This is a genomic window from Paraburkholderia sp. EG287B, from assembly GCF_040965595.1.
GTDB lineage: Bacteria > Pseudomonadota > Gammaproteobacteria > Burkholderiales > Burkholderiaceae > Paraburkholderia.
Genome location: NZ_JBFRCG010000002.1, coordinates 1 through 111,812 on the forward strand (window position 1 = coordinate 1; position 111,812 = coordinate 111,812).

Below are 111,812 nucleotides of genomic sequence, written 5' to 3' on the forward strand. Positions count from 1 at the left end.
CCTTACCCTCAGTGGTCGTTTTGACACCACCACTTTGGCACTCTGATGCCGTCGGGTACAGCGAGGGCTCCGCCGTTCCTACTGCCTCTCCGTTCCGACGCGGGAGGGAGGCGTCCATACCATCTCCTTTCGTTCTGTTCGGCGTGCGGCGCCCTGTTGCATACGCCGCGATCGAAGCCTGGCGGGACGCTACATCGAGCGCCGGTCGAGCATGGCGCGCGCGATGGTGCCCGCATCGACATATTCGAGCTCGCCGCCCACCGGCACGCCGCGTGCGAGGCGCGTGACGGCGAGTCCGCGCGCCTTGAGCGTCTGGCCCAGATAATGGGCCGTCGCCTCGCCCTCGTTAGTGAAATTGGTGGCGAGCACGACTTCCTTGACTACGCCGTCCGACGCACGTTTCACGAGCCGGTCGAAATGGATCTCTTTCGGACCGATGCCGTCGAGCGGACTCAGATGCCCCATCAGCACGAAATACAAACCGCGGTACGTCATGGTCTGTTCGAGCATGATCTGGTCGGCCGGCGTTTCGACGACGCATAAGAGCGTCGGGTCACGCTCCTCGTCGAGGCACGTTTCGCACACCTGAGCTTCGGTGAAGGTATTGCACTTCTCGCAATGCTTCAGATTCTCGGTCGCGAACAGGAGCGCGTTGCCGAGCTTTTCGGCGCCGTCGCGGTCGTGCTGCATCAGGTGATAGGCCATGCGTTGCGCCGACTTCGGCCCGACGCCGGGCAACACGCGCAGCGCCTCGACGAGAGCGGCGAGAGCGGAAGGTTGTTTCATGCGGATTCAGCGCGAAATGCGCGACGGGGTTTGAAGCGGAACCGGCTTCGGGGTGCTTCCTGCTGCTTGCTGCTTCGACGCCATGACGCCCGCGCAGCCGTGCCAGTCGCGGCACGGCACGCGGGACGCGCGGGCGCCCGCCTGCCTCACGCAGACGCGGCGCGCGCCACGTTCCTTAGAACGGCATCTTGAAGCCCGGCGGCAGCGGCAGGCCGGCGGTCATGCCGCCCATCTTTTCCTGCGACGTGGCTTCGGCCTTGCGCACCGCGTCGTTGAACGCCGCGGCCACGAGGTCTTCGAGCATGTCCTTGTCGTCCGCGAGCAGGCTCGGGTCGATCGACACGCGGCGCACGTCGTTGCGGCAGGTCATCGTGACCTTGACCAGACCGGCGCCAGCCTGACCCTCGACTTCGATCTGGGCAAGCTGCTCCTGCATCTTCTTCATGTTTTCCTGCATCTGCTGGGCTTGCTTCATGAGCCCTGCGAGTTGGCCTTTCAACATAGTCACTGCTCCTTCTGGATCGTAGTCGTTCGAATCGATGCGCTCACCAGCACGCGACGCTTGCCGCGCCGCGCGGCGCAAATCAGTGGGCGGCCTGTGTACCGCCCGATGCGACATCCGGCGCGACCGGCCGGATCGAGCCCGGCACGATGCTCGCGCCGAAGTCGCGAATCAGTTGCTGCACGAAGGGATCGGCGCCGATCTCGCGCTCGGCTTCGCGTTGACGCTGGGCGCGCTCGGCGGCGTCGAGCGCGGCCGCCGTGCGGCGCGCGGGGCCGACTTCCACGCTCACTTCAACGGTTTTGCCAAGACGCTCGGCGAGCGCCGTCTTGAGCTTCGCCACCTGCGAGGCTTCGGCGTACTGCGGCACCGGCACGCTCAACTTGAGCAGCGTGCCTTCGAGCGCCGTCAGCTCGCTGTTGAACGCGAGCTGGTACGAGATGCCCTTGAGCGAAAGCGTGGCGGCGAGCGCGGGCCAGTCGCCGGCGAAACCGATCGGATCGAGCGGAATGCCCGGCGGCAGCTTGCTCACGTCGACCACGGCCGGCGACGGCGTCGGCACCGCAGCGGCGGCACGCGGCGCGGACGGCTCGCTGTCGTAGGCGGGCACGAAACCGTCGTCGGGCGGCGCAAAGTACGCGTCGTCGGCGCCGAGCGGCACGTAGTCGTCAGGCGGGATATCGTCCCACGGCGGCGCGCCCGAAGCGTCTTGCTGCGCGTTGGCGTTGCGCGCTGGTTGGCGCGCTTGTGCTTCCTGCGCGGCGGCGGCGCGGCGAGCCGGATCGGGCGTTGGCACCTTCACTTCCATGCGCGGTGCGGCCTTCGGCGCGGGCGCCGGGGCAGCCGCGCCGGCAACGGCAGCGGGACGGCCCGTAGCAACGCGCATGCCCTTGCTGCGCAGCACGTCGAGCGCAGCGCTTGCACCACCACGCGCGGACGCGGCGGCGGCCGGTTCCTCAGGAGATTCGAGTTGCGGCGCGGGCGCGGCGGCCGCGCTCTCCACAGGTTGCATCTCTTCTGGCGCAGCGGGAGCGGCCGCAGCCGGTTCGACCGGGGCCACGGGCGCAGCTTGCGGCGCTGTGCCCTCCTTCGTCGCAGGCTCTCCTTCATCTTCCCAGGGCGGCACGACGCGGGCTTCGGCTGCCGGCCTCGCGACCGTCGCAGGCGCGCTCGCTTGCGGCTCGGCAACGGGCGCCTTCGCGGGCGCGGCTTCAATCGACTGCGCCACCGGCGCTGCCGGCTTCGGCACGAGCGGCTGCGCAACGACAGGCGCCGCACTGCGCGCCGACGCCGCTACCGGAGCCGCCACGCGCGCGCCCGTGCCCGCCGCAGCGGGCTTCGACGCCGGCGCGCTGCCCACGCTGCCCGCGCTCACCGAAGGCTCGAACGCTAGCATGCGCAGCAGCGTCATCGTAAAGCCAGCGTATTCGTCGGGCGCCAGGCCGAGTTCGCTGCGGCCGAGGGTCGCGATCTGATAGAAAAGCTGGACCTGCTCCGGGCTCAACGCTTCCGCGAACCGGCGGATGTCGTCGGCTTCGGGCCACTCGTCGAGCACCGATGAAGGCGCGAACTGCGCCCAGCCGATGCGATGGAACAGACTCGCGAGATCCTGCAGCGCCGTGGAGAACGACAGACTGCGCAGCGCCATTTCGTCGGCGATGGCGAGCACGTTCGCGCCGTCGCCGGCCACGAGCGCGTCGATCAGGCGGATCAGATAGCTTTGATCGAGTGCGCCGAGCATGCCGCGCACCGCTTCTTCGGTGACCTGGTTGGCCGAATAGGCGATGGCTTGGTCGGTGAGCGAAAGCGCGTCGCGCATCGAGCCGTCGGCGGCGCGCGCGAGCAGGCGCAGCGCCTGCGCCTCGAACTCGACCTTCTCTTCACCGAGAATATGCGTGAGATGCTCCACGATATTGCCCGCCGGCATCTGCTTCAAATTGAACTGCAGGCAGCGCGAGAGCACCGTGACCGGAATCTTCTGCGGGTCCGTCGTCGCGAGGATGAACTTCACATGCGGCGGCGGCTCTTCCAGCGTCTTCAGCATCGCGTTGAAAGCGTGGTTCGTGAGCATGTGCACTTCGTCGATCATGTAGACCTTGAAGCGCGCATCGACCGGCGCGTAGACCGCACGCTCCAGCAGCGCGGCCATTTCGTCCACGCCGCGATTGCTCGCCGCATCCATCTCGACATAATCGACGAAGCGCCCTTCGTCGATTTCCCGGCACGCGCGGCACACGCCGCAGGGCTTCGACGTCACGCCGGTCTCACAGTTGAGCGCCTTGGCGAAGATACGCGACAGCGTCGTCTTGCCCACGCCGCGCGTGCCCGTGAAGAGGTACGCGTGATGCAGGCGGCCGCCGTCGAGTGCATGCGTGAGCGCGCGCACCACGTGCTCCTGTCCGACGAGCGAAGCGAAATCCTTCGGTCGCCACTTGCGTGCGAGAACTTGATAGGTCATCCGGAAATTGTATCAGCAACGCCAGCGCGTCCAGATGAATCGAAAGGCGGCCAATGCCCGGCTCGCGCCCGCCGCGCAATGGCGCGAGCCAGCGATTGCGGACGACGAAAAGAGCGGCGATGCAGGTGTGACAAACACGACGAACGAAGCACCGCGGCGCGCAGTGAATTGCGCGGCGTGAATCTCGTGTCTGGGGGAAAGCGGAGGAAAAAGAGGAAGGTGACGAGCCTGACCCTCGGCACTGGCGGAAAACGGCTGTGGCTGCTTCGTTCCCGACCTGACCAGGTTGACCGCCCCTCCATGCGAGGAGGCCCGTCACGGCGCATTCTAACATCGGTCGCGCGGCAATGCGACTGCTGCGGTGCGAAAAAACGCGCCGGGCCGCTCCAGGCATCGTTGTGCGCCCCGGGAAAGATACCCTCTTGCAACGGCTCGCACCGCCTCCAGATAGCGTGCAGGAACACAAGGAATCGCACGAAACGGCCCCGCGAAAATGCTCGCGCCACGACCCGAATGTCCCGCCGAATGTGGCCTGGAGGACGGAAACCCTGCTTGCGGCATGAGTACTATCACCGTCGGCAACGCATAGGGATTTAGGCTACACTGGCGTCGGCAATCGGCTGGGCCACGCGGTTTGCGTGCGAATGGCGTGTGATTCGGACGTATGACTCGGGTTCGGTCTCGCCGCCCTGGCGGCCCCGGATGAATTTTCAGTTTTGGTGTATCGTGGCGAGCAATTTACTCAGCCTCGAATCGAAAGAGGTATTCATACAATGAGCGAACAAATCAAGCATATCAGCGACGCATCGTTCGAACAGGACGTCGTGAAATCCGACAAGCCCGTGCTGCTGGACTTCTGGGCCGAGTGGTGTGGCCCGTGCAAGATGATCGCGCCGATTCTCGATGAAGTCGCGAAGGATTATGGCGACCGCCTTCAGGTCGCGAAGATCAACGTCGACGAGCACCAGTCGACGCCGGTGAAGTTCGGCGTGCGCGGCATTCCCACGCTGATTCTCTTCAAGAATGGCGCCGTGGCCGCGCAGAAGGTCGGCGCGCTGTCGAAGTCGCAGCTCACCGCGTTCCTGGACAGCCACCTGTAAGTTCCTTGCTGGCCGTCCCTCCCCGCCCGGGCGCATCGCCCGGCCAGCAAGGGATGCGCCATGCAAAGGTGCGTGTTGTCACGCGACAACACGCACCCTAAAAAACACGCCGAAACTTGCTGTCGGTCTTCCCTGACGGTTTCTGGCGTGTGCTATGCTAGAATTCATAAAGCGTCTACCGGCGCCCTTATAAAAGTTTCAAGCAAGCTTGAAGCAAAGTTTCAACCAAAAGTCCTTGAGCGGTTCCGCTCGCTTCTTTTCCCCCATTCTTTTCGTCGCACTCCTCCCCGACGGGTTCTCCGTATGCATCTTTCCGAGCTCAAGTCTCTGCACGTGTCCGAATTGATCGAGATGGCCAATGGCCTCGAGATCGAAAATGCGAACCGCCTGCGCAAGCAGGAACTCATGTTCGCGATTCTCAAAAAGCGCGCCAAGACGGGCGAAACGATCTTCGGTGACGGCACGCTCGAAGTGCTCCCCGACGGCTTCGGCTTCCTGCGCTCGCCGGAAACCTCGTATCTCGCCAGCACGGACGATATCTATATCAGCCCGTCGCAGATCCGCCGCTTCAACCTGCACACCGGCGACACGATCGAAGGTGAAGTGCGCACGCCGAAGGACGGCGAGCGCTATTTCGCGCTCGTCAAGGTGGACAAGGTCAACGGCCAGCCGCCGGAGGCCTCGAAGCACAAGATCATGTTCGAGAACCTCACGCCGCTGCACCCGAACAAGGTGCTGCTGCTCGAGCGCGAAATGCGCGGTGAGGAGAACGTGACGGGCCGCATCATCGACATGATCGCGCCCATCGGCAAGGGTCAGCGGGGCCTGCTGGTCGCTTCGCCCAAGTCCGGCAAGACCGTGATGCTCCAGCACATCGCGCACGCCATCAAGCAGAACCACCCCGACGTGGTCCTGTTCGTGCTGCTGATCGACGAGCGCCCGGAAGAAGTGACCGAAATGCAGCGCTCGGTGGCGGGCGAAGTGATCGCTTCGACTTTCGACGAACCGGCTGCGCGTCACGTGCAGGTCGCCGAAATGGTGATCGAGAAGGCCAAGCGCCTCGTCGAAATGAAGCACGACGTCGTGATTCTGCTCGACTCGATCACGCGTCTCGCGCGCGCCTACAACACCGTTGTGCCCGCATCGGGCAAGGTGCTCACGGGCGGTGTGGACGCCAACGCGCTGCAGCGTCCGAAGCGCTTCTTCGGCGCGGCACGTAACATCGAAGAAGGCGGCTCGCTCACCATCATCGGCACGGCGCTGATCGAAACCGGCAGCCGCATGGACGACGTGATCTACGAAGAGTTCAAGGGCACCGGCAACATGGAAGTGCACCTCGAGCGCCGTCTCGCGGAAAAGCGCGTCTACCCGTCGATCAACCTGAACAAGTCGGGCACGCGCCGCGAAGAGCTGCTGATCAAGCCGGACATCCTCCAGAAGATCTGGGTGCTGCGCAAGTTCATCCACGACATGGACGAAGTCGAGGCCATGGAATTCCTGCTCGACAAGATTCGCCAGACGAAGAACAACTCCGAGTTCTTCGACATGATGCGTCGCGGCGGCTAAGGCCCTCGCCCGCTCGAATCACCGCAAAACGCCCGCGACTTCGCGGGCGTTTTTCTTTTCCGGCATCGGATCGCTGCACGCCGCAACCTGTACCTGAACGTTCACGTTGAACTATAATGCGCGGCATGTTCTGGTCGCCCCACGGCGAAAAAAGAGTGCCCCATGCCCAAGGATTCCCCGGCGCTGCTCACGGTGCGCGACGCCGCCGAGCGCCTGAACGTCACGCCGCGCACGCTCAAGTATTACGAGGAACGCGGGCTCGTTAGCCCCTCGCGCAGCGAAGGCCGCTACCGGCTCTACGACGAGCACGACCTCGAGCAGTTCTCGCGCATCCTGCGGCTGCGCGCGCTCGGCTTTTCGCTGCACGGCATCACCGAAATGCTCAAGCGGCCGCTCGAACAGGTCGGCGAGGGCCGCCGGCGCTATTCGCAGGAGTCGCTCCAGCAGATCGCCGACGCGCTCGCGCAGCACATCGAGACGCTGGACACGCGCATCGCGGCCGTGCGCCGCGAGTTGAAGGAAGCGCAGACGGTGCGCGCGGAGCTTGCCGACGACCTCGACTACCTGCAGCGGCGCCTCGCGGGGGAGCCGTCCGATCAGCTGATCGAGCAGCGCCTCGCCGCCACGCGGCGCCGCAAGGCGGCCGCGGGGACTTCGGGCAGCAAGCCGGTGGAGCCCTCGGGCAAGGCACGCGAGGACGACGAACCGGCATGAGCACGGCCCAGCCCCGCGAGCCGCTCTTCAGCGCAGCGCGCCTGCGCGGCGATTTTTTCCCGTGGGTGCTCGCCCTCGCGACCGGTCTCGACTACTACGACAACGCGATCTTCTCGTTCTTCACGAGCCATATCGCGGGCGGCATCAACGCTTCGCCCGACGAGCTCGTCTGGTCGTCGAGCGCCTACGCCGTGTGCGCCGTTCTGGGCATCCTGCAGCAGCAATGGTGGGTGGAGCGCATGGGCTACCGCCGCTACGTGGGTAGCTGCCTGCTGCTCTATGCCGTCGGCGCGATCGCGGCGGCGCTGTGCGAATCGTCGATCGAGCTTGCCTTTGCGCGCGGCTTTCAGGGCTACTTCATCGGCCCGATGATGGGCACCTGCCGCATCCTCATCCAGATCAGCTTCACGCCGCAGCAGCGTCCGGTCGCGACACGCGCATTCCTCATTCTCATCGTCCTCTCCAGCGCGCTCGCGCCGCTCGTGGGCGGCCAGCTCGTCGCGCATTTCGACTGGCGCGCCCTGTTCGCGTTTTCCGCGCCCGCCGGCGTCCTCTATGCCGTGCTGGCCCTGCTCGGGCTGCCCGATACGGGCCACTTGCTGCCCGAGGAGCGCGGCGAGGCGCACTTCTGGCCGTACCTCATCTTCGCGTTTGCGCAGGGCGCGCTGCAGATCGCCATGCAACAGGTGCGCTTCGAACTGTTCAGCGCGTCGCCGGAAATCATTCTGCTCACGCTCGTCGGGATCACGGCGCTCGCCTGGTTCGGCTGGCACCAGTGGCATCATCCCAAGCCGCTCATGCGCCTGCACGCGCTGCGCGAGAAGCCGTTTCAGGTGGGCCTGCTGCTCTACATGGTCTACTACTACCTGAGCACGGCGCTCAGCTACCTCGTTTCGCGGCTGCTCGAAGGCGGCTTCAACTACCCCGTCGAAAACGCCGGCCGCCTCACCGGCATCACGTCGCTGATCTCGGCCGGCGCGCTCTTTTTCTATTTCCGCTACGCGAAGCTCATTACGCACAAGAAGTGGATCATCGTGCCCGGCTTCGTGCTGTCGGCGTTCATCTCGTTCTGGATGACGCGGCTCACGCCGCAGGCGAGCGAAGCCTGGCTCATCCCACCGCTGCTGCTGCGTGGCCTGCTGCTGCTCTTCATCGTGCTGCCCGTCGCCAATCTCACGTTCCGCATCTTCGCGATCGAAGAATTCACGCACGGTTACCGCTTGAAAAACATCGTCCGGCAGTTGACGATATCGTTCGCCACGGCCACGGTTATCATCGTCGAGCAGCACCGGCTCGCGCAGCACCAGACGCGGCTCGCCGAGTTCGTGAATCCGTTCAACCCGGCGTTCCAGAGCACCTACGCGGCGCTCACGCATTCGTTCGAGATGATGGGACGGTCCGCGAGCGAAGCGCACGGACTTGCGCTCGCGGAAGTGAGCCGCATGGTCGCGCAGCAGGCGAGCTTTCTGAGTTCGCTCGACGGGTTTTACTTCCTGATCGGCGTGGCGGTATGCGGCGGGATCTTCGCCGCGTGGCAAAAACAGATCGACTGAACGACATCCAGACGCACGGGAATCCACACCCAGCGATGCTTTCGAAACTCTCTCACTGGTTCGACGCGCGCCGCCGCGAAAAGGCGCTGCGCACCTACGCGATCGACGACGCGCTTTGGCAGGCCACGCTCGCTGGCCTGCCCTTTCTCAAGCATCTCGACGCCGCCGACCTCGTGCGCCTGCGCGAGCTGACGAGCCTTTTTATCGCGCAAAAGGAGTTCTCCACGGCGCACGATCTCGAACTGACCGACCCGATGACCGTGGCGATCGCCGCGCAGGCGTCGCTGCCGGTGCTCAATCTTTCACTCGACCTCTACAAGGGCTGGGTGGGCGTGGTCGTGTATCCGGGCGAATTCGTGATCCGCAAGACCGTGGAGGACGAGGACGGCGTGGTCCACGAGGTGGAGCACGACGCGAGCGGCGAAGCGTGGGAAGGTGGCCCCGTGATCCTCTCGTGGGAAGACGCGCAGATGACCGATGGCAGCGACGCGTACAACGTCGTGATTCACGAGTTCGCACACAAGATCGATATGCTGGGCGGCGAGGCCGACGGCCATCCGCCCCTCTTTCGGCGCTGGCATGCCCCGCTCGACGCGCAGACGTGGGCCGACGTGTTCGACAACGCCTACGACCAGTTCTGCGACAAGGTGGACGCCGTGCCGGAGCGCCGCTGGGCGCGCTTCGAACGCGATTCGTTGATCGATCCCTATGCCGCCGACCACCCCTCGGAGTTCTTCGCGGTGTGTAGCGAGGCCCTTTTCGTCAAGCCGAAGGCGTTCGAGGCGGAATATCCCGAGCTTTACCGGCTGCTCGCGCGCTATTACCGCCAGGACCCGGCGCGCGTGGGCGCACTGGCCGGCCAGCCGGGCTAAAACCTGTCGCGCGGGGGCCTCAAAAATTCGCCAACCGGCTGATTATCTGGCATAATCGCGGTTTTTCGACCCTTGGGTAAGTGGCTCGCGCGAGCAAAGTCGGCAACAGGGTGTTGCAGGCACGCGGGTTGGCTACCGCCAGATTTAAGGAATAACCATGAAAGAAGGCATTCACCCGAATTACCGCGAAGTCCTGTTCATCGACGTTTCGAACGACTTCAAGTTCGTGACCCGCTCGACCATCCAGACGCGCGAAACCGCCGAATTCGAGGGCAAGACCTACCCGCTCGCCAAGATCGAAGTGTCGTCGGAATCGCATCCGTTCTACACGGGCACGCAAAAGATCATGGACACGGCAGGCCGTGTCGAGAAGTTCAACAAGAAGTTCGGCGCACGCGCCTCGGGCAAGGCCGGCAAGTAATCGCCTCGCCGCACCGGCTGCTGGCCGGTCCCGCATTGAACGTGCACAAAAAGGGCAGCATACGCTGCCCTTTTTTGTTGCCTGCGCCACCGTTGCGCCGTCCGCGAAGCCAGACAGGTGCGACTTACCGCGCCTTTTCAGATGTTTCCGTGGATTAACCCGCGGCTAACGCCGTGACGCGCGGTCGCCGGCCCGGCTAGAATGCCGGATTGCTCCGCGGCACACGGCTGGGTGTACCGTCTGCCGCGCATGCCCGCTTGACCTCCGCGTGTGAGCCACCCGCTCGAACACGCCCGGTTTATCCGTCTCCCTTCGTACTGCATGAAGCCAGCCATTCGACTGACCGCCTCCGCCACCAGCGCCCTGCCGCGCTGGCTGCTGCTGACCATCTGTATCGTCTTCGCGGCTTTCGGCCTGTTTGGCCGCGACCCGTGGAAGAACGAGGATGCGGCGGGCTTCGGCGTGATGTGGACGATGGCGGGCGGCACCTCGCACGACTGGCTGCTGCCCAATCTTGTCGGCAAATACGTGACCGAGAACGGTCCGCTCGGCTACTGGCTGGGTGCCGCCTGCATCCGTCTGTTCGCGCCGTGGGTCGACGCCAGCAACGCCTCGCGCATCGCTACGGGCGTGCTGTTCTGTCTCGCGTGCGCGTTCGTCTGGTACAGCGCGTATCTGCTGGGCCGCCGCCCCGAAGTGCAGCCGTTCAAGTACGCGTTCGGCGGCGAGCCCGAGCCGCGCGACTACGGCCGCACGCTCGGCGACGGCGCCCTGCTCGTTCTGCTGGCCTGCTTCGGCCTCGCCGAGCGCGGCCACGAAACCACGCCGCAGCTCATGCAGTTCGTGGGCATCGCCATGCTGCTGTACGGCGTCGTGCGCGCCATCGACAAGCCGGTCCAGGGCGCCCTCTGGTGGGGCCTCGCGCTCGGCATCGTGATGCTTTCCAGCGGCCCGGTGCTCGTAGGCGCGCTCCTCGTCGGCACGCTCGCCATGCTCGCCATCGCCCCCGAAACGCGCTCGCGCTGGCTGCTCGTGGCGGGCCTGCCCGTGGCGCTCGCGGTCTCGGCCTCATGGCCGCTGCTGGCGCTGCACCTGTATCCCGACGACGCCGTCTGGTTCCTCAACCAGTGGGCCCACACCAACGTCAACGCCTTCGCAGGCCCCCCTGGCTACGTGCTGCGCTACGCCGCCAAGAACCTGCCGCTTTTCACCTGGCCCGCGTGGCCCCTCGCAATCTGGGCCTTCGTGAGCTGGGCCGGACTGCGCCGCAAGCCGCACATCGCGATTCCGCTGTCGGTGATCGTGCCGCTGCTCATCCTCGTGGTCGTGCAAAGCCACGAATCGAACCGGCTCTTCATGCTCGTGCTGCCCGCGCTGGCGGTGCTCGCGACCTTCGCGCTGCCCACGCTCAAGCGCGGCGCGATCAACGCGATCGACTGGTTCGCGGTGCTGAGCTTCACCATTCTCAGCACCTTCGTGTGGCTCGTGTGGCTCGCGGGCATGACAGGTTTCCCGGCGCCGCTCGCGCGCAACCTCGCGCGCCTCGCGCCGGGCTTCGTGCCGCAGTTCAAGATTCTCTCGTTCGTGTGCGCGGTGGCCGTCACCGTGTGCTGGATGGTGCTCGTGCGCTGGCGCGTGGCGCGCCATCCGAAGGTGCTGTGGCGCAGCGTCGTGCTCTCGAGCGGCGGCACCACGCTCATGTGGGTGCTGCTCATGACGCTGTGGCTGCCGGTCGTCAACTACAGCCGGACCTACAAGGACGTGGCCGAGCAGATCGCCGCGCACCTGCCCGCCGACTATCAGTGCATCTCGCCTGTGCGCCTCGGCGACGCGCAGATCGCCACCTTCGCGTACTTCGGCAGGATGCACTTCGCGTTCAACGAGGATTGCGACGTGATCCTGCGCCAGGACACGCAGGAATACGGCGAGCCGAGCTCGATGCCGGACTATGTGTGGAAGCTCGTCTGGGAAGGCCGCCGCGTCGCCGACCGCGACGAACGCTTCCGCCTGTACGTGCGCATCGACCGTCCGACGCCGCCGCTCAAGAAGCGTGTCTGGCGCAAGCGTCCGGACTGAGGCCGCGGTGACCACGACGTTCGCGGGCGACATCCGGCGCATCGCCGCGCTCGCGTGGCCGGTTCTGATCGGCCAGCTCGCGATCATCGCGTTCGGCGTAATCGACACCGCGATGGTCGGCCGCTACTCGGCGCTCGATCTCGCCGCGCTCGGCCTGGGTTCGTCGATCTACATCTCGGTGTATATCGCCCTCACGGGCATTCTCAGCGCGCTGCAGCCCGTTGCGGCGCAGCTCTATGGCGCGCGCAAGGACACGGAAATCGGCCTCGAGGTGCGCCAGGCGTTCTGGCTCGCGCTCGTACTGATGGTGATCGGATTTACGATCCTCTACTTTCCCGGCCTGCTGCTCGACCTCGCGCACGCGCCCGAGGCGCTGCGCGAGCGCACTATCGGCTATCTGCGGCTGCTCTCGTTCGGGCTGCCCGCGGCGCTGGCCTTTCGCATCTACAGCTCGCTCGCCAATGCGGTGGGGCGGCCGCGCCTCGTGATGTTTCTGCAGGTCGGCGCGCTCATGCTCAAGGTGCCGCTCAACACGTGGTTCATCTTCGGCGGCCTTGGCGTGCCAGCGCTCGGCGGCCCGGGCTGCGCGCTCGCGAGCACCTCGATCAACTGGGCGCTCGCCTTGTGCGCGGCCGTCGCGCTCACGCGTGTGGACGTGTTCGCGCCGTTCGAGATCTTCAAGCATTTTTGCTGGCCCGAGTGGAAGCGCCAGGCCGAACTGCTCAAGCTCGGCATTCCGATGGGCCTTTCGTATCTCATCGAAGTGACGTCGTACACGTTCATGGCGATTTTCATCGCGCGCATGGGCACGACCACGCTCGCCGGCCATCAGATCGCCGGCAACATCGGCGCCGTACTCTACATGACGCCGCTTTCGATCGGCGTGGCGACCTCGACGCTCGTCGCCCAGGCGCTGGGCGGCAATCGCCCCGCCGAAGCGCGCACGCTCGCGCGGCACGGCGTAGCGACGGCCGTGGCGATTGCCTGCTGCTACGGCGCGATCGTGTTCGTGCTGCGCCCGTTCATCATCGGCGGCTATACGCCGGACCCCGCCGTGGCAGTCGCGGCCATGCCGCTCGTCGCCATCGTCACCTGCTATCACCTGTTCGACGCCCTGCAGATCACCACGGCCTTCGCGTTGCGCGCCTACAAGGTCGCGGTCGTGCCGACCATCATCTATGCGCTTGCGCTCTGGGGCGTGGGCCTCGGCGGCGGCTACGCGCTGGGCTTCGACGTGACCGGCACGATGCCCGCCTGGGCGACGGGCGCGCGCGGGTTCTGGCTCGCCAACATGGCGAGCCTCCTGATCGCCGGTGCTGGACTCCTGTTTTATCTCTCGCGGGTGAGTGCGCGCTTTGTGCGAGAACGCGCCTAGCCCGTTGGCATCAGAGACGCTAGGCGGTTAGTTGCAAACGTAGATCACCCCGCCTCGGCCTGCCGCGCCGCCTCCACCGTCTGGGCTGCGTGATACGACGAGCGGACCAGCGGCCCGGCCACCACCTCGCTGAATCCCATTGCCAGCCCCGCCGTGCGCAACGCGGCGAATGCGTCGGGATGGACGTAGCGCTTGACCGGCAGATGAAACCGCGACGGCGCGAGATATTGCCCGATCGTCAGCACTTCCACGCGATGCGCGCGCAAGTCGCGCATCGTCGCGAGCAACTCCTCATCGGTTTCGCCCAGACCCACCATCAGTCCCGACTTCGTGACGAGCGCGCTGTTGGCCGCTTTCGCGCGCGCAAGCAGGTCGAGCGAGCCGTAATAGTCCGCGCCTGGCCGCGCCGCGCGATACAGCGCGGGCACGGTCTCGATGTTGTGATTGAACACGTCGGGCCATGCGTACGAAAGCGCCTCGAGCGCACGCCCGATACGGCCGCGGAAATCGGGCGTCAGCACCTCGACGCCGATCCCCGGCACGCGCTCGCGCACCTGCGCAATGCAACGCGCGAAGTGCGTCGCGCCGCCGTCGCGCAAGTCGTCGCGATCGACCGAGGTGATGACGACGTGACGCAAGCCCAGCGCCGCGACCGCTGCCGCAAGGTGGGCGGGTTCGTCCTCGTCGAGCGGCGCGGGCCGCCCGTGAGCGACGTCGCAGAACGGACAGCGCCGCGTGCACAGCCCGCCCATGATCATGAAGGTCGCGGTGCGCTGCGCGAAGCATTCGCCGATGTTCGGGCACATCGCTTCTTCGCACACCGAATGAAGCCGATGCTCGCGCAGTACGGCCGCCACGCCTGCTACGGTCTCGCTCATGAGCGGACGGGCGCGCAGCCAGGGCGGCTTCGGCAAGACCGCGTCGGCGCCGGCAGGCGGCACGATCTTCACCGGAATGCGCGCGAGCTTCTCGCGGCTGCGCAGGCCCTCCTGACCCAGCGCCGTACTCGACGAACGGGAAGTTCCAGACGTGGCGGCCTCCATGCTCAGGCTCCTTCGTCGAAAAAGGCTTTGAGCAGGCGATTGACCTCCTGCGCCGCCTCCATCTGCACCATATGCCCCTTGCCCGCGATCACCTCCACGCGCACCGGCGACGGCAGCCCCTGCGCGTGGCTCGCCGGAATGATCTGGTCGGCCTCGCCCCAGATCACGAGCGCGCGCGGCGCAAGCGTCACCACACGCTCGCGGAACACACGCCGCTGCGCGCCGGCTTCGAACGCCTGCCCGGCAATCTTGCCGAGCGCGGCCTGCACGCCTTCGAGCCGCTTGTACTTCACGAGGTCCTCGACGAGCTGACGCGTGACCAGCGCGGGATCGGCGAACAGCTTCGTCACGTGCGGCTTGAGCGCATTGCGATTGCCCGCCGCGACGAAGCCCTCGATATACGCCCCATCGATCTCGCTGCCAAGGCCCGCACTCGAAATCAGCGCAAGGGATGCCACGCGCCCGGGCGCCTGCTCGGCCACCGCCATGGCCACCGCACCGCCCAGCGAGTGCCCGACGAGATGCGCGCGGTCGATCTTCTGTGCGTCGAGGAACGCGATCACGCTTTGCGCAAGCTCGTCGAGGCTGCCGCTCTCGAGCGCCTTGCCCGACTCGCCGTGACCCGGCAGATCGAGCGCCCAGACGGTGCGCTCAGCCGCGAGATCGGTGTGGTTGAAGAGCCAGTTGTTGAGATCGCCGCCGAAGCCGTGGATCAGCACGACCGGCACGCCCTCGCCTTCGCCCTGCTTCAGGTAGCGCACGGTCCGGCCGCCAATCTGCGACTTTTCCGGCTGCGGTCCCGCGTCGGCGTCGCCGGCCTGTGCGGGCACGAAGTCGCGCTGGAACTCCGCCACCGCGGCGTCGATATCCGCGTCGGCCGCTTCGGCATCGGCGACCACGCCGAGCAGCGCGCCCACGGGTAGCGTGTCGCCCTCCTGCGCGATCTGCCTCCGCAACACGCCCTCGAAAGCGCACTCGACGCCCGACGCGATCTTGTCGGACTCGACGTCGAGCAACTCATCGCCCTTGGTGACCTTGTCGCCGGGCGACTTGAGCCAGCCGTTCACCTGGCCCTGCTCCATCGACAGGCCCCATTTTGGCATCGTGATCATGTGAATCGTCATGACTTCAGCTCCTTGCTGCGCGCGCGGCTTCGGCGATCTTCTCCGCCGAGGGGATGTAGAGGTCTTCGAGCGACGCCGCGAACGGCACCGGCGTATGCGGCGCGGTGACCATTCCGACCGGTACCTTCAGCTCCTTGAACGCCTTCTGGCCAACGAGTGCGGCAATGTCGGTCGCGATCGAGCAGCGCGGATTGGCTTCGTCCACGACCACGACCCGGCCCGTGCGGCGCGCGCTTTCGAGGATCGTTTCCTCGTCGAGCGGCGAAGTCGTGCGCAAGTCGATCACATCCGCCTCGATGCCGTCTTTCGCGAGCTTTTGCGCCGCGTCGAGCGCGTAGTGCACCATCCGTCCATATGTGACGATCGTGACGTCGTCGCCATCGCGCACGATGTTGGCCTCGCCGAACGGAATCGAATAGGATTCCTCCGGAACGTCGCCTTCCATCGTGTAAAGCAGCTTGTGCTCGCAGAAGATCACAGGGTCATTGTCGCGAATCGCCTCGATCATAAGGCCCTTGGCGTCATAGGGCGTGGCCGGGCACACGACCTTCAGCCCGGGAATATGCGTAAAGAGCGAGGTGAGCATCTGCGAGTGCTGCGCCGCCGCGCGCAAGCCCGCGCCATACATGGTGCGAATCACGACCGGCGTGACCGCCTTGCCGCCGAACATGTAGCGGAACTTCGCCGCCTGGTTGAAGATCTGGTCGAAGCACACGCCCATGAAGTCGATGAACATCAACTCCGCGACCGGCCGCATGCCGCACGCCGCCGCGCCCACTGCCGTGCCGATAAAGCCGCCTTCCGAGAGCGGCGTATCGAGCACGCGCCCGGGGAACTTGCCGTAAAGGCCCTTCGTCACGCCGAGCACGCCGCCCCACGCGTCCTGCTCGCCGGGCGCGCCGGCGCCGCCCGCGTTGTCCTCGCCCATCACGATCACGCTCTCGTCGCGGCCCATCTCCTGGGCGAGCGCTTCGTTGATGGCCTGCGAATAGGTGATTTTCCGTGCCATTTCCGTCTCCTTGATCTGGAATCCTGATGACCTGAGCGCGCAGCGCTTAAGGGTACGACACGTACACGTCCGTGAGCAGCGCCTCGGCCGGCGGCAGCGGCGCGGCCTTGGCCTGCGACACGGCATCGTCGATCAGTTGCTTCACTTCGGCGTCCACCTTGCGCAGATCGTCGCTGCTCGCGAGTTCGGCGCGCACCACGCGCTCCTCGAAGCGCTTCAGACAGTCCTTCTCTTCGCGCAGCTTCTGCACTTCGCCAGGGGCGCGGTAGGTTTGCGCGTCGCCTTCGAAATGGCCGAAATAGCGCGAGAGTTTCATCTCCACGAGCGTCGGGCCGCCACCGCTGCGAGCGCGGGCAATGGCCTCGCCCAGCGCCTCGTGCACGGCGAAGAAGTCGAAGGCGTCGACGATCACGCCCGGCATGCCGAAGCCGTTCGCGCGGTCGGCGATGTTGTCGGCCGCGACCGACCATGTGGACGAGGTCGCCTCGGCGTAGCCGTTGTTTTCCGCGACGAAGATCACCGGCAAGCGCCACACGGAGGCGAGATTCATCGACTCGAAGATCACCCCCTGGTTCGACGCGCCGTCACCGAAGAAGCACACGCCCACGCCACCGGTCTTCTTCTGCTTGGCGGCGAGCGCGGCCCCGCACGTGAGCGGACCGCCGGCGCCGACGATGCCGTTGGCGCCCAGCATGCCCTTCGACAGATCTGCGATATGCATCGAGCCGCCTTTGCCCCGGCACGACCCCGTGGCGCGGCCGTAGATCTCGGCCATCATCTCGCGCACGTCCACGCCCTTGGCGATGCAGTGGCCGTGGCCGCGGTGCGTGGTCGCGACGTAGTCGGTATCGTTCAGATGGCTCATCGTGCCGACTGCGGAGGCCTCCTCGCCCGCGTACAGGTGCACGAAGCCTGGAATTTCGCCGGTTGCGAACTCGACGTGCAAGCGTTCCTCGAACTCGCGGATCGTGCGCATCGAGCGATACGCGGTGAGCAACTGCTCCTTGTTCAACTGAACTGACATGGTTGTCTCCTGGGTGTACGACGCTGTACCGCTCTGGATTAGCTTGCTGCGGGGAAATACCACTGCTCCTAATGAAAAGTGAAACCGCCGTCGACGTTCACCGACTGGCCCGTGACGTTGTCCATCGTCGCGAAGAACAGGGCGAGGCGCCCCATGTCCTCCGGCGTTTGCGCGCGGCCCTGCGGGATCAGCGTGAGTTGATGGCGCTGCCAGGACTCTTCGACGCTTTCGCCTTCGGTCTTCCATTCGTCGGAGAGCCGATCCCACATATACGTGCGCACGATCCCGGGGCAAATTGCATTCACGGTGATGCCCTCGCGCGCAACCTCCTTGGCAAGCGCATTGGTGAAGCCGACCACGGCGAATTTCGAGGCGCTGTAGTGCGCGAGATTGGGGAACCCTTCCTTGCCCGCAATCGAAGCGACGTTGATGATCCGTCCGCGTTTTTGCGTGCGGAAATGCGGCAATGCAGCCTTGCAGCCGAGGAACACGCCTTTCGCATTGACGCCCATGACGAAGTCCCAGTCCCGCTCCGTCAATTCGGATACCGGACTAATGGAAATCACGCCGGCGCAGTTCACGAGAATATCGAAGCCGCCGTATTCCGAGAGCGCCTGCGAGACCATGCCTTCGAGCTGAACGGCCTGGGTGACGTCGACTTTGGCAAACGCGGCGCGTCTGCCCAGCGCCCGTATTTCATCTGCAGTCGCGGCAAGCGGTTCTTCGAGCAGATCCGCGAGCAGCACGTCCGCGCCGGCCTGCGCGAGCGTGAGCGCTATGCCGCGGCCGATGCCGCGCGCGCCGCCGGTCACGATCGCGACCTGGCCTTTCAAGGGGGTATCCATTTCAATGTCTCCTTCTTTCGGTTCCGTGTGGAGGAAGCAAGCCAGATCGCTATGCGCGCGCGGCGGCCTCGCGCAGCAATTGATGCGACGCCGCGTAACGCAGCGTGCGCGCGACATCGACGGTCAGCGGACCATTCCAGTCGAGCGTCACTTCATAGCGGTCGCCGCGCGCCGGTTCGATCTCGCGTTCGCCGTCGAACGCAAGCGTGCCGTGGTCCGCTTCGAGCGGCAGCGCCACGCCGACTTCGAGGCGCTGGCAGGTGCGCATCGTCAGGCGCTCGACGCGGCCCGGCGCAATCGGCGCGAGCAACGGCACGCCCGCGCCGCTGCCCTCGGGCGCACCCGCCTGGGCGAACGTCATATGCAGGCCGTGCGCCGCATCGCGCCCGACCGGCGCCCACGCCCCGCCGATCGACGAGAGACCGATGCCGTCGGGCGGCGCAAAGGTCAGAAAAAGTGATTCGATATCCGAACTTTCCGAAATCGCGCGCGCACCGATGAACGGCTGACGCGCCATGCAAATGTCGACGAGCGCGATTTCCTCCCGCCCGCGCGACGGTCCTTCCACGCAGCGCGCGACGAGCCGCTTGTTGCGCGAGAGCGCCGACCCGGCCGGCACCGCGCCGGTCGCGACGAGCGCGCCCGCGAGGCCCGCCACGGTGGCCTCGCGCAGTTCGGGAAAGGCGTTGTTGGTGCCGGTGGAGAGCGCGAGCAGCGGCGTCGCGCCGCAATGCGCCGCGACGGCGCGATGGGTGCCGTCGCCGCCCAGCACGGCGATCAGCGCGACCTCCTCACGCACCATGTGATCGACGCCGGCGTACGTATCGGCAACGCTTTCGCTAACCGGCAGGTCGACGAACACGACCTCGGGCCAGGGCTCGTGCGCGGCAATCGCCGCGTGCGTCTCGATCGCGCGCAGGAGCAGCGCGGCCACGCCGGTGTTGTCGCGCAACGTGAGCACGCGCGCCACGCCGAGCGCGCCCAGGCCCGCGAGCAGGCGCACGACCATGTTCGCCTTCTCGGCCGTGGGAAAGACGGATGCATGCGAAGTGAGACGGCGGATGTCGCGGCCCGATGCGGGGTTCGCGATCACGCCTACGGTCACGGGCGTCGTCACGGGTCTTGTCTCCTGATGGCGTCGCACCGTGCATGGCCGTGCGCCGCTTTTGCCAGCCAACTCTGCAAGCGTCATGCCAATGACGTCGAGGAGGCGGCACGTTCGAGCAGAAGGCCGCGTGGCGGGGTTCCGCGGTAATTGCACGCCGCGGCGCCGGCACGATTCGCGTCGCGCGCGGCGTCTCAGTCGCCGTCTCGCGTGAGCGACGCGCCGGTCGCACCGCTAGCCGCGCGCGCGAAGGAAAATGCGCACAGCCCCGCGTGGCGTGCATGAGCGGCGACTAAGCACCTCTGTCCGCCGCGTCGGAATGCGCGACAAGACACGCTGAGACGTTCGTCTCAGCCGTCTCGCATGCTGCGCTGCGGTGTGATCGCGCGCAAAGGATGTGCTACAAAAGACTCCCGCCGAACGCTTTCCGGTCCGACGTAACCCGACGTAACCCGACGTTACCCGACGGTCACCGCGAGCCGTCGCCTGGAACCGCACATGCCCTACGCCCTTGCGTCTACCCGGCACGCCGAGCGCGTGCGTGGCGCCGTAGAAGGCCGGCTGCCCGCGCCGTCCGATTCGCCGCGCCTCGTCTCGTCGTGGCAGCGCTCGTTCGAGCGCTATCAGCTGGACCCCGGCTCCGTGATCGGCCCGCGCGTGCTGAGCGCCGCCGAGCTGCGCGAGATCCGCGATCGCGAGGAGTCCTTTCTGCGCGCCTCCGGCCAATGCCTCACGCGGCTGCACGACATGGTGCGCGAGGCCGATTACTGCGTGATGCTGACCGACGCGCACGGCGTGACGATCGACTACCGCCTCGACCGCGAGCGCCGCAACGACTTCAAGCACGCGGGTCTCTATATCGGCTCGTGCTGGTCCGAGAGCGAGGAAGGCACCTGCGGCATCGCGAACGTGCTCACCGATCTCGCGCCCATCACGGTGCACAAGACCGACCATTTCCGCGCCGCGTTCACTACGCTCACGTGCAGCGCCGCGCCGATCTTCGCGCCGGGCGGCGAGCTGATCGGCGTACTCGATGCGTCGGCCGTGCAATCGCCCGACAATCGCGAGAGCCAGCGCATCGTCAACCAGCTCGTCCGCCAGAGCGCCACGCTGATCGAAGACGGCTATTTCCTGCATCGTCTCGCATCGTGCTGGATCCTCTTCGGTCACCAGAATCGCAACTACGTGGAAGCGCAGCCCGAGCTGCTGATTGCTTTCGACGAGAACGGCAACGTGGTCGCCGCGAACCGGCGCGCGCGCGAATGCATGCCCTGTCTCGACGGCCCGCGTCATATCGACGAGATCTTCGATTCGTCGCACGTGCAGTTGCGCGACATCGGGCGCATCGAGACTATCGCGGCGCTGCGCCTGCGCGCGAACGGCTCGATGCTGTATGCGCGCATTCGCGCGCCGCTCGGGGCGAGCGGTTACGGCGGACACAGTGCACGCAGCGGACCCAGCACCGGCGCGGCGCATGGCGCCATGCCGCTGCGGCGCGACGCCGCCGAGACGCACGAATACGACCGCAGCGCGCTCGGCCCCTTCCTGCGCAGCGCCGACGCGCGCGTGGCCGAAAACGCGCGCATTGCGCAGCGCGTGGCGGGCAAGCGCTTGCCGATCCTGCTGCTCGGCGAAACCGGCGCCGGCAAGGAAGTGTTCGCGCGCGCCATTCACGACGCCGGCGCGCGACGCAATCGTCCGTTCATCGCGGTGAATTGCGGGGCGCTGCCCGAGTCGCTGATCGAGAGCGAGCTGTTCGGCTATGCGCCGGGCGCGTTCACGGGTGCGCGGCGCCACGGCGCGCGCGGCAAGATCGCGATGGCCGACGGCGGCACGCTCTTCCTCGACGAGATCGGCGACATGCCGCTCGTGCTGCAGACGCGCCTGTTGCGCGTGCTGGCCGAGGGCGAAGTCCTGCCGCTCGGGAGCGAAACGCCGGTGCGCGTCGACATCGATGTGGTCTGCGCAACGCACCGGGACCTCGCGCAGATGGCCAGCGCGGGCGCATTCCGCGACGATCTCTACTATCGCCTGAGCGGCGCGGTGCTCACGCTGCCGCCGCTGCGCGAGCGGCGCGACATCGCGATGCTCATCGACACGGTCTTCGCGGAAGAAGCGCAGGCCGCCGGCCGGCCGCTCGCGCTCGACGCCTCGCTCGCGACGCGGCTCGCGAAGTTCGCTTGGCCCGGCAACCTGCGGCAGCTGCGCAATGCGATGCGCTACGCATGCGCCGTCTGCGACACCGTGCTGGTCGAAGCGCGGCACCTGAGCGCCGACCTCGCCGCGAGCCTGCCGCCACTCGCAGCGGCGGCCGCGTCCGGCTGCCCAGCCGGCATTCCGCCAGCGTCGCCGCTCTCCGACGAAGACGAGCGCGCACGCATCGTCGCGGCGCTCACGGCGCACCGCTGGCGTCCGAACGCCGCCGCGCAGGCGCTGGGCATCTCGCGCGCGACGCTCTACCGGCGCATGGCGAAGCTCGCCATCGTCGGGCCCCATCGCGTTTGAGCCGGTTTGCGCTGACCGCTGCGCGTTTCGCGTCGCCCGATTGCACAGAAGTATTAAATATTGTGCGGCGCGATTTACTTGCCACACTCAGGCCGGTATAAATCGAGCGCTCGCGATCCACGGATACGCCATCTGGCCTATTCTTGTACCGCAGCCCCCTCCGCTGGATGCGTCGTCCGTTCCCGGCTCACTGAAATGCCCTCAATGGAGTGATTGCCATGCTCAAGAAGCTGCTGATGCTGTTCCTCGCAATCGGCCTGTCGCTGTCCGCCGTGCTCGCCGCAGCCGTGGAAGTGAACACCGCCGACGAGACCGCGCTCGAATCGGTCAAGGGCATCGGCCCCGTCCATGCCAAGGCAATCATCGACGAACGCACGAAGAACGGCCCGTTCAAGGACGCCGACGACCTCGTGAACCGCGTCAAGGGCATTGGCCCTAAGTCGGTGCAGAACCTCGAGGCGGCAGGGCTCACGATCAACGGCTCCTCCGCGCCGCCGGCGGGCAAGACGGCCAGCGCGAAGAGCGGCAAGAGCGCCGCTGCCACGAGCGCCGCGCCCGCTGCGACCACGGCCAATCCGATGACGGCGCAGACGCCGGCGGCCGCGACCACGGCGCAAGCCGCCTCGGACACCGCCGCGGGCAAGTCGAAGCACAAGAGCAAGAAGGACAAGGCAGCCGCCGCTGCCAGCGCGCCCGAAGCGGGCTCCGCTGCGGCTGCGCCGGCCACCGCATCCGATACGAAGGCGAAAAAGCCCAAAAAGTCGAAGAAGGACAAGGCCGCATCGGCGGCGGCCGCTTCCGGCGGCTGATTGCCGCCATCGTCCGGCGCGTGCAAGCCGTACACCGGACCTAAAAAACGCGGCGCCGCGTGCGCCGTCCGATTTACCGGCCGCGCCCCCCCATCGCGGCCATCACCCAGAGAGATCGTCATGAGTCTGCTAGATACCCTCGGTTCCCTGCTCGGTTCGCAGTCGCAACAGCAAGGCGGCGGCCAGGCCCAGCTCCTCGCTGCGGCGATGGAGTTCGTCAACAACCAGCCCGGCGGGCTGAACGGCCTCATCGAGAAGTTCCAGCAAGGCGGCCTCGGCGACATCGTGCAGTCGTGGGTCGGCAACGGCGAGAACCAGCCTGTTTCGGCGGATCAACTGCACAACGTGCTCGGCTCGGACGTCGTCTCGGGTCTCGCCCAGAAGGTCGGCATGCAGCCCGACCAGGTGAGCGGCCTGCTCGCTCAGGTGCTGCCGCACGTGGTCAACGCGGGCACGCCGAACGGCGAAGTGCCGCAAGGCGGCCAGATCAACGCCGAGAGCGTGCTCGGCACGCTTGGCGGGCTGGCGTCGCTGTTCGGCGGCGGCAACAAGCAGGCGTAAGCGCCCGTTAGCGCTTCTTTACAGGCATGAAAAAAGGGCAGCGGATCACTCCGCTGCCCTTTTCGTTTCGGCTCGGCGCGCGCCTGCCGGCACGCGTCTCACCCGAGTCCGGCGACTCGCCTTAGTGCACCACGCGCTCGAACACGAACTTGCCGTCGTGCACGCCGACCGGAATCACGTCCTTCGGCCCGAACTTGCCCGCGAGGATCAGCTTGGCGACCGGGTTCTCAATCTCCTGCTGGATCGCGCGCTTGAGCGGCCGTGCGCCGAACAGCGGATCGTAACCGACCTTGGCGATCTGGCCCAGCGCCTCGTCCGACACCATGAGTTCCATGTCGAGCTTCTCCAGACGCTCGCGCAGACGCTGCAACTGGATCTTCGCAATCGACTCGATATTCGAGCGATCGAGCGCATGGAACACGACGACCTCGTCGATCCGGTTCAGGAACTCGGGGCGGAACTGCTGCTTCACTTCGTTCCACACGGCGTCCTTCACGGCTTCCTGAGGCTCACCCGCCATCGCCTGAATGAGGTGCGAACCGAGGTTCGACGTCATCACGATCACGGTGTTCTTGAAGTCGACGGTGCGGCCCTGGCCATCGGTCATGCGGCCGTCGTCGAGCACCTGCAGCAGCACGTTGAACACGTCCGGGTGCGCCTTCTCGACTTCGTCGAGCAGGATCACGCTATACGGCTTGCGACGCACGGCCTCGGTCAGATAGCCGCCCTCTTCGTAGCCCACGTATCCCGGCGGCGCGCCGATCAAACGCGCCACGCTGTGTTTCTCCATGAACTCGCTCATGTCGATGCGGATGAGGTGATCTTCCGAATCGAACAGGAAGCCCGCCAGCGCCTTGCACAGCTCGGTCTTGCCCACCCCCGTCGGCCCGAGGAACAGGAACGAGCCGTACGGCCGGTTCGGGTCCGAGAGGCCGGCGCGCGAGCGGCGAATCGCGTCGGCCACGGCGGTAATGGCCTCGTCCTGACCGATCACGCGCTCGTGCAGTTTCTCTTCGATCTGCAGCAGCTTTTCGCGCTCGCCCTGCATCATGCGCGAAACAGGAATGCCGGTCGAACGCGACACGACTTCCGCAATTTCCTCGGCGCCCACGAGCGTGCGCAGCAGGCGCAAACGCGTGGGGTTGTTCTGCTCGTTCGCCTCGGCGAGCGTCACCTGCTTGAGCTGCGCTTCGAGTTCCGGCAACTTGCCGTACTGCAGTTCCGCGACCTTTTCGAGCTTGCCTTCGCGCTGGAAGCGATTGATCTCCGCGCGCACCCGGTCGATCTCTTCCTTGATCTGCGCGCCGCCCTGCACCGCGGCCTTCTCGGTGGTCCAGATCTCTTCGAGGTCCTTATATTCGAGGCTCAGCCGGTCGATCTCTTCCTCGATCAGCTGCAGACGCTTTTGCGACGCTTCGTCCTTCTCCTTCTTGACGGCCTCGCGCTCGATCTTCAGCTGGATCAGGCGGCGATCGAGCTTGTCCATCGCTTCGGGCTTCGAATCGATTTCCATCTTGATCTTCGAAGCCGCTTCGTCGATCAGGTCGATGGCCTTGTCCGGCAGGAAACGGTCGGTGATGTAGCGATGCGAGAGCTCCGCCGCCGCGACGATAGCCGGATCGGTGATTTCCACGCCGTGGTGCAGCTCGTACTTCTCCTTCAGGCCGCGCAGGATCGCGATGGTCGCCTCGACCGACGGTTCATCGACGAGCACTTTCTGGAAGCGGCGTTCGAGCGCGGCGTCCTTTTCGATGTACTTGCGATATTCGTCGAGCGTCGTCGCGCCGATGCAGTGCAGCTCGCCGCGCGACAGCGCCGGCTTGAGCATGTTGCCCGCGTCCAGCGCGCCTTCGGCCTTGCCCGCGCCGACCATCGTGTGAATTTCGTCGATGAAGACAATGGTCTGGCCTTCGTCCTTGGCGATGTCGTTGAGCACGGCCTTCAGGCGTTCCTCGAACTCGCCGCGATATTTCGCGCCCGCGAGCAACGCGGCCATGTCGAGCGAGAGCACGCGCTTGCCCTTGAGCGTCTCGGGCACTTCGCCGTTGACGATGCGCTGCGCGAGGCCTTCGACGATGGCCGTCTTGCCCACGCCCGGTTCGCCGATCAGCACCGGATTGTTCTTGGTGCGGCGTTGCAGGATCTGGATCGAGCGGCGGATTTCGTCGTCACGGCCGATCACGGGGTCGAGCTTGCCCGACCGCGCGCGCTCGGTCAGATCGACGGTGTACTTCTTGAGCGCTTCGCGCTGGCTCTCGGCGTCCTGGCTGTGCACCTGCGCGCCGCCGCGCACCGCGACGATCGCGGCTTCGAGCGACTTGCGCGTCAGGCCGTGCTGGCGCGCGAGACGACCCGCTTCGCCCCTGTCTTCGGAAACAGCGAGCAGGAACATCTCGCTCGCGATATAGGTGTCGTTGAGCTTCTGCGCTTCCTTGTCGGCCTGATTGAGCAGACCCGTGAGCTCGCGGCCGATCTGCACGTTGCCGTCGGTGCCCTGCACCTGCGGCAAGCGGTTGATGGCGTCGTTCAGCGCGTTCTGCAGCGCCTGGACCTGCACGCCCGCACGCGACATGAGCGAGCGCGCGGAGCCGTCCTGCTGCGCGACGAGCGCAGCCAGCAGGTGAACGGGTTCGATGTACTGGTTATCGTGGCCCACCGCGAGGCTTTGCGCGTCGGCGATGGCTTCCTGGAACTTGGTGGTGAGTTTGTCGATTCTCATTTGATGCGAGACCTCCAGATTTCTAGACTGTCACCAAATTTGAGGGGGGACGCGCCGGTTTCAAGCGCTCTGGCGTCATTTTTTCCGATTTCTGCGATTCAAGCGCAGGCGGCGGCCATCGGCAACCCCTGCCGCGGCGTGAGAAAACGGGGAAAGAATGCGAGGCGGCCGCAGCCGCGCGAGGCAAAGCGCCGCGGCTCGGGGAGATGAAAAACGAAGAGGTGACGCCGACGCGTCCTTCAATGCTCGCGTGAAGACGCGGAGCGCGCTGCCTGCGCGCGCGGCATGAACTGGATTGGCGCGAGGCCGAGCAGCCCGGTCAGTTCGCCTGCCGGCTGCGCCAGCTCGCCGATGGTATGGCGGTCGAGTTCCGCGAGAAACGCATCGCGCGCCGCCGCCAGTGCGTGCTTGAGCCGGCACTGCGGCTCGATGACGCAGCTGCGCCGGTCGCCATGCTCGTCCGGAAAGCAGCCGACCAGCGAGAAGTCACTTTCCGTCTCACGGACGACCGCGCCAACGCTCAGCTCGAGCGATGCAGGCGCGAGCCGCAAGCCGCCATTGCGCCCGCGGACGGTGTCGACCCAGCCAAGCTCGCCAAGGCGCTGCACGACTTTCATCAGATGATTCTTCGATACGCCGTAGGCGTCCGAGATCTCCTGGATCGTGGCCAGGCTGTCGCGACGCAGCGCGAGATACAGCATCACGCGCAACGAATAGTCGGTGTAGTCGGTCAGTCTCATGGCGGTCGCAATGACAGAGGTGGTGCGGGTGACAGAAACCCACACAATAACATGCAGGTAGCATGCAGGTTTTGCCTGGACTGGGTATGATTGTCACTTCGATGGACGCTTCGCAGTGCCTGGCAGCTTGCATGCGGCTCACTGTCGCACCGTGCCGGCGCCCCGCCGCCGACTACACTCCAGGCACCCCAGGTATCACCCAGGCCCCAAATGACTCGCCCCGACACCCGCCCCGCTGCCACGCTGCACGCCCAGCCGACTGAAGAGAACCTCCGCGAACTCGTCTACGCGTTCTACGACCGCGTGCGCGACGACGCCATGCTCGGACCGGTGTTCGACGGCGTGCTCGCCGGGCGCTGGGACGAACATCTGCCGAAAATGTGCCGCTTCTGGTCGAGTCTCGTGCTCGGCACCAAAAGCTACCGCGGCAACGTGCAGCAGGCGCACGATCCGGTGCCCGGCGTCGAACCGCAGCATTTCAGCCGCTGGCTCTATCTTTTCCTCGATACGGTTCAGGCTCGCTACGAGCCCGCGGCGGCGGTGCAGTTCATGGAACCCGCGTTGCGGATTGCGCAAAGCCTGCAACTGAGCCGCTTTGGCTGGGACTACACGATTCCGCCCGAGCAACAGGCCCTTCTCGATCGCGTAGCGCCGCGCAGGCGCCCCGCCAGCCACGGCCACGACTTGCCTACGCGCCCGACCGGCGAGCCGTTTCCGGCCCGTTTCATTGGCCGCCAGATGGATGCCGACGAGAGCACGCCGGCAGAGTGAGCGCATCTGCTTTCAGGGCGGCGCGGAAATAGGCAGTTAGTTGCGTTACAAGGGGGCGGCGGTGAACTACATCTGTCCCTTCACCCCGGCGGACGAGCACCTAGCTGGATTCCCGCGAAGCGTTCCCCGACGCCACACCCCAGCGCGCCAGCGCCGTATCGTCGCTCTCGCGTGCATCGACCCAGCGCGCGCCCTGCTCCGTCTCTTCCTTCTTCCAGAACGGCGCCTCGGTCTTGAGGTAATCCATCACGAACTCGCAGGACGCGAACGCGTCGCCGCGATGCTTCGAGGTGGTCGCGACCAGCACGATCTGGTCGAGCGGCTCGAGCTTGCCCACCCTGTGTACGATCAGCACCTCGATGCCCGCCCAGCGCCGCTGCGCTTCGGCGACGATCGCCTCCAGCGCCTTCTCGGTCATGCCCGGATAGTGCTCGAGTTCGAGCGAGGCGATCGTGCTGCCATCGTTCAGATCGCGCACCGTGCCGACGAAGCACGCCACCGCGCCGATCGCCGGATTGCGCGCACGCAGCTGCGCCACCTCGGCGGTGAGGTCGAAATCTTCCGTTTGTACGCGCACGGGCATCGTGAGTCTCCTGTGACGCTCAGCCGCCCGTCACCGGCGGGAAAAACGCCACTTCGCAGCCCTCGGTGATGCGCGTGCGCGGATCCGTCATCACGTGATTGCAGGCCATGCGCAGCGCGCGGCCTTCCGCCAGCGTCTCGGCCCAGACACCGCCACGCGCACGCAGCCAGCCGCGCACGTCGCCGACCGTCGCGATGCCGTCCGGCAGCGTGACCGTTTCGTCCGCGACGCCAAGCGCCTCGCGCACACTGGCAAAAAATTTCAACTGGATCTTCATCGCTCGAGGCTTTTCAGTACAGCAATTCGGTGAACGGAATAAAGCGCACGGTCTCGCCGGCGCTGATCACATGATTGGGCGGATTGTCGATGAGACCGTCGCCCCAGACCGTGGAGGTGAGAACCGCCGAACTCTGGTTCGGGAACAGGTCGAGACCGCCAGCCGGGTTCACGCGCGCGCGCAGGAATTCGTTGCGGCGGTCGCTCTTCGCCTGGGTGAAATCGGCACGCAGCGAGAGCGCGCGCGGGCTCACCTGCGTCGCGCCCGCAAGCCGCAGCAGGAACGGACGCACGAACAACAGAAAGGTGACGAAACTCGACACCGGGTTGCCCGGCAGCCCGATGAAGAACGCCTCGCCGGTTCCCGCGTTCGTCGCCCCTTGCGCCCGACGCACTGCGCCGAACGCGAGCGGCTTGCCCGGCTTCATGGCGATCTGCCACAGGTTGATGCGGCCTTCGGCCTCGACGGCAGGCCGCACGTGATCCTCCTCGCCGACCGAGATGCCGCCCGAGGTGAGGATGAGGTCGTGGGCGGCGGCCGCCTCGCGCAGCGTCGCGCGTGTGACGTCGAGCTGGTCCGGCACGATGCCGTAGTCGGTGACTTCGCAGCCGAGGTTGCGCAAGAGGCCCGTGAGCGTGAAGCGGTTCGAGTTGTAGATCGCGCCGGGCTTGAGCGGCTCGCCCGGCATCGTCAGCTCGTCGCCGGTGAAGAACACCGCGACCTTCACGCGGCGCACGACGGTGAGCGTGGCGCACCCGACCGACGCCGCGAGCCCGAGCGCCGCCGGCGTGAGGCGCGTGCCCGCCGGCAGGATCACCGTGTTCTTGCGGATATCGGCGCCCTGCGCCGTGATCCATTCGCCCGCCTTGGGCGTGTGCAGAAAAGTAACGGCGCCTTCCGCGGCCTCGGTCTGCTCCTGCATCACCACGGCGTCCGCGCCCGGCGGCACCGTCGCGCCCGTGAAGATGCGCGCCGCCGTGCCCGCCGCGAGCGGCTGTGGCGCGTGACCCGCGGGAATGCGCTGGGAAACCGGCAGACGGCGGCTGCCTTGCGCGAGATCGGCCACGCGCACCGCGTAGCCGTCCATTGCGCTCGTATGCATCGGCGGCACGTCGAGCGGCGAAACGACGTCTACGGCGAGCACGCGGTTCAGCGCGTCGAACGTCGAAATCGTTTCGGCGCCGGCGAGCGGCTGCGCCGCGGCAAGCAGCGCGGCGAGGGCGTCGGCGGTGGAGAGCATCGACGCGCGCGGCGCGGGCGCCGGCGCAGCGGAAGACGGGGACGTAGGCGTGGACATCGAGGTCGTCTCGGACTTGGCGGCGGGGCCGCCAGCAGCGGTTGGTCTGCCGTTATTGTAGCGGCGCGACCGGCGCGCTGTGCCTTATGCCGTGGATATCCCTGGCGCGCGATGCCTGCGCATGCGCACGATCGGCTGAAGTGATGCAGCGGACGGGTTCGGGCAACCCGCCGCCGCGTAAAAGCTGAGGCGATGTCGACACGCCGGGACCGCGAACCGATCCGGCCCCGGCTGCGTCGATCAGTCCGCCGTATGAGCGGCGATATAGTCCTTCACGCGCTGGGCGTCGGCCGGCACGACTTCGAAGCGCTGCGGCAGCGCCTCGAGGCCTTCGAACGCCGCCGGACGCTCCGGCTCGCGGTCCAGCGCTTCGCGAATCGTCTCGCCGAACTTCACCGGCTGCGCGGTTTCGAGCACGATCATCGGCACACCGGGCTGCAGGTGTTCGCGGGCGACCTTCACGCCGTCGGCCGTATGGGTGTCGATCATCGTCTGGTAGCGCGAGTAGATGTCGCGAATCGTGGCGATGCGGTCGTCGTGGCTGCTGCGGCCCGAAACGAAGCCGAACTGCTGCACGCGCACGAAGTCGCCGCTCGCCACGAGATCGAAGCCGCCCTTCTCCTCGACGTCGCGGAACAGCTGCGTCACGCGCGCCGGATCGCGGCCCAGCAAGTCGTACACGAAGCGCTCGAAATTCGACGCCTTCGAGATGTCCATGCTCGGGCTCGTCGTGTGATACGTCTCGGCCGAGCCGCGCACGCGATAAATGCCGGTGCGGAAGAACTCGTCGAGCACGTCGTTCTCGTTGGTCGCGACCACGAGCTTTTCGATCGGCAGGCCCATCATGCGCGCGATATGGCCCGCGCATACGTTGCCGAAGTTGCCCGAGGGCACCGTGAACGAAACGCGCTCGTCGTTCGACTTCGTCGCCGCGAAGTAGCCGGCAAAGTAGTACACGACCTGCGCCACGACGCGCGCCCAGTTGATCGAATTGACCGTGCCGATCTTCTGCTGCGCCTTGAACGCGTGGTCGTTCGAAACCGCCTTGACGATGTCCTGGCAGTCGTCGAACACGCCTTCAACAGCCAGATTGAAGATGTTCGGGTCCTGCAGGCTGAACATCTGCGCCGTCTGGAACGCGCTCATCTTCCTGTGCGGCGAAAGCATGAACACGCGCACGCCCTTCTTGCCGCGCATCGCGTATTCCGCCGCGCTGCCGGTGTCGCCCGAGGTCGCGCCGAGAATGTTCAGCTCCTGGCCGGCCTTCGCGAGCGCGTACTCGAACAGGTTGCCGAGCAGCTGCATCGCCATGTCCTTGAACGCGAGCGTCGGACCGTTCGAGAGTTCGAGCAGCGAGAGCTGCGCGCCGTTTTCCTCGCCAAGCGTGGTGAGCGGCGTGATCTTGCTCGCGTCTTCGCCATGGCGCACGTTGCGGTAGGTCTCGCCCGTGTAGGTGCGGCGCGCGATCTCGCGCAGGTCGTCGGCGGGAATGTCGCCGGCGAACTTCGAGAGGATCTCGAACGCGAGATCCGCGTACGAAAGGCCGCGCCAGCGCGCCAGTTCTTCCTTGCTGATCTGCGGATACTCGGCCGGCAGATACAGGCCGCCGTCGCGCGCGAGGCCGCCCAGCAGGATGTCGGAAAACGAATGATGCTCGCCGGCGCCCGCGCCGCGCGTAGATACGTAATTCATAGCCCTTGCCTTAGTTCAGTCCTTCCATGCGCAGCTTCGTGACCTGCGACTTCACCGTCGCGAGCTTCTCGATCTGCGCGATCGCCGCGTTGACGTTCTTCTCGATCGTCTCGTGGGTGATCAGGATGATGTCGGTTTCCGCCTTGCCTTGCGCGTCGACCTGCTCCGCTTCCTTTTGCAGCAGCGCGTCGATCGAGATGCCGCTGTCCGCCAGGATGCGCGTGATGGCCGCCATCACGCCGGTCTGGTCCGCCACGCGCAGGCGCAGGTAGTAGCCGCTCGTGACTTCGTCGATCGGCAGGATCGGCGTGTTCGAGAGGCTGTCCGGCTGGAATGCCAGATGCGGCACGCGGTGCTCGGGGTCGGCCGTGTGCAGACGCGTCACATCGACGAGATCGGCCACCACGGCGGAGGCCGTCGGCTCCGCACCCGCGCCCTTGCCGTAGTACAGCGTCGTGCCCACCGCGTCGCCATGCACGACCACCGCGTTCATCGCACCTTCCACGTTGGCGAGCAGGCGCTTGGCCGGAATCAGCGTGGGATGCGTGCGCAGCTCGATGCCGCGCTCGGTGCGGCGCGCGATGCCGAGCAGCTTGATGCGATAGCCCAGCTCTTCCGCGTACTTGATGTCGATGGCGTCGAGCTTGCTGATGCCTTCCACGTACGCCTTGTCGAACTGCACGGGCACGCCGAACGCGATCGCGCTCATGATCGTCGCCTTGTGCGCGGCGTCCACACCTTCGATGTCGAAGGTCGGATCGGCTTCGGCGTAGCCCAGTTCCTGCGCGGCTTTCAATGCGGTCGCGAAGTCGAGCCCGCGCTCGCGCATTTCCGAGAGGATGTAGTTGGTCGTGCCGTTGATGATGCCGGCGATGTACTGGATGCGGTTGGCCGTGAGGCCTTCGCGCAGCGCCTTGATGATGGGGATGCCGCCCGCCACGGCCGCCTCGAACGCGACCATCACGCCCTTGGCGCGCGCCGCTTCGAAGATCTCGGTGCCGTGCACCGCCAGCAGCGCCTTGTTCGCCGTGACGACATGCTTGCCATTGGCAATCGCGCGCAGCACGAGATCCCTGGCGAGCGTCGTGCCGCCGATCATTTCGGCGACGATCGAAATCGAGGGATCGTCGACCACGGCGTTGAAGTCGGTCGTCAGGTCGACGCTGCCGGCTTCACTGCCGAGCGCCGTCGTGGCCTTGGCCGGGTTGCGCACGGCAATGCGCGCCACCTCGATGCCGCGGCCCGCGCGGCGTTTGATTTCTTCCTGGTTGCGGCGCAGTACCGTGAAGGTGCCGCTGCCCACCGTGCCGAAGCCCAAGAGACCTACTTTGATCGGATCCATGCAGCGTGTGTTCGTCCAAGTGTTTGAAAAGGGAATGCGTGTGACTGGCTCAGGTGCCGTGCCGCTGACGATAACCGTCGAGGAAGCGCGCGATGCGGTTGATCGAATCGGTCAGGTCGTCGACGTTCGGCAGGAACACCACGCGGAAGTGGTCCGGCTGCTTCCAGTTGAAGCCCGTGCCCTGCACGAGCAGCACGCGCTCCTGCAGCAGCAGATCGAGGATGAACTGCTGGTCGTTCTCGATCGGATAGAGCTTCGGGTCGAGGCGCGGGAACATGTAGAGCGCTGCCTCGGGCTTCACGCAGGTCACGCCGGGAATGGCCGTGAGCATGTTGTACGCGAGTTCGCGCTGGCGATACAGGCGCCCGCCCGGCTGGATCAGCTCGTTGATGCTCTGGTAGCCGCCCAGCGCCGTCTGGATCGCGTACTGGCCCGGCACGTTCGCGCACAGGCGCATCGAGGCGAGAATGCCGAGACCTTCCGTGTAGTCCTTCGAGCGGCGGCGGTTTTCCCCCGTCATGCCCGAGAGGAACATCCAGCCCGCGCGGTAGCCGCACGCGCGATAGCTCTTCGACAGGCTGTTGAGCGTGACGGTGATCACGTCTTCCGAGAGCGAGCCGAGCGCCGTGTGCGTCTTGCCGTCGTAGATGATCTTGTCGTAGACCTCGTCGGCGAACAGGATCAGGCCGTGCTCGCGCGCGATCGCCACGAGCCCGCGCAGCAGGTCGTCAGAATAAAGCGCGCCGGTCGGGTTGTTCGGGTTGATGACGACGATCGCGCGCGTGTTCGGCGTGATCTTCGAGCGGATGTCGTCGAGGTCGGGCATCCACGCGTTCGACTCGTCGCAGATGTAGTGCACGGGCGTGCCGCCCGAGAGGCTCACCGCCGCCGTCCACAGCGGATAGTCGGGCGCGGGCAGCAGCACTTCGTCGCCGTCGTTCAGGAGCGCCTGCATGGCCATGACGATCAGTTCGGACGCGCCGTTGCCGATGTAGATGTCGTCGAGCTCGACGCCCTTGATGCCCTTTTGCTGCGCGTAATGCATGATCGCCTTGCGCGCGGCGAACACACCCTTCGAATCCGAATACCCCGAGGAGCCCGGCAGGTTCAGGATCATGTCCTGAATGACCTCGTCGGGCGCGTCGAAACCGAACGGCGCAAGATTGCCGATGTTCAGCTTGATGATGCGATGGCCTTCTTCTTCGAGGCGCTTCGCGTGCTCGAGCACCGGCCCGCGGATGTCGTAGCAAACGTTCTGCAGCTTGTTGGATTTGAGAATCGGTTTCACGGCGGGCTATCGGTCAGAGAAGCGGTCAGAGAATCAGTCAGGGCGTCAGCGGCGAGTAAGACGCGGTAAAAGGGCTGGAACAGGCTGAAATGCCGTTGACCGGCCGGCGGATGGCGCCTTGGCGGACAGGACAGGCAAGGGGGCCGGAGGGCGCCCCCGGCGGGACAAAAGCCGTGCACGATTGCGAAGGGAGCGCCGGGCGCACGCGCGACGCTTCGCAAAGCGTACGCTGGTGGCCAACCCGACTTCCCCAAAACCGCCCCGGCAGCTTGTGGCTGCCCTCGCCCGATGCGCGGATGGCGCGCGTAGCGGCCTGCCGGCGCGGTCTACCCGCGGGCGCCGCCGCAGCGGCGGCTAAAAAGCTATAATTTAGCGGATTTTGACCAACTTCCGCAATGCGCAATCGGCCAGGAGGCGGGTCGCGAAGCGGGTGACACGGCGGGCTGCAAGGCGGTTCGCGCCGAGGCCGGCGTCGGCACAGGATATGCGCCCTCTCGCTTGCGCACCCGACCTGCCCTTACCCCGGAACCCCGTTTTGAAACTACACCAGGACTCCAGCGCCGCGCTGAACACCGTGACCGGTTACGGCGCCGACTACGTCGAAGTGAACCTCGAACGCCATACGGGCAGCATCATCGTGATGCCAGAAGCGCCGGTCACCCCCTGGCCGGTGCAGTCGTTCGACGCCCTCACGCCCGAGCTCTTCGAGCTGCTGCTCCCGCTGAACCCCGAAGTGGTCGTGTTCGGCAGCGGAGAGCGGCTGCGCTTTCCGCATCCGCGCCTGACCGCGGCGCTGGCCGCGAAGCGCATCGGCGTGGAGGCAATGGACTTCAAGGCCGCCTGCCGCACCTACAACATCCTCATGGCCGAAGGCCGCCGCGTGGCGGCCGCGCTTCTGATCGAAAGCTGACGCGCCTTAAGCTTGCCATCAGGTCGCCGCGCGGCGGCGTAGTACACTTGCGCGCCGCGTGCGTAGCGCGTGCTCCGGACCTGGCCCGCACACCGCGCGCGGCCAGCGCGCACGCTTCGCACCCCGACCGCAACGACTGCAACAAGAACAGGCTGAAACCCATGAACGATACGCCATCGAGGCTACCGCTCAAGCGCAGCACGATCCTGCTCCTGATCCTCGCCCTCGCCGTGATCTGGTTCCTGCCGCTCGGCTGGCGCCACCTGCTGCCGAGCGACGAAGGACGCTACGCCGAAATGGCGCGCGAAATGCTCGCGAGCGGCGACTGGATCACGCCGCGCTACAACGACTACAAGTACTTCGAAAAGCCGCCGCTGCAAACCTGGATGAACGCGCTCACGTTCGCGTGGTTCGGCATCGGCGAGTGGCAGGCGCGCCTGTACACGGCGCTCACCGGCTTCGCGGGCGTGCTGCTGATCGGCTTCACCGGCGCGCGCGTGTTCAACGCCGCCACGGGCTTCTTCGCCGCGGTCGTGCTCGCCTGCGCGCCGTACTGGAACCTGATGGGCCACTTCAACACGCTCGACATGGGCCTGTCGTTCTGGATGCAGCTCTCGCTGTGCGCCCTGCTGCTCGCGCAGCGTCCGAGCCTGCCCAAAGCGAACGCGCGCCTGTGGATGTGGCTGTGCTGGGCGGCCATGGCGATGGCGGTGCTGTCCAAGGGCCTCGTCGGCCTGATCCTGCCAGGCGCCGTGCTGGTGCTCTATACGGCGATTTCGCGGGACTGGGCGCTCTGGAAGCGCCTCTATCTCGTGAGCGGCCTGATCGTGTTCTTCGCGATCGTGTCGCCGTGGTTCATCCTCGTGCAGCAGCGCAATCCCGAGTTCTTCAACTTCTTCTTCATCGTCCAGCAGTTCCAGCGCTACCTCACGCCCGCGCAGAACCGCCCCGGCCCGTTCTACTACTTCGTGCCGGTCATGCTGGTGGGCTTCCTGCCGTGGCTTTCGGTCAGCGTGCAGAGCGTGCGCCATGCGCTGCGCGCGCCGCGTCAGCCTAACGGTTTCTCGCCCGTCACGCTGATGATCGTGTGGACGGTGTTCATTTTCCTGTTCTTCAGCGCCTCACACTCCAAGCTCGTCTCCTACGTCCTGCCGATCGCGCCGCCCGTGGCGCTCATCATCGGCATGTATCTGCCGGTCATGACGCGCGCCCAGTGGAACAAGCATCTCGCGGGCTACGCGCTGTTTGCCGTCGTGCTGATGGCGGGCTCGTTCGTGCTCACGCGGCTCGGCGACGCGCGCAATCCGAACGCGCTCTACCGGGAGTTCCAGGTCTGGGTGTTCGCCGCGGCCGCGGTGGCCTTCGTCGTCACCATGGTCGGCCTGCGCCTGAACCGCGCGAAGCGCACGCCCGAAACCGGCGCGCGCGCACCGGTGCTCGCGCTCGGCACGGCGTGGCTGCTGCTCGCGACCATTGCGGGCACGGGCCACGACGTGTTCGGCACCCTGAGTTCCGGCGCGCCGCTCGCGCCCGCGGTGCGCGCCGCCATCGCGAAGCTGCCGCCCGACACGCCGTTCTACTCGGTGGGCGTACTCGACCACACCCTGCCCTTCTACGTGCGCCATACGATGACGATGGTCGAAGTCACCGACGAACTGGCCTTCGGCATCTCCGAGGAACCGCAAAAATGGGTGCCGACCATTGCCGACTGGGAGGCGCGCTGGAAGGCCGACCGCTATGCGCTCGCGCTGATTCCCGTGAAGCGTTACGAAGAACTGGCCGCGCAGGGCCTGCCGATGCAGGTGATCGCCCGCGACGCGCGGCGCGTGATCGTTGAAAAGCCGCAATCCTGAGTGCTTCCTGGCCCCGAATGACGCATGGGCGATAATCGGGCCGCGCCGGCTCGGCCTACGCGGGCCGGCCTGCGCGGCGTGGCCCGGCTCCCGCCCCAACCCGATAACCCGTTGAACCACCCTTTCCGATGAATCCGATTTCCCTCATCTGCATCCTCGCCGGCGTCGGCCTCAACGCATGCGCGCAACTGTTGCTGAAAGCGGGTGTCAATGCCGTTGGACACTTCGAATTCAGCCGTGCGAACATCTTGCCCATTGGCGTGAAGCTCGCGACGCAAGTGCCGATTCTCGGCGGCCTCACCTGCTACGTGTTCAGCGTGGTCGTGTGGATCGTCGGGCTCTCGCGCGTGGACGTCTCGATCGCCTACCCGATGCTCTCGCTCGGCTACGTGGTCAACGCGTTCGCGGCGTGGTATCTGTTCGGCGAGGTGCTGAGCGTGCAGCGGCTCGTGGGTATCGGCATCATCCTGATCGGCGTGTTCGTGCTGGCGCGCAGCTGACGCGCCGCGGCGCGCGTTTCTGGCGCGCGTGGCGAGGCCGCTTGCAGCGCAGCATATTGCGCCCATATAAGCATTTCGTAAGATGCGCCGCGGCGGCCTTGCTGCCCGGCCCCACTTTCTGACGAGCAAAGAGCAAAGCACTCATGACCCAGTCATCCCCGCAGTCGCCCCTTCCGTTCCTGCCGTTCGTGCGTCCCGAAATCGACGAGGAAACCATCCAGGGCGTCGCCGACGTGCTGCGCTCGGGGTGGATCACGACCGGCCCGCAGAACCAGGCGTTCGAAGCGGCGCTCTCCGAATACTGCGGCGGCCGTCCCGTGCGCACCTTCAACTCGGGCACGGCGACGCTCGAAATCGGTTTGCGCCTTGCCGGCGTGGGTCCCGGCGACGAAGTCATCACCACGCCCGCCTCGTGGGTCGCGACCAGCAATGTGGTCTATGAAGTCGGCGCGACGCCCGTGTTCGCCGACATCGATCCCGTCACGCGCAACATCGACCTCGACAAGCTCGAAGCCGCCATCACGCCGAAGACCAAAGCGATCATCCCGGTCTTCCTCTCGGGCCTGCCCGTCGACATGGACCGGCTCTACGCGATCGCCCGCCAGCACAAGCTGCGTGTGATCGAGGACGCCGCGCAGGCGTTCGGTTCGAGCTGGAACGGCAAGCGTATCGGCGCGATCGGCGACATCGTCTCGTTCAGCTTCCACGCCAACAAGAACCTCACGTCGATCGAAGGCGGCGCGCTCGTCCTCAACGACGAAGCCGAAGCCGTGCTCGCACAGAAGTACCGCCTCCAGGGCATTACGCGCACGGGCTTCGACGGCATGGACTGCGACGTGCTCGGCGGCAAGTACAATCTCACGGATGTGGCGGCGCGCGTCGGCCTTGGCCAGCTCAAGCACATCGAGCGCTTCATCCGGCAGCGCCGCGAGCTTGCGCGGGCTTACTTCGCGGGCTTCGAAGGCGGCGCGGCGGTTAAGCTCGGCGTCGGCCTGCCGCTCGCCGATTTCGCCAACAGCAACTGGCACATGTTCCAGATCACGCTACCCCTCGACCAGCTCGCGATCGACCGCGCCGGTTTCATGGGCGAACTCAAGGAGCGCGGCATCGGCTCGGGCGTGCATTACCCGGCCATCCACCTCTTCACGCTCTACCGCGAGCGTGGTTTCAGGGCGGGCATGTTCCCGCACGCGGAGCGCTTCGGCGCGAGCACGGTTACGCTGCCGCTCTTCACGCAGATGACCGAAGCCGACGTGGGGCGCGTGTGCAGCGCGGTGAACGAGATTTGCGCGAAATTTGCGAAGTAGTTGGCAAGACAGGCAGTAACGGAAGTCGGGGACGGGATACCGCCGCCTCGACGGGCATGGGACCCGAGCCAGCGCCAAAGCGCCAATTCGGGTCGACACAGGGGAAACGCAGGCGGACGGCGCAGCGCACGCGCCGCCGATTTGCGCATGCAGCAAACCGAAGCATCCAATAACGGAATCGACGCACACATGAGTCAAACGGAACAAGGCACCTTGACCCCGGACACGCCGGAAGTCTCGGTCATCATTCCGGTCTACAACGAGGAAGCTGGCCTTCCCGCGCTGTTCGCGCGCCTGTATCCGGCGCTCGACAAGCTCGGCACCTCGTACGAAGTGATCTTCATCAACGACGGCAGCCGCGACCGCTCGGCCGCGATGCTCGCGGAGCAGTTCCGCGCGCGGCCCGATACCACGCGCGCGATCCTGCTCAACGGCAACTACGGCCAGCACATGGCGATTCTCGCGGGCTTCGAGCAGGCCCGCGGGGAGATCGTCATCACGCTCGACGCCGACCTGCAGAATCCGCCCGAGGAAATCGGCAAGCTCGTCGAGAAGATGCGCGAGGGCTACGACTACGTCGGCACCATCCGCAAGCAGCGCCAGGACAGCCTCTGGCGGCGCAAGGCCTCGCAGGCGATGAACCGTCTGCGCGAGCGCATCACGCGCATCAAGATGACCGACCAGGGCTGCATGCTGCGCGCGTACAACCGCCGCATCATCGACACGATCAACCGCTGCGGCGAAATCAACACCTTCATTCCGGCGCTCGCCTACACGTTCTCGCAGAACCCGGTCGAGGTCGAGGTGGCGCACGAAGAGCGCTTCGCGGGCGAATCGAAGTACTCGCTCTACAGCCTGATTCGCCTGAATTTCGACCTCGTGACGGGCTTCTCCGTCGTGCCGCTGCAGTGGCTCTCGTTCATCGGCGTGATCCTCTCGCTCGGCTCGGCAGGCCTCTTCCTGCTGCTGCTGATCCGCCGCTTCATCCTCGGCGCGGAAGTGCAAGGCGTGTTCACGCTCTTCGCCATCACGTTCTTCCTGCTCGGCGTGATCATCTTCGCGCTCGGTCTGCTCGGCGAGTACATCGGCCGCATCTACCAGCAGGTGCGCGCGCGTCCGCGTTACCTGATCCAGACGATCCTCGAGGAGCGTAATGGCCGCGCCGTCGTCGATACGCCGCGCCAGGATTTCATGCAGGCCGCCGCCTTCGCGCAGCCGGCTGAACCCACGCGAACGGCCGGTACGGTTGCACGGCCGGCCACCACGAACCCGGCCAACGAAGGAGCTGGCCAATGAAACCGCGCGCCGTTGTCTTCGCGTATCACAACGTGGGCGTGCGCTGTCTGCAGGTGTTGCTCGCGGGCGGCGTCGACGTGGCGCTCGTCGTCACGCATGAAGACAGCCCGACCGAAAACATCTGGTTCGGCAGCGTGAAGTCGGTGGCCGAGGAGCATGGCATCGAGGTCGTCACGCCCGCCGACCCGAAGAGCGCCGAGCTGCGCGCGGCCGTTTCCGCGGCGCGCCCGGACTTCATCTTCTCGTTCTACTACCGGCACATGCTGCCCGTGGACCTGCTCGCGCTCGCCGGGCGCGGCGCGTACAACGTGCACGGCTCGCTGCTGCCGAAATACCGCGGCCGCGTACCCACGAACTGGGCCGTGCTCAACGGCGAAACCGAAACGGGCGCCACGCTGCACGAAATGGGCGCGAAGCCCGACGCGGGCGCGATCGTCGCGCAGACCCCGGTGCCGATCCTGCCCGACGACACCGCCGCGCAGGTCTTCGACAAGGTGACGGTCGCCGCCGAGCAGACGCTCTGGCGGGTGCTGCCCGCGCTGATCGCGGGCGAAGCGCCGCATCTGCCGAACGATCTCACGAAGGGCAGCTACTACGGCGGGCGCAAGCCGGAAGACGGCCGCATCGACTTCGGCGAGAGCGCGCAGCACGTGTACAACCTGATCCGCGCCGTTGCGCCGCCCTATCCGGGCGCGTTCACCGACATCGGCAACGAGCGTTTCGTGATTGCCCGCGCGCGTCTCGTGCGCCCCGGCTCGCAAGACGCCGAAAGGGTCCGCCCCCTCGCCGGATTGCCCGCCGGCATCCACGTAAGCGATAATGCGTTTTTCGCCGTCTGCGGCGACGCACGCGCCATCGCGATCCACGAACTGCGGCACCAGCACGATGGTCAAGAGACCGTCGTCAGCCCTGCCGCGTTCTCCGAACTCATTTCATCTGTCCCCCGTCCATGACCAAAAAAGTTCTGATCCTGGGTGTGAACGGCTTTATCGGCCACCACCTCTCCAAGCGCATCCTCGAAAACACGAACTGGGAAGTGTTCGGCATGGACATGCAGACGGATCGCCTCGGCGACCTCGTCAAGCATGAGCGGATGCACTTCTTCGAAGGCGACATCACGATCAACAAGGAGTGGGTCGAGTATCACGTCAAGAAGTGCGACGTGATCCTGCCGCTGGTCGCCATCGCGACGCCCGCCACCTACGTGCAGCAGCCGCTGCGCGTGTTCGAGCTCGACTTCGAAGCGAACCTGCCGATCGTGCGTTCGGCCGTGAAGTACCGCAAGCACCTCGTCTTCCCGTCGACCTCGGAAGTCTATGGCATGTGCTCGGACGAGCAGTTCGACCCGGACGCGTCGGCGCTGACCTACGGCCCGATCAACAAGCCGCGCTGGATCTACGCGTGCTCGAAGCAGCTGATGGACCGCGTGATCTGGGGCTACGGCATGGAAGGCCTGAACTTCACGCTGTTCCGTCCGTTCAACTGGATCGGCCCGGGCCTCGACTCGATCTACACGCCGAAGGAAGGTTCGTCGCGCGTCGTGACGCAGTTCCTCGGCCACATCGTGCGCGGCGAGAACATCAGCCTCGTGGATGGCGGCGCGCAAAAGCGCGCGTTCACCGACATCGACGACGGCATCGAAGCGCTCATGAAGATCATCGAGAACAAGGACGGCGTCGCCACGGGCAAGATCTACAACATCGGCAACCCGACCAACAACTTCTCGGTGCGCGAGCTCGCGCACAAGATGCTCGCGCTCGCCGCCGAATTCCCGGAGTACGCGGAAACGGCGAAGAAGGTGCAGCTCGTCGAAACGTCGTCGGGCGCGTACTACGGCGCGGGCTATCAGGACGTGCAGAATCGCGTGCCGAAGATCGACAACACGAAGCAGGAACTCGGCTGGGCGCCGAAGTCGACCTTCGACGAAGCGCTGCGCAAGATCTTCGAAGCGTACCGCGGCCACGTCGCCGAAGCGCGTGCGCTCGTCGAGCAACACTAAGCATCAGAGAAAGGTCCCCGCCTCTTGGCTCGCATCGTCCTGAAAATCGACGTCGACACGCTGCGCGGCACGCGCGAAGGCGTGCCGAACCTCGCGCGCATCTTCGACCGCTACAAGGCGCGCGCCACGTTCCTGTTCAGCCTCGGCCCCGATCACACGGGCTGGGCGCTGCGCCGCGTGCTGCGGCCGGGCTTTCTCAAGAAGGTCTCGCGCACCTCGGTGGTCGAACACTACGGCGTCAAGCAGCTGATGTACGGCGTGCTGCTGCCGGGCCCCGACATCGGCGTGGAAGCCGCTGCTGAAATGCGCGCGATTCACGAAGCCGGCTTCGAGTGCGGCATCCATACGTGGGATCACGTGTACTGGCAGGACAACGTGCGCAAGCGTGACGCGCAGTGGACCGCGCGCCAGATGCAGAAGAGCCACGACCGCTTCACGCGCATCTTCGGCACGCCGCCCGTCACGCACGGCGCGGCGGGCTGGCAGATGAACGAGGCCGCCTTCGAGCAGATCGACACGTGGGGCATGCGCTACGCCTCCGACGGGCGCGGTCATTCGCCCTACCGTCCGGTGGTGGCGGGCCGCACGCTGAACCACGTGCAGATGCCCACCACGCTGCCCACGCTCGACGAGGTGCTCGGCGTGGATGGCGTCGATACCGATACGGTCGCCGCCTGGATGCTCAAGCGCACCGAAAACAACCCGCACGACCAGGTCTTCACGCTGCACGCCGAACTCGAAGGCCAAAAGCTCGCCCCGGTGTTCGAGCAGCTGCTCGCCGGCTGGCGCGCGCAAGGCCACACGTTTGCCACGATGGGCGACTACCATGCGACGCTGGACCCGGATTCGCTGCCATCGTACCCTGTCACCTGGGGCGAGATCGCCGGCCGCTCCGGCCAGCTGATCGTTCAGCCCGACTGAATCCGCCGCCCGCGCGCCGCTCAGTGCCTGCCAGGACCCACGCCCGCGCAACACCCCCCGCCGCGGGCGGCACGCCGTTCCGGCGAACCGGCGCCGCGCGCTGCGGCAACGCCAGCCAATAACAAAGGGAGAGCCACGTGCCTGACGTGACCATCGCAGTCGACCACCCCGTTCCCGACTTCACCGCCCCCGCTACCGGCGGCGACTTCACGCTGTCGAGCCTGAAGGGCAGCAAGGTGGTGCTGTACTTCTATCCGAAAGACAACACGCCGGGCTGCACGACCGAAGGCCTGCAGTTCCGCGACCTCTCTCCGAAGTTCAAAAAGGCCGGCGCGCAGATCGTGGGCGTGTCGCGCGACAGCGTGCGCTCGCACGATAACTTCAAGGCCAAGCTCGAACTGCCGTTTACCTTGGTATCGGATGCCGACGAAGCGCTGTGCACGCTCTTCGACGTCATCAAATTGAAGAAAATGTATGGCAAAGAGGTACGAGGGATCGAACGCTCGACCTTCCTGATCGACGCGACCGGCGTGCTGCGCCAGGAGTGGCGCGGCATCAAGGTCCCGGGCCATGTCGAGGAAGTTCTGGAGGCTGTACAAGCGCTTTGAGGAGCGTTATATTGGGCTGCAATGAGTCCCTGTCCAACCCTTTTTACGTCGCGTTGCGGCGGTTTCGCAGCCGGTCATGGAATGACCGGAAGTGCGTATCCGAGGCAACGGGACAACACCGAAGTGAAGCCGCTTGCCTCGTCATCCGGGGCGGCGGCTTTTTTGTTTGTTCGATGCTGTTCTCTCCCGCTTTTCCCCCTGTTCGTGCCGGCTTTGCGACCCGGCGCGCGCAACCGTCAAGGAGCTGATCGAAAACCAGGCGAACCGGCATTTTCTGACCTGAGCGCGCACCTTGCGCAGTAACGGCGGAGGCCTACCCGGCACCCGCACGCACCGCCCGAAAGCGCGCCTTACTGGGTAACCCCGCGACCACTCGACCCGATTTTTTCGAGGGACACCATGCCTTTGCCTACTCCCCCCAGCAAGCTCGGCAACCTGCTGCCGCCCGAAGAATACAAGGCGCGTGCCCGCACGACGCGCAGCACACGCAAGGCCGCGAGCGAGAACGACGCGGCCGACGTTGCAGAATACGGCCCCGGCAGTGTCGCCGAGCCGATGACGCAGGCCGCCAACGCCGCGACCACCTTGCGCACGGTGCCGCTTTCGAGCGCCAGCGCCGAACTGGCCGCGCTCGAACCGGTCGCACCCGCGCCCGCGCGCAACAAGCGCAACAACAGCAAGCAAGTCGCGGCCGCGCTGCTGCAGCCTCTCGAGGCACGCATCGAAGCTGACGAGACGCCCGTGGCGCGCGGCGGCAAACCCGCCTCGGCCAAAGCCTCCGGCGGCGCTGCTGCGCCCGCCGCGCGCGCCGGCGCGAAAAAACGCTTGCATCCAGAAGAGAGCACCGAAGTTCAGAAGCTCTTCGTGCTCGACACGAACGTGCTGATGCACGACCCGACCTGCCTGTTCCGTTTCGAGGAACACGACGTCTATCTGCCGATGATGACGTTGGAAGAACTCGACAACCACAAGAAGGGCATGTCGGAAGTGGCGCGCAACGCGCGCCAGGTGAGCCGCACGCTCGACCAGCTGGTCGCCAACGCGGGCCCGATCTCGGAAGGCATTTCGCTCGGCCGCCTCGGCAGCCGCGAGGCGCTTGGGCGCCTGTACTTCCAGACCACGCTCACGCATATCGATCCGGTCGACGGCCTGCCCCAGGGCAAGGCCGATAACCAGATCCTCGGCGTGGTGCGCGCGCTGCAGCGCGACCGGCCGGACCGCCTCGTCGTGCTGGTGTCGAAAGACATCAACATGCGCATCAAGGCCCATGCGCTCGGCCTGCCCGCGGAAGACTACTTCAACGACCAGGTTCTCGAAGACAAGGACCTGCTCTACTCGGGCGTGCGCGCGCTCCAGCAGGACTTCTGGTCGAAGCACGCCAAGGGCATGGAGTCCTGGCAGGACACCAAGACCGGCACGACGTATTACCGCGTGACGGGTCCCGAGTGCCTGTCGATGCTCGTGAACGAGTTCGTCTATCTCGAGCCGCAGAACGGCGAACCGGCGTTCCATGCGATCGTGCGCGAACTCAACGGCAAGACGGCGCTCCTGCAGACGCTGCGCGACTATGGCCACCACAAGAACAACGTGTGGGGCATCACGGCGCGCAACCGCGAGCAGAACTTCGCGCTGAACCTGCTGATGAACCCGGAGATCGACTTCGTCACGCTGCTCGGCCAGGCCGGCACGGGCAAGACGCTCGTCGCGCTCGCGGCGGGCCTCGCGCAGGTGCTCGACGAGAAGCGCTACAACGAGATCATCGTCACGCGCGCGACCGTGCCGGTCGGCGAGGACATCGGCTTCCTGCCGGGCACCGAAGAGGAAAAGATGCAGCCGTGGATGGGCGCCTTCGACGACAACCTCGAAGTGCTCCAGAAGACCGATGACGCCGCCGGCGAATGGGGCCGCGCCGCGACCCAGGAGCTGATCCGCTCGCGCCTGAAGGTCAAGAGCATGAACTTCATGCGCGGCCGCACGTTCGTGGACAAGTATCTGATCATCGACGAGGCGCAGAACCTCACGCCAAAGCAGATGAAGACGCTCGTCACGCGCGCGGGTCCAGGCACGAAGATCGTGTGTCTCGGCAACATCGCGCAGATCGACACGCCGTATCTGACCGAAGGCAGCTCCGGCCTCACCTACGTGGTGGACCGCTTCAAGGGCTGGGCGCACAGCGGCCACGTGACGCTCGCACGCGGCGAACGCTCGCGGCTTGCCGATTACGCGTCCGATATCCTGTAATCCATTCGCTGGGCGCCGCCTTTCGCGGGCGCCCGTGCAGATGGCGAGGACCGTATCCGGGGCACCGGATACGGTCCTTTTTTATTGCCCGGGCGTCCCCCAGGCACAACAGTTGGCGCACGAACTTCAAGTAAGTTGTGAAGAATTGTTGCGGAAGCCGTGACGGGCGGGCTACCATCCGCCCATGACCCGTTTTCCCCATGGCGCACGCGTTGCGTGCGCCACCTCCGTTTCATGCGTCGACTCTGGCTTCCGCTTCTGATCGCAGTCCTGCTTGCCGCGTGCTCCAGCGCGCCGCAAAAGGTATCGCGCAGCGGCTCCTCTTCCAGCGAAAACGCGTGGCGCACCAAGCCGCCGGGCTTTCCCAATTTCGTCGATCACAGCGTGGGCCGCGAGGAAATCTCGATCCAGGCGATGGGCCTCGTCGGCATTCCGTATCGCTGGGGCGGCAATACGCCCGATAGCGGCTTCGATTGCAGCGGTCTCGTCAAATACGTGCTTGCACGCTCGGCCTCGGTGGACTTGCCCCGCACCACGGCCGACATGAGTATGCGCGGCGAAACGATCGAGCCCGACGAGATTGCCGCCGGCGACCTCGTGTTCTTCAATACGACGGGGCGGCCGCATTCGCACGTCGGGATCTACGTCGGCAACCTGCGCTTCGTCAACGCGCCTTCGACGGGCGGCACGGTGCGTCTCGACTATCTGACCAACCCCTACTGGGCCAGGCGCTTCGACGGCATCCGCCGCATGGCGCCGCCCAAACGCACGCCGTTCGAGACGCCGACCTGGGAAGCGTCTGCGCCGCCTGAACGCATGCCTGGTGCGAACGCCGCGCCACCGACTGCCGCAATGGCCAGCGTCGCGCCGGCTGCGGCGGCGCAGCCCGCGCCGCGAGCCGTGGCCGCAAGCCAGAACCACATCGTCGCGGCACCGCAGCCGGTCTATGCGGCAACGCCGGCCACCACGCAGACGGCATCCCCGGCCGACGCATTCGAGCCGCCGCCCGCCTCGCTCGGCGCGGCGCAGACGCAGGCACGCGACGCGGGCGCGCTCGCACCCGCGGTTGCGCCCGGCAACAACACGCCTTCATACGCTGCCAGCCCCGCCGCCAGCGCCCCGCGCGACGCCATCGACGCCGCCGCCGACGCCTTCGAGCCCCCGCCGCCCACGGCAAGCGCAGCGGCGCGCCAGGCCGGCCAGGTGGGCTCGACGCCGATCCAGGCGGCGTCGCCGGCCGCGGGTGGCGCGCAGATCATGCGCGCCTCGACAGCCGGCCCGGCCGCGCCCGCCCCGACCCAGTCCAGCGACGACCCCATCGCGCGCTTTGCCAACGGCGGCGACTGAAGCGGCGCCGCCGCGTCGCCGAGCGGCCTGTTGCCCCCGGCCGGACGACCAAGCATGCTTCCAGCGGTTTGCGGCGCCCCGCGCCTCTGCTATCGTTTTGGGACCGTTTTTCATACTTTCGCGCAGCGAGGCGACGATGGATCTTGGACTCAGCAAGAAGGTGGTACTCGTGACGGGCGGCAGCAAGGGCATTGGCCTTGCCTGCGCGCGCGCCTTTGCGCAGGAAGGCGCCCGCGTGGCGATCGTCTCGCGCGACCCCGCCAATCTCGCGCGCGCCCGCGAGCAGCTGGCGAGCGTTGGCCTGCACGTGCACCTCACGCGCGCGGACCTGCACGAAGCGCACAGCGCCGCCGACGTGGTCGAGGAAGTCTCCACCGCGGTCGGCCCCATCGATATCCTCGTCAACAGCGCGGGCGCGGCACGCCGCTACGACCCGGAAACGCTCGATGCGGACGCGTTCAGGGCCACGATGGAGGCGAAATATTTCCCCTACATCTACCCGCAGCAGGAGGTGCTGCGCCGCATGGTGCAGCGGATCAAGTCGGGCGAGAGCATGGAGCCCGGGGCGATCGTCAATATCATCGGCATGGGTGGCAAGTTCGCGAGCGACATCCATATCGCGGGCGGCGCGGCCAACGCGGCGCTGATGCTCGCGACCGTGGGCCTCGCGCATTACCACGCGCGCTACGGCATCCGCATCAATGCAATCAACCCCGGCGCCACGCTCACGGAACGGCTGCAGGAGGCCGTTCAGCTGGAGGCGCAACGCACGGGCGTCGGCCCACAGGAGGCCTTGGCGAGCGGCGAATCGAAGGTGCCGCTCGGGCGCTACGCGAAGCCGGAGGAAATCGCCGATGTGGCGCTCTTCCTCGCGAGCCGCCGCGCGAGCTACGTCACCGGCGCGCTCATTCCGATGGATGGGGCGAGCACGCCGCTGATCTAAATCTGAAGCGCCCGCCAGCGTGCGGGCGAGGCCTTAAAAGCACTGCGGCGCCCGAAGGCGCCGCAGGTTTTACATGAAGCGGTGACCGAGCCACCACGCGGCCGCGGCCAGCGTGGCCGAAGCCGGTATGGTCAGCACCCAGGCCCAGACGATGTTGCCCGCCACGCCCCAGCGCACCGCGCTGAGCTTCTGCGTCGCGCCAACGCCGACAATCGCGCCCGTGATCGTGTGCGTCGTCGAAACGGGAATACCCAGCGACGAAGCCGTGAAGAGCGTGAGCGCCCCGCCCGCCTCCGCACAGAAACCGCCCACCGGCTTGAGCTTCGTGATCTTCTGGCCCATCGTGCGCACGATGCGCCAGCCGCCGAACAACGTGCCGAGCCCCATCGACAGATAGCAGCCGCCGATCACCCAGATGGGCGGCGCGTCCGAGCCGATCGCCGAGTAGCCCGTTGCGATCAGCAGCATCCAGATGATGCCGATGGTCTTCTGCGCGTCGTTGCCGCCGTGGCCGAGGCTATAGAGGCTCGCAGAAAGCAGCTGCAGGCGCCGGAAGCGCCGGTCGACCTTGCTGGGCGGCGTGCGGAAGTACAGCCACGACACCGTGAGCATGAAGAACGAACCCAGCACGAAACCGAGCAGCGGCGAAATGAAGATGAACGCCACGGTCTTCATGAGGCCGTCGAAGTTGAGCGAGGCCCAGCCCGACTTCGCGAGCGCCGCGCCCACGAGACCGCCGATCAGCGCGTGCGACGAACTCGACGGAATGCCGTAGTACCAGGTGAGCACGTTCCAGCCGATCGCGCCCATCAACGCGCCGAACACCACGTAGTGGTCGACGATATCGGGGTCGATGGTGCCCTTGCCTACCGTCTGCGCCACCTTCAGGTGGAACACGAAATAGGCGATCACGTTGAACATGGCGGCGAAGGCCACCGCCTGCTGCGGCTTCAGGACACCCGTGGACACGACCGTGGCGATGGAATTCGCCGCGTCGTGAAAACCGTTCATGAAGTCGAAGACGAGAGCGATGGCGACCAGCGTCGCGACCGCCCAGAGAGCGAGTTGTATCGATTGCATCGCTGTGTGCTCAGGCGTTCTCTAGCACGATGCCTTCGATGATGTTCGCGACATCCTCGCACTTGTCCGTGATCGCCTCGAGCAGTTCGTAGATCGCCTTCAGCTTGATCAGGTTCTTGACGTCGTCTTCCTCGCGGAAGAGCTTCGAAATGGCCCCGCGCAGCAAGCGGTCGGCGTCGGATTCGAGGCGGTCGATGTCTTCGCAGGCCTGCAGGATCTCGCGCGCCTGCTTCATGTCGGAGAGCAGGCCCACCGCCAGCTGCACGCGCTCGGCCGTGGCCGTCACCACGTGCGCGAGCTGGCTCGCCTCGGCGGTCACGGCTTGCACGTCGTAGAGCGAAATGGCGGTGGCAACGTCCTCCATGAGGTCGAGGCAGTCGTCCATCGTCGTGATCAGCTTGTGGATCTCGTCGCGGTCGAGCGGCGTGATGAAGGTCTTGTGCAGCAGGTCGATCGCCTCGTGCGTGAGCTTGTCGGCGGCCTTTTCGGAGGCCTGCACATTCTGCTTGTGGACCTCGGCGTCAGCGAGGTTATCGATCAGGAGTTCGAGTTCGCGGCTCGCGGAAACGATGCATTTCGCATGCGCATTGAAAATCTCGAAGAACTTGCCCTCGGTGGGCATGAATCGGCCGAACATTGGTATCCCGGAAATTGGTCTCGGATTGCCGTCACGAAGCGGTGACTTCGCGTTCACTTCACGGCAACAAGGCGGCAAAATAAGCGACAGAGCTGACTGTCATAAAACGGCAATATTGTATCGTCAGGCGAGAGCTACCGCATGGATCGGCAGTCGCCAAAGCGGCATTTGCGCCACTTTGGCGCAAGCCGCGCAACGCTTTGCGTTATTCGCCGTAGAAGGTCTGCGCCCCGGCAAAATTATCGAACTTCGTGTATTGGCCGTGGAACGTGAGGCGAACGGGTCCGATCGGACCGTTACGCTGCTTGCCGATGATGATTTCGGCCGTGCCCTTGTCGGGACTGTCGGGGTTGTAGACTTCGTCGCGATAGATGAACAGGATGACGTCCGCGTCCTGTTCGATTGCGCCCGATTCGCGCAGATCCGACATCACCGGCCGCTTGTTCGGACGCTGCTCCAGCCCGCGATTCAGCTGCGAGAGCGCGATCACCGGGACATCCAGTTCCTTCGCCAGGCTCTTGAGCGAGCGCGAAATTTCCGAGATTTCGGTCGCGCGGTTCTCGCCCGTGCCCGAGCCGCTCATCAGCTGCAGGTAGTCGATGATGATGAGCCCGAGCTTGCCGCACTGGCGCGACAGACGCCGCGCGCGCGAGCGCAATTCCATCGGGTTCAGGCCGCCGGTTTCGTCGATGAAGATCTGCGCCTCGCTCATTTTCTGCACAGCGTGCGTGAGCTTCGGCCAATCCTCGTCGGTCAGGCGGCCCGTGCGCATGCGGTGCTGATCCAGACGGCCAACCGACCCGAGCATACGCATGATGAGCTGCGTGCCCGGCATTTCCATCGAGAACACCGCCACCGGCAGACCATACTCCACGGCCACGTACTCGCCGACGTTCATCGAGAACGCGGTCTTACCCATCGAGGGGCGCCCTGCCACGATGATCAGCTCGCCGCCATGCATGCCCGACGTCATGCGGTCGAGGTCCATGAAGCCCGTAGGCGTGCCCGTGACGTCGCTCGGGTTGGCCGTGTGATAGAGCGTGTCGATGCGCTCCACGACCTGCGTGAGCAGCGGCCCGATCTCGAGAAAGCCCTGGGTGCCGCGCGCGCCGTCTTCGGCGATCGAGAACACCTTCGACTCCGCCTCGTCGAGCAGCTGGCGCACTTCCTTGCCCTGCGGGTTGAAGGCGTCGGCGGAAATCTCGTCGGCGACGGAAACGAGGCGGCGCAGCACCGCGCGGTCACGCACGATTTCCGCGTAGCGGCGAATGTTCGCGGCGCTCGGCGTGTTCTGCGCGAGCGCGTTCAGGTACGCGAGGCCGCCCACGTCATCCGCTTTGCCCGAGGTGCCGAGCGCCTCGTACACCGTCACCACGTCGGCCGGGCGCGTGGCGGCGATCAGCCGGCCAATGTGCTCGAAGATGATGCGGTGGTCGTAGCGATAGAAGTCGCTTTGCGAGAGGAAGTCGGCAATCCGGTCCCATGCGCCGTTATCCAGCAGCAGGCCGCCGAGCACCGATTGCTCGGCTTCGATCGAATGCGGCGGGACTTTCAGCGAGTCGAGTTGGGGATCTTTCGGAGCGTTCATGGAGGGCAATTATCGGACAAGGGGGTGCCTCGAACAAGCTTGAAAACTTGCAACGCGCGTAGCGTCCAGGCAGCGCACAACAAAAAAGGCAGAAGCCCTGCGGCTCCTGCCCTTCCTGAGTCTTGCGTCAAACCGCGCGGCCCGCGAGGGCCGCACGTGGGTACTTAGGCGTGCTCGCCCAGCACCGACACCGTGACGTCGACGACGACGTCGGTGTGCAGCGCAACCTGCACCGGGTGGTCGCCCACCATCTTCAGCGGGCCTTCCGGCAGACGCACTTGCGCCTTTTCCACTGCGAAGCCTTGCTTCGTGAGCGCAACGGCGATGTCCGCGTTCGTGACCGAACCGAACAGGCGGCCGTCCACGCCGGCCTTCTGGCCGATCTGGACGGTCAGGCCGTTCAGCTTTTCGCCTTCGGCTTGAGCTGCTGCCAGCTTTTCAGCGGCGACCTTTTCGAGTTCTGCGCGGCGGACTTCGAATTCAGCGATTGCGTCCTTCGTAGCACGGCGTGCCTTCTTGTTCGGGATCAGGAAGTTACGTGCGTAACCGTCCTTCACCTTGACGATGTCGCCGAGGTTACCCAGGTTGACGACTTTTTCCAGAAGAATGATCTGCATTCTATTGCTCCTTATCGCGTCGTCTTATTAGGCCTTGTGCTGGTCGGTGTACGGCATCAGCGCGAGGAAACGCGCGCGCTTGATAGCCGTGTCCAGCTGACGCTGATAGTGGGCCTTCGTACCCGTCAGACGAGCCGGCGTGATCTTGCCGTTTTCGCCGATGAAGTCCTTCAGCGTATCGAGGTCCTTGTAGTCGATCTGCTCGACGCCTGCAGCCGTGAAGCGGCAGAACTTCTTGCGCTTGAAGAGCGGGTTTTGTTGCTGACGACGCTTGTCGAATTTCTTACCAGTCGGGCGGGGCATGATTAGTCCTTTCCTGTGCCTTGCATTTCGGTGATGTGAAACACCAGGGTTCGCGCATTGCGGTGCTTTTTCGCCAGAAAACCGGTGAAGAGCGCTTCCACGCCCATCTCACAGCTTTCTACGAGACCGCAGGCTTTGCCGGCCGCCACCGCGGGCATCGTGAGTTCGACGAAGCGGGGAATGCCGGCCTCGACGACCTCCGTGCGGTGCTGCAACGTGACGCTTGCGATCGGAACGCCGGCGGGGGTATACCGCACCGGTTCGCGTTCGACGACGCTAGCGGTAAGTTGAAGCCTGTTCACGCGGGGTTGGCTATGACTTTGCTCGAATCCTGATGGCTTACGTACTTAAGCCTGCGCTTCGGTCGGCTGGGCAGCCGCCTTCTTGGCTTCTTCGCGCTGCACTTCCTTCATCATCGGCGACGGGCCGGTTTCGGCCTTCTTCATCTTGACGATGAGGTGACGCAGAACAGCGTCGTTGAACTTGAACGCGTGTTCCAGTTCGTCGAGCGTGGTCTGGTCGCATTCGATGTTCATGCAGACGTAGTGAGCCTTCGCGAGTTTCTCGATCATGTAGGCCAGTTGACGACGGCCCCAGTCTTCGATGCGGTGGATCTGGCCACCGTGCGAGGTGATCGTGCCCTTGTAGCGCTCGATCATGGCGGGCACTTGCTCGCTCTGATCCGGGTGCACGATAAAGACGATTTCGTAATGACGCATGTATCACTCCTTTTGGATTAAAGCCACCCGGGCGTCGGAACCGGTGCGGCAAGTGAGAAGCCGAAGATTGTAGCGCGGATGGGCTACGCACGCAAGACAGATCGTGCGTTCTGGCGATGAATCGGGCGTGTTTTCAATGACTTGCGCGGCGGGGCGCGTACTGAAAGCGTCCCACCGCGCCCGTGTGGCGCGCCAGCTTAGCTGCCGGCCGCCTCGCTCGCGCCGCCCGCGAGACGGGCGTCGAGCGCCGCGCGCAGGCCGTCCAGCGCGTCCGCACCGGCGTCCGACACGGCCCACCAGGTCATGCCCGCCGCCTGCCAGCGCAGGAGTGCGTAGCCTTCGCTCGAACTCTGCGGCGGGGCGCCCGAGACGGCCGGTCCGCCCGCGCCCGGCGGGAACACATAGACATCGATCACGTGCTTGCCATGGTGATAGACGAGCACGGCGACGCGTTCGCGCCCCACATAATCGAGACGTCCGCCCGCGAGCGCAAAGCCCTGTTGCGCGAGATCGAAGACCGGCGGCGCGTAGTCGATGCGGCCGTTGAACCATGGCTTCACGGTATGGCGGTCCGTCGAGATCACGTCGATATCGCGGCCCGAAATCTGGGCCCGCACGTGGCTCGACACGAGATCGTCGACGAAGGCCGTCTCAGCGGCCGGGCGGCGCAGATGCAGCGTGGCGATCACCGCCAGCGCACAAAGGATCAACAACGCGCAGCCGAACCACGCGAGCGTGGCCGCGTGCGGCCCCGCGTTGGCGGACGCAGCGCCCCAGCCACGACCGCCCGCGATGCCACGCGCCCCGCCGCCGCTGCCCGGCCACCAGTTGCGCAGCCAGGCGCGCCAGCCGCCCGAGTCGTGTGCGGGGGCTGGCGAAGGTGTTGCCCTTTCAGGCGCCGCAACCGTTTCGGTCGCCGGCAATCCCGCGACGATGCGCGCAGCCAGCCCAGCCGGCGCACGGTGGTACGGCGCGGATCGAATCATTCGAGAGATGGCCTGCGCATCGTCGGCGACACGGCGGCATTGCTCGCAGCCTGCGAGATGCTCGCGCACACGCCATTCGTCGGCAGCGGAGAGTTCGCGGTCGACGCTCGCGTCGACCAGCGGGCGCGCTTCGTTACAGTTCATCTGGCGCCTCCGTCGTTCGGGCCTTCGGTTTGAGAGCGAGGGCGCAACGGCGCTCCGCCGTCGGCGGCCGGCTCCTCGCGGAACCGACCGCCGTTCCCCCGGCCGGATGGTCTCCTGGCTTGACTGCTTCCCCCGACTCCTGCCCTGTCGTCCGCGCAGCCGTGGGCGCGGACAACCGAATCGTCGGCAGTCTCATCGACTGCACTACCCGCGGCTGACCTGTTGCGCTCGCCGCCGTGGTACGCCGCCAGCAGCGTCGCCAACCGTCTGCGGCCACGCGCGAGCCGCGACATCACGGTGCCGAGCGGCAGATCGGCGATCGCCGCGATCTCGCGATAGCCCAGCTCCTCCAGCTCGCGCAGCACCAGTACTTCCCGATACTCCACCGGCAGGCGCCTGAGCGCGTCCTGCACGTGACGGGTGTCTTCGGCGCGGATCGCGAGCGTCTCGGGATCGACGCCGCCCGTTTCCCAGCCTTCGAGCGGCGCGTCGTCGCGCAACTCGTCGAACGGCGCCACCTCTTCCGCGCCCGCGCGCCGCCGCCATTCGTCGTACCAGACGCGCCGCACGATCGCGAGGAGCCAGGGACGGGCTTCATCGCCGCGAAACGCGTCGAAGAAGCGGAACGCCCGCAGAAACGCCTCCTGAACGATATCTTCCGCGTCGCCCGGGTTACGCGAGAGCCAGCGCGCGAGGTTGTAGGCCGCATCGAGATGCGGCAGCGCCAGCGCCTGAAAGCGGCGGCTGCGTGCGGCCTCATCCTGCTCGTACGCGGTTTCTCCCACGTCGTCCCCTCGCGTCTTCGTTTGGCTTACGCGACCGTGGCCGCATACAGGCACTACCGAAGCTCGGGCCAGTTTATTCCCGCTCCGTACGCACGAAAACGAAAAATAAATGCGAAGCGCGCGATTACGCGCCGGCCCAATACCCCGGCCGCGCGTAGACCTCCTTGAGGTAGTCGATGAAGTAGCGCACGCGCGCCGGCACGTAGCGCTGCTGCGGATACACCGCGAGGATGTCGTAATCGGGCAGCGCGTATTCGTCGAGCACCGTTTCGAGTTCGCCGCGCGCGAGCTGGGCGTCGATCTCCCAGGTCGAACGCCAGCCGAGGCCGAGGCTCTCGGTCACCCAGCGGTGCAGCAGCTCGCCGTCGTTACAGTCGAGCGTGCCGCCCACGCGCACGGTGACGAGCTTGCCGCCGCGGCTGAAGTACCAGCCGCGGTTCTGGCCGCCCTGCAGGTTGAACGCCAGGCAATTGTGGTTCGGCAGGTCTTCGAGCGCTTTCGGCCGCCCGTGCCTGCGGAAATATTCGGGCGTGCCGCACACGACGCGCCGGTTGGTGGCGAGCTTCACGGCGACGAAGTTCGGGTCCACCGCGCCGCCGATGCGAATCGACAGGTCGTAGCCCTCGCGCACCAGATCGACCACACGGTCGGTGAGATTGAACGACACCTGGAGTTCGGGCTTGTCGGCGAGAAACTCGGGGGCGAGCGGCGCCACGTGCTTGCGCCCGAACGCCGCCGGCGCCGACACGATCAGATGGCCGCTCACCACCTGGCGCCCGGCGGACAGCTCGTTTTCGGCCTGGTCCCAGTCGGCGAGCAGCCCGCGGCAGCGTTCGAGAAAGGCCGCGCCCTCCTCGCTCACCACGAGCCGCCGCGTGGAACGGTAGATGAGCTTCACGCCGAGGCGCTTTTCCAGCGCGTCGATACGACGCCCGAGGATCACCGGCGAGACGCCTTCCTCGAGCGCCGCCGCCGCGAGGCTGCCCGCGTCCGCGACGCGCACGAAGGTTTCGATCTGCTTGAAGCGGTCCATTGCTTGTCTCCATCCAGCCGGAAGCCGCATCCCGCCGGAATTCCATACTTTTTGTTTCGGAATAAACGACCTGGACTGATCTTATCAAACCTTTCCTGCGCCCCTAAAGTGGGCCTCAACGCATCGCCATTCCTCGCATACGAGACATTCAGGAGACAATCATGGCCAAAATGAGAGCCGTCGACGCCGCAGTGCTGGTGCTCGAAAAAGAAGGCATCGATACCGCTTTCGGCGTGCCGGGCGCAGCCATCAATCCGTTCTATTCGGCGATGAAAAAGGCTGGCGGCATCACGCACGTGCTGGCGCGCCACGTCGAAGGCGCCTCGCACATGGCCGAAGGCTATACGCGCGCCACGCCGGGCAACATCGGCGTGTGTATCGGCACCTCGGGCCCCGCGGGCACCGACATGATCACGGGCCTCTACTCGGCCCAGGCCGATTCGATTCCGATCCTCGCGATCACGGGCCAGGCGCCGCGCGCCCGCCTCTACAAGGAAGACTTCCAGGCCGTCGACATCGAGTCGATCGCCAAGCCCGTCACCAAGTGGGCCGTCACCGTGCGCGAGCCGGCGCTCGTGCCGCGCGTGTTCCAGCAGGCGTTCCATCTGATGCGCTCGGGCCGTCCGGGTCCGGTGCTGGTCGATCTGCCGATCGACGTGCAGCTCGCCGAAATCGAATTCGACATCGACACGTACGAGCCGCTGCCGGTCTACAAGCCGAAGGCGACGCGCAAGCAGATCGAAGCCGCGCTCGAACTGCTCAACGCCAGCGACAAGCCGCTGATCGTCTCGGGCGGCGGCGTGCTCAACGCAGCCGCCGAAGACCTGCTCGTGCAGTTCGCCGAAACGGTGGGCGTGCCCGTGATCCCGACGCTCATGTCGTGGGGCGCGATTGCCGACGACCATCCGCTCATGGCCGGCATGGTCGGCCTGCAGACCTCGCACCGCTACGGCAACGCCACGATGCTCGCCTCCGACTTCGTGCTCGGCATCGGCAACCGCTGGGCGAACCGCCATACGGGCAGCGTCGAGGTGTACACGAAGGGCCGCAAGTTCGTGCACGTCGATATCGAACCCACGCAGATCGGCCGCGTGTTCGGCCCCGATCTCGGCATCGTCTCGGACGCGAAGGCCGCGCTCGAACTGTTCGTCGAGATCGCCAGGGAATGGAAGGCCGCGGGCAAGCTGAAGGACCGCAGCGCGTGGGTGGCCGACTGCCAGCAACGCAAGCGCACGATGCTTCGCAAGACGCACTTCGAGAACACGCCGATCAAGCCGCAACGCGTGTACGAAGAGATGAACAAGGCGTTTGGCCGCGACACCTGCTACGTGAGCACCATCGGCCTTTCGCAGATCGCCGGCGCGCAGTTCCTGCACGTGTACAAGGCGCGCAACTGGATCAACTGCGGCCAGGCGGGCCCGCTCGGCTGGACGATTCCGGCGGCGCTCGGTGTGCGCGCAGCCGATCCGACGCGTCCCATCGTGGCGCTCTCAGGCGACTACGACTTCCAGTTCATGGTCGAAGAACTGGCCGTGGGCGCGCAGTTCAAGCTGCCTTACGTGCACGTGGTCGTGAACAACTCGTATCTCGGCCTGATCCGCCAGGCGCAGCGCGCGTTCGACATGGACTTCTGCGTGCAGCTCGCGTTCGAGAACATCAACGCGCCGGAAGTGAACGGCTATGGCGTGGATCACGTCACGGTCGCCGAAGGCCTCGGCTGCAAGGCGCTGCGCGTGTTCAAGCCGGAAGAGATCGCCCCGGCGCTCAAGCAGGCTCAAGCGCTCGCCGCCGAGCACAGCGTGCCGGTCGTCGTCGAAGTGATTCTCGAGCGTGTGACCAACATCTCGATGGGCACCGAGATCGACGCCATCAACGAGTTCGAGGAACTGGCCGAAAAGCCCGAGCACGCGCCGACTGCCATCAGCGCGATCAATGCCCTCGACTGAGCGCACTCGAGCCCGCATCAACGCAGCACGGGCAGCGCGCACGGCATCGGCGCGCTGCCTGACTGACTTCCTTTACTGACCGACCAGCGAGACCCAGCACCATGCCAAAATTCGCCGCGAACCTCACCATGCTGTTCAACGAAGTGCCCTTCCTCGACCGCTTCGCCGCGGCCGCGCAAGCGGGCTTCGACGCCGTGGAGTTCCTGTTCCCGTATCCATACAAGGCCGCCGAGCTGGCCGAGCGCCTCGAGGTCAACGGGCTCAAGCTCGTCCTCCACAACCTGCCCGCCGGCAACTGGGAAGCGGGCGAGCGCGGCATTGCCTGCCTGCCCGAGCGGCGCGGCGAGTTCCAGCAAGGCGTGGGCCGCGCGATCGACTATGCGAAGGCGCTGAAGGTGCCGCAACTGAACTGCCTCGTCGGCATTCCGACGGCCGGCGTCGATCGCGACACGGCGCTCGCCACCATCGTCGAGAACCTGCGCTACGCAGCCGGCGAACTGAAACGCGAAGGCATCCGCCTGCTCGTCGAGCCGTGCAATTCGTACGACATTCCCGGCTTCGCGCTGAACCGCTCGGGCGAAGCGCTCGACGTGATCGAAAAGACCGGCTCGGACAACCTGTTCCTGCAGTACGACATCTATCACATGCAGCGTATGGAAGGCGAACTCGCCGCGACGATCAAGAAGCACTTCGCGAAGATCGCCCACGTCCAGCTCGCCGACAATCCTGGCCGCAACGAACCGGGCACGGGCGAAATCAACTACCCGTTCCTGTTCGATCTGCTCGACTCGCTCGGCTACGAAGGCCACATCGGCTGCGAGTACAAGCCGCGCACGACGACCGTCGAAGGACTTGGCTGGCTGCGCAGCGCGAAGCAGCGCACCGCCGAACTCGCCTGAGCCCCTACGCACATTCACGCATTCGCTTTCACGGAGACACAAGATGGCAAAGATTGGCTTTATCGGACTCGGCATCATGGGCGCGCACATGGCACGCAACCTCATCAAGGGCGGCCACACGCTCGCCGTGAACGGCAAGTACCCGGTGCCCGACGACCTGCGCACGCAAACCGAAGTCGTCGCCGATTCGACGGCTGTCGCAAAGGTCTCGGACCTCGTCATCGTGATGGTGCCGGACACGCCTGATGTCGCCAACGTCCTGTTCGCCGACGACGGCGTCGCCAACGGTCTCTCGGCCGGCAAGCTCGTGATCGACATGAGCTCGATCTCGCCGCTCGAAACGCAGCAGTTCGCCAAACAGATCAACGCGCTCGGCTGCGACTATCTCGACGCGCCGGTCTCGGGCGGCGAAGTCGGCGCACGCGAAGCCACGCTCACGATCATGGTGGGCGGCCCGCAGCAGTCGTTCGATCTTGCCAAGCCGCTGTTCGAACTGATGGGCAAGAACATTTCGCTCATCGGTGACAACGGCGCGGGCCAGACCTGCAAGGTGGCGAACCAGATCATCGTCGCGCTGAACATCGAAGCCGTGGCCGAAGCGCTGCTGTTCGCGGCACGTTCGGGCGCGGACCCCGAGCGCGTGCGCAAGGCCCTCATGGGCGGCTTCGCTTCGTCGCGCATTCTCGAAGTGCACGGCGAGCGCATGACCAGGCGCACGTTCAATCCGGGCTTCCGCATCGAACTGCACCAGAAGGACCTGAACCTCGCGATCGACGGCGCGCGCAAGCTGGGCATCGCGCTGCCGCATACGGCGAGCGCGCAGCAGCTCTTCAGCGTGTGCGCCGCGAACGGCGGCAAGGCATGGGACCACTCGGCCATGATCCGCGCGCTCGAAATCATGGCGAACTTCGAGATCGCCGAGCCGCAAACGCAAGTGAAGGCGGCTTGAGTTTTAGCCGTAGCAGGCAGCAGGACGGCGGTTTGCGCGACGCAACGCGCGGACCGCCCGCAGAACCGGATCACGCATACCGGCTCGCGCGCAACGACTGAAGCGCACGAGCCTCCCGTGGGGCGCTTCGCGGCGGCGGCAACCGCCGCGAAGCAAATCGGTGCCGCTCTGGGCTGAGGGCGGCCAGTGGGGTCCGAAAGCGGCGCCCGGTGACGACGGGGAAGCCTTGGTCGGTCAGACGTCGTCATCGGGTGTCCGCGTGTCGGATGCCCGTTTTTCTTTGCCCTCTCTTTTCTCTCCCCGATTTCACACTCTTTGACGCTGCCCCGATGGACGCCTTCGCGGCCGCGTTTCTAGAATTGTGCTTTCATCCGGCTGTCACGCAGACGGGTCAAGGTGGACACGACGCGTGACCACCCAGTCATTTCCAGAACGTGAGGAGTGTGATCGATGGGCATTATCAATTTCATCAAGGAAGCAGGCGAAAAACTGTTCGGCACGGCTGCAGCGCCGGCCGCCGCCGCGGAACCCGCCGCCGCACCGGCAGACCCCGCAGCGAATCTCGCCGAACTGAACCAGAAGGCCGGCGACGCGATCGCGGCCTATATCCGCTCGCAGGGCCTCGACGCCGACAACCTCGGCGTGACCTACGACGGCGTCTCGCACACGGTGACGGTCACCGGCAACGCCGCCGACCAGCCGACGAAGGAGAAGATCCTCGTCGCGGCCGGCAACGTGCAGAACGTCGACAAGGTCGACGATCAGATGACCGTCACGAACCCCGCGCCCGAAGCGCAGCACCACACGGTCGTTGCCGGCGACAACCTCTGGAAGATCGCCGAAAAGTACTACGGCAGCGGCGCGAAGAACGACGCGATCTTCGAGGCGAACACGCCGATGCTCAAGAGCCCGGACAAGATCTATCCGGGTCAGGTGCTCGTGATTCCGCCGCTGCAGTAAGCGCGGCGCCACGCAAGCACGGCCAGAAACGCAACGGGCCTGGCGGAGCAATCCGCCAGGCCCGTTTCTCCTTGTGCGCGGCCAGCCTCAGTACGTGTCGAACACGTCCTGCAGTCCCGCCTTGTCGGTCGTGCCGGCTGCCAGCGCGAGCAGCAGCAGCACACGCGCCTTGTACGGGCTGAGCGTGCCCGACGAGACGAAGCCGAGCGTATCGTCCTTGGCCGCGCCGTTGTGCATCACATGACCCGAGCCGACGCGCGAGGCACGCACGACGGCCACGCCCTTGGCGGCCGCCTCGGCGAGCGACTGCTGCAACGAGCCGTGAATCGAGCCGTTGCCGGTACCGGCCACGACGAGCCCATCCACACCGGCGGCAACGAGCGCTTCGACCGCCGCGCGCGACACGCCCGCGTAGCTCGTCACGATCTCGACCTGCGGCCATTGCGCCGACGCCGCAAACGGCGCATCGACCGTATGCGGGCGCAGCGCGCGACGCTGGAATTCCACGCGGCCATCCTGCACCCAGCCCAGCGCGCCGATTTCCGGCGACTGGAAGGCATCCACCGCGTAGGTGCTGACCTTCGCGACGTCGCGCGCGCAATGAATGCGGTTATTGAACGCCACCAGCACGCCCTGCCCGGCCGCCGCCTCGCTCGCCGCGAGCGTGACGGCATTGAGCAGATTGAGCGGGCCGTCGGCGGAGAGCGCCGTGGCGGGCCGCATGGCCGCCGTCAAAATGCATGGCTTCGCGCTCTTCACCGTGAGATGCAGCAGGTACGCGGTTTCTTCGAGCGTATCGGTGCCGTGCGTGATCACCACGCCATCGACTTCGTCGCTGGCCAGCAGTTCGTTCACGCGCTGCGCGAGCGTGGTCCACAGCGCAAGCGACATGTCCTTGCTGTCGATGCTCGCGATCTGCTCGGCATGGATCTGCGCGATGGCGTCGATGCCCGGCACCGCTGCGAGCAGTTGCGCGACGCCGATCACGCCGGCCTGGTAGCCCGCGGTGTTCGCGGCGTCCGCGGCGGAGCCCGCAATCGTGCCGCCGGTGGCGAGCACGGCGATGCGCGGCAGCGCGCTGGGCGCCGCCGCGGAAGAGGAAGTGGAAGTATTCATGGCGGCGATTTTAAGCGATCCGCCGCCCGCCGAGAAAATCAGCGCGCTTTTCAGGTTGCCTCGCGCAGCTGGCTCGCGATCTGCTGCTCGGTCAGCTGCGGCGCGAACATTTCGATGAGCCGGTATGCGTACTGGCGCAGGAACGCGCCCTTGCGCAGGCCCACCCGGGTCGTGCTCGCGTCGAAGAGATGCTCCGTGTCGAGCGCGACGAGTTCGCTGTCGCGCTTCGGGTCGTAGGCCATCGCCGCGACGATGCCCACGCCCATGCCGAGTTCGACGTAGGTCTTGATCACGTCCGCGTCGATGGCGGTCAGCACCACGTCGGGCACCACGCTCGCCTTCGCGAACGCCTGGTCGATATGCGAGCGGCCCGTGAAGTCCTGGTCGTAGGTGATGACCGGATACTCGGCCACGTCTTCGAGCGTGAGATTTTCGCGGCCCACGAGCGGATGCGTCTTCGGCACGACCACCACGTGATGCCACGAGTAGCACGGGAACGTGACGATATCGGGGAAGCGGTCGAGCGCCTCGGTCGAGATGCCGAGGTCGGCCTCGCCGTTGATGATCATCTGCGCGATCTGCTGCGGATTGCCCTGGCGCAGCGCGAGGTGGACCTTCGGAAACACTTCGCGGAACTGGTGCACGACCTTCGGCAGCGCGTAACGCGCCTGCGTGTGCGTCGTCGCGACCACGAGGTGGCCGCTGTCCTGGTCGGCGAACTGGCGCGCGACGCGGCGCAGGTTCTCGGCGTCGAGCAGCATTCGCTCGATCAGCTGATGCACGGCCTTGCCCGGCTCCGTGAGGCCGGTCAGACGCTTGCCGCGGCGAATGAAAATGTCCACGCCGAGTTCGTCTTCGAGATCCTTGATCTGCTTGGAGACGCCCGATTGCGACGTATACAGCACGTTCGCGACTTCGGTCAGGTTCATGTTCTGCCGCACGGCTTCGCGCACGAAGCGCAACTGCTGAAAATTCATGGTCTTCTCTCCAGGACTGCTGACCGATTATTCGTTTTTGTCGATGTGAGCACTGTAACGCTCATTGCGCCGGAAATACGCGCAGCCCGCGCGGCACCGCCGTCACGCCCTCGCCCACCGAAAGCCCCAGCGCGCGCCACGACTCGCGGTCGAGCTCGGCTTCGAGCGCGCCGCCCGTGCGGCTTTCCAGCTCCACGCGCACCGAGCCGCCCAGCGTCACCACGCGGCGCACGTCGACGACGATGCCGTCGCGATGATCGCTCGCTTCGCGGTGCAGCACGAGGTCGTGCGGCCGTACGTAGGCAAGCGCCGGGCCTTCGAAGCCCGCGTGCACCGAGATCGGCTGCGCGGCGCCCTCGGCGACGAAACCGCGTGCGTCGACGCTGCCGCGCAGCCGGTTCGCGGCGCCGAGGAATTCGTAGACGAAAGCCGTCTGCGGATGATCATAGACGTCCTGCGGGCTGCCCACCTGCTCCACGTGCCCATGATTCATCACGACGATGCGATCGGCCACCTCGAGCGCCTCCTCCTGGTCGTGCGTAACGAAGATCGTCGAGATGTGCAGGTCGTCGTGCAGGCGCCGCAGCCACGAGCGCAACTCCTTGCGCACCTTGGCGTCGAGCGCACCGAACGGTTCGTCGAGCAGCAGCACCTTCGGCTCGACGGCGAGCGCGCGCGCCAGCGCGATGCGCTGACGCTGGCCGCCCGACAGCTCGGACGGATAGCGCTGCGCGAGCCAGTCGAGTTGCACGAGCTTGAGCAATTCATGCACCTTCGCGCGAATCACGGCCTCCGAGGGCCGCTCGCTGCGCGGCTTCACGCGCAGGCCGAACGCCACGTTCTCGAACACCGTCATGTGGCGGAACAGCGCGTAATGCTGGAACACGAAGCCCACCTGGCGCTCGCGCGCGCCCACCTCGCCCACGTCCTGGCCTTGCAGCACGACCTGGCCCGCGTCGGCGTATTCGAGGCCCGCGATCACGCGCAGCAGCGTGGTCTTGCCACAACCGGAAGGTCCGAGCAGCGCAACCAGTTCGCCCGGCGGAAAGTCGAGCGAGACGTTGTCGAGGGCGGTGAAGTCGCCGAAGCGCTTGTGCAGATTGCTGACGGTGATGCCCATGTTTACTGCTCCCCTGCTTGAATCGGTTGGCGCACGGCGCGAGGCGCTGCGTGTTGTGAAACGTGTTGCACGGCCACGGCTTGCGGGCCGGCGTAAGCGGGAATCTCGTCCGCGCGGCGCAGTTGCGCCGAAAGGCGGCGCTCCGCGAGCAGCTTCAGGCCGAGCGTGACGAGCGCGAGCAACGCGAGCAGCGATGCGACGGCAAATGCCGCCGCGAAGTTGTACTCGTTGTAAAGGATCTCGACGTGCAGCGGCATCGTGTCGGTCTGGCCGCGAATATGACCCGACACCACGGAGACTGCGCCGAACTCGCCCATCGCACGCGCATTGCAGAGAATCACGCCGTACAGCAGACCCCAGCGGATATTGGGCAGCGTCACGCGGCGGAACATCTGCCAGCCCGAGGCGCCCAGCACGTGGGCGGCCTCTTCTTCGTCGTTGCCCTGCGCCTGCATCAGCGGAATCAGCTCGCGCGCGACGAACGGGAACGTCACGAAGATCGTGGCGAGCACGATGCCCGGCACCGCGAAGATGATCTGCACGTCGTGGTCTTCGAGCCAAGGTCCGAGCCAGCCCTGCGCACCGAACAGCAGCACGTAGATGAGCCCTGAAATCACGGGCGAAACCGAAAACGGCAGGTCGATCAGCGTGGTTAGCAGCGCTTTGCCGCGAAACTCGAACTTCGCGATCGCCCATGAAGCCGCGAGGCCGAAGGCCAGATTCAGCGGCACCGCGATCGCCGCGGTGATGAGCGTGAGCCTGATCGCGGCGAGCGCATCGGGATCGACGAGCGACGTGAAATAGAAGCCGATGCCCTTCGACAACGCCTGCCAGAACACGGCGACGAGAGGCACCACGAGAAACAGCGCGAGAAACGCGAGCGCGATGCCAGTCAGCAGCCAGCGCACCCACGCTGATTCGGTGACCGGATCCGGCCGGCGCGTGCTGCGTTGTTGCGGCAGCGTGCTCATTGCGCACCTCCCGCGACGGTTGCGCCCGCCACGGCATTCGGCGCGCTGCCGGCCGAGACGCCGCGGCTCGTGCGGCGTTGCAAATACCACTGCAGCGAATTGATGAGGAGCAGCATGACGAACGACACGCAGAGCATCATTACGGCGAGTGCCGTCGCGCCCGCATAGTCGTATTGCTCGAGCTTCGTGATGATGAGCAGCGACGTGATCTCCGACTTCATCGGCACGTTGCCGGCGATGAAGATGACCGAGCCGTACTCGCCCAGCGCACGCGCGAACGCGAGCGCGAAGCCGGTGAGGAGCGCCGGCAGCACCGCGGGCAGCACGACACGGCGGAACGTGAGCCAGCGCGTTGCGCCGAGGCACGCGGCGGCCTCTTCCTGTTCGCGCTCGAAGTCCTCGAGCACCGGCTGCACCGTGCGCACGACGAACGGCAAGCCGATGAAGGTCAGCGCCACGAGCACGCCGAGCGGCGTGAAGGCGACCTTCAGACCGAGCGGCTGCAGAAACTGGCCGATCCAGCCGTTGCCCGCATACACGGCGGCGAGTGAAATGCCCGCCACGGAAGTGGGCAATGCGAACGGCAGATCGACGAGCGCATCGATCACCCGTTTGAACGGGAACGTATAGCGCACGAGCACCCAAGCGAGCAGGAAGCCGAATACCGCATTGATCAGTGCCCCGCCGAGCGCGGCGCTGAACGTGAGCCGGTACGACGCGATCACGCGCGGCGACCACACGGCGCGCACGAACTGGCTCCAGTCGAGTGTCGCCGTCTTGAGAAAGGTGGCGGCAAGCGGAATGAGCACCACGAGGCTCAGGTAAGCCACCGTGATGCCGAGCGTCAAGCCGAAGCCAGGCAGCGCACTGGGCTTGCGCAATCGAAACGTTGTCATGCTCATCGTCCAGACATGGGTTGCGCGATTCGTGCGTTGCCAATTCGCGCCGAAAAGCGCGCCCGTAGGCGCGCTTCGTTGTTATGCGGTCACGTCGTTATGCGGACCGCGTACTGCCCGACAGCTTTACTGCGGCTGATAGATCGAATCGAACACGCCGCCATCTGCGAAATGCGTCTTCTGCGCGTTGGGCCAGCCGCCGAAGGTGTCGTCGACCGTGTAGAGCTTGAGCTTCGGAAACTTCGCCGTGAGCGCCGCCGGGACCTTGTCCGAACGCGGACGGTAGAAGTTCTTCGCGGCGATCTCCTGGCCCTCTTCGCTATAGAGGAACTGCAGGTAGGCCTCGGCCTCCTTGCGCGTGCCCTTCTTGTCGACGACCTTGTCCACCACGGCGACCGGCGGCTCAGCCAGAATGCTCACGGAGGGCACCACGATCTCGAACTTGTCCGGGCCGAACTCCTTGAGCGAGAGAAATGATTCGTTCTCCCATGCAATCAGCACATCGCCGATGCCGCGCTGCACGAAGCTCGTCGTCGCGCCGCGCGCGCCCGAATCGAGCACGCCCGCGTTCTTGTAGAGCTTCGCGACGAAGTCCTTCGCCTTCTGCTCGTTGCCGCCCGGCTGGTGCAGCGCATACGCCCACGCCGCGAGATAGTTCCAGCGCGCGCCACCCGAGGTCTTCGGATTCGGCGTGACGATCGAGACGCCCGGTTTGGTCAGATCGTCCCAGTCCTTGATGTGCTTGGGGTTGCCCTTGCGCACGAGGAACACGATGGTCGACGTGTACGGCGAGGCGTTGTCGGGCAGACGCTTTTGCCAGTCCTTCGCGACGATGCCCTTGTTGGCGAGCGCGTCGATGTCCCATGCCAGCGCGAGCGTCACGACGTCGGACTGCAGGCCGTCGAGCACCGAGCGCGCCTGTGCGCCCGAGCCGCCATGCGACTGCTTGATGGTGAGCGTTTCGCCCGTCTTCGCCTTCCACTGCTTGATGAAGGCTTCGTTGATGTCCTGGTACAGCTCGCGCGTCGGATCGTAGGAGACATTGAGCAGCGAGGTATCCGCGTGAGCGGCGATGGGCGCCATGGCCGCCATCGCCGTGACCCCGACGAGCGGCGCAACGCCGATGACCAGTTTTGCCGCCAGTGTTTTCAGCCAGCCCGCGCGCCCCGTATGTGTCGTGCCCATCTATCTGTTCTCCGTTCTCGTGTGTGCTCGTTTGCGCTCATTGGTGAGTTGCAGCTAACGATGGAGGCCAGTCTAGCGATCCGCTTACATTATTAAAAATGATGTTTTCTCATTTTTTAATACGCAAAAGTGGTAAGGGCAGAGGAAGTCGCTGCTGGAACGCGGTTTCATCCGCGCAAACACGGGAAAGCGGCCTGATGGCAACGCTCAGTCGATGAACTTCAAGTAACACTTGAAAAGTGGCGAGTACTGTATAAAAATACAGTTACCTGTTCAAACATACAGTGGCGCCATGACCAAACTCACCGCACGACAGCAGCAGGTTTTCGATCTGGTTCGCCGGGCCATCGAGCGCACGGGCTTCCCGCCCACGCGCGCCGAGATCGCGGCGGAACTCGGCTTCAGCTCGGCCAACTCCGCGGAGGAGCATCTGCGTGCGCTGGCGCGCAAGGGCGTGATCGAACTGGCTGCGGGCGCCTCGCGCGGCATCCGTCTCGTGCCGGGGCCCGACGACCTGCCGCACCAGTTCACGCTCCCGCACCCGAGCATCATGCAGCTCTCGCTGCCGCTCGTCGGCCGCGTCGCGGCGGGTAGCCCGATCCTCGCGCAGGAGCACATCTCGCAGAACTACATGTGCGACCCGGCGCTCTTCTCGAGCCGCCCCGACTACCTCCTGAAGGTGCGCGGCCTGTCCATGCGCGACGCCGGCATCCTCGACGGCGACCTGCTAGCCGTGCAGAAGAAGGCCGAAGCGAAAGACGGCCAGATCATCGTGGCGCGCCTTGGCGACGACGTCACCGTGAAGCGCCTGAAGCGCCGTCCGAACGGGCTCGAGCTGATCGCCGAGAACCCCGACTACGACAATATTTTTGTCGAGGCCGGCAGCGCGGAATTCGCGCTCGAAGGCATTGCGGTCGGCCTGATCCGCCCCACCGAATTCTAAGCAATCCGTCTGCGCGTAGTTTGCGCGCAGTTCGCGCAGAGTTTGCGCACGCACCGTCTGCGCACTACCTGGAGAGAGTCATGGAACGCCTTGCCCGCCTGCTGCCCTTCCGCCAATTCGGCCGTCTTCGCCATCTCCGTGGAATCGCCTCGTGCGCGGTCCGCGAAGTGCGCGGTTCGGCTGCCGCGCTGAGCGGCTCGCTTTTCGAAGACTCGCCAGAGATGGTGGCGGCCAGCACGGCCGACCTGCCCGTGCTGCCCTCGGCCCAGCCCGCGTTTGCGCGCGTGTCGCTCAACAGCACGCTCAACACCGAACAGCCCATGCGCCGCGCGCCCGTGCGCGTCTATCAGGGCCCGTCGCGGCTCATCCTCGTCGGTACGGTCGACGCGGTTTGCCGCGCGATCGACCGCTGCATCGCCGAACAGCACAGCGACCTGCCCGCGGCGCTCGCGAAGTAAGCAGGAACGCAGCTGAAATGTGAGAAGAGGTTACGGGCGGGATCGTTTGGCCTGGTTTGCGGTCAACACCGTGTTTAAACGATTTGCCCTATGCCGATGACGGAATCTCTCTCTACCCCGCGTAAGACCCAAGGCTGGAAAAAGCCCGTCGCGATCACGGTTGCCGTCGCAATGGTGGTTGCCGCGATCGGCTACGCCTATGCGTCGCCCTATATCGCGGTGAAGCACATGAAAGCCGCCGCCGATGCGCGTGACGCCGTCGCGCTCAACGAGTACGTCGATTACCCTGCGCTGCGCCTGAGCCTGAAACAGCAGGTGGGCGAGATGCTGCATCGGCGCGTCGAGGGGCAGCACAGCAGCAATCCGCTGCTGATCCTCGGCGCCGTGATTGGCGCGGCATTGATTAGTCCGCTCGTCGATGCCTACGCCACACCGGAAGGCGTGGCCGCCCTGCTCGATGGCATGCCGCCGACGGGCAAGCCCGGCGACCGCCCGCACGCGCCGCCGCCGGCGGAATCCGGCGCGCCATCCACGCAATCGGCGGAACCGGCGCAATCGGCACCCGCCTCTGCCTCGCCACCGGCCCCGGCGGCATCCGGCAATCCCGCGCCCGAGGCCCGGCCAGTGACCACGGCCGGCTATCGCGGCCTCAACGAGTTCGCGCTCACGTGGGACCGCGGCAGTACGGGCGAGCACTACGCCGCCATCCTGCAGCGTCACGGGCTCTTCTCGTGGAAGCTCTCGGCCGTCGAGCTCGACGAAGGCAACGTCTCGAACTGAGACAGACCGGTGGTGACAGCCGAGCCAGGCCGGCTCTCTACGAACCGGCCCGCTTGATCCGCTATGCGGCGGCTTGCTGCTGCTTTTCCTCAGCCGCCGACGAACACGCCACCAGAATGCTGCACGATACGCGGTCGAGCAGCGGCGTGTTGCCCGCGCCCATCCACCAGCGCGAGAGCCCCGTGCGGCAGCGGTGGCCCACCACCACGAGGTCGGCATTCAGCTCGTTGGCCAGATTCGCGATTTCGTCGATCGGATGACCGAACGCGAAATGCCCCTGAGCGCGCACGCCGCGCTCGGTTAGCCAGTCCACGCCTTCCTGAAGGATCTCGCGCGCCGTTTCTTCGAAGCGGCCGCAGGCCACATCGGTCAGCAGGCCGGCGCTCTGCGCAATCGTCGAACGCATGTCGACGACCGAGAGCAAATGCGTCTCGGCTTGCAGATCGAGTGCAAGATCGGCGCCGCAACGCAGTGCCTTGCGGCCTTCGCGCGAGCCGTCGTAACAGAGCAGAATTTTTTTATAGCTCGCCATGATCGCTTCTCCCCGCCCGCGTGATTTGCAGGCTGTGCGATTCTCATGATGGTGCGCCGCAATTCCACATGCAAGGGCTGGAAAACGCCAGGTGTGCATCGAAAAACGCCAGATGTGTCGCGACCGCCGCACGCATCTTGCTCAGTGCTGAATGCTTGCCGTGACATGCATTTGCCCGCGTATCGTCAAACCGCTTCGAAGCGCGGCCCGACCCGCCACGCAGCAATGCACTAAAATGGGCCGCCTTGTTTCGTGCGATTTTTCGTTCGGTACTTCGAGCGACTCGCGCGATGCCCGTTCGACTCACGTTCAACCGGTCCATGCCAGCACCCGCCATCGAATTCGAGCAGGTCATCAAACATTACGGAGACAGGGCGGTCGTCAACGGCCTGTCGTTCGACGTCGTTCCCGGCGAGTGCTTCGGACTGCTCGGCCCGAACGGCGCGGGGAAAACCACGACGCTGCGCATGCTGCTCGGCATCGTTTCGCCCGATGCGGGTCGCATCAGCCTGTGCGGCGAGCCGGTGCCGGCGCGCGCACGCCACGCCCGCCAGCGCGTGGGGGTGGTGCCGCAGTTCGACAATCTCGACCCCGACTTCACCGTGCGCGAGAACCTGCTCGTGTTCGGCCGCTACTTCGGCTTGTCTGCGCGCGAAACGCGCGACCTCGTCGCGCCGCTGCTCGAATTCGCGCGCCTCGAAAGCAAGGCCGACGCGCGCGTGGGCGAGCTCTCCGGCGGCATGCGCCGGCGTCTCACGCTCGCGCGCGCGCTCGTGAACGACCCCGACGTGCTCGTGATGGACGAGCCCACCACGGGCCTCGATCCGCAGGCGCGGCATCTGATCTGGGAGCGGCTGCGCTCGCTGCTCGCGCGCGGCAAGACGATCCTCCTCACCACGCATTTCATGGAGGAGGCCGAACGGCTTTGCAATCGCGTCTGCGTGATCGAGGAAGGCCGCAAGATCGCCGAGGGCGCACCCAAGGCGCTGATCGAATCGGAGATCGGCTGCGACGTGATCGAGGTGTACGGACCGGACCCGGTGGCGCTGCGCGACGAACTCGCGGGCGATGCGAAGCGCACGGAGATCAGCGGCGAGACGCTGTTCTGCTATGTGGACGACCCCGCGCCCGTCCATGCGAAGCTGCGCCATCGCTCCGATTTGCGCTACCTGCACCGGCCCGCGAATCTCGAAGACGTGTTCCTGCGGCTCACTGGCCGCGAGATGCAGGATTAACGGCGGCTGGATTAACGGCGGCAAGATCGACGGCGGCGTACGAATCGCCAAGGACACCATGCAGACACGCACCAACAACCCGACGCCCTCGCGCCCCGAGCATGCGAGCGTGCGCGAGCCGCGCGCCGCGCTGCCTTCGAACGCCACGCACTGGATGGCCGTGTGGCGGCGCAACTATCTGGTCTGGCGCAAGCTCGCCCTCGCGTCGATGTTCGGCAATCTCGCCGACCCGATGATCTATCTGTTCGGTCTCGGCTTCGGGCTCGGGCTGATGGTCGGGCACGTCGACGGCGTCTCGTACATCGCGTTTCTCGCGGCGGGCACGGTGTCGTCTTCGGTGATGATGTCGGCGAGCTTCGAGTCGATGTACTCGGGCTTCTCGCGCATGCACGTGCAGCGCACGTGGGAAGCGATCATGCACACGCCGCTCACGCTCGGCGACGTCGTGCTCGGCGAGGTGATGTGGGCCGCGAGCAAGTCGGTGCTCTCGGGCGTGGCGATCATGGTGGTGGCGGGCCTGCTCGGCTACGCGAGCTTTCCTTCCATGCTGCTCGCGCTGCCCGTGATCGCGCTCGCGGGCCTCGCGTTCGCGAGCTGCGCGATGATCGTCACCGCGCTCGCGCCGTCCTACGACTTCTTCATGTTTTATCAGACGCTCGTGCTCACGCCGATGCTGCTGCTCTCCGGCGTGTTCTTTCCGATCGCGCAACTGCCCGCGGCCGCACAGCACATCACGCTGATGCTGCCGCTCGCGCACGCCGTTGCGCTGATCCGCCCCGCCATGCTCGACCGGCCTGTCGAGCAGGCCGGCCTGCACCTGCTGGTGCTCGCGATCTACGTGGTGGTGCCGTTCGCGATCGCATCCGTGCTGTTTCGCCGACGCATGATGCGCTGAAACGGCACCGCGAGGCGCTCAGTCCTCGTCGTCGCCCCAGGGAATATCGACGTCCGAAATAAACGCGACCGTCGCGAACGGGCCGCCTTCCTGGCGGCCGACCTTGCCGTCGGCGCGATGCCATTCCACGCGGAACATCGTCGATTGGGTCTGGGCGAGCAAACGCACCGTGCGGATCTCTTCGGGATCCGACTCCTCCACCGGGCCATCGAGCGAAACCAGCAGCGACTGCGGCCAGAGACCGTCGGCCGGGTCGTAGATGCGATCACCGTCGGGAATCGAGGTATCCGCCTCGACGCCGATGGTGGCCGAAGCCTCGACGATCATCTTGCCGAGCGCACGCAGCACCGCCGTGGCGCGGGCCGAATTGGCCTGGCGAATGGCGAGATCGCCGCGCGTGAGCGCCTGCTCGAGTTTCGGATTGGTTTTTTGCTTTGCCATGCTGGTTTTCGGGCCGGGGCCCGCTCCGTGGCGGACGGCGAACCGCCCGCTTATTACAAGAATGCCAACGCTGAACGCATGGCGCCTGCCTCGTCCCGGCGTCCCTAGAAGCCCAGGGCCACCGCCGCGAGCCCGGCGGCAATGCCGAAGAACACCACCGTCGTGCCCACGACCGCGAGCATGCGCGGCCGGAACGAGCCCGCCAGCATCGCGAACGACGGCACGCTCACGGGCGGCAGCGTCATCAGCAGCGCACCCGCGGGTCCCACGCCCATGCCGAGCGCGAGCATCGCCTGGATGATGGGGACCTCGCCGGCCGTGGGGATCACGAACAGCATGCCGACCACGGCGAACGTGACGATCCAGCCAAGGCTGCTCGTGACTTCCGGGCCGATGTGCGGGAACAGCCACGCGCGCGCCGCGCCAAGCAACAGCACCAGCACGATGTATTCCGGCACCAGCCGCACGGCCATACGCGCAAAGATACGCGCCCAGCGCACGAAGACGTTGCCGCCCTCGGCCTGCTGCTGGGCGAGTTGCGCCAACCGATCGTCGGCGGCGCGCGATTCCTCGGGCGTCACGAGCCGGTTGCAGACCCAGCCGAGGCCGAACACCATCAGCAAGCCCAGCGTGAGACGCAGCGCACTCCATTGCCAGCCGAGCACGAAGCCCATGAACACGAGCGTGGCGGGATTGAGCACGGAGTTGCCGAGCCAGAACGCGATCGCGCCGCCCGCCGACGCATTGCGCGCGCGCAGGCCCACCACCACGGGCGCGGCGCAGCAGGTGCACATCATGCCGGGCACGGCGAGCAGGCCGCCCGCCGCCACGCTGCCGAAGCCGCGCCGGCCGAGCACGCGCGCGACCCACTGCACGGGCAGGAGCGCCTGCACGCCGGAGCCGAGCAGCAGGCCGAGCACCATGGCCTGCCAGATCGCCTTGCCGTAGGCGTAGGCGTAATCGAGCGCGGCGGAGAACGAGGGGTCGGGGGCCGTGGCCGAGCCGCCCATCAGGATCGATTTGCCGATGGAGTGGGTTTCCTCGGCCGTGAATGCGCGGTGATAGTACGGGAACCACTTCACGTAGAAGAGGCCGGCCACCGCCAGCAAAATGAAAATGGGCCAGCCGTAAGACGGGGGCGATTGCGCTGGACGTGCGCTCGTCATTGTGAAAATTCTCCGGGATTGAGCGTATGGACGGCCGCCGGGCGCCGTCACGCGAGGCGTGATGGCGCCCCGGGCGGCGCATGCTGGATCGTAGTGTATGCCTTGCGAATCGCCAACGACTTTGCTGCGTTGGCGACTCGCGCGGCGCCGCGCGGCCCGGCAAAGGACAGCGCAGTTTCCCGCTTTCCCGTTAAGGGGCCGGATTGGGCTGCTGCTCGTGCAACGCGTCGATCTGCGCGAGCAGTTCGGGAGTGAGTTTGACGTCGGCGCTGGCGATATTTTCCTTCAACTGCTCGAGCGAGGTCGCGCCGATCAGGTTGCTGGTGAGGAACGGCCGGCTGTTGACGAACGCGAGTGCGAACTGCGCGGACGTGTAGCCATGGGCGCGGGCGAGTTCCACGTAGCGCGTCGTCGCGGCCACCGATTCCGGCTTGCTGTAGCGCTTGAAGCGCTCGAACCGCGTGATGCGCGCGCCTTCCGGACGCGCCCCGCCCTCGTACTTGCCCGACAGCCAGCCGAACGCGAGCGGCGAATACGCGAGCAGGCCCACGGCTTCGCGGTGCGCGAATTCGGACAGGCCGCTTTCGAACGTGCGGTTGAGCAAGCTGTACGGATTCTGGATGCTGACAATTCGCGGCAGCCCGAGCTTTTCGGCGGCGCGCAGGAACTGCGCGACGCCCCACGGCGTTTCGTTCGACACGCCGATATGGCGGATCTTGCCCGCCTTCACGAAATCGGCGAGCACGCTGAGCGTTTCCTCGATCGGCACCGTGTACGCATCGTCGAGATACGGATACATGCTGCGGCCGAACGTCATCGTGCTGCGGTCGGGCCAGTGCAACTGATACAGGTCGACGTAATCGGTCTGCAGGCGTTTCAGGCTGCCGTCGAGCGCTTCGGTCAGATTCTTGCGGTCGAACTGGTTCTGCGGCCCGCGAATGTGCTGCGGGTTGTGCGGCTGGCGCGCCGGGCCCGCAATCTTGGTGGCGAGCACGATGCGCTCGCGCGCCGCGCGATGCTGCGCGAGCCACGTCCCGATGAAGCGCTCGGTCTGTCCCTGCGTCTCCGGGCGCGGCGGCACGGGGTACATTTCGGCGGCATCGATCAGCGTGACGCCCTGCTCGAGCGCGTAGTCGATCTGCTCGTGCGCCTCGCGCTCCGTGTTCTGCTCGCCCCACGTCATCGTGCCGAGCCCGATCAGGCTCACCTTGACGTCGGTATCGCCGAGTGTGCGGTATTCCATGGAAACGTTGTCCATCAGTTCGGTTGGGGAGCGCCGAAACTACCACGACGCGGGAAATTTTTCAGGAGTTGCAGAATACGGCCGCATTTCTGCACAAGCGGCCGCATGCACTGCGGCCGGCCGCGGCGCCGCTCGGCGACAGACGTGCCAGAATCCGCACAGGCGCCTACGAGGAGCAATCGGCATGGAAAATCGACGCAGCTACGAATACATGGGCTTCGACATGACAGCCGGCGTGGACGGCGACCACGAAGCCGGCTTCTTCGTCTCGACGCAGATCATCCAGAGCCTCACGGACGCGGAAAACGGCAACGTGCCCGTCGACGGCATCGCCGCCGGCCGCTTTCCGACCCAGGACAACGCCTTCGACGCGGCCTTCGATCGCATTCGCGAGGCGATCGACAAGCGCGTGCGCGCCGCATCCTGAGCGTCGCCCCGGGGAAAAACCAGAACGGACGCAGAAAAGCAAAAGCCGGACGTCGCAATGACATCCGGCTTTCAGGCCGCCCGACTGACGGGCGGCTCAGCAACGAATCGGAAACTTCGGCGGGACTTACTGGCCGAAGAAAACCGATTGCGGGCCCGTGGCCTTCGCGTGGCTGCCCGACTGCGAAGCCGAGCCGGCGACACCGCCGTAAGCCGTTTGGGCGCCTTGTTCCTGGACGCGTTCGGCGGCCACGGTCTGGACGCTCTGGCCACGCTGCGAAGCGGGCGCGCCGACGTCCGGACGATAGAACGGTGCCGGGCCGTAGCCGCTGGCGAACGCCGGAGCGGCAACAGAAGCGGTAGCTGCGACCAGCAGCGCTGCGATGAGTTTGGTCTTCATGGTGGACTCCAATATCAGGTTCAGTTGCGGATCGGGAAGGCGCCGCGCCTGGGAGGTCAGTGCCCACGAGCTGCGTCAACGAAACTCAGTGTATACACCTACTATCGGAAAATAATCGCGATAATCCGAATTTACTATTCTCCGTTACACAACAATCCTGTCAGGCAGTTCTGACGGGGCTGAGCGACGAACAGACCCTAAAAGCGCTCTCAAAATAATTTGCGCGACGCAGCAAATTCCCTGCGGATTACATAACGCCGTTAGGGTTTTTCGGCCGAAAATGGCTATCGGGCGCGCTTCCTGCAGAGGTATCCGGCAAATTGGCGCAGTGCGCAAAGGGTACGAAGAACGCGGCCCGTATGCGTTAAAATGCAAGGTTGTTCCACGCCAGCCGTTACTCATCGGTTTCCATCGCCATGTCCGCCAACCGTCAAGCCAGCCCCCGCCGCGTTTCCGTCGCGCCGATGATGGACTGGACCGATCGCCACTGCCGTTCGCTGCATCGCTTCATCTCCCGGCACACGTGGCTGTATACGGAGATGGTGACGACGGGCGCCCTCATCCACGGCGACGTGCCGCGCCATCTCGCGTTCACGCCGGCCGAGGCGCCGGTCGCGCTTCAGCTGGGCGGCAGCGAACCCGACGACCTCGCGCGCGCCGCGAAGCTCGGCGAACAGTGGGGCTACGACGAGATCAACCTGAACTGCGGCTGCCCGTCCGAGCGCGTGCAGCGCGGCGCGTTCGGCGCGTGCCTCATGAACGAACCGCAACTGGTGGCGGACTGCGTGAAGGCGATGCGCGATGTCGTCTCCGTGCCCGTGACGGTCAAGCACCGCATCGGCGTGGATACGGTCGAGGACTATGCGTTCGTGCGCGACTTTGTCGGCACGATTGCCGAAGCCGGCTGCGAGGTGTTCATCGTGCACGCGCGCAACGCGATCCTGAAGGGCTTGAGCCCGAAGGAAAACCGCGAGATTCCGCCGCTCAAGTACGACTACGCGTACCAGCTCAAGCGCGACTTCCCGCAGCTCGAAATCATCATCAACGGCGGCATCAAGACGCTCGACGAAGTCGAGCAGCATCTACAGCACGTCGATGGCGTGATGCTCGGCCGCGAGGCGTACCACAACCCCTACGTGCTCGCCGACGTCGATGCGCGCTTCTATGGCGCAACCGACGCTGCGCTCACGCGCGAGGAAGTGGAAGCGCGGCTCATCGAGTACTGCGCGAGCGAAATCGCGCGCGGCACTTACCTGGGCGCGATCGTGCGCCATGCGCTGGGCCTCTATCGCGGCGTGGCCGGCGCGCGCGGCTGGCGCCGCATCCTCTCGGACAGCCGCAAGCTCGCGAAGGCAGATCTCGCGATCTTCGACGAGGCCCGCGAATATCTGCGCGTTCCGGACGAAATTCTTGAATAAAGGGCTAGGCAAGCAAGCTTTGGTATGTATATAATCTTGCTTCTTGATTGACGCCGCTTTCGAAGCCGCGCTAATTGAGGAAAACAGTGGTGGCTGTAGCTCAGTTGGTAGAGTCCAGGATTGTGATTCCTGTCGTCGTGGGTTCGAGTCCCATCAGCCACCCCAAAGAATTCAAGCGCTTAGCCCAGTTCGATGAACTGGGCTTTTTGCTTTCTGGAATCCGTGTAAGCGCCGGTATAAGCAATTTTCGTCAGACTGAACCGCTCGCAGACCAAGTCGAAGCGGCGCGAGCCGACGGATTCATCTAGTGAACGCCATGCGGCGCCCTGCCGCTCTGAAAACAAGGCACTACATGTGGCCGGCCAGCGGCGGTCAACAAAAGGCGGCGCGAGCGGTTGACCGCGAAAGCGATCCCGTATGCGACGGCTGCAATTCTTTGTGTGCACGTTCTGCACATATGCATCGGGCACGCGGCAGTCTGCACCCATGTGCCCCGCGGTAACCTGGTCAACGTGATCAATCGCACCGACAGGTGTCGCGGTAGCGTTCGCGCTTGAAATCGCATGCTTCAAGCCGTCTGCCGCCGAATTCTGATTCGGTACATCGCGCTTCGGTATCGCCATAACAGCGAACACGCGCTTCCCCGCAACATTGGCGCGCTGCGTGAAAATGTTGAGGTCCTGGCGAATTGCGCCTCCGCTGGGTCGTCAGCCTGAGCCAGGCATGAAACACTTTTGAACTGTCGCCTAAGTCATGCCGTTTGCCCGATCTCTCGCAGCAACGAATTGCCGGTGAGTAGCGACCTCGCGCGCGATCAGGGCGCGTATCAAATCGTCGTTTGGTTTTTCGAGGATCAGCGGCGGCAGATCACGCGCCAATCCTTCGCGTGCCGCGACCCAAGCCTCGTAGGCAGTTGTGAGCTCGTCAACTTTGTCCAAAGTTTGTCCCCGACGACTGGCAATGATTCTCCGGCCCATTGCACCGATTTCGCTTGCTGCGCCGCTCGCATGGGCGCGAGCGGGAGCAAGTTAATCACACATTTGCGTCAGAAACGACCAAGGATTTTCGAGGCAGCGTTCAGTACATTCGTGCGCTGCCAGATCCCCGCCACACAACCGCAGAGAGATGGCCAGGTACGACGACGAGATCAAACCAATCAATACGCAGCGTAGTGGTTGCGTAACCTGACACGTAGCATTAGTCGAGGTCAATCATTTGCAAAGCTTGCAGTTTCCCGATTGCTGTTGCCTCTTCGTAGGTACCGCGATGCATCAAACGACCACTAGACAACGGGACACTGCCAGCCCAGACAGTATCGTCCATTGCGATGGCCCACCGCGGACCGAATTCTCCGTTGCCAACATCAAACGGCGTGAAATCGACGATGTATCCCTTGTAGCGAATGACGTGATTGTTCATTGGCTCTCCTCCCGGTTGCAATCTAACACCGGTGCCGAGGGTGAATTTTTAGAGATTGTTAAGTGAATGTGGACGCGCCACGGAAATCGTTAACGGCCGCTGTGGCAGCAACCTTTAGCGACTTGGGGCAATCTCCCCATCACAGAGCGGCAGAGAGATGACTGCGTATTACAAGGAGATCGACAAGCGATGCGCGCGGCAGCGTCATCGCAGCAGCCGACGAAGCAACGACCGCGTAACGAATAGAGGAAGCGATGGCATCAATCAACGAAACATCCGCATCAACGCCGCGCTTCGCGCCGCGGTAAAGGTCTGCACGCTGTCGAGCCCTGATCACATCGAAGCCTGCCGACTCATCACCGTCGGCGAACGAGTCGCTCTCGCGCCTTCCGATGCGACGAGAGCGCCGAGTGAAACAGGTTTTGGCGAAAGTGCGCAGTTCTCCACAGAAACTGTGGGCAAACCTGTGACGCAGAGCGCGCTACAGGCAGCAATGAGCGCGACGAGCCTAGCCCGTCAAGATTTCATCGACCATCGCGCGCCCCCAAGCGAACCCGGCGCTTTCCGCATCGTCCCGAGTCCTGTGGCTCGTCTCCAGGTCTTGACTCGAAGCGATGTCGCGTGCCGTGCCCCTGCTTACTTTCGCGCGCCATACCCACATTTCATTGGGGCACTCCAGGGTTTCCGAATGAAGGTCATAGCCACGGTAGTCGGTAAAGCGCACGTTCCAGCCCATCAGCAGTCTCCTTTCAAATTGAAAGGAAATAGTAGCATGGCCGGCGGCGGCGCTATGCATGTAACAGGTAATCGCCTCCAATAGCCGGGAACCGACGCACTCAAGGCAAGTAGCGAATAGAGCAATCGATGAGCGACTACCTGACCACGAGCGAACTCGCCGACCTCATCGGCTGCAAGCCGAACCAGCGCACCAGCATGATCAACTAGCTGTCGGACAACCGCTGGAAGTTCGTCATCGATCGCAACGGAATCCCTAAGGTCGCACGCGCGTTCCGCGACCTGACGCTCGGGCTCAGTGCGGATACCAAAGCAACGAAATTAGCTGGACCGGCTAAAATAGCTACAGCATTTTGGAACGCTCCGCCGCAAACCCGCGCAAGTGCCAGGTCGATGAAGTGGGGCATATTCCGAAATCAAAATCACAGGGCTTTGATTTTTAACCTGAATTTGGTGTTCGACGACTCGATTGCGATTCCTGTTGTCGTGGGTTCGAGTCCCATCAGCCACCCCAAAGAATTCAGCAGTGAACAAATGAGCCCGCACTGGTTGCGGGCTCATTTGCGTCTGTGCACGAGAGACACCCGGGAACGCCTTTGAGCTTCGAGGAATACTACAGGCGGCTGCAACTGCCGGAGACTGCGTCGCTGGCGGAAATCAAGCGCGCCTACCGTCAACTGCGCGCGAAGTACCACCCCGACCGCAACAAGGGTCGCGAGGCGGCAGTCGAGCCGGTGTTCAAGCTCATTCAGGAAGCCTTCGAGATTCTGAGCGGCCGGCGCGTCGCGCCAACGGGCACCGCAGGTTCGGCCAGCAAGACCCGCAACGGCGAGGCTCCACCGCGCCAGCGCCGCGCGGCGCCGCCCATGCGCGGCGCCAACTGCCTCGTCGAGCTATTCGTGCCGCTCGAAGTCGCGCTCAATGGCGGCGGCGTTCAGGCCCACTACCCCGTCAAAGGTCCGTGTCCCGCATGTGAAAAGGAAGATCGCGGCGCGCTTTGCGAACAATGTCACGGCACCGGCGTCAAGACGTGGCGCAAATCGGAAATGGTCGAGATCCCTCGCGGGGCATGGGACGGCCAGCGTCTCGTGGTGGCCGGTGGCGGCCATCCCGGCGTCAACGGCGGTCCGTCCGGAGACGCGACTTTCTCGGTCTCCATCGTTTGCGGCCCGGGCTTCACGCGCAACGGGCTCGACCTCGCCTGCGAGCTTCCAGTCGACTTCGTGACGGCCATGCTGGGCGGCGGCGTTCAGGCAAAGGTACTCGGCCGCACGTTCGAAGTGAAAATTCCCGCGAACGCGAATGCGCGCACGCCAATCCGTCTGGCGGGTGTCGGACTCGCGGATCGCAACGGCGTGCACGGCAACCTCACGCTGCACCTGGTGCTCACCGTGCCGGCCGCCGCCGCACATTTGACCGGCGCCGAGCGCCAGCAGCTACGCGACATGTTCGCCGACGCAACGCGCCGGGCAAGCCAGCCGCCCGGCGCGGGTTCGCAAGGCAAACGCTAGCGCGCTTGCGTGCCGCGCGCATCGATCCACGCGCGCGCCGCTTCGAAGCCCGCCTCTGCCGCCGCGTGCTCGGTGGACCAGAGGCGCGTGATATGCACGAGCTGCCAGTCCTCCACGACCGTATCGCCCTGCAGCACGCGATAGTGCGCCTTCACGCCCGTGAGCACCTGCTCGACCGCGACTTCGATGTCGTAGTCCTTGTAGCGCTCCTGGTAGTCGCCCATGTCGATGCCCTTCGGCTCCATGCTCGCCTCTTTCGTCGTCCGCTGACAGTTCATGCTAGCACTTCCGCCCGCCGCGACTCGCGGGCGCCGCCGACTCGCGGGCACGCTTCACAGGCGCGCGATCGACACCTCCGTCGACTTCACCAGCGCGACCACTTCCGAGCCCACCTTCAACTCGAGTTCGTCGATCGAGCGCGTGGTGATGACCGAGGTGACGATGCCGAATGCCGTATCGACATCGACTTCCGAAACGACGGGTCCGCGAATGATCTCCTTGATCTTGCCGCGAAACTGGTTGCGTACGTTGATGGCGGTAATGCTCATAGGTTCGGCTCCGTGAGTTCGAGGATAAACAAGAGGATTCCTGATAAAAAATGATTCAAGCCACTGCGCCCAACGGCCGTCCGGCGGCTTGCTGTGGCCCGTGGCCGAGCACGCGCTGCAGCACGCGCTCCGCGAGCGCCGCGAAGCGTGCGTCGACACGCGCCCGCGGGCGCTCGAGCGGCACGCGCTGATCGAGCGCGATGCGCCCCGCCTCGACGAGCAAAATACGGTCGCCCAGTGCGACGGCTTCGTGCACGTCGTGCGTCACCAGCAGCGCGGTGAAGCGATGCTCGCGCCACAGGCGCTCGATCAGCGCATGCATCTCGAGACGCGTCAGCGCGTCGAGTGCGCCGAGCGGCTCGTCGAGCAGCAACAGGCTCGGACGATGCACGAGCGCGCGGGCGAGCGCCACCCGCTGGCGCTGGCCGCCCGAGAGGCGCGCGGGCCACTCGTCGGCGCGCGCGAGCAGGCCCACCTCGTCGAGCACCGCGCGGGCGTCGTCACGCGCGCCGCGCCCAAGTCCTAGCATCACGTTCTGCAAGACGGTCTTCCACGGCAGGAGGCGCGCGTCCTGAAACATGATGCGCGTATCGAGCGGCGCGCCCTCCGCGCCGCGCCGCTCCACCGCGCCCTCGTCCGGCGTTTCGAGGCCGGCGATCAGGCGCAGCAAGGTGGACTTGCCGCAACCGCTGCGTCCGACGATCGACACAAAACTGCCGCGCTCGATCGCGAGGTCGAAACCGGCGAGCACGGCGCGCTCGCCGTAGCGTTTGCCCACGCCGCGAAGGGCAACGGCGGCGTCCATTTCGGGTGTATGCGTGCGCGGTGTCGCGCCCTCGCGCGCCGCCTGCGCCTTGTCGTTGCGTTCGCGCGCCTGTACGCGCTCGAAAGCTTCCCGCTTTACGCCATAGTTCGGCGCCAGTTGACTCGCGCTCATGCTTCGTTCTCCTGTTGATAAGCGGGGTGCCAGCGCAGCGCCAAGCGTTCGAGCGACTTCGCGAGCCAGTCGGCGAGCTTGCCGAGCGCCGCATACAGCAGGATGCCGACCACCACCACATCGGTTTGCAGGAATTCGCGCGCGTTCATCGTCATGTAGCCAATGCCCGACTGCGCGGAGATCGTTTCGGCGACGATCAGCGTCACCCACATCAGGCCGAGCGCGAAACGCACGCCGACGAGAATCGAAGGCAACGCCCCCGGCAATATCACCTCGCGATAAAGCGCGAAACCTTTGAGCCCGTAGCTGCGCGCCATCTCGACGAGATTGGCGTCCACCGAGCGGATACCGTGGAACGTATTCACGTAGACGGGAAAGAACACGCCCAGCGCCACGAGAAAGACTTTCGCCTCCTCGCCAATGCCGAACCAGAGAATCACGAGCGGAATCATGGCGAGCGCAGGAATATTGCGGACCATCTGCACGGTTGAATCGAGCGCGGTTTCAGCGGGCTTGAAGAGCCCGGTAGCCAGCCCGAGCACGAGCCCAATGCCGCCGCCGATCGCGAACCCCGAAAGCGCCCGCCACGTGCTCACGCGCACGTCGGCCCACATTTCGCCCGACTCGATCAGCGACCACGCCGCCCGCACCACGGCGAGCGGCTCGGGCAGCACGCGCGTCGAGAGCGCGCCACTTCTTGCGGCGATCTCCCAGATCGCCAGCACCGCCAGCGGCACGAGCCAGGGGGCGAGCCGCCGCCGGCCCGCCCGCACGAAGGCCCGCGCGGCGCGCAGCACGCCGCCGCCCGGGCGCGAGCGGTCGCGTGCGGGTGCAGCCGTTACCAGGGATTGCGTCATCGTTGCATCCTCCACGATTGCTGCCGTTCTCCAGCGCCTCAGCTCTGGCTCACTTTCGGCAGATAGTGATTGCCGACCACTTCGCCAAACGGCCCCGAAAGCGGGCCGCCCGCGCCCTTCGCCGCGCGCCCCGGCAGCAGCGGGAAGACGAGTTCCGCAAACCGGTAGGATTCCTCGAGATGGGGATAGCCGGACAAAATGAACGTCTCAATGCCGAGCTGCGCATACTCCTTCATGAGCGCGGCCACCTGTTCAGGATTGCCGACGAGCGCCGTGCCCGCGCCGCCGCGCACGAGGCCCACGCCCGCCCACAAATTCGGATACACCTCGAGATCCTTGCGCGTGCCGCGCTTACCGCCGTGCAGCGCGGCCATGCGGCGCTGGCCTTCCGAATCCATCTTTGCGAACGCGGCCTGGGCGCGCGCGACCGTCTCGTCGTCGAGGTGGCTGATGAGCTTGTCGGCGGCGGCCCACGCTTCGTCTTCGGTCTCGCGCACGATCACGTGCAGGCGAATGCCGAAGCGAATCGTGCGTCCATGCTCGGCCGCGCGCGCGCGAATGTCGGCGATCTTGCGCGCGACGGCTTCGGGCGGCTCGCCCCACGTCAGATAGGTGTCGATGTGCGCGCCCGCCATGGCGTGCGCGGCCGGCGACGAGCCGCCGAACCACAACGGCGGATGCGGATGCTGCGCGGGCGGATACAGCACCTTGCCGCCCACCGAGCGCAGATGGCGCCCCTCGAAGTCGATCGCCTCGTTCGCGTGCGATGCCGCGAGCAGCTTGCGCCAGATATGCAGGAACTCGTCGGTGATCTCGTAGCGCGTGTCGTGATCGACGAAGAGGCCATCGCCCTCCAGCTCGGCCGTGTCGCCGCCCGTCACGACGTTGATGAGCAGGCGGCCATTGGAGAGCCGGTCGAACGTGGCGGCCATGCGCGCGGAAAGCGCCGGCGACGAGAGGCCCGGGCGGATCGCCACGAGAAACTTCAGGCGCCGCGTCGCGGCGATGAGGCTCGACGCCACGACCCACGCGTCCTCGCACGAGCGGCCCGTGGGCAGCAGCACGCCTTCGTAGCCGAGCGTATCGGCGGCGACGGCGATCTGCTGGAAATACGCGAGATCGGCCGCGCGCGCCCCCTGGGTCGTGCCCAGATAGCGGCTGTCGCCGTGGGTCGGGATGAACCAGAACACATTCATGCGTTGCTCCTGCCTGGAAATTCGAAACACGAATCGGGTGACTGCCGGCCAGCGAGCGCGCGCGGGCACGCCGCGCAAACGAATGCGCCGCTCGTGGCTCGACTGAAAGGATTCGACAGCAGACGGAATGCGCCGGCGCGTTCCCCGCGCGCCTCGCGAGAGCGCCCGGCGACGGCGGCGCCGTCTTCATGGGGAACCAGTCTAGGGACCGCTCGCACCCTTTAGAACGATTTTTTTGAGCTTAGGTTTTCCACTTTCGTGCTTTGCCCGACGCTTTAGCATACGGTGCGCCTCGCGCGCACCGCGCGCCGATATAATGGCGCACGCACCCACAAAAACACCGGCACGCCGCGCGCGCACCGCTCCATGAGGCGCATTGCGCAGCGAGGCCAAGAAGCTCTCGCAAGATTCCATGCAAAAACTGATTCTGCCGTTCGTATCCGGCTTTCTGGCGTCGCTCTTCTTTCGCGAGGCGACGCTCGCACTCCTGCATGCCGCACAAGTCATCGACGCGGCCGGATTTTCGACGGACCCGTTCCAGCCGCTCGGGCTGCCCGAGTTCCTCGTGAATGCGATCTGGAGCGCCATCTGGGCCGTGCTGATGGCGTGGCTGCTGCGCGTATCGCCTTCGCGGCCCGCGCCGTGGGTTCAGGCCTTCGTGTTCGGCGGCATCGTGCTCACCGCGGCGATGGTGTTCGTCGTCGATCCGCTGCGCGGCATCTGGCCGACCGGCAACATGCTGCCGCGGCTTGCCACGGGCTTCGCTTCGAATGCGATGTGGGGCTGGGGCGCGCTGGTTTTCATGCGCGCGTTCATGAGCGAAACCGCCGAAGACTGATCCCGCCTGCGGGCCGTGCGCAACGCGCGGCCCGAGTTTTCCCGCCGCGCTTCCCCCCTTCCCTCGCGCGCGCCAGTTCAACCGATGAGTTCGCGCAGCGGATGCTCCATCAAGCTCCAGGGACTCTCGAACATCCGCTCGACGTCTTCGCGGCGCACGCCTTCGCTATTCGCGAAGCGCCAGTGCGGATGATTGTCCTTGTCGATGATGCGCGCGCGGATGCCCTCCATCACGTCGCCAATCGCGAAGCTCGAGCGCGTGAGGTCGAGGTCGCGGCGCAGACAGTCGGCCATCGTGCCTTCCGCGCGCGACACCACCTCGAGCGACACCGCCATGGAAAGCGGCGAACGCTCACGCAGCACGTCTACCATCTGCCCGGCCCATTGCGCCTGGTCGCCCGCGCCCGCATGGCGAGCGGCTTCGAGCGATGCCAGCATGGCCGGCACATCGGCAAGCGAGAAATGCTGGTCGATCCAGCCGCGCACCGCGGCCAGCGAGGAGCCTTCGGCGAGGCGCCGCAGGCCGGGCGCAGGCAAGGCCGCCTGGCGGATGCGCGCGACCACTTCCGCGCCGCTCGCAAACGGCTCGCTCTCCAGCGCATCGAGCAGCGCCGGCCACGCGGACTCGTCAAGCGACGCATCGGCGAGGCCCGCATACACGGCGCTGGCCTGATCGAGCGTCTCGCCGGTCACCGCGAGATAGCGGCCGATCGCGCCAGGCGTGCGCGCAAGAAACCAGCCCATGCCGACATCGGGAAAGAGGCCGATGCGCGTCTCCGGCATCGCCATGCGCGTGGTCGGACCCACGAGCCGCAGCCCGCCCGTGCGATGCGCGCCCTGCGAGATGCCCATGCCGCCGCCCATGACCACGCCGTTGAGCATCGCGATATACGGCTTCGGAAAGGTGAAGATGGCGTGGTTGAGGCGATATTCGTCGGCGAAGAAGGTGTCGAGCGCCGCCTGTTCGCCCGCGCGGTACGACTCGTACAGAAAGCGAATATCGCCGCCCGCGCAGAACGCGCGCGGGTGGCGCGTACGCACGATCACGGCGAGCACGCCCGGGTCGTCGCGCCAGCGATCTAGCGCCGCGTGCATCGTGCGGACCATGGCGGTGGTGAGCGCATTGAGCGCCTGCGGGCGCTCGAGTTCGATAAAACCGATGCGGTTCACTACGCGCGTGAGCACGTGCGAGTCGGCATCGGCTGCGGTCGGGCTTGCGTTGGCTTCGTGTGACATGGCGATTGGCAAGGCAGAACGATGAGCGGCGCCTGCGTCGGGCGACGCGCGATCACAGACTTTCTGAGGCTATCACGACGCCACACCGGGCGCTTGCCCGGCCGGCAACGTGGCCGCGGCGGCGCGCGTGCCGAACCAGGCATCGAGCGTGGCGTCGATCAACGGACCGGGGGTCGCGTGCTCAAAGCCGGCACGCGCGAGCGTGAGCATCACCACGCCGTGCAGCGTGGCCCAAAGCGACTGCGCGAGCAGCGGGCCATCGATATGGGCCCCGCTCGCCGGCGTCAGTGCGGACAGTGTGGCGGCAAAGAGTTGCGCGCCGGAGGCCGGCGCGGCGTCCGCTTCAGGCGCGCCAGCCGCATCGGCCAGCGCGTCGCGCTGACGACGTGCGGCCGGTCCCACGTGCTCCGCGCGCGCCTTGTGCGCCATGAAGATGAGTTCGTAAGTCTGCGGATGGTCGCAGCCATACGCCACGTATGCATGCGCGAGCGCATGAAGCCGCTCGCGCGCGTCGGCGATCAGCGCGAGCGGTTCGAGCTGCGCGAGCAGTTGTGCGTAGCCTTCGCGGCCGAGCGCCTCGGCAATCTCGTCGCGGCCGGCGAAATAAAGGTAGAGGGACGCAGGGGAATAACCGATCGCATCGGCGATCTTGCGCATGGAAAGCGCGGCGAGGCCTTCGCGCATGACGATGCGGCGCGCAGCGTCGAGGATGCGCTCGCGCTGGTCGTGCGCGCGCGCTGCTTGCCTTGCGTGGAGTTCGCGTTCCTTGCGTTCGACGATGCTCATGGCGACGCTAGCCAGTTGCGGCAACCAAAAATCCCGTGACGCCCGAGCGGGCGTGCCTGACTACGAGTACAAGCCTACGAGTCCAGGCGTCCGGGCGGAAAGTGACCGCTCTTGAGCAGCACCGGCGTGCCGTTGCTGAGCTCGAGATGGGCGCGTGCCACAGCCTCGATGCGCGAGCGGCCGGCATCGAACGCCTGCATCCACGCGTCGCGGTTCGCGGGCAGCGCGCCGAAATGGTCCTCGAGCGCCTCGACGGAAATCGCACAGGGTACGCGTGTGCCGTCAACGAGCGCGGGAAAGACCACGGTCAGATTGGCGTCGCGATAGAGCGGCGCGTCGGCGGGAAAGCGAATGATCATGTCCAGCCCCAATGGGGAAAATCTGCAGAAAGCATTGCCGCCGGAGGACGACGCGGCACACGGCGGTAACCGGCCATGTTACGCGCGAGGCGCAAGGTCTGGCGCGAACGTGGCCAATGCGGCGGCCAACGCAGTCGCCGGTTCAGCCGCCGTCTTTCAATGCGCCTGCATCTTCGAGAACAGATTCAGCACGACCACCCCGGCCACGATGAGACCGAGCCCGAGCACGGCCGGCAGATCGGGCACCTGCCGATAGAGCGCCATCGCCACGAGCGTGATGAGCACAATGCCTACGCCCGACCACACCGCATAGACGATGCCCACCGGCAAACTGCGCAACGTGAGCGAGAGCCCGTAGAACGCGATGCCATACCCCACCACGACGATCGCCGACGGCACGAGCCGCGTGAAGCCATCCGACGCGCGCAGCGCAGAGGTGGCGATGACTTCCGCGACGATCGCGATGACGAGCCAGGTCCAGGCCGAAAACGGAGGAATGCGCATCGTCTCAGACCTTCGCGAGCGCGAGCTGCGCGTAGTCGACGTCGAGTTGCGCGCAGAGCGCTTCGACCACCAGTTCGTGATCGGCGCGCTGGGGCAGGCCCGAGACCGTGATCGAGCCGATCACGCCCGCACCCGCCACCGTGAGCGGAAACGAACCGCCATGCGGCGCGAAATCGCTGTTGGGCAAGCCGTGCTTTTCGGCGAGCGTCGAGCCGGTTTGCTGCATGCGCAAGCCGATCGCATAGGAGCTGCGCCGGAAGTGCTCGACCACGCGCGACTTGCGGCGGACCCAGTCGGCGTTGTCGGGCGTGGCGCCGTCCAGCGCGCAGAAGAAGAGCTGCTGCCCGAAAGTGCGCACGTCGATGGCGACGGGCAGCGCGCGAGCGCGCGCGAGTTCATGCAGATGCGCACCGAGCTGCCAGGCGCGATCGGCGTCGAAACGGGGAAACACCAGCGCGTGCTCCTGAGCGGCTATCGATTGCAGATCGAGGGGAATGTCCATGGAAGAGGCAAATGAAGCGCAGTGCGCTGTAGAAGGCAAAGGCGCAGCGTGAACACTGCGAAGAGCGTGCACGGCGCCAAACGAGCCCCGATTCTATCCTGACGATTCAAGATGCCCTGACGCGCGCGTCCTGCAAACATTTTGCAATCGCCTGGAAAGGCACTCGTCATTTGTTGTTGCAACGCGGCGCGAACTGTCATATAATCTTTTCTTCGACGGACGCGGGGTGGAGCAGTCTGGCAGCTCGTCGGGCTCATAACCCGAAGGTCGTAGGTTCAAATCCTACCCCCGCAACCAGCAGAATTCGAAAGGGTTACAGGTCATTGGCCTGTAACCCTTTTTCCGTTTACGCCTCTTCAAGACGCGGCCTTCCCAGCGTTGGGCACATGAGCGAAGCCGCTGAGCGGTGATAAACTCGCATCACCCATCCCCCTATCGTGCCCATGAAATTCTGCTCGACTTGCGGTCAGGCGGTCAGCCTGCTCATTCCGCCCGGCGACAATCGCGAACGCTACGTCTGCTCACACTGCGGCACCATCCACTATCAGAATCCGCGCAACGTGGTCGGCACGGTTCCGGTCTGGGAAGACAAGGTGCTGTTGTGCCGCCGCGCGATCGAGCCGCGCTACGGCTACTGGACGCTGCCCGCCGGCTTCATGGAGATGGGCGAGACGACCGCCGAAGCCGCTGCGCGCGAAACGCTCGAGGAAGCCGGCGCGCGCGTCGAGGTGCAGAACCTCTTTTCGCTCCTGAACGTACCGCGCGTGCATCAGGTGCATCTGTTCTATCTCGCGCGCCTGCTCGACATCGATATCGCAGCTGGCGAGGAAAGCCTCGAAGTGCGGCTTTTCGAAGAGCACGAGATTCCCTGGGACGACATCGCGTTCCCAACGGTCGGGCAGACCCTGCGCTGTTTCTTCGCCGATCGCCAGTCGGGCAGCTTCGGGCTGCACACAGGCGACGTCCTGCGCTCGCTGCGCGACGGCTGATCGCCCTTCTGACTGCGCCCGCGACGATGGTCCCCTGGCTTTCGCCCGACGAACCGTTTCCCGCCGTCGAGCGCGCACTCGGCGCGGCGAGCGGCGCGCCGGGCCTGCTCGCCGCCAGCGCGGACCTGCTCCCCTCGCGCCTCATCGATGCCTACCGGCGCGGCATTTTCCCGTGGTACTCAGACGGCCAGCCGGTGCTCTGGTGGAGCCCCGACCCGCGCATGATCCTGCGCCCCGACGAATTCAAGGTCTCGCCCTCGTTCAGGAAAACGCTCAAGCGCGTGCTGCGTGAGGATGCGTGGGAAATTCGCGTCGACAACAATTTCGCCGCCGTGATGCGCGCATGCGCGAACGCGCCGCGGCGCGGCCAGCGCGGCACCTGGATCACCGGCGACGTGATCGACGCCTACTCCACCCTGCACCGCGTGGGCGATGCGCACAGCGTCGAGGCCTGGTTCGGCGGCGAGCGTGTGGGCGGCCTCTACGGTGTGGCGCTCGGCACGATGTTCTTCGGCGAGTCGATGTTCGCCTCCATGACCGACGCCTCGAAGATCGCGCTCGCGGCGCTCGTCGCGCATCTGCGCCGCCACGGCGTCGAGTTGATCGATTGCCAGCAGAACACCGCGCATCTCGCCTCGCTCGGCGGGCGCGAAATCTCGCGCAAGGCGTTCATCGCCCACGTACGCACGCACGTGAACGCCGCGCCCATTCCCTGGAAATTCGACAAAGCCGTGCTCGCCGATCTGCTCGGCGGCACAGGCGCGCCTGACGAGTTCTTGCCCGCAGCGTGACTCGCCGGTGGGCGGTAAATGAGTGGCACATGAGCGACGCACGATTGCCGCGTGCGCACTTGCTACGGCCCGCTCAATTCGATGGATACATGTTCGGCGTCAATGTTAGACTGAATAGCGAACCCGTCGCCGCCCGGCCTTCCCTGGCACGCCATGTGCGGCGCGCCGTGTGGCCCGGCAAGGCTTGCGCGCGAGGCTGGGGGCGCGACGCGCGCGCCACGCGACGATCCGAACTGCTACGAGAGCTGCCAACGTGACGCATCCAAACGAGCTGCCGCTTTCACCGCTTTCCGCGCTGCAATTCTATGCAACGGCGCCCTATCCCTGCAGTTACCTGGAGGGGCGCATCGCGCGCTCGCAGGTGGCAACGCCCAGTCATCTCATCAATTCCGACGTCTATACCGATCTCGTGAAGGCCGGCTTCCGGCGCTCGGGCGTGTTCACCTATCGCCCCTATTGCGACGGTTGCCGCGCGTGCGTGCCGGTGCGCGTGCCGGTCGAGCGCTTCACGCCGAGCCGCACGCAGCGCCGCGCGTGGAAGCGGCACGGCGCGCTCGTCGCGACGGTCGCGCCGCTGCACTACGACGAGGCGCATTACGCGCTCTACATGCGCTATCAGTCCGCGCGCCACGCGGGCGGCGGCATGGATCGCGACAGCCGCGACCAGTACGAGCAGTTCCTGCTGCAAAGCCGGATCAACTCGCGGCTGGTCGAATTCCGCGAACCGGACCCTGCGCATCCGGACGAGCCCGGCGCGTTGCGCATGGTGAGCATGATCGACATCCTCGGCGACGGGCTCTCGTCGGTCTACACGTTCTTCGACCCGGACACGCTCCATACGAGCTACGGCACCTATAACATCCTCTGGCAGATCGAGCAGGCCCGCAGCCTTCAGCTGCCTTACGTCTATCTCGGCTACTGGATCCGCGAGAGCCCGAAAATGGCGTACAAGGCGCGCTTCCAGCCGCTCGAAGGCCTCTTCGACGGCGCATGGACCGCACTCACGGCCGAAGCCTGAGCCCCGGGCGCATCGCCCAGGGTCCGCGTTACCGCTAAAATAGCGGGTTCCCATTTTCTGGCGCCCGCGCCTTCTCCCTCGTGTTCAGCACCCTTTATCCGTTCGTCCGCGACCAGCTCTTTCGCATGGACGCCGAAGACGCCCATCACCTCTCGCTGCGCATGATCGGCGCCGCCGGCCGCACCGGCATGGCGGGCCTGCTCGCCCCGCGCGTGCCCGATTCGCCGCGCACCGTCATGGGCCTCACCTTCCGCAACCCGGTGGGGCTCGCCGCGGGCCTCGACAAGGAAGGCGCCGCGATCGACGGTTTCGCCGCGCTCGGCTTCGGCTTCATCGAGGTGGGCACCGTGACGCCGCGCCCGCAGCCGGGCAATCCGCGCCCGCGCATTTTCCGGCTGCCGCAGGCGGGCGGCATCATCAACCGCATGGGGTTCAACAACCACGGCGTCGAGCAGTTCGTGAAGAACGTGCAGGCCGCGCGCTATCGCGGCATTCTCGGCCTGAATATCGGCAAGAACGCCGACACGCCGATCGAGCGCGCCGCCGACGACTATCTCTTCTGCCTCGAGCGCGTCTATCCGTTCGCGAGCTACGTGACGATCAATATCTCGTCGCCGAACACGAAGAATCTGCGCCAGCTGCAAGGCGGCGGCGAACTCGACGCCCTGCTCGCCGCGCTCAAGGACAAGCAGCAGCGTCTCGCCGACATGCACGGCAAGCTCGTGCCGCTCGCGCTGAAGATCGCGCCCGATCTCGACGACGAGCAGATCAAGGAAATCGCCGACACGCTCCTGCGCCACAAGATCGAAGGCGTGATCGCGACCAACACCACGCTCTCGCGCGCGGCGGTGGAAGGCATGCCAAATGCGAACGAAACGGGCGGCCTCTCGGGACGCCCCGTGTTCGATGCCTCGAACAACGTGATCCGCAAGCTGCGCGCCGAACTGGGCGGCGACGTGCCCATCATCGGTGTGGGCGGCATTTTTTCGGGCGACGACGCGCGCGCCAAGATCGCGGCCGGCGCCTCGCTCGTGCAGGTCTACACGGGCTTCATCTACCGGGGCCCGGCGCTCGTCGCCGAATGTGCGCGGGCGCTGGCCTCGGGCCGCGCGTAAAGCTATAGTGGCACGCTAGTCATGGCGCATCGGAGGCGCTGTGCACCAGCACCAGAATCGCAGCAGCAGAACAAGAGGAAAACATGAAATCCGGTTTGCTGAAAAAACTCCTTGCACTTGCAATCGTTGGCGCATCGTTCGTCGCAGCCAGCGCCCACGCCGATGACCTGCTCGACCAGGTCAAGGCGCGCGGCACGCTGCGCATCGGTCTCGAAGGCACGTTCCCCCCGTTCAACTCGAAGGCGCCCAACGGCGAGCTGGTCGGCTATGACGTCGACATCGCGAAGGCCGTGGCCGCGAAAATGGGCCTCAAGCCCGAATTCGTCACGACCGAATGGAGCGGCATCATCGCGGGCCTGCAGGCAGGCAAGTTCGACGTGATCGTGAACCAGGTCGGCGTGACCGACCAGCGCAAGGCCGTGCTCGACTTCTCGCCGGCGTACACGTACTCGGCCGCGCAACTCATCCAGCGCAAGGACGACACGCGCCAGTTCAAGACGCTCGAAGACCTCAAGGGCAAGAAGCTCGGCGTCGGCCTCGGCACCAATTACATGGACATGGCCAAGTCGGTGCCGGGCATCGACGTGAAGACCTATCCAGGTGCCCCCGAATATCTGCGCGACCTCGCAGCGAGCCGTCTCGACGCGGCGCTGAACGACCGCCTGATGCTCGCCTACCTGCTCAAGAACTCGCAGCTGCCGCTGCGCACAGGCGCGATGGTCGGCGCCGGCAACCCGTCGGCCATTCCGTTCAAGAAGGGCAATCCGAAGTTCGCCAAGGCGATCGACGACGCGATGACGCAACTCGAAGCCGATGGCACCTTCACGAAGATCTCGGACAAGTGGTTCGGCATCGACGTGACGAAGCCGATCTCGCAATGATCCGGCAATGATCGCGAGCGCCGCACATTCCGGCTGACGCGAAGGGCGGCATCGCACGATGCCGCCCTTCGCACATATGCCTCCATTGCAAACCGCGCCACTTCCATTCGTTACCTACGCCCATGCCCATCTATACGCTCATCATCCAGTCGCTGCCGGTGCTCGCACAGGGCGCGTTGCTGACGGTCAAGTTCGCCGTGCTTTCGATGATCTTCGGGCTCATCGGCGGTGCCGTGCTCGCGCTCATGGGCATCAGTTCGAACCGCACGCTCGTGTTCATCGCACGCGTGTATGTGAGCCTGATGCGCGGCACGCCGCTGCTCGTGCAGATCTTCGTCATTTATTACGGATTGCCGAGCGTCGGCATCTCGCTCGACCCGACGCCCGCAGGCGTGATCGCGCTTTCCGCGAACGTGGCGGCGTATCTCTCGGAGAGCATGCGCGGCGCGATTCTCGGCATTCACAGCGGACAGTGGCTCGCGGCCTATAGCCTCGGCCTCTCGCGCAGCCAGACCCTGCGCTACGTGATCGCGCCGCAGGCGTTGCGCATCGCCGTGCCGAGTCTCTCGAACAGCCTCATCAGCCTCATCAAGGACACGTCGCTCGTTTCGGTCATCACCGTGACGGAGCTGCTGCGCAGCGCGCAGGAAATCATCGCTTCGACGTATCAGCCGCTGCCGCTCTATCTCGCGGCCGCCGCCGTGTACTGGGTGCTCTGCCAGGTGCTCGAATGGGTGCAGCACTGGTACGAAAAGCGCCTCGCGCTGCCTGCGCGCCACTGATTTTCCTCCCTGCCTCAGGCGTTTTCATGCACGGCCCGCCCACGCGGGCCGTGTCGCTTGCGGGCCGCTGTTTAGCTTGTCACTCGCAGGGGAAACGCAGTCCGAGCGCCGCTCGCGCGGCGTCGGCCATGGCGAGCATGCGGCGCGAGGTGTCGTGCGTCATCACCGGGCTTTCCAGCGCGCCCGCGCGCAGCAGCTCGCAGAAGTGCGCGGTCTCGTAGTTGAGGCCGCCGCCCTCGAACGGCTCGTCGAGTTCGACGACGCGGCCATCCACGTAGCGCACCGTCGCGCGCGCCGGATTCCACCAGTTCGCGTGGATCGTCACGTTGCCGAGCGGCCCCGCCAGCAGCGCGTCGCCATAGCCGTGCAGATCGAGCCCGCAGAACAGTTGCGCGATGCCGCGCTCATGCTGGCAATTGAGACTCGCGAAGGTATCCACGCCAGTCGAGCCGAGGCGCCCGACGGTCTGCACTTCGCGCGGCGCACCGAGCCAGTCGACCGCAAGAAACATTTCATACACGCCGATGTCGAGCAGCGCCCCGCCCGCGTGTTCGAATGACAGCGAGGGATGGTCGGCAGGCACGCTTGCCACCGAACAACCCGCGCGCACGAGCCCGACCGGCCCGATGGGATCGGCGTCCAGTTGCGCGCGCAACTTTCGATAGAGGGGATAAAACGGCGGCTTCATCGCCTCCATGAAGAGGCGCTGCGCGCGGCGCGCCGCGTCGAGCACGCGTTCGAACTGCGCGCCGTTCACGGTGGCGGGTTTTTCGCACAGCACGGGCAAGCCGGCTTCGAGCGCGGCAATGGCGTACTGGGCGTGGCTGTCCTGCATCGTGGCGATGTACACGGCTTCGATGCCGCTCGCGAAGAGCGCATCCAGGCTCTCGCACGCCTTTGCGCCGCAGGTAGCGGCAAGCGCCTGCGCAGTAGCCGCGCGCCGCGACCAAACCGCCTCGACGCGTGCATGCGGCACGTGCGCGACGCCCTGTGCGAAGCGGTGCGCAATGCGGCCCGCGCCGACGATGCCCCAACGTATCGTTTGTGTTTCGCTCATGTGCTGCGTGCTCCGGCTGTGAGGTCGAGGGCCGCCGCACAACGTACCTCATGTACGTCACGCGCGGCGCACCCAAAGACACGCACGATACCGGCACACGCAGCGCGCCGCAATGCGCTCGCCTCGATCCGCGCACGGCGCCTGGATCGAGGCGAGCGAAGCGACGCCGCGAACGGCCTTAGCGCTGCTCCAGCGCCTCGGGCGAGAGTGCCCGAGTGAGCTCGTCGGCGGTGTATTCGATCATCGCGAGCGCAGCCGCTTCGGCCTCTTTCGGCGCACGCCGCTCGATCGCTTCGACGATGCGCCCATGGGCCGCCACGACGTTGTTCCAGCCGCCGTCACGCGTGTTGAGAATCGGATTCACGAGCGACAGCGCGCCGCGAATGATCGCCGCCATCTGCTGATAAAACTGATTCCCGCTCGCCGCGAGGATGCGCGTGTGCAGAAGCGCGTCGGCGGTCTGGAAATTCGGATCGTCGGTGCTCGTCTGGCGCAGCGCCTCGAACGCCTCGCGAATGCCGGTAATGTCCGCGGCGCTCGCGCGCGTGGCCGCGAGCGCGCACGCCGCCGGTTCGATCAGGCCGCGAAACTCGATCACGTCGCGCAAGAACGTCTTGTCCGGTTTCGAACGGAAACGCCAGTTCACGACGTCCTCGTCGATCATGCGCCAGTCGCGCATGGGCCGGATGCGCGTGCCTATTTTCGGCCGCACGTCGAGCATGTGACGCGCGAGCAGCATGGAGAGCGCCTCGCGCATCACCGTGCGGCTCACGTCGAACTCCTTCGAGAGGATGTCCTGCGGCGGCAGCACGGCGCCATACCGCTCCTCGACGATGCCTGAAATCAGCCCGTCCATCACCTTGCTGACGAGCGAGCGTTCCTTGTTCCCCAGTTCCATGACCCTACCCCCCCGATGTGGGCGTTATCGCCCATGTTTGCCGGATACTGCGCGGGCCCTCGTGCGTCGTCGAACTTAGGTGTTACGTTGCCATGCGCTTCGCATATTTCGCCAGCCAGGATATCTCCTGACATGATGCTTGCGCGCACGCATCTTGTTCGTATTTACGCGTGTTCCGTCGGCCCTTGCGCTGCTGTTTTTGTAAGGCGTTCGTATGAATCGCCCACTTACTTCAATCGACACGCTTTCAACTGGCTTCAAATCGATCGGCAGTCCCTGGCTGTGCATATGCAGGGATGCCGGCGCGCATGTTTCTTCTGCGCACGCTTTTTCGCGCGCGGCCCAACGTCGTGCTTTTCAACCTTGTACTTGTTCACCGTTGTATCCGGCCGTACTCATCGTCGAAGCGCACGATGTCGTCTTCGCCCAGATAACCGCCTGACTGCACCTCGATGATCTCGAGCGGCGTCTTGCCCGGATTTTCCAGCCGGTGCTTCACGCCCAGCGGAATGTAGGTCGATTCGTTTTCCGACAGCAAAAAGACCTCCTCGCCGCGCGTGACGCGCGCCGTGCCACGCACCACGGTCCAGTGCTCCGCGCGGTGATGATGCATCTGCAGCGACAGCCGCCCGCCCGGCTTCACGACGATGCGCTTGACCTGAAAGCGTTCGCCCTGATCGAGCGAGTCGTAGCAGCCCCATGGCCGCTCCACGCGCCGGTGATGCTGCGCGACCGCGCTGCGCTCCTGCCTGAGCTTGCCCACGATCGCCTTGACGTCCTGCACGCGATCCCTGGCCGCGACGAGGACGGCGTCGGCCGTTTCGACCACCACCACGCCGTGCACGCCCACGCAGGCCACGAGCCGTCCGTCCGAATGTGCGAACGTGTCGGTCACGTCTTCGAACATCACGCGCCCGCGGGCCACGTTGCCGCTTGCGTCCTTGTTCGACACCTGCCACACCGCATCCCACGCGCCCACGTCGGACCAGCCGGCCGCGAGCGGCACGACCACGCCCGTGAGCCGCGCATTGGCGCCGAGCGACTCCATCACCGCGTAGTCGATCGAATCGGACGGGCACGCGGCGAGCGCCGCGGCATCGAGATGCACGGTGCCGTCGGCGTCGATGGCGGCCGCCTCGAACGCTGCCGCGCATTGCGCCGCGATAGCCGGCCGGCAGTGCGCGATCGCGGCGAGCCATACTGATGCGCGCACCACGAAAATGCCGCTATTCCAGAGGTAATCGCCCGAGGCCACGTAACTCGCCGCGAGTTCGGCGCCGGGCTTTTCCACGAAACGTTCGATCACGCGCGCGCCGCTCGCGCCGAGCGCCGCCCCCGCGCCGATGTACCCGTAGCCGGTCTCCGCGCGCTGCGGCGGCACGCCCAGCGTGACGATCGCGCCGCGCGCCGCGTAGCCCACCGCTTCTTCGAGCGCGGCGGCAAACGCCGCGCGATCCGCGATCAGGTGGTCCGCAGGCGTGGCGATGAGCACGGGGTCGCTGTCGCATACGGCAAGCGCGCCATTGCGGACGAGCGCCGCCTCGTGCCCGGCGCGCGCTGCCAGCGCCGCCACAGTGAGCGCCGGCGCCGTGTTGCGTGCGACCGGTTCGAGCACGACGCGAGCGGACATGCCGCTGCGGCCGAGCCGGTCGACGGTCATGAGCCGCAATTCCTCGCTGCTCACGACGACCGGCGCGGCCTTGCGGATCGCCGCGCCCGCCTCGGCATACATGCCGTCGAGCCGCCGCACCGTGGCTTCGAGCAGCGACTCGCCGTCGAGCAGATCGATCAGCTGTTTCGGGCAATGCTCGCGCGAGAGCGGCCAGAGCCGCGTGCCCGAGCCCCCGGCCAGCACCACGGGCTGAACGATGAGCGCGACGTCGGGTTCATTGGCTGCCGCGAGCAAGCCGGCAGGCGTCACGAGCTGATTCATGCGGTGAGCTCCCCGTTGAAATACGCCGGGTCACGTCGACGAGCGCCGCCCCTGCCTGCCGGCCGGCTCGCCCGAAGCGTCACGCGCTTCCCGGATCTCTCAAGCCTCACAACGCCTCGAGGCTTTTTACGGACCTCATTGGAGCAAACCTCGGCATGCCAATCTGTACGCATACCCACACTGACCGCATGCGCACCGGCGGGCACGCCGCAAGCCACCCTCGCGCGATGTTTCAGCGCCGAACGTTTTTTCGCCGGCTTCGTCTGCGTTGCAACAGAAGTGAATCAAAACCGCTTGTTTTTTGGGTCGCTGCCCGAATCGCCCCGGATCCATGTTTCAACGAGGAGCCATTTCTGAATCCCCCGCTCGCCAGGGGAAATAATTCAATCAAATCATTGTCTTGCGATTTTCAATCGGGCTGCGCGCAGCACGGCGGCCTGCAAGGTCGCCGTACAAAACTGAAACAAAAACGCGGCGTTTCGCCGCGCTGCCGCATGGCCGGCTCGCGCTCAGCCGCTTCAATGCGTGCTTTCGCACCAACTGGCACACACCCTGCTAAAGAGAGATCGCCACACGAGCGCAGATGCGGACGAACGATACCGCGCCCGCAAACGCGCGAATGGGACGAGGCAAGAACAAGCTGGAACAAGCACCAACAAGCGGGACTATGGGGCCGGCACGACGAACACAAAAGCCGCACGGGAAACGGCAGATAACAACGAGTTCGGCGAACGGAATCAAAAACAGGAGGCGGCTCGCGCTGCTTCACACGAGGACCAGTCATGTTAACCCTTCAATCCGATCTTCACGGCAACCATTTGCTGGGCGCCCTCCCGTCGCATGAATGGCAGGCTCTCGCCCCGCACCTCGAACTCGTTCATCTGCGCACCGAACAGTTGATCTGCGATTCCGGCCAGCGCATTCATCACGTGTACTTTCCGACCACTGCGATCGTCTCGCTGCTCTCGACGATGGAAGACGGCAGCTCGGTCGAAATCGCGGCGGTCGGCCGCGAAGGCATGACGGGCGTGCCGGTGCTGACGGGCGGCGAAACGATGCCGAACCGCGTGCAGGTGCAATGCGCGGGCTTCGCCTATCGCATGAGCGCGCAAGCCCTCAAGCAGCAATTCGCGCGCTCGGATTTCCTGCGCCGCCTCATGCTGCTCTATATGCACGCGCTGCTCACGCAGGTGGCACAGACCGCTGCGTGCAATCGTCACCACTCGCTGAGCAAGCAGCTGTGCCGCTGGCTGCTGATCGAAGTGGACCGCGTGGCCTCCAACGATCTCAGCGTCACGCAGCAGCTGATCGCCGACATGCTCGGCGTGCGCCGCGAAGGCATTACCGAAGCCGCCGGCAAGCTGCACGACGAAGGCCTGATCCATCACAGCCGCGGCCATATCCGCGTGCTCGATCGCGAAGGCCTCGAAGCCCGCGCCTGCGAGTGCTACGGGCTCGTGCGCCGCGAATTCGACCGGCTGCTGCCGCGCCTGCATCAGGCGGAAACGGTCGCTTGAGCGCGTAATCGCGTGCGTTTCCGTTGCGCGCCGCGAGTTCATTCGCATCTCGTCCTTCTGACAAAGCGTGCCCGTAGCGGCACGCTTTTGCGCGCCTGCTCGCTTTGCCTGCGCCATCGCGCGCCCCGTCAGGCAAGGTCGAAGGCAACCGGAGCATAGAGGATACCGAATCGATTGGATCTCTCCGCGCTAGCTGGAGAGAACAGGAGAGCGCCCTCTTCTCTTCAGCCTTGCCGGACTCAATGGGCCGAAGGCACGAGCGCCTGCGCAAGCGGCAAGGCGGGCAAGTGCTCGCGTTCGCGCACGAACGGGTCGGTCGGCTCCTGAAGCTTCGGATCCGGGCTCGTGTCGGCATTGCGCAATTGCACGGGTGCGCCGTCGTTCTTCGCGACCTTGCGATTGTCGCCGCAAGGATGATCGGTCAGCGCGGCAGCCTCGCGGAAGTCGTCTTCCTGACACATGATGTTGAACGCGATGTCCTTGCGGTCCATGCGCCAGGCCACGGCCGCATTCAGGCGCTTGTTGCAGTCCATATCCTTGATGGTGCCCGCGGCCGTCGCGCCCACGCCCACCACCGACACCGCGGCGGAAATACTGCCCCAGCAGGTCTCGGTCACCGAGGCCGTCAGGGCCGGCGCGTAGACCGTAGGCGTCGTGCGTACATCGTAGCCGCCGTGATACGTGACGTCCGACGTACCGCCGCTCGGCAATACGACGGTATTGGAGACGGTGCTCGTCTGGCTCGACGTAGACGTGGTCCCCGACGTCATCGTCGGCGTGGTTTGCGCCCACGCGGCGCCTGCAAACAGCAACACCCCGGCAACGGCAATTTTTTGCTTCAGCTTGCTCATTCTTCTCTCCGTGAACGGAAAGGGGGCTGCGCCCCCTCTCCGACGCGCTAGTAAACGGCTGACCCGTTCGGATTACCAGTGCATGCCACCCGTGAGCGAACCCGAACCGCCCGCTGCGACGATGCCGACGCCGCCGTCCGCATTGGCCGTGCCGCTGCCGTTCGCGGTCGCGTTCGACGTGAAGCCCGAGCCGCCGTAGCTGCCGCTCGAACCGTCGAACGACGTGTTGATCACCGACGAGTTGAAGTTCTGCGAGCCCGACTGCGTGGCGCTCGTGAAGCCGAGCGTCGACGAATTCTGGTTCGTGGTCGTCGTGCCGGTCTGGCCGACGTAGCCGCTAGCCGTCTGGCCGTAGGTCTGCGAGTTGCCGTTTTGCGTCGTGTAGCTCGAACCGAACGTGAGGCTCGCGTTCGAAAACGACTGGTTGCCTTGCGACACGGTGGCGTCGATATGGCCCGGCACCGTCAGCGCCGACGTGAAGCTGCCGTTGACCGACGAGGTCGAGTTCGACGTGAGTGCCGTCGCACCAAAGCCGACGCCCGCTGCGCCCACCGCCGACGTGGTGGAGGACGACGGCGCGCCCATGCCGCCGGCACCGCCTGCAAATGCGGCAACCGAACCGAAAGAGAGCATGGCGGCGAGCGAAATGGCCTGAATCTTCTTCATGATTGTGGTCTTCCTGATAAAACAGGGGAACGTTGGATGAATGCGCGCGCACTCCCCCTGATAGCGCGGGCGCATTTAACACGACTTCAATTGCCATACCGATTAAATTGCTGCATTTAAAACGCGCGAATATCCCCGCGGACCATCCCGATACCGGGAAGACCGTTTAACGGAGTGACCAGATTAAAACTCGCGCGCAGAACGCCTTAAGCTTTACGCACTCGCCTAAATCAGGCGGTCATGCAGAATTGAAAATCCGGAGAACAGAAAGGAATGCCCCGTAAAGCCCCGTACGCTTCGCGGACTCCATTGAATAGCAGTCCGATACAAATCGCTCAACACCCGCTGTTATCATTATTTCCCCGTGTACCGCACGGCGTACGCCAGTCACTCTCACGCACTGCCTGACAGAAACCCTCGGGCCGCTGCGCATTTTTGCGCGCCGCCCTTCCCCTGCCCGGTCGTTTCGACGTCTCTTTTAGCGAACCGTTTGCATAACGTCGCCGGACGGTGAATTTATATCTCAGACAGTCAGACTATTGCTACGTCATTCGCATTTTTGTGTGCGGTTCTCAACGTAGTGATTTTCGATGACCTTGAATTGGGGGATTTCCTTTCAATAATAATCGAAAGGCGAATTGAAGTTTCAGATGGATGCACGGACAACCAGATCGGAAAATCGCGTTCTTTTAATGATTAATCGCGATGTTCGGTTCGGCAGGCCACGCAGGCCTGCCGGAATAAAGAGCGGCAGCGCACAGGCAATCAGGCGCAAGCCTGTTGCACGCGCCGCTCGCGCGAGGCCGCTCAGGCCTTGCGGTAATCGATGCGCTCGACGCCGTTTTCACCGCCGAGCAGGCAGAAGTCCGCGCCGCGTGCGGCGAACAGGCCCACCGTCACCACGCCCGGCCATGCGTTGACATGCGCCTCGAGCGTGCGCGGGTCGCTGATACGCAGGCCCTTCACGTCGAGAATCTCGTTGCCGTTGTCGGTGATGAAGGGCGAGCCGTCCTTTTGCACACGCAGCACCGGCACGCCGCCGAGCGCCGTCACGCGGCGGCCAATGGCCGTGCGCGCCATCGGCACGACTTCGATGGGCAGCGGGAACTGGCCGAGCACGTCGACACGCTTGCTCGCATCGGCGATGCAGACGAACACGTCCGACACCGACGCGACGATCTTCTCGCGCGTGAGCGCGCCGCCGCCGCCCTTGATCATGGCGCCGGCGCCGTCGATTTCATCGGCGCCGTCCACGTACACGGGCAGCGATTCGATCTCGTTGAGGTCGAAAATCTTGAAGCCGTGCGCTTCGAGGCGCGCGGTGGTCGCGACCGAGCTCGACACGGCGCCGCGGTAGCGGCCCTTGCTCGCCGCCAGTGCGTCGATGAAGCAGTTCGCGGTGGAGCCCGTGCCGACGCCGATCACGGCGCCTTCCGGCACGTTCGCGTTGACATAGTCGGCGGCGGCCTGGCCGACCAGTTGCTTGAGTTCGTCTTGAGTCATGGGAGTACAGCCCGAGGAGGAGAAAAACGCGGAATCCGCATAGTTTACCGGAGATGCGGGCACGGGCTGCCCGCATCTCGCAGGATCGCGCGGCAGGTCATCCCGCGGGCGACCGGTCGGCGCTCAGCGCGCGGCCGCGCGTTGGCGCACCGCTTCGAACAGGCACACGCCCGACGCCACGGAAACGTTCAGGCTCTCGACCGTGCCCGCCATCGGAATCTGCATGACTTCGTCGCAGGTTTCGCGCGTGAGGCGGCGCATGCCCTCGCCTTCGGCGCCCAGCACGAGCGCCACGGGACCGTCGAGCTTCGTCTCGTAGAGGCTCGCGCTAGCGTCGCCGGCGGTGCCGACCACCCACACGCCCGCGTCCTTGAGTTCGCGCAGCGCACGCGCGAGATTCGTCACGGTGATATAGGGCACGGTGTCCGCCGCGCCGCTCGCCACCTTCGCGGCCGTGGCGTTCAGACCCACGGCGCGGTCGCGCGGGGCGATCACGGCGTGCGCGCCGGCTGCGTCGGCCACGCGCAGGCACGCGCCGAGATTGTGCGGATCGGTCACGCCGTCGAGCACGAGCAAGAGCGGCGAGCCCTGGATGCCGTCGAGCAGCTCAGCGAGGTTCTGCGCGAGCGCCAGATCGTGGACGCGGGCCACCACGCCCTGGTGGCGCTCCGTGTGCGCGAGACCCCAGAGGCGCGTTTCGTCGGCTGCGATCACGCGCGCGCCGGCTTCCTTCGCGGTGTGCAGGAAGTCCTGCATGCGGCGGTCGCGGCGCGTCGGATCGTAGTAGACATCCTCGACCGTGGACGCGTCGTGCCGCAAGCGTGCGGTCACCGCATGAAACCCGTAAAGAACCTTGAGACGTGACATGACTGAACCAACCTCTGATGAACGTTTTGCGACGCAGATACAGCGCCGCCGACAACGATAGTCAGCCGGCCGCGTCGTGCGGTCCGGCGTATGCAAGCCGCGCGCGCATGTGGCAAAAGCCGACGCGGCCGGCAAGTGAAAAAACCGGGCGCGCGCACGGCGGCGCGGCCCGGATAATGAAACGGCTGCGGAGCACGTTGGCGCTCCGCATGCAGGTGCTCAGCGCTTCTTGCGCGGCGCCTGCTTCTTGGGCGTCGGCTTCACGGCCGAGCGCTTCTTCGCGGTCTTGGCGGCGCCGCGCGCTGCGCGCGCCTCCTTCACCGCGACGCTCGGCGCCGGCGCAGCCTTCTTCTGGCGCGCCATGTCGCCGCCCTGCAGCGCACGCACGCGCGGACCACCCTCCATGCCGCTCTTGTCGACCGGCATCGGCCGGTTGCCGCCCGGCTTCACGGGCGTATCGCGCACGAGGCGGAAGTCGATCTTGCGCGCGTCGAGATCCACGCGGCTCACCTGCACGCGCACGCGGTCCGACAGGCGATAGCGAATGCCGGTGCGCTCGCCACGCAGCTCGTTCTTGATCTCGTCGTACTGGAAGTAGTCCGAGCCCAGTTCCGTCACGTGCACGAGGCCTTCGATGAAGAGCGCGTCGAGCTGCACGAAAATGCCGAACGACGTCACACCGCTCACCATCCCGCCGTACTCTTCGCCGAGCTTGTCGCGCATGAAGTAGCACTTGAGCCAGGCTTCGACGTCGCGCGAGGCTTCGTCGGCGCGGCGCTCGTTCGCCGAGCAGTGCAGGCCGAGTTCTTCCCAGATCGCCGTGTTGGCGCCGCGCGCGCGCTTGCCGCGCTTCTCCTCGTCCTCGGCCTGCAGCGCGCGGGCGCGCGGCGAGAGCGCGGTATTGAGCTCGACGCCATCGGGTGCCTGCGGCTGGTACTTCTTGCCCTGCAGGATCGCGTAGATCGCGCGGTGCGTGAGCAGGTCGGGATAGCGGCGAATCGGGCTCGTGAAGTGCGCGTACGCCTCGTAGGCAAGACCGAAGTGACCGATATTGTCCGGGCTGTACACGGCCTGCTGCATCGAGCGCAGCAGCATGGTCTGCAGCATCTGCGCGTCGGGCCGGTCGCGGATGTGCGCCATCAGCGCGGCGTAGTCGCTCGCGTGCGGCGTGTCGCCGCCGCCGAGCGAAAGGCCCATGCCGCGCAGGAAGGTACGCAGGTTTTCGAGCTTTTCGGCCGTCGGCCCCGCGTGCACGCGGTACAGGCCCGGGTGCTTGTGGCGCTTCATGAAGTCGGCCGCGCACACGTTGGCTGCGAGCATGCACTCTTCGATCAGCTTGTGCGCGTCGTTGCGCTGGCGCGGCACGATCTGCTCGATCTTGCCTTGCGCGTTGCAGACGATATACGTCTCAGTCGTGTCGAAATCGATCGCACCGCGCTTCTGGCGCGCGGCGAACAGCGACTTGTACACGCCATAGAGATTCTGCAGTTGCGGCAGCAGCGCCGCACGGCGTGTCGCCTCGGGGCCCTTGGTGTTGGTGAGCACCGCCGCGACTTCAGTATACGTGAGCCGCGCCGCCGAGTGCATGACGCCCGGATAGAACTGGTACGCCTTGATCTCGCCGCGCGCGGTGATCACCATGTCGCACACGAGCACGCAGCGGTCGACGTGCGGATTGAGCGAACAGAGCCCGTTCGACAGCTTCTCGGGCAGCATCGGGATCACGCGGCGCGGGAAGTACACCGACGTGCTGCGCTCGATCGCGTCCACATCGAGACCGCCGCCCGGCAGCACGTAATGCGAGACGTCGGCGATGGCGACGATCAGGCGGAAGCCCTCGCCACGGCCGACCTGCATCGGCTCGCAATAGACGGCGTCGTCGAAGTCGCGCGCATCTTCGCCGTCGATGGTGACGAGCGGCACGTCGCGCAGGTCCACGCGATAACGAATGTCAGTGGGACGCACGGCGTCGGGCAGCTTCGCGGCTTCGTCGAGCGCGGGCTTGCTGAACTCGTGCGGCACGCCGTACTTGCGCACGGCGATCTCGATCTCCATGCCCGGGTCGTCGATATCGCCGAGCACTTCCATCACCCGGCCGAGCGGCTGCGAGTGGCGGCTGGGGAAATCGGTGAGCTCGACGACCACGACCTGGCCGACCTTGGCCTTCTTGGGATTCTGCGTGACGAGAATATCGTGGCCGATGCGCTTGTCTTCCGGCGCAACGATCAACGCGCCGTTCTCGTTGAGCAGGCGCCCGATGACACTGCGGTTCGCACGGTCGGTGACTTCGACGATATGCCCTTCCGGCCGCCCGCGCCGGTCATAGCCGACGATGCGCGCGAGCACGCGGTCGTTGTGCATGACCTTCTGCATTTCGCCTTGCGGCAGGAACAGGTCGTCCTGACCGTCGTCGCGCACGAGGAAGCCGTAGCCGTCGCGATGACCCTGCACACGCCCGGCGACGAAATTCGAAGGATGGGCGAGCTGGTAGTGGCCGCGCGAGTCGAGCCGGATCTGCCCGTCGCGCTCCATGGCGGCGAGCCGCCTGAAGAACCCTTCACGCTCCTGGCGCTTGATGGAGAGCGCCTCGGCGATATCGTTCGCGGTGCACGGCGAGTCGCTGGTCCGCAGCACGCCGAGAATCTCTTCGCGGCTGGGAATCGGATACGGATATTTGCTCAAGGGCTTATCGATGGTTGTTCTCGTTGCGTGGACGTCGGATTTTGCGCGGCCTGAATGTGCGATACATGCAGGCGGCGCCCGGTCTTCGAGTGCTGCAATCTGCCGGCCCGTAACGTGGATTGCCTGACCGCTCGCGTTGCGTGCGCCACGCTGCACGCAGCACCTGAATCACGGACTTTTGCCGGCGGAACTTCTGCGAGGCATTCTAACACCCGCATCGCACCCTACGAGCCGTGGGAGCGGCCTCGCGGCCCGACGAGACGGCCACTCCACGCGGTCTGCAACGCTTCGGCAGGCGCGTTTCATCACCTTCCACAAAACGCTTGACAGCCGTTCCGATCCCGCTATAATTTCGGTCTTTGCTGCACAACACGTTGAACAGCAAACGACACCTTGCCCAGGTGGCGGAATTGGTAGACGCACCAGGTTCAGGTCCTGGCGGTGGCAACACTGTGGAGGTTCGAGTCCTCTCTTGGGCACCAGATTCAAAAGGCCGGCTTTATGCCGGCCTTTTTCATTTCCGGCGTAGGCAACGAGTACAACTGCCCTGCTATCGCGCAAAACGCAGCAGCCCCGTTCCCGGGATGAAGATTTTTTGAAAAGATCTATTGACAGACACGCGAATTCACGTCACAATTTTCTTCTAGCTTGAAGACGTGCCCAGGTGGCGGAATTGGTAGACGCACCAGGTTCAGGTCCTGGCGGTGGCAACACTGTGGAGGTTCGAGTCCTCTCCTGGGCACCACGTCTCATCAAGCAGAACTCGCAGCACCCAGGATTCATCGAAAAAGCCCGCAAATCTGCGGGCTTTTTTGCTTTTCGGCCCGGATCCGCTTGACTCTCTTCGTTATGTTTCATGGTATACATTGCCATACGGCACGGCGCGTGCGTGCCAACCCATGACAAGTCGATTGAGGAAGACCGAATGGAATTCGTTGTCGTCGCAGCGATCGTCGCCGTCAGCCTTGGCGCTGCCGCGACCTGGCTGCTCGCAACCCGGCTGCCCGAGCACTGGCTCGACAAGAGCGCCAGCGAGGGCCGTTACGCCCATCTCGGGCTGGAAAACGAGCGATCCGCCGAGGCGGACCCGCGTCGCGATCAGGCCTGCATCGATACGCGGCGCGTACGGCGCTCACGCGTGCGCGCAAGACTCCAGAGCGCGGCGCGGCTGATGCGGGCATTGCGCCCCGCAAGCGCACGCCGCGATCACGACCGCACCGCCCGCCCATAGCGCGTCAGGGCGCGCCCATCAATCGCGCTCACTCATGCGAGCCCAGCGGCGAAGGGACGAACGCCGAATCGGCAATCCTCGCCTCCTCACCCGACTGAAAGATCCAGCGCCGGCGCATCGGCTGCAAGATCACCTTGGCGCTCACGCCCGCCATCATCGCCACGCAGGCGACCATGTCGAACACCATGTTCCAGCCGCCGTGGATCGCCAGCAGCGTCGCGACAGGCACGAGCATCGCCGCGGTCCCCTTCGCGGTATAGAGCGTGCCCGCGTTGCCGGCCGCGTATTTCGCTCCGAACGTATCGGCGCAGGTCGCCGGAAAGTTCGAAAAGATATCGCCGTAGAACAGGAACACGAGCCCCGAGAACAGCATGAAGAGATACGGGTCGTGGCCGAACGCGCGCAAGCCCAGCAGCGCGAGCCCCTCGCCGAGAAACGTGATGAACATCGTATTCTCGCGGCCGATGCGATCCGAAATGAGCCCGCACAGCGGCCGCGTAAAGCCGTTGCAGAGATTGTTGATCGACAGCGTCATGGTGAGCAGCGGCAGCGTCGCCGCGACGAGCGTAACCGGCATCGAGGCGAAGCCGTAGCTCTTCGCGATCGGGCCGATCTGCGCCGTCGCGATGATGCCGCCCGCCGCCACGCAGACGAACATCGCATACATCACCCAGAATACGGGAGCGCGAACCATTTGCCTCGTCGTGTAGTCGGTCTTCGTCGCCACGATGCGCTTCATGCCCGCCGCGTGAACGGGAGGCTTCGGCCGCACCATCACCAGCGCGAGCAGCATGATGCAGGCACCCTGCAGGAGTCCGAAGAACACGAACGCGCGCTCATAGCCCGACTGCTGGATCATGTTCGAGATCGGAATGACCGTGAGCGCCGCGCCCGCGCCGAAGCCTGCCGCCGTCATGCCGGCGGCGAGACCGCGCCGGTCCGGAAACCATTTGAGCGCGGTGCCGACGCACGTGCCGTACACGCACCCCGCGCCGATGCCCGAGATGACTGCCGCGACGTATAGCACCGGCAGCGCGGGCGCCCACGCGTCGAGCACCCAGCCGAGCGCCACGCAGCACGCGCCGCCCATCACCACGGGGCGCGGGCCAAAACGGTCTACGAGCCAACCCTCCACCGGCACGAGCCACGTTTCCGTCACGATGAAAATCGAAAAGGCGAGCTGGATCGCAGCCTGCCCCCAGTGATGCCGTGCGTCCATCGGCACGACGAAGAGCGTCCACGCGTACTGCAGGTTCGCCACGAGCCCCATGCAGAGAATGCCGGCAACGAGCTGCACCCAGCGGTTGTGCCGCCGGGCCGGGTAGCCGCCATCGATACGATCGGTATATGCCACTTGTCTGTCTCCGTCCGTTGTGATTGCGCGCGGGCCGGTTTCGCATCGCCTCGACCCCGGTGCGTGCACCATTTCCCGCGTTACCACCAGCGCGGCAGACTGAAATCCGCCGCTCCTTGCTTCAAACGTCAAGCCGCTTCGAGTTGCCGGAGTAGCGCGTCGACGCTGCCCTTCGCATCGCCGAACAACATTCGTGTGTTGTCCTTATAGAAGAGCGGATTGTCCACGCCCGCGTACCCCGTCGCCATGCTGCGCTTGGAGACGACCACGGTGCGCGCCTTCCACACCTCCAGCACCGGCATGCCGGCGATCGGGCTGCCCGCATCCTCCTGCGCGCCCGGATTGACGATATCGTTCGCGCCGATCACGAGCACGACGTCGGTGCTCGTGAAGTCTTCGTTGATTTCGTCCATTTCGAGCACGATGTCGTAAGGCACCTTCGCTTCCGCGAGCAGCACGTTCATGTGGCCAGGCAAGCGCCCCGCAACGGGGTGAATGCCAAAACGCACGCGAATGCCCAACGCGCGCAGCAGCCGCGTGATCTCGCTGATGGTGCCTTGCGCCTGCGCGACGGCCATGCCATAGCCCGGCACGATCACGACTTCCTGCGCGTCGCGCAACAGCGAGCCGACTTCGTCCACGCTGGTCGATACGACTTCGCCCTGCGGAGTCTCGCTTGCCGTAGCGCTCACCGCGCCGAAGCCGCCGAGGATCACCGAAACGAAACTGCGATTCATCGCGCGGCACATGATGTAGCTGAGAATCGCGCCGCTCGATCCCACCAGCGCGCCCGTCGTCACGAGCAGGTCGTTATCGAGCATGAAGCCCGTTGCCGCTGCGGCCCAGCCCGAATAGCTGTTGAGCATCGAGACCACCACGGGCATGTCCGCGCCGCCGATCGCCATCACGAGGTGCACGCCGAGCGCCGCCGCCAGCACGCACATCACGATCAGCGCGTAGAGTGCGTCGCCGCCATCAGGAGCACTGACGAAGCGATAACCGAGCACGATGCACGCGCCCAGCACGACCGCGTTGAGCAGATGCCGCGCGGGCAGCACGAGCGGCTTGCCGCTCACCGTGCCCTGCAGCTTCAGGAACGCGACAATCGAACCGCTGAACGTGACCGTGCCGATGAAGGCGCCGACGTAGATCTCGGTGTCGTGAATCGCGCGCTCGACGCCGCTCATCGCGATCTTTGGCGAGAGAAAGTTCGCAAAGGCGATGAGCGTGGCCGCGAGGCCGACGAAGCTGTGCAGCACCGCGACGAGCTGCGGCATCTGCGTCATCTCCACGCGGCGCGCGAGCGTCGCGCCGAGCCCGCCGCCCACCAGCGCGGCGATGAGCGCGATTTGCAGGCCCGCACCGCCCGTGACGAGCAGCGTGGCGAGCACGGCGATCACCATGCCGGTCACGCCATAGAGGTTGCCGCGCCGCGCGCTGGCGGGATGACTCAGCCCACGGAGGCTGAGGATGAAGAGCGTCGCCGCGCCGAGCCACGCCATGTTGCCGATTCCGTTGAGCATGACGTCTCCTCAGGTCCGTTGAAACATCTTCAGCATGCGCTGGGTGACGAGAAAGCCGCCCGCGATGTTGATGGTCGCGACGACGAGCGCAATGCCCGCCAGCACGGTCACGATCGTGCTGGCGTTGCCCGGATGCAGCAATGCGCCGATCACGATGATTCCGCTGATCGCATTCGTCACGCTCATGAGCGGCGTATGCAACGAGGGCGTGACGTTCCAGACCACCTGATAGCCGACGAACACGGCCAGCACGAACACCGCGAAGTGCGCGACGAACGCGGGCGGCGCGACCGCGCCGAGCGCGAGCAACAGCAACGCGGCAACGACGAGCGCCGCGAGCGACCAGACACCGTTGCGGCGCGCGGCCTGCGCGGTGGCTTCTTTCGCGTCGCCAGTCGCGACGGCAACGGGCTTCGTCTGCGCAGCCGCTTGCGGCGTCGCCGAGACCTGTACCGGCGGCGGCGGCCAGCACACCTGGCCGCGCTGCATGACGGTGGTGCCGCGCTGCACGACGTCGTCCATGTCGAGCTTCAGCTCGCCGTCCTTCGCGGGCGTGAGATCGGTCAGCAGATGGCGGATATTGGTCGCGTAGAGCTGGCTCGACTGGTTCGCCATGCGGCTCGGCAGGTCCGTGTAACCGATCACGGTCACGCCGTTCGCATTCACGACTTCGCCGGGGCGGGTGAATTCGCAGTTGCCGCCCTGCTCGGCCGCCATGTCGACGATCACGCTGCCCGCGCGCATGCACGCCACCGTCTTCGCGTCGATGAGCCGCGGCGCCGGTTTGCCGGGAATGAGCGCGGTCGTGATGATGATGTCGACCTCGCGCGCCTGGGCCTCGAACAGCGCCATCTCCGCTTCGATGAACTTCGCGCTCATCTGTTTGGCGTACCCGCCCGAGCCGCCGCCCTCCTCCTCGATGTCGATGCTCAGGAACTCCGCGCCCATGCTTTCGACCTGCTGGCCGACTTCGGGGCGCGTATCGAACGCGCGCACGATGGCGCCAAGACCGCGCGCGGCGCCGATCGCCGCAAGCCCCGCCACGCCCGCGCCGATCACGAGCACCTTGGCGGGCGGCATCTTGCCCGCCGCCGTGATCTGCCCCGTGAAAACGCGCCCAAAATGCTGGGCCGCCTCGACGACCGCGCGATAGCCGGCCATGTTCGCCATCGAACTCAGCGCGTCGAGCTTCTGCGCGCGCGAGATGCGCGGCACGCAGTCCATCGCGAGCACCGTGACCTCGCGCGCCGCGAGTTGTTCGAGCAGCGCAGCGTTCTGCGCGGGCCAGATGAAACCGATCAGCGTCGCGCCGGGCTTCAGGCGCTGCACCTCTTCGCTCGAAGGCGGACGCACCTTGACGACGATATCCGCGCCGCTCAAGAGCGCTTGCGCGTCGTCCACGACACGCGCGCCTGCCGAGCGATATGCGTCGTCCGGGTAGGACGCATTCACACCCGCCGCCGTTTCGACCTCCACGGCATAACCGAGCTTGATTAGTTGTGCCACACTTTCCGGCGTCGCCGCGACGCGTCGTTCGCCTTCGAGTGTCTCGCGGGGGACCGCAATGGTCATCGCCATGATGCGCCTCCGTCGTTCACAACAGAGAGCGATGCGGCGAGACCATACGAAATGGGCGGCGCGCCAATGCATCTGGCGCGCCGAAAGCGTAGCCACGACTTCATGAAACGTCTCCTATGTCGGCCAGAGTTGGCGCTTCAGCGCCTTATTCCGGCCCCATGCGGTTTAGATTTTTGCCGGATGTTGGAATTCTTTGTGTGCCGCGGCTCGATGAGGGCT

General features: G+C 65.6%; 108 protein-coding genes, 4 tRNA genes and 1 other RNA gene. 49 read left to right on the plus strand and 64 right to left on the minus strand.

The window, feature by feature from the left end:
- Positions 1-189: 189 nt before the first annotated feature.
- The 4 genes from recR to ffs form a co-directional block, all read right to left on the minus strand.
- Positions 190-786: a recombination mediator RecR gene (gene recR, locus AB4Y40_RS02700; RefSeq protein ID WP_133184310.1), complete on the minus strand. Its 597-nt coding sequence runs from the start codon at positions 784-786 to the stop codon at positions 190-192.
- Between the two features lie 175 nt (positions 787-961).
- On the minus strand, positions 962-1,288 hold the full coding sequence (locus tag AB4Y40_RS02705) for a YbaB/EbfC family nucleoid-associated protein (protein WP_028204938.1): 327 nt from the start codon (positions 1,286-1,288) through the stop codon (positions 962-964).
- Between the two features lie 82 nt (positions 1,289-1,370).
- Positions 1,371-3,746 carry a DNA polymerase III subunit gamma/tau gene (gene dnaX, locus AB4Y40_RS02710; RefSeq protein ID WP_368686352.1) on the minus strand — a complete coding sequence of 792 codons (2,376 nt, stop codon included), beginning with the start codon at positions 3,744-3,746 and terminating at the stop codon, positions 1,371-1,373.
- A gap of 218 nt (positions 3,747-3,964) precedes the next feature.
- Positions 3,965-4,063: signal recognition particle sRNA small type (ffs, locus tag AB4Y40_RS02715), an RNA gene on the minus strand.
- 456 nt (positions 4,064-4,519) lie between these two features.
- Between ffs and trxA the strand changes: the two genes are divergently transcribed.
- The 8 genes from trxA to AB4Y40_RS02755 all read left to right on the plus strand — a co-directional run bounded on the left by trxA (position 4,520) and on the right by AB4Y40_RS02755 (position 13,423).
- Positions 4,520-4,846, plus strand: coding sequence for a thioredoxin TrxA (gene trxA, locus AB4Y40_RS02720; protein ID WP_027818380.1), 327 nt, complete (start codon positions 4,520-4,522; stop codon positions 4,844-4,846).
- A gap of 303 nt (positions 4,847-5,149) precedes the next feature.
- Positions 5,150-6,412, plus strand: coding sequence for a transcription termination factor Rho (rho, locus tag AB4Y40_RS02725; RefSeq protein ID WP_027818379.1), 1,263 nt, complete (start codon positions 5,150-5,152; stop codon positions 6,410-6,412).
- A gap of 162 nt (positions 6,413-6,574) precedes the next feature.
- Positions 6,575-7,126: a MerR family transcriptional regulator gene (locus AB4Y40_RS02730; RefSeq protein WP_368686353.1), complete on the plus strand. Its 552-nt coding sequence runs from the start codon at positions 6,575-6,577 to the stop codon at positions 7,124-7,126.
- On the plus strand, positions 7,123-8,679 hold the full coding sequence (locus AB4Y40_RS02735) for an MFS transporter (RefSeq protein WP_368686354.1): 1,557 nt from the start codon (positions 7,123-7,125) through the stop codon (positions 8,677-8,679). The genes AB4Y40_RS02730 and AB4Y40_RS02735 overlap by 4 nt, the downstream gene beginning before the upstream one ends.
- A gap of 35 nt (positions 8,680-8,714) precedes the next feature.
- Positions 8,715-9,551 carry a M90 family metallopeptidase gene (locus AB4Y40_RS02740; RefSeq protein WP_368686355.1) on the plus strand — a complete coding sequence of 279 codons (837 nt, stop codon included), beginning with the start codon at positions 8,715-8,717 and terminating at the stop codon, positions 9,549-9,551.
- 157 nt (positions 9,552-9,708) lie between these two features.
- Positions 9,709-9,972 (plus strand): type B 50S ribosomal protein L31, encoded by a 264-nt coding sequence (locus AB4Y40_RS02745; RefSeq protein WP_368686356.1) that lies wholly within the window; start codon positions 9,709-9,711, stop codon positions 9,970-9,972.
- Between the two features lie 321 nt (positions 9,973-10,293).
- A complete protein-coding gene (locus AB4Y40_RS02750; protein ID WP_368686357.1) occupies positions 10,294-12,048 on the plus strand; it encodes an ArnT family glycosyltransferase in 1,755 nt (584 codons plus the stop codon).
- Between the two features lie 7 nt (positions 12,049-12,055).
- Entirely contained in the window at positions 12,056-13,423 is a 1,368-nt protein-coding gene (locus AB4Y40_RS02755) for an MATE family efflux transporter (RefSeq protein ID WP_368686358.1), read from the plus strand.
- A 44-nt stretch (positions 13,424-13,467) separates the two neighbouring features.
- Here AB4Y40_RS02755 and lipA read toward each other — a convergent pair whose 3' ends face one another.
- From lipA to AB4Y40_RS02785, 6 genes are all read right to left on the minus strand, one after another.
- The gene (lipA, locus tag AB4Y40_RS02760) at positions 13,468-14,466 is read right to left on the minus strand and encodes a lipoyl synthase (protein ID WP_368686359.1); all 999 of its coding nucleotides are present in this window, start codon (positions 14,464-14,466) and stop codon (positions 13,468-13,470) included.
- Positions 14,467-14,468: 2 nt separating this feature from the next.
- Positions 14,469-15,590, minus strand: a complete 1,122-nt coding sequence (locus AB4Y40_RS02765) for an acetoin dehydrogenase dihydrolipoyllysine-residue acetyltransferase subunit (protein ID WP_368686360.1) — start codon at positions 15,588-15,590, stop codon at positions 14,469-14,471.
- 4 nt (positions 15,591-15,594) lie between these two features.
- Positions 15,595-16,599 carry an alpha-ketoacid dehydrogenase subunit beta gene (locus tag AB4Y40_RS02770; RefSeq protein WP_321928439.1) on the minus strand — a complete coding sequence of 335 codons (1,005 nt, stop codon included), beginning with the start codon at positions 16,597-16,599 and terminating at the stop codon, positions 15,595-15,597.
- Positions 16,600-16,645: 46 nt separating this feature from the next.
- On the minus strand, positions 16,646-17,623 hold the full coding sequence (locus tag AB4Y40_RS02775; protein ID WP_368686361.1) for a thiamine pyrophosphate-dependent dehydrogenase E1 component subunit alpha: 978 nt from the start codon (positions 17,621-17,623) through the stop codon (positions 16,646-16,648).
- A 68-nt stretch (positions 17,624-17,691) separates the two neighbouring features.
- On the minus strand, positions 17,692-18,468 hold the full coding sequence (locus tag AB4Y40_RS02780) for an SDR family NAD(P)-dependent oxidoreductase (RefSeq protein WP_368686362.1): 777 nt from the start codon (positions 18,466-18,468) through the stop codon (positions 17,692-17,694).
- 49 nt (positions 18,469-18,517) lie between these two features.
- Positions 18,518-19,585: an ATP-NAD kinase family protein gene (locus AB4Y40_RS02785; protein WP_368686363.1), complete on the minus strand. Its 1,068-nt coding sequence runs from the start codon at positions 19,583-19,585 to the stop codon at positions 18,518-18,520.
- A gap of 486 nt (positions 19,586-20,071) precedes the next feature.
- Between AB4Y40_RS02785 and AB4Y40_RS02790 the strand changes: the two genes are divergently transcribed.
- From AB4Y40_RS02790 to AB4Y40_RS02800, 3 genes are all read left to right on the plus strand, one after another.
- A complete protein-coding gene (locus AB4Y40_RS02790; RefSeq protein WP_368686364.1) occupies positions 20,072-22,078 on the plus strand; it encodes a sigma-54-dependent Fis family transcriptional regulator in 2,007 nt (668 codons plus the stop codon).
- A gap of 218 nt (positions 22,079-22,296) precedes the next feature.
- Complete coding sequence (locus AB4Y40_RS02795; protein ID WP_368686365.1) at positions 22,297-22,887, plus strand: ComEA family DNA-binding protein; 591 nt, start codon at positions 22,297-22,299, stop codon at positions 22,885-22,887.
- A gap of 120 nt (positions 22,888-23,007) precedes the next feature.
- A complete protein-coding gene (locus AB4Y40_RS02800; RefSeq protein WP_342920471.1) occupies positions 23,008-23,448 on the plus strand; it encodes a YidB family protein in 441 nt (146 codons plus the stop codon).
- A gap of 121 nt (positions 23,449-23,569) precedes the next feature.
- On the opposite strand, the gene clpB is transcribed toward AB4Y40_RS02800, so the two are convergent.
- On the minus strand, positions 23,570-26,167 hold the full coding sequence (gene clpB / locus AB4Y40_RS02805) for an ATP-dependent chaperone ClpB (RefSeq protein WP_368686366.1): 2,598 nt from the start codon (positions 26,165-26,167) through the stop codon (positions 23,570-23,572).
- 239 nt (positions 26,168-26,406) lie between these two features.
- Positions 26,407-26,907, minus strand: a complete 501-nt coding sequence (locus AB4Y40_RS02810) for an Rrf2 family transcriptional regulator (protein ID WP_342920473.1) — start codon at positions 26,905-26,907, stop codon at positions 26,407-26,409.
- 210 nt (positions 26,908-27,117) lie between these two features.
- On the opposite strand from AB4Y40_RS02810, the gene AB4Y40_RS02815 reads away from it, so the two are divergent.
- On the plus strand, positions 27,118-27,678 hold the full coding sequence (locus tag AB4Y40_RS02815; protein WP_368686367.1) for a group III truncated hemoglobin: 561 nt from the start codon (positions 27,118-27,120) through the stop codon (positions 27,676-27,678).
- A 100-nt stretch (positions 27,679-27,778) separates the two neighbouring features.
- On the opposite strand, the gene AB4Y40_RS02820 is transcribed toward AB4Y40_RS02815, so the two are convergent.
- From AB4Y40_RS02820 to AB4Y40_RS02845, 6 genes are all read right to left on the minus strand, one after another.
- Positions 27,779-28,261, minus strand: a complete 483-nt coding sequence (locus AB4Y40_RS02820; protein ID WP_368686368.1) for a molybdenum cofactor biosynthesis protein MoaE — start codon at positions 28,259-28,261, stop codon at positions 27,779-27,781.
- 19 nt (positions 28,262-28,280) lie between these two features.
- A complete protein-coding gene (gene moaD / locus AB4Y40_RS02825) occupies positions 28,281-28,538 on the minus strand; it encodes a molybdopterin converting factor subunit 1 (RefSeq protein WP_254314079.1) in 258 nt (85 codons plus the stop codon).
- A 13-nt stretch (positions 28,539-28,551) separates the two neighbouring features.
- On the minus strand, positions 28,552-29,778 hold the full coding sequence (glp, locus tag AB4Y40_RS02830; protein WP_368686706.1) for a gephyrin-like molybdotransferase Glp: 1,227 nt from the start codon (positions 29,776-29,778) through the stop codon (positions 28,552-28,554).
- Positions 29,779-30,075: 297 nt separating this feature from the next.
- Positions 30,076-31,527, minus strand: coding sequence for a threonine synthase (gene thrC, locus AB4Y40_RS02835; protein WP_368686369.1), 1,452 nt, complete (start codon positions 31,525-31,527; stop codon positions 30,076-30,078).
- Between the two features lie 10 nt (positions 31,528-31,537).
- Positions 31,538-32,869, minus strand: coding sequence for a homoserine dehydrogenase (locus AB4Y40_RS02840; protein ID WP_368686370.1), 1,332 nt, complete (start codon positions 32,867-32,869; stop codon positions 31,538-31,540).
- A 49-nt stretch (positions 32,870-32,918) separates the two neighbouring features.
- Complete coding sequence (locus AB4Y40_RS02845) at positions 32,919-34,157, minus strand: pyridoxal phosphate-dependent aminotransferase (protein ID WP_069267526.1); 1,239 nt, start codon at positions 34,155-34,157, stop codon at positions 32,919-32,921.
- Positions 34,158-34,692: 535 nt separating this feature from the next.
- On the opposite strand from AB4Y40_RS02845, the gene AB4Y40_RS02850 reads away from it, so the two are divergent.
- From AB4Y40_RS02850 to AB4Y40_RS02905, 12 genes are all read left to right on the plus strand, one after another.
- Positions 34,693-35,067 carry an Mth938-like domain-containing protein gene (locus AB4Y40_RS02850; RefSeq protein WP_342920479.1) on the plus strand — a complete coding sequence of 125 codons (375 nt, stop codon included), beginning with the start codon at positions 34,693-34,695 and terminating at the stop codon, positions 35,065-35,067.
- A 161-nt stretch (positions 35,068-35,228) separates the two neighbouring features.
- Positions 35,229-36,920: a glycosyltransferase family 39 protein gene (locus AB4Y40_RS02855; protein ID WP_368686371.1), complete on the plus strand. Its 1,692-nt coding sequence runs from the start codon at positions 35,229-35,231 to the stop codon at positions 36,918-36,920.
- Positions 36,921-37,048: 128 nt separating this feature from the next.
- Entirely contained in the window at positions 37,049-37,420 is a 372-nt protein-coding gene (locus AB4Y40_RS02860; RefSeq protein WP_368686372.1) for an SMR family transporter, read from the plus strand.
- A 143-nt stretch (positions 37,421-37,563) separates the two neighbouring features.
- A complete protein-coding gene (locus tag AB4Y40_RS02865) occupies positions 37,564-38,727 on the plus strand; it encodes a DegT/DnrJ/EryC1/StrS family aminotransferase (RefSeq protein ID WP_368686373.1) in 1,164 nt (387 codons plus the stop codon).
- A gap of 189 nt (positions 38,728-38,916) precedes the next feature.
- Positions 38,917-40,023 (plus strand): glycosyltransferase, encoded by a 1,107-nt coding sequence (locus tag AB4Y40_RS02870; protein WP_368686374.1) that lies wholly within the window; start codon positions 38,917-38,919, stop codon positions 40,021-40,023.
- Positions 40,020-40,976 carry a formyltransferase gene (locus AB4Y40_RS02875; protein WP_368686375.1) on the plus strand — a complete coding sequence of 319 codons (957 nt, stop codon included), beginning with the start codon at positions 40,020-40,022 and terminating at the stop codon, positions 40,974-40,976. Before AB4Y40_RS02870 ends, AB4Y40_RS02875 begins: the two co-directional genes overlap by 4 nt.
- Positions 40,973-42,022: a bifunctional UDP-4-keto-pentose/UDP-xylose synthase gene (locus tag AB4Y40_RS02880; protein ID WP_368686376.1), complete on the plus strand. Its 1,050-nt coding sequence runs from the start codon at positions 40,973-40,975 to the stop codon at positions 42,020-42,022. The genes AB4Y40_RS02875 and AB4Y40_RS02880 overlap by 4 nt, the downstream gene beginning before the upstream one ends.
- A gap of 24 nt (positions 42,023-42,046) precedes the next feature.
- Positions 42,047-42,943: a polysaccharide deacetylase family protein gene (locus AB4Y40_RS02885; protein ID WP_028204907.1), complete on the plus strand. Its 897-nt coding sequence runs from the start codon at positions 42,047-42,049 to the stop codon at positions 42,941-42,943.
- 146 nt (positions 42,944-43,089) lie between these two features.
- A complete protein-coding gene (locus tag AB4Y40_RS02890) occupies positions 43,090-43,551 on the plus strand; it encodes a peroxiredoxin (RefSeq protein WP_368686707.1) in 462 nt (153 codons plus the stop codon).
- A 399-nt stretch (positions 43,552-43,950) separates the two neighbouring features.
- A complete protein-coding gene (locus AB4Y40_RS02895) occupies positions 43,951-45,792 on the plus strand; it encodes a PhoH family protein (RefSeq protein WP_368686377.1) in 1,842 nt (613 codons plus the stop codon).
- Between the two features lie 234 nt (positions 45,793-46,026).
- On the plus strand, positions 46,027-47,139 hold the full coding sequence (locus AB4Y40_RS02900; RefSeq protein WP_368686378.1) for an NlpC/P60 family protein: 1,113 nt from the start codon (positions 46,027-46,029) through the stop codon (positions 47,137-47,139).
- Positions 47,140-47,275: 136 nt separating this feature from the next.
- The gene (locus AB4Y40_RS02905) at positions 47,276-48,082 is read left to right on the plus strand and encodes an SDR family oxidoreductase (RefSeq protein WP_368686379.1); all 807 of its coding nucleotides are present in this window, start codon (positions 47,276-47,278) and stop codon (positions 48,080-48,082) included.
- A gap of 69 nt (positions 48,083-48,151) precedes the next feature.
- On the opposite strand, the gene AB4Y40_RS02910 is transcribed toward AB4Y40_RS02905, so the two are convergent.
- The 10 genes from AB4Y40_RS02910 to AB4Y40_RS02955 all read right to left on the minus strand — a co-directional run bounded on the left by AB4Y40_RS02910 (position 48,152) and on the right by AB4Y40_RS02955 (position 55,974).
- Complete coding sequence (locus AB4Y40_RS02910; RefSeq protein ID WP_254314094.1) at positions 48,152-49,162, minus strand: inorganic phosphate transporter; 1,011 nt, start codon at positions 49,160-49,162, stop codon at positions 48,152-48,154.
- 10 nt (positions 49,163-49,172) lie between these two features.
- Positions 49,173-49,799, minus strand: coding sequence for a DUF47 domain-containing protein (locus AB4Y40_RS02915; protein ID WP_069267536.1), 627 nt, complete (start codon positions 49,797-49,799; stop codon positions 49,173-49,175).
- Positions 49,800-50,004: 205 nt separating this feature from the next.
- Positions 50,005-51,387, minus strand: a complete 1,383-nt coding sequence (locus tag AB4Y40_RS02920) for a replicative DNA helicase (protein WP_368686380.1) — start codon at positions 51,385-51,387, stop codon at positions 50,005-50,007.
- Positions 51,388-51,551: 164 nt separating this feature from the next.
- Positions 51,552-52,004 (minus strand): 50S ribosomal protein L9, encoded by a 453-nt coding sequence (rplI, locus tag AB4Y40_RS02925; RefSeq protein WP_254314096.1) that lies wholly within the window; start codon positions 52,002-52,004, stop codon positions 51,552-51,554.
- A gap of 27 nt (positions 52,005-52,031) precedes the next feature.
- Positions 52,032-52,307 carry a 30S ribosomal protein S18 gene (rpsR, locus tag AB4Y40_RS02930; protein WP_110384466.1) on the minus strand — a complete coding sequence of 92 codons (276 nt, stop codon included), beginning with the start codon at positions 52,305-52,307 and terminating at the stop codon, positions 52,032-52,034.
- 2 nt (positions 52,308-52,309) lie between these two features.
- On the minus strand, positions 52,310-52,609 hold the full coding sequence (gene priB, locus AB4Y40_RS02935; RefSeq protein WP_028204898.1) for a primosomal replication protein N: 300 nt from the start codon (positions 52,607-52,609) through the stop codon (positions 52,310-52,312).
- Between the two features lie 45 nt (positions 52,610-52,654).
- Entirely contained in the window at positions 52,655-53,026 is a 372-nt protein-coding gene (rpsF, locus tag AB4Y40_RS02940) for a 30S ribosomal protein S6 (RefSeq protein WP_028204897.1), read from the minus strand.
- 197 nt (positions 53,027-53,223) lie between these two features.
- Positions 53,224-54,156, minus strand: a complete 933-nt coding sequence (locus AB4Y40_RS02945) for an anti-sigma factor (protein WP_368686381.1) — start codon at positions 54,154-54,156, stop codon at positions 53,224-53,226.
- The gene (locus AB4Y40_RS02950; protein WP_368686382.1) at positions 54,153-54,941 is read right to left on the minus strand and encodes an RNA polymerase sigma factor; all 789 of its coding nucleotides are present in this window, start codon (positions 54,939-54,941) and stop codon (positions 54,153-54,155) included. Before AB4Y40_RS02950 ends, AB4Y40_RS02945 begins: the two co-directional genes overlap by 4 nt.
- Before the next feature lie 124 nt (positions 54,942-55,065).
- Positions 55,066-55,974 carry a LysR family transcriptional regulator gene (locus AB4Y40_RS02955; protein ID WP_368686383.1) on the minus strand — a complete coding sequence of 303 codons (909 nt, stop codon included), beginning with the start codon at positions 55,972-55,974 and terminating at the stop codon, positions 55,066-55,068.
- Positions 55,975-56,135: 161 nt separating this feature from the next.
- On the opposite strand from AB4Y40_RS02955, the gene gcl reads away from it, so the two are divergent.
- The 4 genes from gcl to lysM all read left to right on the plus strand — a co-directional run bounded on the left by gcl (position 56,136) and on the right by lysM (position 60,728).
- Positions 56,136-57,920: a glyoxylate carboligase gene (gcl, locus tag AB4Y40_RS02960; protein WP_368686384.1), complete on the plus strand. Its 1,785-nt coding sequence runs from the start codon at positions 56,136-56,138 to the stop codon at positions 57,918-57,920.
- 101 nt (positions 57,921-58,021) lie between these two features.
- Positions 58,022-58,819: a hydroxypyruvate isomerase gene (gene hyi / locus AB4Y40_RS02965; RefSeq protein WP_368686385.1), complete on the plus strand. Its 798-nt coding sequence runs from the start codon at positions 58,022-58,024 to the stop codon at positions 58,817-58,819.
- Between the two features lie 43 nt (positions 58,820-58,862).
- Positions 58,863-59,768, plus strand: a complete 906-nt coding sequence (locus AB4Y40_RS02970; protein ID WP_368686386.1) for a 2-hydroxy-3-oxopropionate reductase — start codon at positions 58,863-58,865, stop codon at positions 59,766-59,768.
- A 450-nt stretch (positions 59,769-60,218) separates the two neighbouring features.
- Positions 60,219-60,728, plus strand: coding sequence for a peptidoglycan-binding protein LysM (gene lysM / locus AB4Y40_RS02975; protein ID WP_069267544.1), 510 nt, complete (start codon positions 60,219-60,221; stop codon positions 60,726-60,728).
- An 87-nt stretch (positions 60,729-60,815) separates the two neighbouring features.
- Here the strand turns inward: lysM and AB4Y40_RS02980 are convergent, their stop codons facing one another.
- From AB4Y40_RS02980 to AB4Y40_RS03005, 6 genes are all read right to left on the minus strand, one after another.
- Complete coding sequence (locus AB4Y40_RS02980) at positions 60,816-61,844, minus strand: asparaginase (RefSeq protein ID WP_368686387.1); 1,029 nt, start codon at positions 61,842-61,844, stop codon at positions 60,816-60,818.
- 50 nt (positions 61,845-61,894) lie between these two features.
- Positions 61,895-62,821 (minus strand): CysB family HTH-type transcriptional regulator, encoded by a 927-nt coding sequence (locus AB4Y40_RS02985; protein WP_266228933.1) that lies wholly within the window; start codon positions 62,819-62,821, stop codon positions 61,895-61,897.
- A 61-nt stretch (positions 62,822-62,882) separates the two neighbouring features.
- Positions 62,883-63,941: a sulfate/molybdate ABC transporter ATP-binding protein gene (locus tag AB4Y40_RS02990; RefSeq protein ID WP_368686388.1), complete on the minus strand. Its 1,059-nt coding sequence runs from the start codon at positions 63,939-63,941 to the stop codon at positions 62,883-62,885.
- A gap of 2 nt (positions 63,942-63,943) precedes the next feature.
- Positions 63,944-64,912: a sulfate ABC transporter permease subunit CysW gene (gene cysW / locus AB4Y40_RS02995; RefSeq protein WP_368686389.1), complete on the minus strand. Its 969-nt coding sequence runs from the start codon at positions 64,910-64,912 to the stop codon at positions 63,944-63,946.
- Positions 64,909-65,808: a sulfate ABC transporter permease subunit CysT gene (cysT, locus tag AB4Y40_RS03000; protein ID WP_368686390.1), complete on the minus strand. Its 900-nt coding sequence runs from the start codon at positions 65,806-65,808 to the stop codon at positions 64,909-64,911. The genes cysW and cysT overlap by 4 nt, the downstream gene beginning before the upstream one ends.
- Before the next feature lie 126 nt (positions 65,809-65,934).
- Complete coding sequence (locus AB4Y40_RS03005; protein WP_368686391.1) at positions 65,935-66,993, minus strand: sulfate ABC transporter substrate-binding protein; 1,059 nt, start codon at positions 66,991-66,993, stop codon at positions 65,935-65,937.
- Positions 66,994-67,285: 292 nt separating this feature from the next.
- Here AB4Y40_RS03005 and lexA point away from each other — a divergent pair, with 292 nt between their 5' ends.
- The 3 genes from lexA to AB4Y40_RS03020 all read left to right on the plus strand — a co-directional run bounded on the left by lexA (position 67,286) and on the right by AB4Y40_RS03020 (position 69,174).
- A complete protein-coding gene (lexA, locus tag AB4Y40_RS03010; RefSeq protein ID WP_042268621.1) occupies positions 67,286-67,936 on the plus strand; it encodes a transcriptional repressor LexA in 651 nt (216 codons plus the stop codon).
- Positions 67,937-68,016: 80 nt separating this feature from the next.
- Positions 68,017-68,394, plus strand: a complete 378-nt coding sequence (locus AB4Y40_RS03015) for a hypothetical protein (protein ID WP_133184263.1) — start codon at positions 68,017-68,019, stop codon at positions 68,392-68,394.
- A gap of 96 nt (positions 68,395-68,490) precedes the next feature.
- Positions 68,491-69,174 carry a DUF2939 domain-containing protein gene (locus AB4Y40_RS03020; RefSeq protein WP_368686708.1) on the plus strand — a complete coding sequence of 228 codons (684 nt, stop codon included), beginning with the start codon at positions 68,491-68,493 and terminating at the stop codon, positions 69,172-69,174.
- A gap of 61 nt (positions 69,175-69,235) precedes the next feature.
- On the opposite strand, the gene AB4Y40_RS03025 is transcribed toward AB4Y40_RS03020, so the two are convergent.
- On the minus strand, positions 69,236-69,706 hold the full coding sequence (locus AB4Y40_RS03025; RefSeq protein ID WP_069267551.1) for a universal stress protein: 471 nt from the start codon (positions 69,704-69,706) through the stop codon (positions 69,236-69,238).
- A gap of 320 nt (positions 69,707-70,026) precedes the next feature.
- Here AB4Y40_RS03025 and nodI point away from each other — a divergent pair, with 320 nt between their 5' ends.
- Both nodI and AB4Y40_RS03035 read left to right on the plus strand, forming a co-directional pair.
- Positions 70,027-70,941, plus strand: a complete 915-nt coding sequence (nodI, locus tag AB4Y40_RS03030) for a nodulation factor ABC transporter ATP-binding protein NodI (RefSeq protein WP_368686392.1) — start codon at positions 70,027-70,029, stop codon at positions 70,939-70,941.
- A 58-nt stretch (positions 70,942-70,999) separates the two neighbouring features.
- Positions 71,000-71,836: an ABC transporter permease gene (locus AB4Y40_RS03035; protein WP_368686393.1), complete on the plus strand. Its 837-nt coding sequence runs from the start codon at positions 71,000-71,002 to the stop codon at positions 71,834-71,836.
- A gap of 18 nt (positions 71,837-71,854) precedes the next feature.
- On the opposite strand, the gene AB4Y40_RS03040 is transcribed toward AB4Y40_RS03035, so the two are convergent.
- The 3 genes from AB4Y40_RS03040 to AB4Y40_RS03050 all read right to left on the minus strand — a co-directional run bounded on the left by AB4Y40_RS03040 (position 71,855) and on the right by AB4Y40_RS03050 (position 74,686).
- Complete coding sequence (locus tag AB4Y40_RS03040) at positions 71,855-72,277, minus strand: hypothetical protein (RefSeq protein ID WP_042268617.1); 423 nt, start codon at positions 72,275-72,277, stop codon at positions 71,855-71,857.
- A 104-nt stretch (positions 72,278-72,381) separates the two neighbouring features.
- Positions 72,382-73,443 carry a permease gene (locus AB4Y40_RS03045; RefSeq protein WP_368686394.1) on the minus strand — a complete coding sequence of 354 codons (1,062 nt, stop codon included), beginning with the start codon at positions 73,441-73,443 and terminating at the stop codon, positions 72,382-72,384.
- Positions 73,444-73,633: 190 nt separating this feature from the next.
- Complete coding sequence (locus AB4Y40_RS03050) at positions 73,634-74,686, minus strand: NADP(H)-dependent aldo-keto reductase (RefSeq protein ID WP_368686395.1); 1,053 nt, start codon at positions 74,684-74,686, stop codon at positions 73,634-73,636.
- Positions 74,687-74,870: 184 nt separating this feature from the next.
- Between AB4Y40_RS03050 and AB4Y40_RS03055 the strand changes: the two genes are divergently transcribed.
- Entirely contained in the window at positions 74,871-75,113 is a 243-nt protein-coding gene (locus tag AB4Y40_RS03055) for a hypothetical protein (protein ID WP_368686396.1), read from the plus strand.
- Between the two features lie 126 nt (positions 75,114-75,239).
- On the opposite strand, the gene AB4Y40_RS03060 is transcribed toward AB4Y40_RS03055, so the two are convergent.
- Complete coding sequence (locus tag AB4Y40_RS03060; RefSeq protein ID WP_028204875.1) at positions 75,240-75,512, minus strand: hypothetical protein; 273 nt, start codon at positions 75,510-75,512, stop codon at positions 75,240-75,242.
- A gap of 416 nt (positions 75,513-75,928) precedes the next feature.
- Here AB4Y40_RS03060 and dusA point away from each other — a divergent pair, with 416 nt between their 5' ends.
- Both dusA and AB4Y40_RS03070 read left to right on the plus strand, forming a co-directional pair.
- Positions 75,929-76,930, plus strand: coding sequence for a tRNA dihydrouridine(20/20a) synthase DusA (gene dusA, locus AB4Y40_RS03065; RefSeq protein WP_368686397.1), 1,002 nt, complete (start codon positions 75,929-75,931; stop codon positions 76,928-76,930).
- 89 nt (positions 76,931-77,019) lie between these two features.
- Positions 77,020-77,095: transfer RNA gene (locus AB4Y40_RS03070), tRNA-His, on the plus strand.
- Positions 77,096-77,109: 14 nt separating this feature from the next.
- Here the strand turns inward: AB4Y40_RS03070 and AB4Y40_RS03075 are convergent.
- The 4 genes from AB4Y40_RS03075 to AB4Y40_RS03090 all read right to left on the minus strand — a co-directional run bounded on the left by AB4Y40_RS03075 (position 77,110) and on the right by AB4Y40_RS03090 (position 79,085).
- A complete protein-coding gene (locus AB4Y40_RS03075) occupies positions 77,110-77,565 on the minus strand; it encodes a hypothetical protein (RefSeq protein WP_368686398.1) in 456 nt (151 codons plus the stop codon).
- Positions 77,566-77,676: 111 nt separating this feature from the next.
- Positions 77,677-77,868, minus strand: coding sequence for a hypothetical protein (locus tag AB4Y40_RS03080; RefSeq protein ID WP_368686399.1), 192 nt, complete (start codon positions 77,866-77,868; stop codon positions 77,677-77,679).
- Between the two features lie 259 nt (positions 77,869-78,127).
- Complete coding sequence (locus tag AB4Y40_RS03085; RefSeq protein WP_069267557.1) at positions 78,128-78,349, minus strand: hypothetical protein; 222 nt, start codon at positions 78,347-78,349, stop codon at positions 78,128-78,130.
- Between the two features lie 508 nt (positions 78,350-78,857).
- A complete protein-coding gene (locus AB4Y40_RS03090) occupies positions 78,858-79,085 on the minus strand; it encodes a hypothetical protein (protein ID WP_368686400.1) in 228 nt (75 codons plus the stop codon).
- 595 nt (positions 79,086-79,680) lie between these two features.
- Here AB4Y40_RS03090 and AB4Y40_RS03095 point away from each other — a divergent pair.
- Positions 79,681-80,595: a DnaJ C-terminal domain-containing protein gene (locus AB4Y40_RS03095; RefSeq protein WP_368686401.1), complete on the plus strand. Its 915-nt coding sequence runs from the start codon at positions 79,681-79,683 to the stop codon at positions 80,593-80,595.
- Here AB4Y40_RS03095 and AB4Y40_RS03100 read toward each other — a convergent pair.
- The 5 genes from AB4Y40_RS03100 to ssuD form a co-directional block, all read right to left on the minus strand.
- Positions 80,592-80,840, minus strand: a complete 249-nt coding sequence (locus tag AB4Y40_RS03100; RefSeq protein ID WP_368686709.1) for a DUF6566 family protein — start codon at positions 80,838-80,840, stop codon at positions 80,592-80,594. The two genes, AB4Y40_RS03095 and AB4Y40_RS03100, sit on opposite strands and share 4 nt — an antisense overlap.
- Before the next feature lie 87 nt (positions 80,841-80,927).
- Entirely contained in the window at positions 80,928-81,143 is a 216-nt protein-coding gene (locus AB4Y40_RS03105) for a molybdopterin-binding protein (RefSeq protein WP_028204871.1), read from the minus strand.
- Between the two features lie 55 nt (positions 81,144-81,198).
- Positions 81,199-82,080, minus strand: a complete 882-nt coding sequence (locus AB4Y40_RS03110) for an ATP-binding cassette domain-containing protein (protein ID WP_368686402.1) — start codon at positions 82,078-82,080, stop codon at positions 81,199-81,201.
- Positions 82,077-82,937 (minus strand): aliphatic sulfonate ABC transporter permease SsuC, encoded by an 861-nt coding sequence (ssuC, locus tag AB4Y40_RS03115; protein WP_368686403.1) that lies wholly within the window; start codon positions 82,935-82,937, stop codon positions 82,077-82,079. The genes AB4Y40_RS03110 and ssuC overlap by 4 nt, the downstream gene beginning before the upstream one ends.
- A 38-nt stretch (positions 82,938-82,975) precedes the next feature.
- Positions 82,976-84,133 (minus strand): FMNH2-dependent alkanesulfonate monooxygenase, encoded by a 1,158-nt coding sequence (ssuD, locus tag AB4Y40_RS03120; protein ID WP_028204869.1) that lies wholly within the window; start codon positions 84,131-84,133, stop codon positions 82,976-82,978.
- A 412-nt stretch (positions 84,134-84,545) separates the two neighbouring features.
- Here ssuD and AB4Y40_RS03125 point away from each other — a divergent pair, with 412 nt between their 5' ends.
- Entirely contained in the window at positions 84,546-84,971 is a 426-nt protein-coding gene (locus AB4Y40_RS03125; protein WP_342920606.1) for a hypothetical protein, read from the plus strand.
- 77 nt (positions 84,972-85,048) lie between these two features.
- Here the strand turns inward: AB4Y40_RS03125 and AB4Y40_RS03130 are convergent, their stop codons facing one another.
- From AB4Y40_RS03130 to AB4Y40_RS03150, 5 genes are all read right to left on the minus strand, one after another.
- Positions 85,049-86,206 (minus strand): enoyl-CoA hydratase/isomerase family protein, encoded by a 1,158-nt coding sequence (locus tag AB4Y40_RS03130; RefSeq protein WP_368686404.1) that lies wholly within the window; start codon positions 86,204-86,206, stop codon positions 85,049-85,051.
- Positions 86,207-86,278: 72 nt separating this feature from the next.
- Positions 86,279-86,992, minus strand: a complete 714-nt coding sequence (locus tag AB4Y40_RS03135) for a TetR/AcrR family transcriptional regulator (protein WP_368686405.1) — start codon at positions 86,990-86,992, stop codon at positions 86,279-86,281.
- 74 nt (positions 86,993-87,066) lie between these two features.
- Positions 87,067-87,351, minus strand: coding sequence for a DUF1488 domain-containing protein (locus AB4Y40_RS03140; protein ID WP_069267565.1), 285 nt, complete (start codon positions 87,349-87,351; stop codon positions 87,067-87,069).
- 156 nt (positions 87,352-87,507) lie between these two features.
- Positions 87,508-87,855, minus strand: coding sequence for a multidrug efflux SMR transporter (locus AB4Y40_RS03145; RefSeq protein WP_042268604.1), 348 nt, complete (start codon positions 87,853-87,855; stop codon positions 87,508-87,510).
- A 4-nt stretch (positions 87,856-87,859) separates the two neighbouring features.
- Positions 87,860-88,357: a heme-degrading domain-containing protein gene (locus AB4Y40_RS03150; protein ID WP_368686406.1), complete on the minus strand. Its 498-nt coding sequence runs from the start codon at positions 88,355-88,357 to the stop codon at positions 87,860-87,862.
- A gap of 220 nt (positions 88,358-88,577) precedes the next feature.
- Between AB4Y40_RS03150 and AB4Y40_RS03155 the strand changes: the two genes are divergently transcribed.
- From AB4Y40_RS03155 to AB4Y40_RS03185, 7 genes are all read left to right on the plus strand, one after another.
- Positions 88,578-88,654, plus strand: a tRNA-Met gene (locus tag AB4Y40_RS03155).
- 146 nt (positions 88,655-88,800) lie between these two features.
- Positions 88,801-89,346: an NUDIX hydrolase gene (locus tag AB4Y40_RS03160; protein ID WP_110384546.1), complete on the plus strand. Its 546-nt coding sequence runs from the start codon at positions 88,801-88,803 to the stop codon at positions 89,344-89,346.
- Between the two features lie 26 nt (positions 89,347-89,372).
- On the plus strand, positions 89,373-90,137 hold the full coding sequence (gene aat, locus AB4Y40_RS03165) for a leucyl/phenylalanyl-tRNA--protein transferase (protein ID WP_342920611.1): 765 nt from the start codon (positions 89,373-89,375) through the stop codon (positions 90,135-90,137).
- Positions 90,138-90,390: 253 nt separating this feature from the next.
- Positions 90,391-91,155, plus strand: coding sequence for an arginyltransferase (locus AB4Y40_RS03170; protein ID WP_342920612.1), 765 nt, complete (start codon positions 90,391-90,393; stop codon positions 91,153-91,155).
- An 80-nt stretch (positions 91,156-91,235) separates the two neighbouring features.
- Positions 91,236-92,270, plus strand: a complete 1,035-nt coding sequence (locus tag AB4Y40_RS03175) for a quinone-dependent dihydroorotate dehydrogenase (protein WP_028204861.1) — start codon at positions 91,236-91,238, stop codon at positions 92,268-92,270.
- Positions 92,271-92,353: 83 nt separating this feature from the next.
- Entirely contained in the window at positions 92,354-93,151 is a 798-nt protein-coding gene (locus AB4Y40_RS03180) for a transporter substrate-binding domain-containing protein (RefSeq protein WP_368686407.1), read from the plus strand.
- 122 nt (positions 93,152-93,273) lie between these two features.
- Positions 93,274-93,933 (plus strand): amino acid ABC transporter permease, encoded by a 660-nt coding sequence (locus AB4Y40_RS03185; protein ID WP_368686408.1) that lies wholly within the window; start codon positions 93,274-93,276, stop codon positions 93,931-93,933.
- 79 nt (positions 93,934-94,012) lie between these two features.
- On the opposite strand, the gene AB4Y40_RS03190 is transcribed toward AB4Y40_RS03185, so the two are convergent.
- The 3 genes from AB4Y40_RS03190 to AB4Y40_RS03200 all read right to left on the minus strand — a co-directional run bounded on the left by AB4Y40_RS03190 (position 94,013) and on the right by AB4Y40_RS03200 (position 97,821).
- Entirely contained in the window at positions 94,013-94,990 is a 978-nt protein-coding gene (locus tag AB4Y40_RS03190; RefSeq protein WP_368686409.1) for a Gfo/Idh/MocA family protein, read from the minus strand.
- 178 nt (positions 94,991-95,168) lie between these two features.
- A complete protein-coding gene (locus tag AB4Y40_RS03195) occupies positions 95,169-95,888 on the minus strand; it encodes a FadR/GntR family transcriptional regulator (protein ID WP_368686410.1) in 720 nt (239 codons plus the stop codon).
- Positions 95,889-96,261: 373 nt separating this feature from the next.
- Positions 96,262-97,821, minus strand: coding sequence for a mannose-1-phosphate guanylyltransferase/mannose-6-phosphate isomerase (locus AB4Y40_RS03200; protein WP_368686411.1), 1,560 nt, complete (start codon positions 97,819-97,821; stop codon positions 96,262-96,264).
- A gap of 782 nt (positions 97,822-98,603) precedes the next feature.
- On the opposite strand from AB4Y40_RS03200, the gene AB4Y40_RS03205 reads away from it, so the two are divergent.
- Positions 98,604-99,338 (plus strand): Crp/Fnr family transcriptional regulator, encoded by a 735-nt coding sequence (locus AB4Y40_RS03205; RefSeq protein ID WP_028204855.1) that lies wholly within the window; start codon positions 98,604-98,606, stop codon positions 99,336-99,338.
- A 239-nt stretch (positions 99,339-99,577) separates the two neighbouring features.
- Here the strand turns inward: AB4Y40_RS03205 and AB4Y40_RS03210 are convergent, their stop codons facing one another.
- The 5 genes from AB4Y40_RS03210 to rnr form a co-directional block, all read right to left on the minus strand.
- Complete coding sequence (locus AB4Y40_RS03210) at positions 99,578-100,189, minus strand: hypothetical protein (protein WP_342920619.1); 612 nt, start codon at positions 100,187-100,189, stop codon at positions 99,578-99,580.
- Between the two features lie 72 nt (positions 100,190-100,261).
- Complete coding sequence (locus AB4Y40_RS03215) at positions 100,262-100,855, minus strand: hypothetical protein (protein ID WP_368686412.1); 594 nt, start codon at positions 100,853-100,855, stop codon at positions 100,262-100,264.
- A gap of 807 nt (positions 100,856-101,662) precedes the next feature.
- On the minus strand, positions 101,663-102,358 hold the full coding sequence (gene rpiA, locus AB4Y40_RS03220; protein ID WP_324160720.1) for a ribose-5-phosphate isomerase RpiA: 696 nt from the start codon (positions 102,356-102,358) through the stop codon (positions 101,663-101,665).
- Positions 102,359-102,481: 123 nt separating this feature from the next.
- Positions 102,482-103,225, minus strand: coding sequence for a 23S rRNA (guanosine(2251)-2'-O)-methyltransferase RlmB (rlmB, locus tag AB4Y40_RS03225; RefSeq protein ID WP_342920622.1), 744 nt, complete (start codon positions 103,223-103,225; stop codon positions 102,482-102,484).
- Between the two features lie 219 nt (positions 103,226-103,444).
- Complete coding sequence (gene rnr, locus AB4Y40_RS03230) at positions 103,445-105,907, minus strand: ribonuclease R (protein WP_368686413.1); 2,463 nt, start codon at positions 105,905-105,907, stop codon at positions 103,445-103,447.
- Positions 105,908-106,302: 395 nt separating this feature from the next.
- Between rnr and AB4Y40_RS03235 the strand changes: the two genes are divergently transcribed.
- From AB4Y40_RS03235 to AB4Y40_RS03245, 3 genes are all read left to right on the plus strand, one after another.
- Positions 106,303-106,389: transfer RNA gene (locus AB4Y40_RS03235), tRNA-Leu, on the plus strand.
- 176 nt (positions 106,390-106,565) lie between these two features.
- Positions 106,566-106,652: transfer RNA gene (locus AB4Y40_RS03240), tRNA-Leu, on the plus strand.
- Positions 106,653-106,832: 180 nt separating this feature from the next.
- Complete coding sequence (locus AB4Y40_RS03245; RefSeq protein ID WP_368686414.1) at positions 106,833-107,138, plus strand: hypothetical protein; 306 nt, start codon at positions 106,833-106,835, stop codon at positions 107,136-107,138.
- 28 nt (positions 107,139-107,166) lie between these two features.
- Here AB4Y40_RS03245 and oxlT read toward each other — a convergent pair whose 3' ends face one another.
- From oxlT to AB4Y40_RS03260, 3 genes are all read right to left on the minus strand, one after another.
- Entirely contained in the window at positions 107,167-108,492 is a 1,326-nt protein-coding gene (gene oxlT, locus AB4Y40_RS03250) for an oxalate/formate MFS antiporter (RefSeq protein ID WP_368686415.1), read from the minus strand.
- Positions 108,493-108,620: 128 nt separating this feature from the next.
- Positions 108,621-110,015: an NAD(P)(+) transhydrogenase (Re/Si-specific) subunit beta gene (locus AB4Y40_RS03255; RefSeq protein WP_368686416.1), complete on the minus strand. Its 1,395-nt coding sequence runs from the start codon at positions 110,013-110,015 to the stop codon at positions 108,621-108,623.
- 9 nt (positions 110,016-110,024) lie between these two features.
- Complete coding sequence (locus AB4Y40_RS03260) at positions 110,025-111,593, minus strand: Re/Si-specific NAD(P)(+) transhydrogenase subunit alpha (protein ID WP_368686417.1); 1,569 nt, start codon at positions 111,591-111,593, stop codon at positions 110,025-110,027.
- Between the last annotated feature and the right edge of the window lie 219 nt (positions 111,594-111,812).

Bases quoted from the DNA above. Each gene is read 5' to 3' on its own strand.
- gcl (WP_368686384.1), top strand. From the start codon at position 56,136: ATGGCCAAAATGAGAGCCGTCGACGCCGCAGTGCTGGTGCTCGAAAAA.
- AB4Y40_RS02865 (WP_368686373.1), top strand. From the start codon at position 37,564: ATGACCCAGTCATCCCCGCAGTCGCCCCTTCCGTTCCTGCCGTTCGTG.
- rpiA (WP_324160720.1), bottom strand. From the start codon at position 102,358: ATGACTCAAGACGAACTCAAGCAACTGGTCGGCCAGGCCGCCGCCGAC.
- AB4Y40_RS03045 (WP_368686394.1), bottom strand. From the start codon at position 73,443: ATGACGAGCGCACGTCCAGCGCAATCGCCCCCGTCTTACGGCTGGCCC.
- clpB (WP_368686366.1), bottom strand. From the start codon at position 26,167: ATGAGAATCGACAAACTCACCACCAAGTTCCAGGAAGCCATCGCCGAC.
- moaD (WP_254314079.1), bottom strand. From the start codon at position 28,538: ATGAAGATCCAGTTGAAATTTTTTGCCAGTGTGCGCGAGGCGCTTGGC.
- nodI (WP_368686392.1), top strand. From the start codon at position 70,027: ATGCCAGCACCCGCCATCGAATTCGAGCAGGTCATCAAACATTACGGA.
- AB4Y40_RS02860 (WP_368686372.1), top strand. From the start codon at position 37,049: ATGAATCCGATTTCCCTCATCTGCATCCTCGCCGGCGTCGGCCTCAAC.
- AB4Y40_RS02945 (WP_368686381.1), bottom strand. From the start codon at position 54,156: ATGAACTGTAACGAAGCGCGCCCGCTGGTCGACGCGAGCGTCGACCGC.
- rlmB (WP_342920622.1), bottom strand. From the start codon at position 103,225: ATGTCACGTCTCAAGGTTCTTTACGGGTTTCATGCGGTGACCGCACGC.
- AB4Y40_RS03025 (WP_069267551.1), bottom strand. From the start codon at position 69,706: ATGGCGAGCTATAAAAAAATTCTGCTCTGTTACGACGGCTCGCGCGAA.
- cysW (WP_368686389.1), bottom strand. From the start codon at position 64,912: ATGAGCACGCTGCCGCAACAACGCAGCACGCGCCGGCCGGATCCGGTC.
- trxA (WP_027818380.1), top strand. From the start codon at position 4,520: ATGAGCGAACAAATCAAGCATATCAGCGACGCATCGTTCGAACAGGAC.
- lexA (WP_042268621.1), top strand. From the start codon at position 67,286: ATGACCAAACTCACCGCACGACAGCAGCAGGTTTTCGATCTGGTTCGC.
- AB4Y40_RS03125 (WP_342920606.1), top strand. From the start codon at position 84,546: ATGCAAAAACTGATTCTGCCGTTCGTATCCGGCTTTCTGGCGTCGCTC.
- AB4Y40_RS03150 (WP_368686406.1), bottom strand. From the start codon at position 88,357: ATGGACATTCCCCTCGATCTGCAATCGATAGCCGCTCAGGAGCACGCG.
- AB4Y40_RS03255 (WP_368686416.1), bottom strand. From the start codon at position 110,015: ATGCTCAACGGAATCGGCAACATGGCGTGGCTCGGCGCGGCGACGCTC.
- AB4Y40_RS03090 (WP_368686400.1), bottom strand. From the start codon at position 79,085: ATGGGCTGGAACGTGCGCTTTACCGACTACCGTGGCTATGACCTTCAT.
- AB4Y40_RS02915 (WP_069267536.1), bottom strand. From the start codon at position 49,799: ATGTTCGGCCGATTCATGCCCACCGAGGGCAAGTTCTTCGAGATTTTC.
- AB4Y40_RS02775 (WP_368686361.1), bottom strand. From the start codon at position 17,623: ATGTCAGTTCAGTTGAACAAGGAGCAGTTGCTCACCGCGTATCGCTCG.
- AB4Y40_RS02815 (WP_368686367.1), top strand. From the start codon at position 27,118: ATGACTCGCCCCGACACCCGCCCCGCTGCCACGCTGCACGCCCAGCCG.
- AB4Y40_RS02790 (WP_368686364.1), top strand. From the start codon at position 20,072: ATGCCCTACGCCCTTGCGTCTACCCGGCACGCCGAGCGCGTGCGTGGC.
- AB4Y40_RS02750 (WP_368686357.1), top strand. From the start codon at position 10,294: ATGAAGCCAGCCATTCGACTGACCGCCTCCGCCACCAGCGCCCTGCCG.
- AB4Y40_RS03040 (WP_042268617.1), bottom strand. From the start codon at position 72,277: ATGGCAAAGCAAAAAACCAATCCGAAACTCGAGCAGGCGCTCACGCGC.
- AB4Y40_RS03190 (WP_368686409.1), bottom strand. From the start codon at position 94,990: ATGAGCGAAACACAAACGATACGTTGGGGCATCGTCGGCGCGGGCCGC.
- AB4Y40_RS02910 (WP_254314094.1), bottom strand. From the start codon at position 49,162: ATGCAATCGATACAACTCGCTCTCTGGGCGGTCGCGACGCTGGTCGCC.
- AB4Y40_RS03205 (WP_028204855.1), top strand. From the start codon at position 98,604: ATGTTAACCCTTCAATCCGATCTTCACGGCAACCATTTGCTGGGCGCC.
- dusA (WP_368686397.1), top strand. From the start codon at position 75,929: ATGTCCGCCAACCGTCAAGCCAGCCCCCGCCGCGTTTCCGTCGCGCCG.
- AB4Y40_RS02840 (WP_368686370.1), bottom strand. From the start codon at position 32,869: ATGGATCCGATCAAAGTAGGTCTCTTGGGCTTCGGCACGGTGGGCAGC.
- rplI (WP_254314096.1), bottom strand. From the start codon at position 52,004: ATGCAGATCATTCTTCTGGAAAAAGTCGTCAACCTGGGTAACCTCGGC.
- aat (WP_342920611.1), top strand. From the start codon at position 89,373: ATGGTCCCCTGGCTTTCGCCCGACGAACCGTTTCCCGCCGTCGAGCGC.
- AB4Y40_RS03200 (WP_368686411.1), bottom strand. From the start codon at position 97,821: ATGAATCAGCTCGTGACGCCTGCCGGCTTGCTCGCGGCAGCCAATGAA.
- rpsR (WP_110384466.1), bottom strand. From the start codon at position 52,307: ATGCCCCGCCCGACTGGTAAGAAATTCGACAAGCGTCGTCAGCAACAA.
- cysT (WP_368686390.1), bottom strand. From the start codon at position 65,808: ATGACAACGTTTCGATTGCGCAAGCCCAGTGCGCTGCCTGGCTTCGGC.
- AB4Y40_RS03005 (WP_368686391.1), bottom strand. From the start codon at position 66,993: ATGGGCACGACACATACGGGGCGCGCGGGCTGGCTGAAAACACTGGCG.
- AB4Y40_RS02955 (WP_368686383.1), bottom strand. From the start codon at position 55,974: ATGGACCGCTTCAAGCAGATCGAAACCTTCGTGCGCGTCGCGGACGCG.
- AB4Y40_RS02985 (WP_266228933.1), bottom strand. From the start codon at position 62,821: ATGAATTTTCAGCAGTTGCGCTTCGTGCGCGAAGCCGTGCGGCAGAAC.
- AB4Y40_RS03140 (WP_069267565.1), bottom strand. From the start codon at position 87,351: ATGATCATTCGCTTTCCCGCCGACGCGCCGCTCTATCGCGACGCCAAT.
- AB4Y40_RS02970 (WP_368686386.1), top strand. From the start codon at position 58,863: ATGGCAAAGATTGGCTTTATCGGACTCGGCATCATGGGCGCGCACATG.
- AB4Y40_RS03210 (WP_342920619.1), bottom strand. From the start codon at position 100,189: ATGAGCAAGCTGAAGCAAAAAATTGCCGTTGCCGGGGTGTTGCTGTTT.
- AB4Y40_RS03135 (WP_368686405.1), bottom strand. From the start codon at position 86,992: ATGAGCATCGTCGAACGCAAGGAACGCGAACTCCACGCAAGGCAAGCA.
- AB4Y40_RS03195 (WP_368686410.1), bottom strand. From the start codon at position 95,888: ATGGAACTGGGGAACAAGGAACGCTCGCTCGTCAGCAAGGTGATGGAC.
- AB4Y40_RS02900 (WP_368686378.1), top strand. From the start codon at position 46,027: ATGCGTCGACTCTGGCTTCCGCTTCTGATCGCAGTCCTGCTTGCCGCG.
- rho (WP_027818379.1), top strand. From the start codon at position 5,150: ATGCATCTTTCCGAGCTCAAGTCTCTGCACGTGTCCGAATTGATCGAG.
- AB4Y40_RS02780 (WP_368686362.1), bottom strand. From the start codon at position 18,468: ATGGATACCCCCTTGAAAGGCCAGGTCGCGATCGTGACCGGCGGCGCG.
- AB4Y40_RS03055 (WP_368686396.1), top strand. From the start codon at position 74,871: ATGGAAAATCGACGCAGCTACGAATACATGGGCTTCGACATGACAGCC.
- glp (WP_368686706.1), bottom strand. From the start codon at position 29,778: ATGCTCTCCACCGCCGACGCCCTCGCCGCGCTGCTTGCCGCGGCGCAG.
- AB4Y40_RS02855 (WP_368686371.1), top strand. From the start codon at position 35,229: ATGAACGATACGCCATCGAGGCTACCGCTCAAGCGCAGCACGATCCTG.
- AB4Y40_RS03145 (WP_042268604.1), bottom strand. From the start codon at position 87,855: ATGCGCATTCCTCCGTTTTCGGCCTGGACCTGGCTCGTCATCGCGATC.
- AB4Y40_RS03110 (WP_368686402.1), bottom strand. From the start codon at position 82,080: ATGAGCGCGAGTCAACTGGCGCCGAACTATGGCGTAAAGCGGGAAGCT.
- AB4Y40_RS03100 (WP_368686709.1), bottom strand. From the start codon at position 80,840: ATGGAGCCGAAGGGCATCGACATGGGCGACTACCAGGAGCGCTACAAG.
- AB4Y40_RS02735 (WP_368686354.1), top strand. From the start codon at position 7,123: ATGAGCACGGCCCAGCCCCGCGAGCCGCTCTTCAGCGCAGCGCGCCTG.
- AB4Y40_RS03260 (WP_368686417.1), bottom strand. From the start codon at position 111,593: ATGGCGATGACCATTGCGGTCCCCCGCGAGACACTCGAAGGCGAACGA.
- hyi (WP_368686385.1), top strand. From the start codon at position 58,022: ATGCCAAAATTCGCCGCGAACCTCACCATGCTGTTCAACGAAGTGCCC.
- AB4Y40_RS03015 (WP_133184263.1), top strand. From the start codon at position 68,017: ATGGAACGCCTTGCCCGCCTGCTGCCCTTCCGCCAATTCGGCCGTCTT.
- AB4Y40_RS03185 (WP_368686408.1), top strand. From the start codon at position 93,274: ATGCCCATCTATACGCTCATCATCCAGTCGCTGCCGGTGCTCGCACAG.
- lysM (WP_069267544.1), top strand. From the start codon at position 60,219: ATGGGCATTATCAATTTCATCAAGGAAGCAGGCGAAAAACTGTTCGGC.
- AB4Y40_RS02770 (WP_321928439.1), bottom strand. From the start codon at position 16,599: ATGGCACGGAAAATCACCTATTCGCAGGCCATCAACGAAGCGCTCGCC.
- AB4Y40_RS02740 (WP_368686355.1), top strand. From the start codon at position 8,715: ATGCTTTCGAAACTCTCTCACTGGTTCGACGCGCGCCGCCGCGAAAAG.
- AB4Y40_RS03160 (WP_110384546.1), top strand. From the start codon at position 88,801: ATGAAATTCTGCTCGACTTGCGGTCAGGCGGTCAGCCTGCTCATTCCG.
- AB4Y40_RS03105 (WP_028204871.1), bottom strand. From the start codon at position 81,143: ATGAGCATTACCGCCATCAACGTACGCAACCAGTTTCGCGGCAAGATC.
- AB4Y40_RS03180 (WP_368686407.1), top strand. From the start codon at position 92,354: ATGAAATCCGGTTTGCTGAAAAAACTCCTTGCACTTGCAATCGTTGGC.
- AB4Y40_RS03035 (WP_368686393.1), top strand. From the start codon at position 71,000: ATGCAGACACGCACCAACAACCCGACGCCCTCGCGCCCCGAGCATGCG.
- AB4Y40_RS02895 (WP_368686377.1), top strand. From the start codon at position 43,951: ATGCCTTTGCCTACTCCCCCCAGCAAGCTCGGCAACCTGCTGCCGCCC.
- ssuC (WP_368686403.1), bottom strand. From the start codon at position 82,937: ATGACGCAATCCCTGGTAACGGCTGCACCCGCACGCGACCGCTCGCGC.
- AB4Y40_RS02990 (WP_368686388.1), bottom strand. From the start codon at position 63,941: ATGGGCATCACCGTCAGCAATCTGCACAAGCGCTTCGGCGACTTCACC.
- AB4Y40_RS02880 (WP_368686376.1), top strand. From the start codon at position 40,973: ATGACCAAAAAAGTTCTGATCCTGGGTGTGAACGGCTTTATCGGCCAC.
- AB4Y40_RS02730 (WP_368686353.1), top strand. From the start codon at position 6,575: ATGCCCAAGGATTCCCCGGCGCTGCTCACGGTGCGCGACGCCGCCGAG.
- AB4Y40_RS02980 (WP_368686387.1), bottom strand. From the start codon at position 61,844: ATGAATACTTCCACTTCCTCTTCCGCGGCGGCGCCCAGCGCGCTGCCG.
- AB4Y40_RS02765 (WP_368686360.1), bottom strand. From the start codon at position 15,590: ATGACGATTCACATGATCACGATGCCAAAATGGGGCCTGTCGATGGAG.
- AB4Y40_RS03020 (WP_368686708.1), top strand. From the start codon at position 68,491: ATGACGGAATCTCTCTCTACCCCGCGTAAGACCCAAGGCTGGAAAAAG.
- AB4Y40_RS02870 (WP_368686374.1), top strand. From the start codon at position 38,917: ATGAGTCAAACGGAACAAGGCACCTTGACCCCGGACACGCCGGAAGTC.
- ssuD (WP_028204869.1), bottom strand. From the start codon at position 84,133: ATGAATGTGTTCTGGTTCATCCCGACCCACGGCGACAGCCGCTATCTG.
- AB4Y40_RS02705 (WP_028204938.1), bottom strand. From the start codon at position 1,288: ATGTTGAAAGGCCAACTCGCAGGGCTCATGAAGCAAGCCCAGCAGATG.
- AB4Y40_RS02810 (WP_342920473.1), bottom strand. From the start codon at position 26,907: ATGAGACTGACCGACTACACCGACTATTCGTTGCGCGTGATGCTGTAT.
- rpsF (WP_028204897.1), bottom strand. From the start codon at position 53,026: ATGCGTCATTACGAAATCGTCTTTATCGTGCACCCGGATCAGAGCGAG.
- AB4Y40_RS02800 (WP_342920471.1), top strand. From the start codon at position 23,008: ATGAGTCTGCTAGATACCCTCGGTTCCCTGCTCGGTTCGCAGTCGCAA.
- AB4Y40_RS03085 (WP_069267557.1), bottom strand. From the start codon at position 78,349: ATGAACAATCACGTCATTCGCTACAAGGGATACATCGTCGATTTCACG.
- lipA (WP_368686359.1), bottom strand. From the start codon at position 14,466: ATGGAGGCCGCCACGTCTGGAACTTCCCGTTCGTCGAGTACGGCGCTG.
- recR (WP_133184310.1), bottom strand. From the start codon at position 786: ATGAAACAACCTTCCGCTCTCGCCGCTCTCGTCGAGGCGCTGCGCGTG.
- AB4Y40_RS02795 (WP_368686365.1), top strand. From the start codon at position 22,297: ATGCTCAAGAAGCTGCTGATGCTGTTCCTCGCAATCGGCCTGTCGCTG.
- AB4Y40_RS02905 (WP_368686379.1), top strand. From the start codon at position 47,276: ATGGATCTTGGACTCAGCAAGAAGGTGGTACTCGTGACGGGCGGCAGC.
- AB4Y40_RS02875 (WP_368686375.1), top strand. From the start codon at position 40,020: ATGAAACCGCGCGCCGTTGTCTTCGCGTATCACAACGTGGGCGTGCGC.
- AB4Y40_RS03050 (WP_368686395.1), bottom strand. From the start codon at position 74,686: ATGGAATACCGCACACTCGGCGATACCGACGTCAAGGTGAGCCTGATC.
- AB4Y40_RS03060 (WP_028204875.1), bottom strand. From the start codon at position 75,512: ATGAAGACCAAACTCATCGCAGCGCTGCTGGTCGCAGCTACCGCTTCT.
- dnaX (WP_368686352.1), bottom strand. From the start codon at position 3,746: ATGACCTATCAAGTTCTCGCACGCAAGTGGCGACCGAAGGATTTCGCT.
- AB4Y40_RS02920 (WP_368686380.1), bottom strand. From the start codon at position 51,387: ATGAACGCTCCGAAAGATCCCCAACTCGACTCGCTGAAAGTCCCGCCG.
- AB4Y40_RS03245 (WP_368686414.1), top strand. From the start codon at position 106,833: ATGGAATTCGTTGTCGTCGCAGCGATCGTCGCCGTCAGCCTTGGCGCT.
- AB4Y40_RS02745 (WP_368686356.1), top strand. From the start codon at position 9,709: ATGAAAGAAGGCATTCACCCGAATTACCGCGAAGTCCTGTTCATCGAC.
- AB4Y40_RS02820 (WP_368686368.1), bottom strand. From the start codon at position 28,261: ATGCCCGTGCGCGTACAAACGGAAGATTTCGACCTCACCGCCGAGGTG.
- AB4Y40_RS03215 (WP_368686412.1), bottom strand. From the start codon at position 100,855: ATGAAGAAGATTCAGGCCATTTCGCTCGCCGCCATGCTCTCTTTCGGT.
- AB4Y40_RS03130 (WP_368686404.1), bottom strand. From the start codon at position 86,206: ATGTCACACGAAGCCAACGCAAGCCCGACCGCAGCCGATGCCGACTCG.
- thrC (WP_368686369.1), bottom strand. From the start codon at position 31,527: ATGAATTACGTATCTACGCGCGGCGCGGGCGCCGGCGAGCATCATTCG.